The sequence below is a fragment of the Paraburkholderia phenoliruptrix genome (assembly GCF_019511605.1).
Classification (GTDB): Bacteria; Pseudomonadota; Gammaproteobacteria; order Burkholderiales; family Burkholderiaceae; genus Paraburkholderia; species Paraburkholderia phenoliruptrix_A.
Genome location: NZ_JAEUAV010000009.1, coordinates 56,594 through 171,936, shown reverse-complemented (window position 1 = coordinate 171,936; position 115,343 = coordinate 56,594). Strand labels below are relative to the sequence as shown.

At 63.7% G+C, this 115,343-nt stretch carries 93 protein-coding genes and 2 pseudogenes (2 of these 95 running past the window's edge); 57 read left to right on the top strand and 38 right to left on the bottom strand.

The annotated features are described in order from the left end of the window. The 3 genes from hutI to hutG form a co-directional block, all read left to right on the top strand. Positions 1 to 291, top strand: partial view of an imidazolonepropionase gene (hutI, locus tag JNB89_RS14675; RefSeq protein ID WP_220362659.1) — the 3' end only. The gene continues 951 nt to the left of window position 1, outside the view; 291 of the gene's 1,242 nt are visible here — the last part of the coding sequence; its start codon lies beyond the left edge, outside the window; its stop codon occupies positions 289 to 291. A 16-nt stretch (positions 292 to 307) separates the two neighbouring features. After that, on the top strand, positions 308 to 1,714 hold the full coding sequence (locus JNB89_RS14670; protein WP_220362658.1) for a formimidoylglutamate deiminase: 1,407 nt from the start codon (positions 308 to 310) through the stop codon (positions 1,712 to 1,714). Between the two features lie 78 nt (positions 1,715 to 1,792). Next, complete coding sequence (gene hutG, locus JNB89_RS14665) at positions 1,793 to 2,605, top strand: N-formylglutamate deformylase (protein WP_220362657.1); 813 nt, start codon at positions 1,793 to 1,795, stop codon at positions 2,603 to 2,605. Between the two features lie 112 nt (positions 2,606 to 2,717). Here hutG and JNB89_RS14660 read toward each other — a convergent pair whose 3' ends face one another. Beyond that, entirely contained in the window at positions 2,718 to 2,855 is a 138-nt protein-coding gene (locus JNB89_RS14660; protein ID WP_167507900.1) for a hypothetical protein, read from the bottom strand. A gap of 308 nt (positions 2,856 to 3,163) precedes the next feature. Here JNB89_RS14660 and JNB89_RS14655 point away from each other — a divergent pair, with 308 nt between their 5' ends. Further along, positions 3,164 to 3,829, top strand: coding sequence for a hypothetical protein (locus tag JNB89_RS14655; protein WP_013339736.1), 666 nt, complete (start codon positions 3,164 to 3,166; stop codon positions 3,827 to 3,829). 82 nt (positions 3,830 to 3,911) lie between these two features. Further along, entirely contained in the window at positions 3,912 to 5,855 is a 1,944-nt protein-coding gene (locus JNB89_RS14650) for a DUF3857 domain-containing transglutaminase family protein (RefSeq protein ID WP_223216757.1), read from the top strand. Between the two features lie 6 nt (positions 5,856 to 5,861). Here the strand turns inward: JNB89_RS14650 and JNB89_RS14645 are convergent, their stop codons facing one another. The 5 genes from JNB89_RS14645 to glgC form a co-directional block, all read right to left on the bottom strand. Continuing rightward, a complete protein-coding gene (locus tag JNB89_RS14645) occupies positions 5,862 to 7,049 on the bottom strand; it encodes a branched-chain amino acid ABC transporter substrate-binding protein (RefSeq protein ID WP_220362655.1) in 1,188 nt (395 codons plus the stop codon). Between the two features lie 509 nt (positions 7,050 to 7,558). Then, positions 7,559 to 8,020 carry a hypothetical protein gene (locus JNB89_RS14640; protein WP_220362654.1) on the bottom strand — a complete coding sequence of 154 codons (462 nt, stop codon included), beginning with the start codon at positions 8,018 to 8,020 and terminating at the stop codon, positions 7,559 to 7,561. 111 nt (positions 8,021 to 8,131) lie between these two features. Next, a complete protein-coding gene (gene pdxY / locus JNB89_RS14635; RefSeq protein ID WP_013339732.1) occupies positions 8,132 to 8,998 on the bottom strand; it encodes a pyridoxal kinase PdxY in 867 nt (288 codons plus the stop codon). 216 nt (positions 8,999 to 9,214) lie between these two features. Further along, complete coding sequence (gene glgA / locus JNB89_RS14630; RefSeq protein ID WP_135894818.1) at positions 9,215 to 10,675, bottom strand: glycogen synthase GlgA; 1,461 nt, start codon at positions 10,673 to 10,675, stop codon at positions 9,215 to 9,217. A gap of 73 nt (positions 10,676 to 10,748) precedes the next feature. Then, positions 10,749 to 12,014, bottom strand: a complete 1,266-nt coding sequence (gene glgC, locus JNB89_RS14625) for a glucose-1-phosphate adenylyltransferase (RefSeq protein WP_013339730.1) — start codon at positions 12,012 to 12,014, stop codon at positions 10,749 to 10,751. A gap of 484 nt (positions 12,015 to 12,498) precedes the next feature. Here glgC and JNB89_RS14620 point away from each other — a divergent pair, with 484 nt between their 5' ends. Then, a complete protein-coding gene (locus JNB89_RS14620) occupies positions 12,499 to 13,659 on the top strand; it encodes an alpha/beta fold hydrolase (RefSeq protein WP_220362653.1) in 1,161 nt (386 codons plus the stop codon). A 68-nt stretch (positions 13,660 to 13,727) separates the two neighbouring features. Here the strand turns inward: JNB89_RS14620 and JNB89_RS14615 are convergent, their stop codons facing one another. After that, positions 13,728 to 14,723, bottom strand: coding sequence for an LLM class flavin-dependent oxidoreductase (locus JNB89_RS14615; protein ID WP_013339728.1), 996 nt, complete (start codon positions 14,721 to 14,723; stop codon positions 13,728 to 13,730). Between the two features lie 345 nt (positions 14,724 to 15,068). Here JNB89_RS14615 and JNB89_RS14610 point away from each other — a divergent pair, with 345 nt between their 5' ends. From JNB89_RS14610 to JNB89_RS14600, 3 genes are all read left to right on the top strand, one after another. Further along, entirely contained in the window at positions 15,069 to 16,175 is a 1,107-nt protein-coding gene (locus JNB89_RS14610; protein WP_220362652.1) for an LLM class flavin-dependent oxidoreductase, read from the top strand. 176 nt (positions 16,176 to 16,351) lie between these two features. Next, positions 16,352 to 16,960 carry a cysteine dioxygenase gene (locus tag JNB89_RS14605; RefSeq protein WP_220362651.1) on the top strand — a complete coding sequence of 203 codons (609 nt, stop codon included), beginning with the start codon at positions 16,352 to 16,354 and terminating at the stop codon, positions 16,958 to 16,960. Continuing rightward, positions 16,957 to 18,558 (top strand): rhodanese-related sulfurtransferase, encoded by a 1,602-nt coding sequence (locus tag JNB89_RS14600; protein WP_013339725.1) that lies wholly within the window; start codon positions 16,957 to 16,959, stop codon positions 18,556 to 18,558. Before JNB89_RS14605 ends, JNB89_RS14600 begins: the two co-directional genes overlap by 4 nt. Before the next feature lie 56 nt (positions 18,559 to 18,614). Here JNB89_RS14600 and JNB89_RS14595 read toward each other — a convergent pair whose 3' ends face one another. Further along, on the bottom strand, positions 18,615 to 19,550 hold the full coding sequence (locus JNB89_RS14595) for a LysR family transcriptional regulator (RefSeq protein ID WP_220362650.1): 936 nt from the start codon (positions 19,548 to 19,550) through the stop codon (positions 18,615 to 18,617). 175 nt (positions 19,551 to 19,725) lie between these two features. Here JNB89_RS14595 and JNB89_RS14590 point away from each other — a divergent pair, with 175 nt between their 5' ends. The 15 genes from JNB89_RS14590 (at position 19,726) to JNB89_RS14520 (ending at position 36,731) form a co-directional block, all read left to right on the top strand. Further along, on the top strand, positions 19,726 to 20,712 hold the full coding sequence (locus JNB89_RS14590; protein ID WP_223216756.1) for an ABC transporter substrate-binding protein: 987 nt from the start codon (positions 19,726 to 19,728) through the stop codon (positions 20,710 to 20,712). A 621-nt stretch (positions 20,713 to 21,333) separates the two neighbouring features. After that, positions 21,334 to 21,885 (top strand): outer membrane protein assembly factor BamE domain-containing protein, encoded by a 552-nt coding sequence (gene bamE, locus JNB89_RS14585; protein WP_135894826.1) that lies wholly within the window; start codon positions 21,334 to 21,336, stop codon positions 21,883 to 21,885. A 31-nt stretch (positions 21,886 to 21,916) separates the two neighbouring features. Further along, positions 21,917 to 22,870: a patatin-like phospholipase family protein gene (locus tag JNB89_RS14580; protein WP_135894827.1), complete on the top strand. Its 954-nt coding sequence runs from the start codon at positions 21,917 to 21,919 to the stop codon at positions 22,868 to 22,870. Between the two features lie 285 nt (positions 22,871 to 23,155). Further along, the gene (locus JNB89_RS14575; protein WP_013339720.1) at positions 23,156 to 23,845 is read left to right on the top strand and encodes an ABC transporter permease; all 690 of its coding nucleotides are present in this window, start codon (positions 23,156 to 23,158) and stop codon (positions 23,843 to 23,845) included. A 4-nt stretch (positions 23,846 to 23,849) separates the two neighbouring features. Continuing rightward, positions 23,850 to 24,563, top strand: coding sequence for an ABC transporter permease (locus JNB89_RS14570; protein ID WP_013339719.1), 714 nt, complete (start codon positions 23,850 to 23,852; stop codon positions 24,561 to 24,563). Positions 24,564 to 24,642: 79 nt separating this feature from the next. Further along, positions 24,643 to 25,434, top strand: coding sequence for an ABC transporter ATP-binding protein (locus tag JNB89_RS14565; RefSeq protein ID WP_013339718.1), 792 nt, complete (start codon positions 24,643 to 24,645; stop codon positions 25,432 to 25,434). Between the two features lie 26 nt (positions 25,435 to 25,460). Then, positions 25,461 to 26,510 (top strand): GlxA family transcriptional regulator, encoded by a 1,050-nt coding sequence (locus tag JNB89_RS14560; RefSeq protein ID WP_218742063.1) that lies wholly within the window; start codon positions 25,461 to 25,463, stop codon positions 26,508 to 26,510. A gap of 124 nt (positions 26,511 to 26,634) precedes the next feature. Then, positions 26,635 to 27,870, top strand: a complete 1,236-nt coding sequence (locus JNB89_RS14555) for an aspartate aminotransferase family protein (protein WP_220362649.1) — start codon at positions 26,635 to 26,637, stop codon at positions 27,868 to 27,870. 109 nt (positions 27,871 to 27,979) lie between these two features. Continuing rightward, positions 27,980 to 29,038: an arginine/ornithine succinyltransferase subunit alpha gene (aruF, locus tag JNB89_RS14550; protein WP_220362688.1), complete on the top strand. Its 1,059-nt coding sequence runs from the start codon at positions 27,980 to 27,982 to the stop codon at positions 29,036 to 29,038. Then, a complete protein-coding gene (gene astA / locus JNB89_RS14545; RefSeq protein WP_220362648.1) occupies positions 29,035 to 30,072 on the top strand; it encodes an arginine N-succinyltransferase in 1,038 nt (345 codons plus the stop codon). The genes aruF and astA overlap by 4 nt, the downstream gene beginning before the upstream one ends. Before the next feature lie 2 nt (positions 30,073 to 30,074). Further along, positions 30,075 to 31,538, top strand: a complete 1,464-nt coding sequence (astD, locus tag JNB89_RS14540) for a succinylglutamate-semialdehyde dehydrogenase (protein WP_220362647.1) — start codon at positions 30,075 to 30,077, stop codon at positions 31,536 to 31,538. A gap of 9 nt (positions 31,539 to 31,547) precedes the next feature. Further along, positions 31,548 to 32,888: an N-succinylarginine dihydrolase gene (gene astB / locus JNB89_RS14535; protein WP_220362646.1), complete on the top strand. Its 1,341-nt coding sequence runs from the start codon at positions 31,548 to 31,550 to the stop codon at positions 32,886 to 32,888. Beyond that, positions 32,872 to 33,930 (top strand): succinylglutamate desuccinylase, encoded by a 1,059-nt coding sequence (gene astE / locus JNB89_RS14530; RefSeq protein ID WP_220362645.1) that lies wholly within the window; start codon positions 32,872 to 32,874, stop codon positions 33,928 to 33,930. The genes astB and astE overlap by 17 nt, the downstream gene beginning before the upstream one ends. A 296-nt stretch (positions 33,931 to 34,226) precedes the next feature. Next, the gene (locus tag JNB89_RS14525) at positions 34,227 to 35,021 is read left to right on the top strand and encodes an ABC transporter substrate-binding protein (RefSeq protein ID WP_013339710.1); all 795 of its coding nucleotides are present in this window, start codon (positions 34,227 to 34,229) and stop codon (positions 35,019 to 35,021) included. A 324-nt stretch (positions 35,022 to 35,345) separates the two neighbouring features. Beyond that, positions 35,346 to 36,731, top strand: a complete 1,386-nt coding sequence (locus JNB89_RS14520; protein WP_220362644.1) for an EAL and HDOD domain-containing protein — start codon at positions 35,346 to 35,348, stop codon at positions 36,729 to 36,731. A 167-nt stretch (positions 36,732 to 36,898) separates the two neighbouring features. Here the strand turns inward: JNB89_RS14520 and JNB89_RS14515 are convergent, their stop codons facing one another. Further along, on the bottom strand, positions 36,899 to 38,356 hold the full coding sequence (locus JNB89_RS14515; RefSeq protein ID WP_220362643.1) for an HDOD domain-containing protein: 1,458 nt from the start codon (positions 38,354 to 38,356) through the stop codon (positions 36,899 to 36,901). A gap of 91 nt (positions 38,357 to 38,447) precedes the next feature. Continuing rightward, complete coding sequence (locus JNB89_RS14510; RefSeq protein WP_135894836.1) at positions 38,448 to 40,286, bottom strand: putative bifunctional diguanylate cyclase/phosphodiesterase; 1,839 nt, start codon at positions 40,284 to 40,286, stop codon at positions 38,448 to 38,450. A 324-nt stretch (positions 40,287 to 40,610) separates the two neighbouring features. Here JNB89_RS14510 and JNB89_RS14505 point away from each other — a divergent pair, with 324 nt between their 5' ends. Then, the gene (locus JNB89_RS14505) at positions 40,611 to 41,948 is read left to right on the top strand and encodes an EAL and HDOD domain-containing protein (protein ID WP_220362642.1); all 1,338 of its coding nucleotides are present in this window, start codon (positions 40,611 to 40,613) and stop codon (positions 41,946 to 41,948) included. A gap of 289 nt (positions 41,949 to 42,237) precedes the next feature. Here the strand turns inward: JNB89_RS14505 and JNB89_RS14500 are convergent, their stop codons facing one another. After that, positions 42,238 to 43,140: a LysR family transcriptional regulator gene (locus tag JNB89_RS14500; RefSeq protein WP_041746028.1), complete on the bottom strand. Its 903-nt coding sequence runs from the start codon at positions 43,138 to 43,140 to the stop codon at positions 42,238 to 42,240. Between the two features lie 116 nt (positions 43,141 to 43,256). Between JNB89_RS14500 and JNB89_RS14495 the strand changes: the two genes are divergently transcribed. The 6 genes from JNB89_RS14495 (at position 43,257) to JNB89_RS14470 (ending at position 49,347) form a co-directional block, all read left to right on the top strand. After that, the gene (locus tag JNB89_RS14495) at positions 43,257 to 44,135 is read left to right on the top strand and encodes an alpha/beta fold hydrolase (protein ID WP_220362641.1); all 879 of its coding nucleotides are present in this window, start codon (positions 43,257 to 43,259) and stop codon (positions 44,133 to 44,135) included. Between the two features lie 4 nt (positions 44,136 to 44,139). After that, positions 44,140 to 45,558, top strand: a complete 1,419-nt coding sequence (gene leuC, locus JNB89_RS14490; RefSeq protein WP_220362640.1) for a 3-isopropylmalate dehydratase large subunit — start codon at positions 44,140 to 44,142, stop codon at positions 45,556 to 45,558. Beyond that, positions 45,555 to 46,169 (top strand): 3-isopropylmalate dehydratase small subunit, encoded by a 615-nt coding sequence (gene leuD / locus JNB89_RS14485; RefSeq protein ID WP_220362639.1) that lies wholly within the window; start codon positions 45,555 to 45,557, stop codon positions 46,167 to 46,169. The genes leuC and leuD overlap by 4 nt, the downstream gene beginning before the upstream one ends. Before the next feature lie 109 nt (positions 46,170 to 46,278). Continuing rightward, positions 46,279 to 47,616, top strand: coding sequence for a dicarboxylate/amino acid:cation symporter (locus JNB89_RS14480; protein ID WP_220362638.1), 1,338 nt, complete (start codon positions 46,279 to 46,281; stop codon positions 47,614 to 47,616). A 681-nt stretch (positions 47,617 to 48,297) separates the two neighbouring features. After that, a complete protein-coding gene (locus tag JNB89_RS14475; RefSeq protein WP_013339704.1) occupies positions 48,298 to 48,861 on the top strand; it encodes a peroxiredoxin in 564 nt (187 codons plus the stop codon). Positions 48,862 to 48,882: 21 nt separating this feature from the next. Beyond that, positions 48,883 to 49,347 (top strand): hypothetical protein, encoded by a 465-nt coding sequence (locus JNB89_RS14470; protein ID WP_220362637.1) that lies wholly within the window; start codon positions 48,883 to 48,885, stop codon positions 49,345 to 49,347. Between the two features lie 100 nt (positions 49,348 to 49,447). Here the strand turns inward: JNB89_RS14470 and JNB89_RS14465 are convergent, their stop codons facing one another. The 5 genes and pseudogenes from JNB89_RS14465 to JNB89_RS14445 form a co-directional block, all read right to left on the bottom strand. After that, on the bottom strand, positions 49,448 to 52,768 hold the full coding sequence (locus JNB89_RS14465; RefSeq protein WP_220362687.1) for an efflux RND transporter permease subunit: 3,321 nt from the start codon (positions 52,766 to 52,768) through the stop codon (positions 49,448 to 49,450). A 4-nt stretch (positions 52,769 to 52,772) separates the two neighbouring features. After that, positions 52,773 to 55,895 (bottom strand): MdtB/MuxB family multidrug efflux RND transporter permease subunit, encoded by a 3,123-nt coding sequence (locus JNB89_RS14460; protein WP_220362636.1) that lies wholly within the window; start codon positions 55,893 to 55,895, stop codon positions 52,773 to 52,775. Between the two features lie 18 nt (positions 55,896 to 55,913). After that, positions 55,914 to 57,398, bottom strand: a complete 1,485-nt coding sequence (locus JNB89_RS14455; RefSeq protein WP_220362635.1) for an MdtA/MuxA family multidrug efflux RND transporter periplasmic adaptor subunit — start codon at positions 57,396 to 57,398, stop codon at positions 55,914 to 55,916. Between the two features lie 453 nt (positions 57,399 to 57,851). Next, positions 57,852 to 58,688 carry an IclR family transcriptional regulator gene (locus tag JNB89_RS14450; RefSeq protein ID WP_220362634.1) on the bottom strand — a complete coding sequence of 279 codons (837 nt, stop codon included), beginning with the start codon at positions 58,686 to 58,688 and terminating at the stop codon, positions 57,852 to 57,854. A 492-nt stretch (positions 58,689 to 59,180) separates the two neighbouring features. Further along, positions 59,181 to 59,664, bottom strand: a pseudogene (locus JNB89_RS14445) (transposase); the annotation flags it as partial. 248 nt (positions 59,665 to 59,912) lie between these two features. Between JNB89_RS14445 and JNB89_RS14440 the strand changes: the two are divergent. From JNB89_RS14440 to JNB89_RS31415, 5 genes are all read left to right on the top strand, one after another. Further along, positions 59,913 to 61,178 (top strand): sensor domain-containing diguanylate cyclase, encoded by a 1,266-nt coding sequence (locus tag JNB89_RS14440; RefSeq protein ID WP_220362633.1) that lies wholly within the window; start codon positions 59,913 to 59,915, stop codon positions 61,176 to 61,178. A 128-nt stretch (positions 61,179 to 61,306) separates the two neighbouring features. After that, positions 61,307 to 62,437, top strand: coding sequence for a helix-turn-helix domain-containing protein (locus JNB89_RS14435; protein ID WP_223216755.1), 1,131 nt, complete (start codon positions 61,307 to 61,309; stop codon positions 62,435 to 62,437). A 176-nt stretch (positions 62,438 to 62,613) separates the two neighbouring features. Next, positions 62,614 to 63,210, top strand: coding sequence for a tetratricopeptide repeat protein (locus JNB89_RS14430; protein ID WP_220362632.1), 597 nt, complete (start codon positions 62,614 to 62,616; stop codon positions 63,208 to 63,210). 166 nt (positions 63,211 to 63,376) lie between these two features. Continuing rightward, positions 63,377 to 64,123 (top strand): penicillin-binding protein activator LpoB, encoded by a 747-nt coding sequence (locus JNB89_RS14425; RefSeq protein WP_223216754.1) that lies wholly within the window; start codon positions 63,377 to 63,379, stop codon positions 64,121 to 64,123. Between the two features lie 3 nt (positions 64,124 to 64,126). Beyond that, positions 64,127 to 64,363: a VWA domain-containing protein gene (locus JNB89_RS31415; protein ID WP_220362630.1), complete on the top strand. Its 237-nt coding sequence runs from the start codon at positions 64,127 to 64,129 to the stop codon at positions 64,361 to 64,363. A 137-nt stretch (positions 64,364 to 64,500) separates the two neighbouring features. Here the strand turns inward: JNB89_RS31415 and JNB89_RS14415 are convergent, their stop codons facing one another. Continuing rightward, positions 64,501 to 65,580: a zinc-binding dehydrogenase gene (locus tag JNB89_RS14415; protein WP_220362629.1), complete on the bottom strand. Its 1,080-nt coding sequence runs from the start codon at positions 65,578 to 65,580 to the stop codon at positions 64,501 to 64,503. Positions 65,581 to 65,696: 116 nt separating this feature from the next. Here JNB89_RS14415 and JNB89_RS14410 point away from each other — a divergent pair, with 116 nt between their 5' ends. Next, a complete protein-coding gene (locus JNB89_RS14410; RefSeq protein ID WP_220362628.1) occupies positions 65,697 to 66,470 on the top strand; it encodes a helix-turn-helix transcriptional regulator in 774 nt (257 codons plus the stop codon). A gap of 667 nt (positions 66,471 to 67,137) precedes the next feature. Further along, positions 67,138 to 67,524, top strand: a complete 387-nt coding sequence (locus JNB89_RS14405; RefSeq protein ID WP_220362627.1) for a hypothetical protein — start codon at positions 67,138 to 67,140, stop codon at positions 67,522 to 67,524. Between the two features lie 124 nt (positions 67,525 to 67,648). Here JNB89_RS14405 and JNB89_RS14400 read toward each other — a convergent pair whose 3' ends face one another. From JNB89_RS14400 to JNB89_RS31045, 7 genes and pseudogenes are all read right to left on the bottom strand, one after another. Then, a complete protein-coding gene (locus JNB89_RS14400; RefSeq protein WP_220362626.1) occupies positions 67,649 to 68,200 on the bottom strand; it encodes a hypothetical protein in 552 nt (183 codons plus the stop codon). A 217-nt stretch (positions 68,201 to 68,417) separates the two neighbouring features. Continuing rightward, on the bottom strand, positions 68,418 to 69,068 hold the full coding sequence (locus JNB89_RS14395) for a VC0807 family protein (protein WP_220362625.1): 651 nt from the start codon (positions 69,066 to 69,068) through the stop codon (positions 68,418 to 68,420). Between the two features lie 374 nt (positions 69,069 to 69,442). Next, positions 69,443 to 70,591, bottom strand: a complete 1,149-nt coding sequence (locus JNB89_RS14390) for an FUSC family protein (RefSeq protein ID WP_223216753.1) — start codon at positions 70,589 to 70,591, stop codon at positions 69,443 to 69,445. Positions 70,592 to 71,011: 420 nt separating this feature from the next. Then, positions 71,012 to 72,211 (bottom strand): DUF3443 family protein, encoded by a 1,200-nt coding sequence (locus JNB89_RS14385; protein WP_223216761.1) that lies wholly within the window; start codon positions 72,209 to 72,211, stop codon positions 71,012 to 71,014. A gap of 100 nt (positions 72,212 to 72,311) precedes the next feature. Then, positions 72,312 to 73,610 (bottom strand): TAXI family TRAP transporter solute-binding subunit, encoded by a 1,299-nt coding sequence (locus JNB89_RS14380; protein ID WP_223216752.1) that lies wholly within the window; start codon positions 73,608 to 73,610, stop codon positions 72,312 to 72,314. 482 nt (positions 73,611 to 74,092) lie between these two features. Beyond that, a complete protein-coding gene (locus tag JNB89_RS14375; RefSeq protein ID WP_220362684.1) occupies positions 74,093 to 76,069 on the bottom strand; it encodes a hypothetical protein in 1,977 nt (658 codons plus the stop codon). Between the two features lie 360 nt (positions 76,070 to 76,429). Beyond that, positions 76,430 to 76,671: pseudogene (locus JNB89_RS31045) on the bottom strand (tryptophan--tRNA ligase); the annotation flags it as partial. Between the two features lie 369 nt (positions 76,672 to 77,040). On the opposite strand from JNB89_RS31045, the gene JNB89_RS14365 reads away from it, so the two are divergent. Genes JNB89_RS14365 through JNB89_RS14340 form a run of 6 tightly spaced genes read left to right on the top strand, consistent with a single transcriptional unit; the run spans position 77,041 to position 82,906 of the window. Then, a complete protein-coding gene (locus JNB89_RS14365) occupies positions 77,041 to 78,198 on the top strand; it encodes a methyl-accepting chemotaxis protein (RefSeq protein ID WP_220362622.1) in 1,158 nt (385 codons plus the stop codon). 8 nt (positions 78,199 to 78,206) lie between these two features. Then, on the top strand, positions 78,207 to 78,575 hold the full coding sequence (locus JNB89_RS14360; protein ID WP_013339683.1) for a response regulator: 369 nt from the start codon (positions 78,207 to 78,209) through the stop codon (positions 78,573 to 78,575). 23 nt (positions 78,576 to 78,598) lie between these two features. Beyond that, positions 78,599 to 78,919: an STAS domain-containing protein gene (locus JNB89_RS14355; protein ID WP_220362621.1), complete on the top strand. Its 321-nt coding sequence runs from the start codon at positions 78,599 to 78,601 to the stop codon at positions 78,917 to 78,919. Further along, entirely contained in the window at positions 78,919 to 80,985 is a 2,067-nt protein-coding gene (locus JNB89_RS14350; RefSeq protein WP_220362620.1) for a chemotaxis protein CheA, read from the top strand. The genes JNB89_RS14355 and JNB89_RS14350 overlap by 1 nt, the downstream gene beginning before the upstream one ends. 13 nt (positions 80,986 to 80,998) lie before the next feature. Beyond that, complete coding sequence (locus JNB89_RS14345; RefSeq protein ID WP_220362619.1) at positions 80,999 to 81,808, top strand: CheR family methyltransferase; 810 nt, start codon at positions 80,999 to 81,001, stop codon at positions 81,806 to 81,808. 12 nt (positions 81,809 to 81,820) lie between these two features. Next, on the top strand, positions 81,821 to 82,906 hold the full coding sequence (locus JNB89_RS14340; RefSeq protein WP_013339679.1) for a protein-glutamate methylesterase/protein-glutamine glutaminase: 1,086 nt from the start codon (positions 81,821 to 81,823) through the stop codon (positions 82,904 to 82,906). A 110-nt stretch (positions 82,907 to 83,016) separates the two neighbouring features. Here the strand turns inward: JNB89_RS14340 and JNB89_RS14335 are convergent, their stop codons facing one another. The 7 genes from JNB89_RS14335 to JNB89_RS14305 all read right to left on the bottom strand — a co-directional run bounded on the left by JNB89_RS14335 (position 83,017) and on the right by JNB89_RS14305 (position 89,715). Beyond that, positions 83,017 to 83,559: a chemotaxis protein CheW gene (locus tag JNB89_RS14335; protein WP_013339678.1), complete on the bottom strand. Its 543-nt coding sequence runs from the start codon at positions 83,557 to 83,559 to the stop codon at positions 83,017 to 83,019. Positions 83,560 to 83,574: 15 nt separating this feature from the next. Continuing rightward, positions 83,575 to 85,248: a methyl-accepting chemotaxis protein gene (locus JNB89_RS14330; protein ID WP_220362618.1), complete on the bottom strand. Its 1,674-nt coding sequence runs from the start codon at positions 85,246 to 85,248 to the stop codon at positions 83,575 to 83,577. 611 nt (positions 85,249 to 85,859) lie between these two features. Then, positions 85,860 to 86,693, bottom strand: a complete 834-nt coding sequence (gene aroE, locus JNB89_RS14325; RefSeq protein ID WP_220362617.1) for a shikimate dehydrogenase — start codon at positions 86,691 to 86,693, stop codon at positions 85,860 to 85,862. A gap of 8 nt (positions 86,694 to 86,701) precedes the next feature. Continuing rightward, positions 86,702 to 87,916: a CaiB/BaiF CoA transferase family protein gene (locus JNB89_RS14320; RefSeq protein WP_220362616.1), complete on the bottom strand. Its 1,215-nt coding sequence runs from the start codon at positions 87,914 to 87,916 to the stop codon at positions 86,702 to 86,704. Continuing rightward, positions 87,913 to 88,374: a MaoC family dehydratase gene (locus tag JNB89_RS14315; protein ID WP_220362615.1), complete on the bottom strand. Its 462-nt coding sequence runs from the start codon at positions 88,372 to 88,374 to the stop codon at positions 87,913 to 87,915. The genes JNB89_RS14320 and JNB89_RS14315 overlap by 4 nt, the downstream gene beginning before the upstream one ends. 1 nt (position 88,375) lies before the next feature. Further along, complete coding sequence (locus JNB89_RS14310; RefSeq protein WP_220362614.1) at positions 88,376 to 88,768, bottom strand: VOC family protein; 393 nt, start codon at positions 88,766 to 88,768, stop codon at positions 88,376 to 88,378. Then, on the bottom strand, positions 88,765 to 89,715 hold the full coding sequence (locus JNB89_RS14305; RefSeq protein ID WP_220362613.1) for a ketopantoate reductase family protein: 951 nt from the start codon (positions 89,713 to 89,715) through the stop codon (positions 88,765 to 88,767). The genes JNB89_RS14310 and JNB89_RS14305 overlap by 4 nt, the downstream gene beginning before the upstream one ends. A 101-nt stretch (positions 89,716 to 89,816) precedes the next feature. On the opposite strand from JNB89_RS14305, the gene JNB89_RS14300 reads away from it, so the two are divergent. Then, entirely contained in the window at positions 89,817 to 90,749 is a 933-nt protein-coding gene (locus JNB89_RS14300) for a LysR family transcriptional regulator (RefSeq protein WP_135894059.1), read from the top strand. 123 nt (positions 90,750 to 90,872) lie between these two features. Here the strand turns inward: JNB89_RS14300 and JNB89_RS14295 are convergent, their stop codons facing one another. From JNB89_RS14295 to JNB89_RS14280, 4 genes are all read right to left on the bottom strand, one after another. After that, positions 90,873 to 91,667: an ABC transporter substrate-binding protein gene (locus tag JNB89_RS14295; RefSeq protein WP_431026590.1), complete on the bottom strand. Its 795-nt coding sequence runs from the start codon at positions 91,665 to 91,667 to the stop codon at positions 90,873 to 90,875. 78 nt (positions 91,668 to 91,745) lie between these two features. Beyond that, positions 91,746 to 93,182, bottom strand: a complete 1,437-nt coding sequence (locus tag JNB89_RS14290) for an NAD(P)/FAD-dependent oxidoreductase (protein ID WP_220362612.1) — start codon at positions 93,180 to 93,182, stop codon at positions 91,746 to 91,748. Then, on the bottom strand, positions 93,179 to 93,481 hold the full coding sequence (locus JNB89_RS14285; protein WP_220362611.1) for a (2Fe-2S)-binding protein: 303 nt from the start codon (positions 93,479 to 93,481) through the stop codon (positions 93,179 to 93,181). Before JNB89_RS14285 ends, JNB89_RS14290 begins: the two co-directional genes overlap by 4 nt. Continuing rightward, positions 93,465 to 94,610 (bottom strand): NAD(P)/FAD-dependent oxidoreductase, encoded by a 1,146-nt coding sequence (locus tag JNB89_RS14280; RefSeq protein WP_220362610.1) that lies wholly within the window; start codon positions 94,608 to 94,610, stop codon positions 93,465 to 93,467. The genes JNB89_RS14285 and JNB89_RS14280 overlap by 17 nt, the downstream gene beginning before the upstream one ends. Before the next feature lie 109 nt (positions 94,611 to 94,719). On the opposite strand from JNB89_RS14280, the gene JNB89_RS14275 reads away from it, so the two are divergent. The 11 genes from JNB89_RS14275 (at position 94,720) to JNB89_RS14225 (ending at position 107,628) form a co-directional block, all read left to right on the top strand. After that, entirely contained in the window at positions 94,720 to 95,622 is a 903-nt protein-coding gene (locus tag JNB89_RS14275) for a LysR substrate-binding domain-containing protein (protein ID WP_431026589.1), read from the top strand. A gap of 309 nt (positions 95,623 to 95,931) precedes the next feature. Further along, positions 95,932 to 97,932, top strand: a complete 2,001-nt coding sequence (locus JNB89_RS14270; protein WP_220362608.1) for a sigma-54-dependent Fis family transcriptional regulator — start codon at positions 95,932 to 95,934, stop codon at positions 97,930 to 97,932. 210 nt (positions 97,933 to 98,142) lie between these two features. After that, positions 98,143 to 99,243 carry an ATP-NAD kinase family protein gene (locus tag JNB89_RS14265; RefSeq protein WP_220362607.1) on the top strand — a complete coding sequence of 367 codons (1,101 nt, stop codon included), beginning with the start codon at positions 98,143 to 98,145 and terminating at the stop codon, positions 99,241 to 99,243. Positions 99,244 to 99,258: 15 nt separating this feature from the next. Continuing rightward, the gene (locus JNB89_RS14260; RefSeq protein WP_013339663.1) at positions 99,259 to 100,260 is read left to right on the top strand and encodes a thiamine pyrophosphate-dependent dehydrogenase E1 component subunit alpha; all 1,002 of its coding nucleotides are present in this window, start codon (positions 99,259 to 99,261) and stop codon (positions 100,258 to 100,260) included. A gap of 53 nt (positions 100,261 to 100,313) precedes the next feature. Beyond that, positions 100,314 to 101,330 (top strand): alpha-ketoacid dehydrogenase subunit beta, encoded by a 1,017-nt coding sequence (locus JNB89_RS14255; protein ID WP_220362606.1) that lies wholly within the window; start codon positions 100,314 to 100,316, stop codon positions 101,328 to 101,330. Next, complete coding sequence (locus JNB89_RS14250) at positions 101,330 to 102,439, top strand: acetoin dehydrogenase dihydrolipoyllysine-residue acetyltransferase subunit (protein WP_220362605.1); 1,110 nt, start codon at positions 101,330 to 101,332, stop codon at positions 102,437 to 102,439. The genes JNB89_RS14255 and JNB89_RS14250 overlap by 1 nt, the downstream gene beginning before the upstream one ends. 133 nt (positions 102,440 to 102,572) lie before the next feature. After that, entirely contained in the window at positions 102,573 to 103,640 is a 1,068-nt protein-coding gene (locus JNB89_RS14245) for a 2,3-butanediol dehydrogenase (protein WP_220362604.1), read from the top strand. Positions 103,641 to 103,744: 104 nt separating this feature from the next. Next, positions 103,745 to 104,530: an SDR family NAD(P)-dependent oxidoreductase gene (locus JNB89_RS14240; RefSeq protein ID WP_220362603.1), complete on the top strand. Its 786-nt coding sequence runs from the start codon at positions 103,745 to 103,747 to the stop codon at positions 104,528 to 104,530. Between the two features lie 49 nt (positions 104,531 to 104,579). After that, positions 104,580 to 105,338, top strand: coding sequence for a lipoyl protein ligase domain-containing protein (locus tag JNB89_RS14235; protein ID WP_220362602.1), 759 nt, complete (start codon positions 104,580 to 104,582; stop codon positions 105,336 to 105,338). Positions 105,339 to 105,526: 188 nt separating this feature from the next. After that, positions 105,527 to 106,204, top strand: a complete 678-nt coding sequence (locus JNB89_RS14230) for a heavy metal response regulator transcription factor (protein ID WP_013339657.1) — start codon at positions 105,527 to 105,529, stop codon at positions 106,202 to 106,204. Further along, on the top strand, positions 106,204 to 107,628 hold the full coding sequence (locus tag JNB89_RS14225; protein ID WP_220362601.1) for a heavy metal sensor histidine kinase: 1,425 nt from the start codon (positions 106,204 to 106,206) through the stop codon (positions 107,626 to 107,628). The genes JNB89_RS14230 and JNB89_RS14225 overlap by 1 nt, the downstream gene beginning before the upstream one ends. Here the strand turns inward: JNB89_RS14225 and JNB89_RS14220 are convergent. From JNB89_RS14220 to JNB89_RS14210, 3 genes are read right to left on the bottom strand one after another with little or no spacing between them, the layout of a single operon-like run. Beyond that, entirely contained in the window at positions 107,603 to 109,105 is a 1,503-nt protein-coding gene (locus tag JNB89_RS14220; protein ID WP_220362600.1) for an efflux transporter outer membrane subunit, read from the bottom strand. The two genes, JNB89_RS14225 and JNB89_RS14220, sit on opposite strands and share 26 nt — an antisense overlap. 19 nt (positions 109,106 to 109,124) lie before the next feature. Continuing rightward, positions 109,125 to 110,366, bottom strand: a complete 1,242-nt coding sequence (locus JNB89_RS14215) for an efflux RND transporter periplasmic adaptor subunit (RefSeq protein WP_220362599.1) — start codon at positions 110,364 to 110,366, stop codon at positions 109,125 to 109,127. A 12-nt stretch (positions 110,367 to 110,378) separates the two neighbouring features. Next, on the bottom strand, positions 110,379 to 113,570 hold the full coding sequence (locus JNB89_RS14210; protein ID WP_220362598.1) for an efflux RND transporter permease subunit: 3,192 nt from the start codon (positions 113,568 to 113,570) through the stop codon (positions 110,379 to 110,381). A 304-nt stretch (positions 113,571 to 113,874) separates the two neighbouring features. Between JNB89_RS14210 and JNB89_RS14205 the strand changes: the two genes are divergently transcribed. Beyond that, positions 113,875 to 115,343 carry the 5' portion of an excinuclease ABC subunit UvrA gene (locus tag JNB89_RS14205; protein WP_220362597.1) on the top strand. It continues 1,225 nt past the right edge of the window, so the window shows 1,469 of its 2,694 coding nt (coding positions 1-1,469); it begins with the start codon at positions 113,875 to 113,877; its stop codon lies beyond the right edge, outside the window.

The window sequence follows — 115,343 nt, the reverse complement described above, 5'->3', positions numbered from 1 at the left end:
TCGCCTGCCACGTCGCTGCTGTTGATGATGAACATGGCGACCACGCTGTTTCGCATGACAGTGCCGGAAGTGCTGCAAGCCGTGACGACCCACGCGGCGCGCGCGCTCGGCAAGGCCGAGCAGCACGGTGCGCTGCACGCAGGGCGTGCGGCCGACTTTGCGGTGTGGTCGGTCGATTCGCTTGCCGAACTCGCTTACTGGATGGGGCGCCCGCTGTGCGAACGCGTGGTGCGCTCGGGCGAGACGGTCTACCGTCCGCAACATAATGCATTGACACGTGGCGCAAACTGAAGCCAGGACCTGAGAGATGACACAAGCAAAACAGTCGCTGTTTGCTGACCACGCGTATCTGCCGGACGGCTGGCGCCGCAATGTGCTGCTGGAATGGGACGCTGGCGGCACGCTGACAGCGGTCACGCCCGATGCACCGATCACTGACGAAGCGCACGCGGGCACGCCCAAAGCCGCAGGTCCAGTATTGCCTGGCATGCCGAACCTTCATTCGCATGCGTTTCAGCGCGCCATGGCGGGCCTCACCGAATATCGCGCGGCCTCAGGCGCAGGCGCGACCGACAATTTCTGGAGCTGGCGCGACCTGATGTATCGCTTTGCCGCGCGCATCACGCCTGAAGGTCTGGCGAGCGTCGCGCAGTGGCTTTACATTGAAATGCTGAAAGCGGGCTATACGTCCGTGTGCGAATTCCATTACGTGCATCACGCGCCCGACGGCCACCGTTACGCGAACCAGGCGGAACTCGCGCAACGCGTCGTGGACGCGGCGTCGGCGGCCGGCATCGGCATGACGATGCTGCCGGTGCTGTATCAGTACAGCGGCTTCGGCGCCCGTGCGCCGCGCGAAGACCAACGCCGCTTCGTCAATACGCCTGAGGGCCTGCTCGAACTGCTCGCCACACTGCGTGCGGCGCGGCCGGAAAACCCGGCGCTGCGCTATGGCGTGGCGCCGCATTCGCTGCGCGCGGTCTCCGAACAGTCGCTGCGCGCGCTGTTGCAGGGACTCGAGGGCAGTGCGCCGGTTCACATCCATATCGCCGAGCAGACTGCCGAAGTGGACGCCTGCCTGGAAACCGAAGGCGCACGTCCGGTGCAATGGCTGCTCGACCGTTTCGATGTCGACAGCAGGTGGTGCCTCGTGCACGCCACGCATGTGGACGCCGGCGAGACGCTCGCGCTGGCAAAGAGCGGCGCGGTTGCGGGCCTGTGCCTGACCACGGAAGCAAACCTCGGCGACGGCATTTTCCCCGCGCACGATTATCTCGACGCGCAAGGCCGCATGGGTGTGGGCTCGGATAGTCATATCGGCGTGGACTGGCGCGCCGAGCTGCGTCTGCTCGAATACGGGCAGCGTCTCGTGCGCCGGCAACGCAACGTGCTGGCGTCCGCGCAGGCTTCGTATGTGGCGGATCGTCTGTTCGACGCAGCGCTCGGCGGCGGCGCGCAGGCCACCGGCCGCGCAACCGGCGCCTTGCAAGCCGGCCATCGTGCCGATTGGCTCGTGCTGGACCCGGACCACCCGAGCATCGCCGAGCATGCGCCGCATGCGTGGCTCTCGGGCCTGGTATTCTGCGAGCATGGCGAGACGCCGATTCGCGATGTGTATGCAGGCGGAGACAAGGTAGTCGACCAGCGCCGGCATCGCGACGAAGAGGGCGCTTACGCGCGCTATCGCACGGCACTCGCCGAACTGCTCAAATGACACAAAGCGCACGCGGTGCATGCGTGAAATGGGCGGCACGCCCGCGTTGCCGCAAGATTCTTTCGCTCCAGGACTGACATGACTGATCAGAACACCCCGCCGGTTTTCACGCTGCACAGCGGAAGCCTGCCGCTACTGATTTCGATCCCGCATCTGGGCACCCGGATTCCCGCGGACATTGCCGCGACGATGACACCGGTCGCGCAACGCACCGACGACTGCGACTGGCACCTCGACCGGCTGTATGCATTTGCCAGGCGGATGGGCGCGTCGATTCTCACGCCTACGTATGCGCGCTACGTGATCGACCTGAACCGGCCGCCCGACGGCGCAAACCTGTATCCGGGGCAGGACACTACAGGGCTCCTGCCTGTCGATACCTTCGACAAGGAGCCTTTGTACCGCGAAGGCCAGTTACCGGACGAAGCAGAAGTGGCCCGCCGTCGCGACGCATACTGGATGCCCTATCATGCCGCGCTTGCGAGCGAGCTTGCCGCGCTCAAGGCGCGCCACGGCAAGGTGCTGCTGTGGGAGGCGCATTCGATCCGCTCGCACGTACCGCGGTTTTTCGAAGGGCGCTTGCCCGACTTCAACTTCGGCACCTCGAACGGCGCGAGCGCGGTGGCGGGTCTGGCGGAGGAACTTGCGGCGGTGGTCGAGCGGCATGGCGGTTATTCCGCCGTCGCCAATGGCCGCTTCAAGGGCGGCTATATCACGCGGCATTATGGTCAGCCTTCGCAAGGCGTGCATGCGGTGCAACTGGAGTTGTCGCAGATCACCTATATGCAGGAACAGTTGCCGTACGCCTACGATGAAGCGCTGGCCGCAAAGATCGAGCCTTTGCTCGAGCAACTCGTGACGACGGCGTTGGAGCGCGTCAACGCTGCCTGATCGCGACGCCTGACGCATAACGAAAAAGCCTCGCCACCGGCGAGGCTTTTTTCATGCACGCGGCGCTTCGCGTCAGCGTGGTTCGTCGTTACCCTCGGCGCGAGGGCCATCATCAACGGCAGTGGCGTTCCCAGTGGTGATGCACGTGGACCTTCTTGCAAACCGGGTGATGGTGGCGAGCTGCCTGCGCGGGAGCAATTGCGCCGAAAACGGCGGCGGCCGCGGCAATGGCCAGAACGATCTTCTTCATTACAAAACCCTTAATCCGTGTTGTGAAATTTGCGGTGCGGCACGCCATGCACCGCACGGTACGCAAGCATGCCACACACATGCGTACCGTGTAGGAACGCCGACGCGGCGCAAGTGTCCATTCGCATGGGAAACCGCGCGAAACCGCGTGCGAATTGACGCGCAGCAACGCGTGTGAATTTCGCCACGAAGGCTCGTATGACCCACGGTGCCGCCCTTGCAGACGAGGCCATGCACCGGCTACCCTTTCAAAACGATGACGCACGAAGGCGTCGTCCTTACATCGGGCAAAAGATGGAAGACCCAGCGATGGAAGATTCCGACGAATTGCTGCTCCCAGTCTGGCGCGCGAATCTCGTGCTGCTCACGCGCGAAGTCGGCGCGGCGACTCGCCTCGCACGCATGATGACGTTCTCGGCGAGCTATCTGAAGTTGATGTTGTCCGGCCAGCGCGAATTCAGCGAGGAATTCGTGCGCGGCATAGAAGCGGTGACCGGCTTGCCGAGCGGCTGGATGAACACGCCGCACAGCGAAGAGGAAATTCCCGCCAACGCGCGCGCCGCAATCGACAACGAAGAGCCGCTCGCGCGCTTTCGCGGCACCGCGCATCCGGTGCGAAAAAAGACCGTGCTGCGGCCGCCCGAGCCGATTTTCGGCCAGGCCTCGCCGGCTAAGCGAATGGAGGACGAAACGCTGGACGCCGAAGCGCATAGGCGTCAGGCGTATTTCCGCAAGGTTCGCGAGCTGGCGGTCCAGGAAGTGCGGCGTTTCGAGCGGCATCTCGCGCATGCGCCGGTCGAACTGACGTCGTTGCGATCGCGGGTGGAAGACGTGATTGCCGCCGCCGAGCGCGACGATCCCATTCAGGCCGATCTTGCCGGGCGGCTCGAACAGATCGAGAAGCACCGTCATTTGCTGCTGCGGCATGTGGAGAGCTTGCAGGCTTTGCTTGCGCAATTGGGCGAGGGCGACTGATGCGCGTTCCCATCCGCAGCAGGCTCGCGCGGGCGCCGCGCGGCACAGGGCGCTCATGACGCGCCGCCCGAGGTGCCTTAGCATGGCCGCGGCGCTTGCTCTCGTCGCCGCAGCCTCTGGCGCGTGCGCGCAGGCGGTGGAGGCGTCGAACGGGTCGAACGGGTCGAACGGGTCGAACGGGTCGAACGCGTCGTCTGCTGCATCCGCCGACGAGCGCGCGCCCTACACGACAGAGCGCGACGTGCATCTCTTCACGATCCAGAAGGACGGTTCGGTCGAGGAACACGACGACAGCGTGTTGCGCGCGAACACCGTGAGCGGCGTCGACGACATTGCGCAACGTTACGTGTGGTTCAACAAGGATATCGAGCAGGTGCAGTTGCTCGCCGCCGAAACCATCGCCCCCGATGGCGCGACTCAGGTGGTCGGTCCCGAAGCGATTCGCGACGTTCAGGAGCCGCGTTCGGCGGGCGCGCCGAGCTTTCAGGACGGCGTGTTGCGCACAGTGATCTTTCCGGGCGTAGAGCCGGGCGCGCGCGTGCATCTGGCTTTTCGCAAGACCCGCATGAAGCCCTTGCAGGCGGGCACTTTCGCGTACCTCGTGGAGCCGACCCGCGAGCCGGTAGAGGAGCAGCGCCTGATCTTCGATCTGCCCGCCGACGTGCCGCTTTATGCCGACGCGCGCGGCTACACCGCACAGCCGCCGGTCACCGCGAACGGCCGCACGCGCTACGAATTCCGCTACCGGCATGGGCCGTATGCGCGGCTCGAAGCGGGCGCGGTCGGCTATGCGAACTGGGGCGATCGCCTGATGGTCTCGACCGTGCCCGACTTCGCGAGCTTCGCGGCGCGCTATCGTGTGCCCGCTACCGACGCTACGTTCGACGACCCGGCCATCGTGCGGCTCGCGCAGTCGCTCACCGCGCGAGCCGCCGATCCACGCGAAAAGGCGCACATCCTGTACGACTGGATGCGGATGAACATACGCTACGTGGCGCTCTACCTCGGCGAGACCGCTGCGATCCCGCACAAGGCCGCGAACATTCTGCGCAACCGTTATGGCGACTGCAAGGACCACGTCGCGCTGTACAGCGCGTTGCTGGCGGCGGTCGGCATTCGCAGCGAAGCCGTGCTGCTCAACCTCGGGCCGTACTACAGCTTGCCTGACGTGCCCGGTTACGGCGCGAGCGCCATCAATCACGCAATTGTCTGGATTCCTGAACTGTCGCTATACGCGGACACGACCGCGGGCGGCGTCGGTTTCGGCTATCTGCCGGTCGCCGTCATGGACCGGCCGGTGCTGCTGGTCGGCGAGGGGGTGCTCTCGCGTACGCCCGCCACACAGGAACGTGAGCGGACGGCCCGCGTGCAGATCGACGTCGACGAAAACGGCACGGCGCATTACGCGTATCGCGTGGAGGATGCGGGCTTCACCGCCGAGATCGAGCGCAATGTTTTTCGCCGTGCATCGCGCCAGCGCACGCAGCAGATTGCCGGCAATCGTCTGTTGCAAACCGGGCTGCATGGCAGCGCGCAATTGCAGACCGGCGACGTGGCCGCGACCGACGGGCCGTTCGCGACATGGATGCAGGGCAAACTCGAGCATTTCGTCTGGACGGACGGCACCACTGCCGTGCCCACGTTGACGAGCTTTTCCGGCGGCATGGACTCGCAGGTGCAGGCATGGCTTGCCGAGCCTGTGCGCACGCAGCCGTGGGCCTGCACTGGCGGTGTATTCGACGAGACGCTGGAGATCACGCTGCCGCGCTTTGCGAGGCTGACCGACATACCCGCCGATACGGAAGTGCAGAACCGCTACGTGAGGTTCTCGTCGCACTATGTTTTCGATCCGGCGGCGCGGGTGCTTCAGGTGAGACGTCAGCTTCGCGCCGACTTCGGTCACCAGATGTGCAGCGCCGCGGAGTTCGCCGCGATGCAGGAAGATCTCGTGCGGATCGAGCGCGACCTCGACGCCCAGATTGTCGTCAAGGCCGCGCGGCTGCGTGTGGCGGCCAGCGCGAACTAGCCGCGCTCAGGTGCCGCTCTTCGTGACGATCGGCACCCACGCGCCGTTCTTCACCTGATACAGCGTCGAGGCGCCGCTTTTCAGCGCACCGGTCTTGTCGAACGAGATCTTGCCGGTCACGCCTTCGAAGTCGATCGCCTTCAGCACGGGGCGGTAGTCGTTGGGCGAAGTGGATTTCGCCTGCTGCATGGCGCGAATAGCGGCCCATGCGCCGTCGTAGCCGAACGGCGCATACGAGAGAATCTCGCCGCCAAAGCGCTTCTTGAACTTCGCGGAAAAGTCCTTGCCGCCCGGCAGTTGCGCGAGCGGGCGGCCGTATTCCCAGGCCATCACGCCTTCGGCCGCGTCGCCGGCGAGCTTGATGAACTCCGGATCCTCAACGCCGCCGCCGCCTACCAGTTGCGCGGTCACGCCAAGCTGTTTCATGCGCCGCGCGAAGCCCGCGGCCTGCGTGTCGAGCCCGCCGAAGAAGATCAGGTCCGCATTTGCCGCCTTGATCTTGGTGAGCTGCGTGCTGAAATCGACCGCGTGGTTGTCGGTGTACTCGCGCGCGACTATGGTGCCGCCGTGCGCTTTGACGGCCTTCTCGAACTCGTCCGCTTCGCCCTGACCGAAGGCGGTGCGGTCGTCGATGATCGCGATGCGTTTTGCCTTCGTCACCTCGACCGCGTAGACGCCGGCGTTGCCCGCGTTCTGCGCGTCGGTGGAGATCACCATGAAGGTGTTCGCGAAGCCGCGGCCGGTGATGATCGGGTTGGTGGCGGCAGGGTCGATCACCGGAATGCCGGCCTGCTCGTAGACCTGCGAGGCGGGAATCGTCGTGCCCGAGTTGAAGTGGCCGACCACCACCGAGACGCCCGAATCCACCAGCTTCTGCGCGACCTGCACGCCGATGCGCGGGTCCGCCTGGTCGTCCTGCGAAACGATCTGGAATTGCGCGAGCTTGTCGCCGATCCTGATCTTTTGCGCGTTGGCTTCTTCTAAGGCGAGACGCACGCCGTTTTCGAGGTCCTTGCCATAGCCGGCGTTCGCGCCCGTCAGCGGCGCGGCGAAGCCGATCTTGACCGGCAGGTCGTCGGCGAAACTGCCGGCCGATGCGACGGCAAGAAGGGCGCCGACGCACAGAACAAGCGGTTTGAGCATGCTGTGCAGGGTGGGGTGCCCGGTGTGATGGCTGGTGCGGTGCTTACTCATGGTCTCTCCTCACTTCGTCAGTTCAGGTGTGAAAGCGGCAAGGTGATGACGCGGGTCGCGCGAGGCGCTCGCGCAGAGCGAATACTCGGCGAGCACTCAGCAAGTGCTCGGCAAGTGCTCGGCAAGTGCTCGGCAAGTACCCAGCGAATGCTGAGCGAGCACTCAGCGTTCGGCATTCAGCACTCAGCGAGCGCGGAATTGCCACCGATCGGGCAGGCGTTTCACGCAGGCGCGTACGCTCGCGATCACGCAGGCTGGATCAGGCGACGTTGCATTCGCACGCCGGTCATGTGGCGCGAATATAGGAAGCCAATATGCAGCCGTCTTGGCAGTTCGCGACGCTTTGAATGAGCATTTCGGCACAGCGGCTGCGCGGTCTTGCGCGGGTTGCGCCGTGTGGCGCACGCGCACATGCCAGCCGCGTGATCAGGAGAGAGGAAAGAGAAAGACCACGCGACGCACGGCGCACAACGCGCGCCGCACAGCCTGGCCGGTACTGCCAGCGAGCCCTAGCGCTCGCCCTGCTGGCGCAGCACTTCTTCACGCAGACGCAGCAGCGGCGCTTTGGTTTCTTGGTCGGCCCAGGTGTCGAGATCGTCGATTGCGCGCTGGCAGCCGTCCAGCACGAGGTCGAGATCCACGGGCACGCCGTTGTTCAGCGCGAACTCGATGGTTTCCGCAAACTGCTGGCACTCGTCTTCGCCGTACGAAATGTCGAGGTTGTCCGCGATCACTTCGGCAATGTTGCTACGCGCCTTGTCGTCGGGCGTCACCATGTCGATGATGCCGCGCGCCACCGCGGGCGAGTAGTAGAGCGCGATGTCCAGCCACTGCGCGGGATCGAAGTCCGGCTGGTCGAACTGGTTTTCGAAGAACTCGATGGCTTCCTGTTCGTGCACCTCGTCGGCGTCCACGCTCATGCACAACTGCTCAAAATACTCTTCCCGCTCGCTGCGGATATAACCGTCCATCGATGCCTCGTCTGCTGAATGCCGGGTGCGTGAGAAAGTGGCCGCGCGGGCGTTGCCCTGCGCGCGGCACGCATTATAGGACGAGCGCCCTGCGCGCGAGGTTCCGTGCGGCTACGCGGTTTCCGCTACCCACGCGTCGAACCATTCGCGCGGCTGCGCGATTTCGTTTTGCGCGGCCACCAGTTCCAGTTCGTAGCGCCCGGCCTGCCACGTCGTCTTGACCACCGCGTTGACGGCGGCGAGCGTGTGCTCAAAGGCGGCGCGAATCGTATCGCCGAGCAGTGTGCGCGCGACGAACACCGCGCTCGTCACATCGCCCACGCCGACCGGCTGGCGCGCGAACGGGTAGAGCGGACGCTGACCCATCCACGCCTCACGCTCGGTGACCACCAGCATGTTGAAGCGGTCCGCGGGACTGTTGCGGTCGAGCAGATGCTTGACCAGCACGAGCTTCGGTCCGCGCGCGATGATTTCGCGGCACGCGGTGACGGCTTCTTCCAGCGTCTCGATTTCGCGGCCGACGAGCCGCTGCAATTCGGTGTGGTTCGGCGCCATCGCGTCGGCCATTTCCGGCATGGTGTTGACGAGGAACTCCTGGATGCCCGGCTCGACCTTGCAGCCGCCCGCGGCGCCCATGACCGGGTCGCAGAAATACCAGGCGCGCGGATTCGCGGCCTTCACGGCCTTGACGATTTCCAGTACCGACTGTGCCTGCTCGGGCGTGCCGAGGTAGCCCGACAGCACCGCGTCGCAGCGCGGCAGCATGCCGATTGCGCCAATGCCTTCGGCGAGTTCTTCCATCTGCCTCGCGTTGATGGCGGTGCCGGTCCAGTGGCCGTACTGCGTGTGATTCGAAAATTGCACCGTGTTGAGCGGCCACACGTTCACGCCAAGCCGACGCATCGGGAAAACGGCCGCGCTGTTACCCGCGTGCCCAAAAACGACATGTGACTGAATGCTCAGAACGTTCTTCGTCATGGTATGGCTCGCGCAGGCGGACGTGCGCGATCAAGAAAACGGGAGGGATGCGCGGCGATGGTGCACGGGCGGGTGCCGGACACTTCGCGCGCAGGACTGCTTCACACCTTGCAAGAACAATGCACGGTCTGCATCGTGAAGAAACAATACATGAGTTTGCCGCAAGGCAGGCGATCCGTCCCCGTGTTGTTGCGCCGAACCATCAGCGGCGACGGCTCAGACGAGCTCCCGGTAAAGCGCCAGGTAGCGCTCCGCCGACGCGCCCCAGCCGAAATCCTGGCGCATTGCGCGCCGCTGCGCCGCTTTCCATTCGGTGCGCCGCCCATACAGCGCGAACGCGCGGCGAATGGCCGCCGTCAGGCTGCGCGGCGTGAAGCGCTCGAACACGAAGCCGGTGGCGAGATCTTCGGCGAGGTTTTCGAGCGAGGCGTCCACCACGGTGTCGGCAAGACCGCCCACGCTATGCACGAGCGGCAGCGAGCCGTAGGCGAGCGCATACAACTGCGTGAGGCCGCACGGCTCGAAGCGCGACGGCACGGCGATCACGTCGCTGCCCGCGATGATGGTATGCGCGAGCGTTTCGTCGAAGCCCAGTTCCACCGCGACGCACTCCGGGTGCGTCTGTGCGACGCGCTTCAGGCCGTTTTCGAGTGCCGGGTCGCCGGTGCCGAACACCACCAGTTGGCCGCCGCGCTTGACGATCTCCGGCACGGTTTCGAGCAGCAGATCGAGGCCTTTCTGCTCGGTGAGCCGGCTCACCACGCCGAACAGCAGCGCGTCGCTTTTTTGCGCGAGACCGAAGCGTTTTTGCAATGCCTCCTTGCAGGCCAGCTTGCCGGCGAGCTTCGTTGCGGTGTAGCGGTGCTCGAGGAGGGCGTCGCCGGACGGGTTCCACACTGTGTAATCCACGCCGTTCAGAATGCCGCTCAGGTCGTGCGCGCGGCTGCGCAGCAGGCCGTCGAGCCCGCCGCCTTGCGCGAGCGTCTGGATTTCGCGCGCGTACGTCGGGCTCACGGTCGTGATGCGGTCGCTGTAGAAGAGCCCCGCCTTCAGAAACGACAGTTGTCCGTAGAATTCGACGCCCTGCATGCTGAAGAAGTCGTCCGGCAAACCAAGCTGGCCGAACTGATGCGCGGGAAACACGCCCTGATAAGCGAGGTTGTGCACGGTAAACACGCTGCGCGCGGGCGCCCGGCCATGCTGCCGTTCGGCCGCTTTCAGATAGGCGGCGGCGAGCCCGGCATGCCAGTCGTGCGCGTGCACGATCTGCGGCGACCACGCCGGATCGAGCTGCTGCGCAAGTTGCGCGGCGACCCAGCCGAGCAGCGCGAAACGCTGCGCGTTGTCGCCATAGGGCACGAGTTCGTCGTTCAGATAGGGATTGCCGGGCCGGTCGTACAGCGTGGCCGCGCGGATCATGTAGACGATAAGGCCGTTCGACGGCAGCGTACCCTGTTCCAGCGCGACGCCCGGTGCGTCGAAACGGCGGCCCAGCTGCGCGACCGGACGCACGTCGCGCAGGCCGGCGGCCACCGCCGGAAACCCCGGCAGCAGCACGCGCACGTCGGCGCCGCGCTCCACCAGTGCGGCGGGCAGCGCGCCCGCGACGTCGGCGAGACCGCCTGTCTTGAGAAGGGGATACAGCTCGCTGGCGACGTGCAGGGCGCGAATCGTCATAGGCTCGGTCTCGTTCCTTTGAATGCTGGGGGCGATGAACGGTGCAGGCAGCTTGCGCAGCGCGCGCGCCTGGTCACTTCAGGTCCTGTTGCAGCGACTCGGGCGTGACCAGCACGACGCCGTCGTCGGTGCGATAGAAACGCTCGGCGTCGCGCACCGGATCTTCGCCTATCACCGTGCCGTCGGGTATCGAGCAACCGCGGTCCACGACCACCTTCTGCAAGCGGCAACTCGCGCCGACGGTGACCTGCGGCAACAAGACTGCCTCATTGATGTTACAGAACGAACTCACCTTGACGTTCGACGACAACACCGAGCGCGAGATCTGCGAGCCCGAGATCACACAGCCGCCGCACACGATCAGATTGTTGCCCGAGCCTTGCAGGCCCTTCAGGTCGCGCACGAACTTGGCGGGCGGCAACTGCTCCTGGTAAGTCCAGATCGGCCAGCTGCGGTCGTAGAGGTCGAGCGTCGGGATCGTGGAGGCAAGGTCGAGATTGGCGGCCCAATAGGCGTCGATGGTGCCCACGTCGCGCCAGTACGGCTCGACGTTCGGGTCCGACGACACGCACGACATGCTGAACGGATGCGCGATCGCCGTGCCCTGCGTGACGACGCGCGGCAGGATGTCCTTGCCGAAGTCATGGTCGGTATCCACGCTGGAGATGTTCTCCTCGAGCAGTGCGTACAGGTAGTCGGCGTTGAACACGTAGATGCCCATGCTCGCGAGCGCGGTGTCCGGGCGGCCGGGAATCGCGGGCGGGTCGGCCGGCTTTTCGACGAAGCCGGTGACGCGGCGGTTTTCGTCCACTGCCATCACGCCGAAAGCGACCGCGTCCATGCGCGGCACCTCGATGCAGCCGACCGTGCAGTCTGCGCCGCTTTCCGCGTGGTCCGCGATCATGCGCGTGTAGTCCATCTTGTAGATGTGATCGCCCGCGAGCACGACCACGTATTTCGGCCGGATAGAACGGATGATGTCGAGGTTCTGGAACACCGCGTCGGCCGTGCCGCGATACCAGTGCGCGCCTTCCACGCGCTGCTGCGCGGGCCACAGGTCGATGAATTCGCCGAACTCGCCGCGCAGGAAACCCCAGCCGCGCTGCAGATGGCGCAACAGCGAGTGCGCCTTGTACTGCGTGACGACGGCGATGCGGCGGATGCCCGAGTTCAGGCAATTGGACAGCGCGAAATCGATGATGCGGAATTTGCCGCCGAAATGCACAGCCGGTTTCACCCGCTTGTTGGTGAGCGGGCCGAGCCGGGTGCCGCGTCCGCCAGCAAGCACGATGGCGAGGGTAGTGCGTTGCAGATCGTTCAGCCGTGCCGGAGTATCCATGTTTGTCTCCTTCGGTTTTATCGTGGTGCCCTGCAATGGGTGCTGATTTGCTTTCCCCGATGATGCTGGTCGACCGCTTCTGCATTGATTCGCGCGTCCGGACCGCTGCGCTGGCGAGTCCGTCCCGTAGTTCTAGCACTGAATCGGCTTGCGCGGGCGACGTTTGTCGGGCGCGGGCCGCCGTTGCGCTCAACTGTGTACGATCGCGCGTGACGCGGCCGCCTGCTGTGCGTTACGACACACAGCGCGTGAGCGTCAGGAGCGCAATATGCGTGCCACCCGCCGGACGCGCTGTGCCGGGCCGCGCGGGCCGCGGTGTTGCGCGCGCCGCTGCGCGCTTGCGCAGGCAATCGTAGAATCGTCCGCGACGTGGGCGGCGTGCCGGCGCTTCTTTTGCAGCGGGTTTCCGACGCGTGCCCGTCCGTGCCTTTCGCGTTCTTTTACTGCGCGTTTTTCTGTTCTTTTTCTGTTCTTCCTGGACACTATGCCAATCAGCTTTCGCCGTTTTCCATTGCCTGCCGCATTGAGCGTGGCCGTACTCTGCGCGGCATCGTTCGCCGTTCACGATGCGTCCGCCGTGTCCGCGGGCCTGCCGCAAACCGACACGCCGGTGGCCTCGGCGGTCGCTCCGGCCAGTGGCACGTCCGGCGCCGCCGGGAACGCCGCCAGCGCCGCCGGTGCCGCCGGTGACAATGCGGGCCCCGCCTACGGCCCGGAGTTGCAGGGCTTCACCTACCCGGCGCCCGTCGGGCAGTACACGTTCACTTCGCAAGGCATTGCGCTGCACATGGCTTACATGGACGTCAAACCGGCGCACGCAAACGGCCGCACGGCGGTGCTTCTGCACGGCAAGAATTTTTGCGCGGCAACGTGGGAGGGGACCATTGCTCGTCTGAGCGAAGCCGGTTATCGCGTGATCGCGCCCGACCAGATCGGCTTTTGCAAGTCGAGCAAGCCCGAGCACTATCAGTACAGTTTTCAGCAACTGGCGCGCAATACGCATGCGCTGCTGGAGTCGCTCGGCGTGAAGGACGCGACGATCATCGGCCATTCGACCGGCGGCATGCTCGCCGTGCGCTACGCGCTGATGTATCCGCGCGAGACGCAGCAACTGGTGCTCGTCAATCCGATTGGGCTCGAGGACTGGAAGGCGAAGGGCGTGCCGTCGCTATCGGTAGACGACTGGTATCAGCGCGAACTGAAGACCAGTGCCGACGGCATTCGCCGCTATGAGCAATCCACCTATTACGCCGGCCAGTGGCGCGCCGATTATGAACCGTGGGTGCAGATGCTCGCGGGCATGTACCGTGGGCCGGGCAAGCAGATTGTCGCGTGGAATTCGGCGCTGCTCTACGACATGATCTACACGCAGCCGGTGGTCTACGAATTCGGCCAGTTGAGCATGCCCACGCTGTTGCTGATCGGCCAGAAGGACACCACCGCGATCGGCAAGGACGCGGCCCCGCCCGAGGTGCGCGCGAAGATCGGCCACTATCCCGAGCTGGGCAAGGCCGCGGCGCAGGCCATTCCACATGCGACGCTGGTCGAATTCGCCGATCTCGGCCATGCACCGCAGATGCAGGACCCGGCCGCATTCCACAAGGCGCTGCTGGATGGAATGGCAGCAGTACAGATCGGTCGCTGAGTTCGCGGGACGTGAAGGCCTAGGAGGGCGGGAAAGGGCTCGGAGGGGCTCTGAGGGCCGCCGCCCCTTCACTTCGCGCCGGCCAGTTCCTCGCGAATTTCCGCGCCGATCTCGAACGAGCGCAGCCGCGCCTTGTGATCGTAAATCTGCGCGGTCAGCATCAATTCGTCCGCGCGCGTTTGCTCGATGATGGACTTCAGACTCTCGCGCACCGCGTCGCGATCGCCGATCGCCGTGCACGCGAGCGAATGCGCCACCGAACTCAATTCCATTTCCGATGCCGCGAGCCGTTCGACCGGCGGCTGCAATTGCCCCGGCGTGCCGCGCCGCAAGTTGATGAACTGCTGCTGGAGCGATGTGAAGAGGCGCTGCGCTTCTTCCTGCGTGTCCGCTGCAAAGAGATTCACGCCGACCATCGCGTACGGCTTGTCGAGCGTCGCGGAAGGGCGGAACTGCGAACGGTAAACCTGCAACGCCGTGAGCATGTAATCCGGCGCGAAGTGCGACGCAAATGCAAACGGCAAGCCGAGCGCCGCCGCCAGTTGCGCGCTGAAAAGCGACGAGCCGAGCAGCCACAGCGGCACGTGCAAGCCCGCGCCGGGCACCGCACGAACCCGCTGGCCGGCGGCCGGGTCCGCGAAATAGCGCTGCAGTTCGACGACGTCGTCGGGAAAAGAGTCCGCGCTGTTTTGCAGGTCGCGGCGCAGCGCGCGGGCCGTGGTCTGGTCGGTGCCGGGCGCGCGCCCCAGACCCAGGTCGATGCGGCCGGGATACAGCGACTCGAGCGTGCCGAACTGTTCTGCAATCACGAGCGGCGCGTGATTCGGCAGCATGACGCCGCCGGAACCCACACGGATAGTCTTTGTGCCGCCCGCCACGTAGCCGATCACCACCGAGGTGGCCGCGCTCGCAATGCCGGTCATGTTGTGGTGCTCGGCGAGCCAGAAGCGGCGGTAGTTCCACCGTTCCGCGTGTTGCGCGAGATCGAGCGTGTTCCTGAAGGCATCCGCCGGCGTGGCGCCGGCAATGACGGGTGAGAGGTCGAGGACCGAAAAGGGGATCATTGTCTGTGGTTTTGCCGTTTCTGGCGCTTTCACGCGATGGAGCATTCTCGCAAAGCTTCGAGCTTTCTGCTGGCGACGCCGCGATGCCCACGCTTGCGAAAGGGTTTGTCGGCGGGTTCGTCGGCGGCTTTATCGGCGGGTTTGTCAGCGCGGGCGGCTCGGCATTACATGCAGAGCCGATATAGATATGGCCGATCAATATTTAACAAGCGCATGATGCGCTGCTACCGTGAGGGCCTCGAAAACGCGCTGCAAATAGCTCGCAACAGTTCGCAAAGAGTGTCGCAGCGTGCGTCTGCAGCGCCGTCGCCCCGCCGGGCGGCAACCATTCACGGAGGCATTCGCGTGTCCATCGAATTCATCGGCATGATCCAGACTCGCAAGGTGTCGGAAACACACGCGCCGCAAGGGCCCGTTATCGACATCGGCTACGTCGAGCAGTTTGCCCGCGCGCACGAGGCGGCGGGCTTCGACCGCATTCTCGTGCCGCATCACTCGACGAGCCCCGACGCGCTGTTGACCGTGGCGCGCGCGGCGACCGTGACGAGCAGGGTGCACTTCATGCTCGCGCATCGTCCGGGCTTTGTCGCGCCGACGCTCGCCGCGCGGCAACTGGCGACGCTCGATCACTACTCGGGTGGCCGTCTTGCGGTGCACATCATTTCCGGCGGCGACGACGCCGAGCAGCGCCGCGACGGCGACTTCCTTTCCCACGACGAACGCTACGCGCGCACGGACGAGTATCTGCAGATCGTGCGGCGCATCTGGACCGAAGCCGCGCCGTTCGATCACCACGGCAAGTACTACCGCTTCGAACAGGGCTTTTCCGAAGTCAAGCCGCTGCAGCAGCCGCATATTCCGGTGTATTTCGGCGGCGCGTCGGCGCCTGCGCTGGCAATTGCCGGACGTCACGCGGATGTCTACGCACTGTGGGGCGAATCGAAGGCGCAAGTGCACGAGCAGGTGACGCGCGTGCGTGCCGAGGCCGCGAAACACGGGCGCAGCGTGCGCTTTTCGGTGTCGTTCCGGCCGATTCTCGCCTCGACCGAAGCCGCCGCGTGGGAGCGCGCCGAGCGCATCCTCGCTGAAACCAGGCGGCTGCGCGCGGCGCAGGGACTCGGCGTAGGCGGCCCGGCGCAAAGCGAGGGCGCACGGCGGCTGCTCGCGGCAGCCGGCGATTCGGATCGCGCCGACGAACGCCTGTGGACCGGCATCGCGAAGGAAATTGGCGGACGTTCGAATTCGACAGCCCTGGTCGGCACGCCAGAACAGGTCGCAAAGACGCTTGCCGAGTACTACGCGCTTGGCGTCACGACCTTTCTCGTGCGCGGCTTCGATCCGCTCGAAGACGCCATCGACTATGGCCGCGAACTGATTCCCGCAACCCGCGAGCAGATCGCGCGCGTCGCGCAGACCGGCAGTGTTCCCGACGGCGCGACCCTGGCTGCCTGAACCGCGGCGGCAGGCGCACCTGGGGCTTTGGGCCGCGTCTTTGGGCCGTGTCACATTGCACCGCGTTGGACCGCGACCTTCCGGGCAACGCGCGCTAACAGTGCATGCCCTGACATGCGCGAGGTTCGTGCAACCTCGCGCATTCCAATCTTTGAAACTATCCTCCAAGGTTACCGATGACCGCTACTTTGCGATCGGACCGGCTACGCGCATTCGTAGCCCGGATCGCGTCGCTCGTCGACAGCGAAATGCCCGAAGCCGAGCTACTGGAGGCGGGCGGCGCCGCGCTCGGCGAATTGATTGCCTACGACGACTGGCTCCCCGACGCCTTCGCGCAGCCGCACCCCGAGCGCTATCAGCAGTTCCTGCTGCATGCGGACTCGCGCCAGCGTTTTTCCATCGTAAGTTTCGTGTGGGGACCGGGTCAGGCGACGCCGGTGCACGATCACACAGTATGGGGTTTGATCGGCGTGTTGCGTGGCGCGGAAATTGCGCAGCGTTACCGTGTCACGGCACTCGGTGAAATTGTCGAGCACGGCGCTCCCGAGCGTCTTGCCGCAGGCGCCGTGGATGCGGTGTCGCCGCGCATCGGCGATATTCATCGCGTGAGCAATGCATTTGGTGACCGTACGTCGATCAGTATTCACGTGTACGGTGGGAATATCGGTGCCGTGAGCCGTTCGGTGTATCCCGGCGGAGCGGCCCGCAAAACGTTTGTGTCCGGCTATTCGAACGACGTGTTGCCGAACATCTGGAATGTGTCGAAGGAGTCCCCGATCCCATGACTTTCGTGAAAGATTTTCGTACCCGATCTTATGCAGACGTGCGCCGCGCACTGCTCGAACGCGAGGAACTCGCCTTCGTCGACGTGCGCGAGGAAGACCCGCACGCGCGCAGTCATCCGCTTTTTGCTGCGAACCTGCCGCTGTCGCGGCTCGAACTCGACGCGCCGGTGCGCCTGCCGCGCCGCGATGTGCCGATCGTCGTGCTCGACGACGGCGAAGGACTGGCCGCGCGCGCCGCCGCGCGTTTCGAAAGCCTGGGCTACACGGACGTTGCGCTGCTCGAAGGCGGCTTGCAAGGTTGGCGCAAGGCGGGCGGCGAGTTGTTCCAGGACGTCAACGTGCCGAGCAAGGCGTTCGGCGAACTGGTGGAAAGCGTGCGCCACACGCCGTCGCTGCCGGCGCAGCAGGTGCAGGCGCTGCTCGATCGCGAAGAAAACGTGGTCGTGCTCGACGCGCGCCGTTACGACGAGTATCAGACCATGAACATTCCCGGCAGCATCAGCGTGCCGGGAGCGGAACTCGTGCTGCGCGCGCGCGAGCTTGCGCCTGACCCTGCCACGCGCATCATCGTCAATTGCGCGGGGCGTACGCGCAGCATCATCGGCGCGCAGTCGCTGATCAACGCGGGACTGCCCAATCCGGTTGCGGCGCTGCGCAACGGCACCATCGGCTGGACGCTCGCGGGGCAGCCGCTCGCGCACGGCAGTTCGCGTCGGCCGGGTCCGGTCGTGGACGACGCGCTGCGTCTTGTCGCGGCCGACGGCGCGCGCTCGGTAGCGGATCGCGCGAAAGTAGGCCGCACGTCGCGCGACGAAGCGCGCCGCTGGGCCGACGAAGCGGTGCGCACGGTCTATCGCTTCGACGTACGCACGCCCGAGGAATACGAAGCGGGGCACGTGCCGGGCTTTCGCTCTGCGCCCGGCGGCCAGCTCGTGCAGGAAACGGAGATGTTCGCGCCGGTGCGCGGCGCGCGCGTGATTCTCGCGGATAGCGACGGCGTGCGCGCCAACATGACCGCGTCATGGCTCGCGCAGATGAACGTCGAGGTGTACGTGGTGGACGGCCTGACCGCCGCCGATTTCGCGGAAAAAGGCGCGGCCCCCGCCGCGCGCTTTGCGCCGCAGCCGCCCGACGCGGACGAAATCGCGCCTGCCGAACTCGCCGCGCTGCTGCAGTCGCCGGGCACCGTCGTGCTCGATTTCACCAGCAGCGCGAACTATGTGAAGCGCCACATAGCGGGCGCGTGGTTCGTGATCCGCAGTCAGCTCGAAACGGCGCTGCACAAGCTGCCTGACGCGCGCCGCTATGTACTGACCTGCGGCAGCAGTCTGCTCGCGCGTTTTGCCGCGCCCGAGGTGGCGGCGCTGACCGGCAAGCCGGTGCAGGTGCTCGCTGGCGGCACGGCGGCGTGGATCGAAGCGGGGCTGCCCGTGGAAAGCGGCGAGACGCGCATGGCGTCGCCGCGCATCGACCGTTACCGGCGTCCGTATGAGGGAACCGACAACGCGCGCGAGGCGATGAACGCGTATCTGGAGTGGGAGTATGGGCTCGTCGCCCAACTCGCGCGCGACGGCACGCACGGGTTCCATGTGATCTGACGAGGGTTGCGCCGGCGGGTCGAGACATCCGGTCTATCTCGCCCCCGACCGTAAACTCACGCAGCGCTTTGCAACCCGCGCCTGTCCGCGTGCGGGCCGCGCATCTCCTTGAACTGCCGCGCGATCACCGCACCGAGGCGTTCCACCGGCTGTTGCAGTTTGCCGAGCACGCGCGGCTGCACGAGCCAGATGTCGATAAGCGGCTTGAAGTCGCTGACCGACACCACGTCGAGCAGCCCGGCATAGCTGCTCGCAGCCAGCAGCGGCAAGGGCACGAGCCCGAGGCCGTGACCGTCGGCAACAAGCTGCAACTGCAGTTCGGTGCCGAGCGTTTCGAGATTCAGCCTGAGCGTGAGTCCGAGGCCCGTCAGCGCACGCTGCAGGCCGTCGCGGAAGCCGCAGCCATCCGGATTCAGCACCCAGCCGAGCGACTGGCACTCGGCGAGCGTGTGCGCGCGCTTCTTCACGAGCCCCTTGCGGGCGACCACCGCCAGTTTGACGCGGCCGAGCGAGCGCGCCGAGAGCGCGTCGCCGAAGGTCTTGTTGGCGGGCAGCAGCATTGCGGCGACGTCCAGATCGCCGTTTTCCAGTTGTTGCAGCAACTGGCTGCTCCAGCCGGTGCAGGCGCGCGTCTGCAAATCGGGGTAGGCGGCTTTCACCGCGCGCAGCGCTTCGCCAAGCGCAATATCGGCGACAGTCTGCGCGACGCCCACGCGCAGCGTGCCGATGGGCGGCGTGTCGGTCGCGACGATTTCGCGCAACACGTCCAGTTCGCGCTGGATCACCCGGCATTGCTCATACACGACGCGGCCGGTTGCCGTCGCCTTCAATGGGCGCGTGTTGCGATCGAGCAATTCGACGCCAAGCGCTTCCTCGAAATTCTGCAGACGGCGCGTAATGGCCGGCTGCGTGAGCCCGAGCGCGAGCGCCGCCTGCTGCAGCGACTGACAGCGAATGACCGTGACGTAAGCGTCGATTTCGTCGATCTTCATGATGCGCGATGGGATTGGTTCGTGCGCCTGATGATACCTGCGGCGCGATTGCGGCGGACCTGGCCGGCAACAAAAATTCGCATATTTGCTTAGAAGAATAATGCGTTTGTCTTATACGGGGCGTTGCGCTTATCGTCGCTGAACCTTGCTGAATTTCAACTCGCACGCCATTGCCATGATGCCTTTCGGCCCGTCTCCCACGATGTTTTCCGTGCTGCCGCGCAGCTTCGTCAACGTGCTTGCCGGCGCCGCGCTCGCGCTTTGCGCAGCGTTGTGCGCGACGCCTGGCCTCGCCGCCGATCTTCCGGTTCTCAAGGTCGGCGACCAGTCGTTGCAAACGCGCGGCATACTCGAAGCCTCCGGTCAGTTGAAGGACCTGCCGTACAAGATCGAATGGTTCAACTTTCCGGCGGCGCAGCCCCTTGGCGAAGCACTGAATGCGGGCGCCGTGGATGTGGGCGGCCTCGGGGACGCGCCGCTCGTGTTCGCGCTTGCCGCCGGCGCGCGGGTGCGGGCAGTCGCGGCGACGCGCTCCAATCCGCTCGATCTCGCCATCGTGGTGGGTCCGCATTCGCCGCTCGTGGATGTCGCGGGTCTGAAGGGCAAGCGCCTTGCGACCACGCGCGGCTCGATCGGCCACTACCTCGCGCTCGCGGCGCTGAAAAGGGCCAATCTCGCGGCGAGCGAAGTGACGTTCGTGTTTCTTGCGCCCGCCGACGCGAAGGCCGCGCTTGCGTCTGGCAGTGTCGACGCGTGGTCGGTGTGGGACCCGTACACCGCGCTTGGCGAATCGCGCGATCACGACCGCATCATCGCCAACGGCGTCGGTTTGTCCGAGGGGCTCAGCTATCAGGTCGCGACCGAGGCCGCGATTGCCGGCAAACGCGCGCAACTGGCCGACTTTCTGCGGCGCGTGGCGATCGGCCAGCGTTGGGCGCTCACGCATCCGGACGAGGTGGCGGCCATGCAATCGCGCGTGACCGGCTTGCCGACCGATGTGCTGAAGACGGTCTATCAGCGCGGCCAGGTGCATCCCGTTGCCATCGACGACACGGTTATCGCCGCACAGCAACGCACCGCCGACACATACGAAGCGGCCAACGTGATACGCGCGCATCTGGACGTGCGCGCAAGCTTTGACCGCAGCTTCCCGCTGCCGTGATTCGCACCATGTGAGGCTGCGAAATCCTCTGCAAATTCGGTGTAAACGCGCTCTCGTCTAAAGCCGCCGATCCCGTTAGATTAGCTTCACTTGGAAGGCTTTATGAGGGGACCAGGGCGACCAGACAAGCAGCGGTTCGCCACTTCCGGCGATGGCGCAAGGTGAACGGCCAAGGTCGTTCATCGCCGTACCGGGACAGGACCGCTGCGCGTCGTCCCACCTGCTGTATCGTTCAGACGGGTTGCTGTCCTCGGGCCCACGTCTTCCTTCTCCGGCGTACTGACCGTAGCCGTCTCCACGACAAGCTTCAACGCAGCTTCAATGCAGCTTCAATGCCCCCGCAGCGGCGACGCTTTGCACGGCGTCGCCTGTTTGCTTTCTGTTGCGTCTGTTGCTGTTTGCAATAAATCCCACGTGGCTAGCCCAATCATCGAAAAATGCCCGACGTATCGCGTTTTGCGCGTTTGCGGCCGCGATGACTGCATGCTGGCCGGCGCGCGTGCGCGCTCGCGGTTTTTGCGTTGGCCGGTTATCCTGTAGCGCGCCCCGACGAAGTGCGGCGGGGCATCACTACATGACCGGTGCGGGCCGTCGCGCGCGCACTGCTACAGGAACTTCGCTGTGAGTCTGAAACTGCCTATTGTCGCCATGCTGGCCGCATGCCTTGCACTCACCGCATGCGACGACCAACAAAGCGAGCGCGCCGTGCAAAAAATCAAGGAGCTGTTCAACGCCGTGAAGCCCGACGCACTGCTGCTCAAGGACATGACGCCGGGCGTGACCACCGAAGCGCAGATCCGCGAGCAGATGGGCAAGCCCGAAACGGAACGCACCTATACCGACGGTTCGAAGCGCTTCGAATATCCGCGTGGTCCGCAAGGTCTGAATACGTACATGGTGGACATTGACCGTGACGGTAAACTGCAATCCATCACGCAAGTGTTGACCGCTGCGAATTTCGGCAAGATCCGCATCGGCATGAGCGAGGACGAAGTACGGCGGCTGCTCGGCAAACCAGGCCAGGTCGCGGTGTTTCCGCTGAAGCCCGAGACGGTGTGGAGCTGGAAATGGCGCGAGGGCGGCGTGACGGAAGAAGGCATTTTCAACGTGCATTTCGACCAGAATCACACGGTGTACACAACGTCGCGTTCGGACGTCGTGCGCGGGCGCTAGAAACAGAACAGAACGCAAAGACGGGGGCTTCATGATACGTCGACGTCGATACAGCCGTATCGGACTGGTATTGGGGGGCGGCGCGGCGCGCGGCTGGGCGCATATAGGTGCGATTCGCGCGCTGCACGACGCGGGCATCAAACCCGACGTGGTGTGCGGCACCTCGATCGGCGCGCTGGTCGGCGCGGTCTATGCGAACGGCGACCTCGACTGGCTCGAGGAGTGGGTCTCGCGCCTCACGTGGCAGACGGTGGTGCGCCTGCTCGACTTGCGGCTCTCCGGCGGCCTGCTCGGCGGGCGCAAGGTGATCCAGCTTTTTGCGGACAAGTTCAACGGCCGGTCCATCGCCCAGTTGAACATGCCGTTCGCGGCGGTTGCCACCGAACTCGACTCGGGCCGTGAAAGCTGGCTGCAGGACGGCAGCGTGGTAGACGCGGTGCGTGCGTCGATTGCGATTCCCGGCATTTTCACGCCGGTGTGGCACAACGGCGTATGGCTCGTCGACGGCGGCCTGAGCAATCCGGTGCCGGTGTCGGTGGCGCGCGGCATGCGGGCGGACTGTGTGATCGCGGTCGACCTGAACAACGACATTCTGAATGGCCGCGATTTCGGCGGCGCGGTGGTGGACACGCCCGCCATCGATCCGCACGCGCCGCCGCCCGTTTCGCTGCGGCGTAACGGCAAGCCCTGGCCGCGCTGGCTCGCGCCCGCCGAGGAGCGCGTCACCGACGACGTGCGCGTGCCGCCCGCGCCGAGTGCCCGCGTGCCTTCGATGCTCAGTTCGATCGCGCAGAGCATCGACATCATGCAGGTGCGGATCACGCGCAGCCGTCTGGCGGGCGAGCCGGCGGATATCCTGATCCAGCCGCGCCTGGGCGGCATGGGCATTTTCGACTTCCATCGCGCGGCGCCGGCCATCGAAGAAGGGCGCGCGGCGGTCGAATACATGCTGCCCGCCATTCGCGCACGGCTTGGGATCGAGTAGCGGCGCGCAGCGCCCGCCGTCTATCGCAAAAGCGACCTCAAACTTGCGAAATCGCGGCAGCGCGTCCGCACCTTACCCGACGTAAGCCGCGCCGACGCCCCGCGACATCGGGCGCGGCGGGCCGCCGCATCCCCGGTACGCCGTTTGTTGCGACGCAGCAAAACGCGCGCCTGCCTTTGAGAATTTAATTTTCGCTTGCGAGACTCCGCGCCATGCCTGATGAGTCGGGCGGCACGAGCCGACTGCATCCTGGCAACGTTCAAACGAACCTGGATGGAGACACGCGTGGTGCTATACGGCTTTGGTCCGGTGTTGCTGGCCGGCACGATCCAGACAGTCGAACTGTCGGTCCTGTCGCTCGCGACCGCCGTGCTGCTCGGGCTCGCGGGCGCGGCGGCGAAACTTTCCCTGAACCGGCCGCTGCGCGCGCTCGCCACCGGCTATACGACGCTGATCCGCTCGGTGCCCGACCTCGTGCTGATGCTGCTGCTTTTCTACAGCATCCAGATCGCGGTCAACAATCTGACCGATGCGCTCGGCCTGCCGCAATTCGACATCGACCCGTTCGTGGCCGGCGTGCTGACACTCGGCTTCATTTACGGCGCGTACTTCACCGAAACGTTTCGCGGCGCGTTTCTCGCCGTGCCGCGCGGTCAGCTCGAAGCGGGTAGTGCATACGGCATGAGCGGCGCGAGGGTATTCGCGCGCATTCTCTTTCCGCAGATGATGCGTTTCGCGCTGCCCGGCATCGGCAACAACTGGCAGGTGCTCGTCAAGGCGACGGCGCTCGTGTCGATCATCGGTCTCGCGGACGTGGTGAAGGCCGCGCAGGACGCGGGCAAGAGCACCTTCAACATGTTCTTCTTCATTCTGATCGCGGCGCTGATCTACCTCGCGCTCACAACCGTCTCGAACCTCGCGCTGATCTGGCTCGAACGCCGCTATTCGATTGGCGTGCGGCACGCGGAGCTCTAAGACCATGATCGACATCCTCAACCAATTCTGGCGCGCGTTTCTCTACTGGGACGGCCAGCGCATGTCCGGGCTCGCGGTGACGCTGTGGCTGCTGGTCGCCTCGGTCGGCATCGGCTTTTGCGTTGCAATTCCGCTTGCGGTGGCGCGCGTGTCGAAAAAGCGCTGGCTGTCCACGCCGGTGCGTCTTTACACGTATGTGTTTCGCGGCACGCCGCTGTACGTGCAGTTGCTGCTGATTTATACCGGCATGTACAGCCTCGAATTCGTCCGCTCGCATCAGTTGCTGGATGCGTTTTTCCGCAGCGGCTTTCACTGCGCGATTCTCGCGTTCGCGCTGAACACCTGTGCGTACACCACGGAGATTTTCGCGGGCGCGATCCGCTCGACGTCGCACGGCGAAGTGGAAGCCGCGCGCGCCTACGGCATGAGCTGGTTCACGATGTACCGCCGCATTGTGATACCGTCCGCGCTGCGCCGCGCGCTGCCGTTGTACAGTAACGAAGTGATCCTGATGCTGCATGCCACCACGGTCGCGTTCACGGCCACCGTGCCCGACATTCTCAAGGTAGCGCGCGATGCCAATTCGGCGACCTATCAGTCGTTCGACGCGTTCGGCCTTGCCGCGCTGATTTACCTCGTGGTGTCGTTTGCTCTGGTTGCGCTGTTTCGCCGCGCCGAGCGTCGCTGGCTAGGTTATCTGGCGGTGCGCACGCATTGAGCGCGCCGTCTTCGCAGCGGGCGGCGCGCTGAGGGCGCGCTGTCGAAACCTCGATCCGTATTCTCAAAGGGAGAGCATCTTGCTCCACACCACGCAAACCCAGGCTTGCAAGCTCGCCGTGCAGGACATCCACAAGCGCTATGGCGACAACGAAGTGCTCAAGGGCGTATCGCTGAACGCGAACAAGGGCGACGTGATCAGCATCATCGGTGCGAGCGGCTCGGGCAAGAGCACCTTCCTGCGCTGCATCAATTTTCTCGAGCGGCCGAACGCGGGGCAGATCGTGGTCGACGGCGAGGCGGTCAGGACTAAAACCGACCGCGGCGGCAATCTCGAAGTGGCCGATCACAAGCAGTTGCAGAGGATTCGCACGAAACTCGCGATGGTGTTCCAGCACTTCAATCTGTGGGCGCATATGAACGTGCTCGAGAACGTCGTCGAGGCGCCGATTCACGTGCTCGGCGTGCCGCGCCGCGAAGCGGAAGAGCGGGCGCGCGAATACCTGGAAAAGGTGGGTCTCGCGCCGCGCGTCGAAAAACAGTATCCGTCGCATCTGTCGGGCGGGCAGCAGCAGCGTGTGGCGATTGCGCGCGCGCTGGCGATGAACCCGGACGTGATGCTGTTCGACGAGCCCACTTCGGCGCTCGACCCAGAACTGGTCGGCGAAGTGCTGAAGGTCATGCAGAAGCTCGCTGAAGAAGGGCGCACCATGATCGTCGTCACGCATGAAATGGGTTTTGCGCGCAACGTGTCGAACCACGTGATGTTCCTGCACCAAGGCCGCACCGAAGAAGAGGGGCTGCCCGCCGACGTGTTGAGCACGCCGCGCAGCGAGCGGCTCAGGCAGTTTCTGTCCGGCAGCCTGAAGTAACGCGCCGCACCGTCATACCGCAGCCGATGGCCCGCACGTCCAGTCCCGCACGTACCACCCAGGTGGCGATCGTTGCATTGCCGCCCGTGTCGATGTCGGGCGTCGGGCCGATTGTCGACGCACTCAATCTGGCCAACGAAATCGACGGCCGCGCGCTGTACCGCGTGCAGGTCTGTTCGTGGGACGGCCGCGCCGTGCCGCTCGCGGGCGGCGCGCAATGGCCCGCCGACGCGGCGTTCGGCGACGCGATTGCGTGCGACTGGCTGATCGTCGTCACCGAGCGCTTCCAGCAATTTGCCGACTATCGCCTGTTTCTCGCGAGCCTCGCGCGGGTTGGGCAGCGCACGCCGCTCGTCACCGGCATTCACCACGGCGTGTGGTGGCTCGCGATGGCCGGGCAGTTGTCCGGCTACCGCGTGAGCGTGAACTGGGAAACGTATCAGCAGTTCGCCGAGCAGTTCGAGCGCTCCATCGTCACGCAGCAGATTTTCGAAATCGACCGCGATCGCGCCACCTGCGCGGGCGGTCAGGCGAGCGTCGACTTCATGCTCGCGATGATCGGCCGCGAGCACGGCCCCGAACTCGCGGACCGCATTGCGGACACGCTCGGTGTCGGCGTGTTGCGCGCGGGCGAGGAGCGTCAGCGTATTCCGTTCGTGACCGCGCCGGGCGAGCGCCATCCGCGATTGAACGATGCGTTGCTGCTGATGGAAGCGAATATCGAAGACCCGCTCACCACTGACGAGATCGCGGCGCTCGTCGGCGTGTCGCGGCGGCAGCTCGAGCGCCTGTTCCGACAGTATCTCGGTTCGATGCCTTCCAAATACTATCTGGGCCTGCGCCTTTCCAAAGCGCGCACGCAATTGCAGCGCACCAGCAAATCGGTTGTGCAGATCAGCCTTGCGTGCGGATTTTCGTCGGCGGCGCACTTTTCGAATGCTTACCGCGAACGCTTTGGCGTGACCCCGCGCGAAGACCGCCGCAACTGGATCGAGCGGCAGACCGGCGCGAGCGGCGCGGCCGCGAGCGAGCCGCGTGCGGGCGCACTGATCGAGCGACCGGATCTCGCAGACTGAACACCCCGCCGGCGCTGGCGGTGGGCGTTGGAAGCTCATAGAAAGCGTCGCCTGTGCGCAAGACGTATCGCTCGTGGTTTCCTACACTACGTGTATTACCTCTCACCCGTAACGAGGATTTGTCATGAACGACCTGACTGTGACACGCAAGACCTTCGACGAAGTCATGGTGCCGGTGTTTGCGCCCGCCGCCTTCGTGCCGGACCGCGGTCTCGGCTCACGCGTGTGGGATACGCAAGGGCGCGACTATGTCGACTTCGCCGGCGGCATCGCCGTCACCGCGCTCGGTCATGCGCATCCCGAACTGCTGAAAGTCTTGCACGAGCAGGGCAGCAAGCTCTGGCACATCGGCAATGGCTACACGAACGAGCCGGTGCTGCGTCTTGCCAAACGTCTCGAAGACCTGACGTTTGCCGACCGTGCGTTCTTCGCGAACTCCGGTGCGGAAGCAAACGAAGCGGCGCTGAAGCTCGCGCGCCGTGTCGCGTTCGATCGTCATGGCGCCGACAAATTCGAAATCGTTTCGTTTACGCAGTCGTTTCATGGCCGCACGTTCTTCACCGTCAGCGTGGGCGGCCAGCCAAAGTACTCAGAAGGCTTCGGGCCGGTGCCGCAGGGCATCGTGCATTTGCCGTACAACGATATTCAGGCCGCGAAACAGGCCATCGGCGCGAAAACCTGCGCGGTGATCGTCGAGCCGATTCAGGGCGAGGGCGGTGTAATACCTGCTGACCCGGCGTTCCTCAAAGCGCTGCGCGAAGCTTGCGATCAGCACGGCGCGCTGCTGATTTTCGACGAAGTGCAGACCGGCGTGGGCCGCAGCGGCTACTTCTACGCGTACCAGGACACCGGCGTGACGCCGGATATTCTCACCACCGCGAAGGCGCTCGGCAACGGCTTCCCGATCGGCGCAATGCTGACCACCAACGAACTGGCCGCGCACTTCAAGGTCGGCGTGCATGGCACGACCTATGGCGGCAACCCGCTGGGCTCCGCGATTGCAGAGAAAGTGGTCGAGCTGGTGAGCGATCCGCAACTGCTCGAAGGCGTGCGCACGCGCAGCGAAGTGCTGAAGGGCCACCTCGCCAGACTCAACGAACGCTTTGGCCTTTTCAAGGAAGTGCGCGGCAAGGGCCTGCTGATCGGCGCGGAATTGAACGACACCTATAAGGGCCGGGCGAAAGACTTCGTCACGGCGGCCGGCCAGCATGGCGTGATCATGCTGATGGCGGGACCCGACGTGCTGCGCTTCGTACCGTCGCTGATCATGCCGCTCGAGGACATGAACGAAGGCTTCGTGCGGCTCGCGAGCGCGATCGCCGAAGTGGTCGGCGCGAAGGCCGAAGCGACCTCGAAATAAGCGCGCGTTCTTTAGTGCCTTGCACAGACTCACCGGTCGTATTCATGGGTTGCACCGGTGCGTCACATTCATGGGTCGCATTGATGCGTGACACTCCACAGGAACGATGATGCTCTTCGTACGCCCCGGCCGCCTCGCCGATCTCGATGCGCTCGAACACATGGCGCGCACCGCACAGCCGGTGCTGCATTCACTGCCGCACGACCGCCGCGCGCTCGAAGCGCGCGTCGCGCTGTCGGAAGACTCGTTTCGCGCGGAAGTCGACTTTCCGGGTGAGGAGTTCTATCTGTTCGTGCTCGAAGACAGCGAAACCGGCCAGTTGATGGGCACGGCGAGCATCGTCGCGGCCGCGGGCTACTCCGATCCGTTTTACGCATTTCGCAACGACGCGCTGATTCATGCGTCGCGCGAGCTGCACGTGAACCGCAAGATTCACGCGCTCACCATGTCGCACGAACTAACCGGCAAGAGCCGGCTCGCGGGCTATTTCATCCACCCGTCGCTGCGCGGCGACGCCGCCGCGCATCTGCTGTCGCGCGCGCGGATGATGTACATCGCCGCCAATCGCAAGCGCTTTACGCCCGAGGTATTCTCGCTGCTGCTCGGCGTGACCGACGAGAAAGGCGTGTCGCCGTTCTGGGAAGCGGTGGGGCGCAAATTTTTCGGCCGTGATTTCGCCGACATCGAGATCGAATCGGGCGGGCGCAGCAGAACATTCATTGCCGAAGTGATGCCTACCTATCCGATCTACGTGCCCTTGCTGCCCGAGGCGGCGCAGCGCGTGCTCGGCGAACCGGATGCGAACGCGTTGCTCGCGTATGAGATTCATCTCGAGGAAGGCTTCGAGACCGACCGCTTCATCGACATTTTCGACGCCGGCCCGGTGCTCACCGCGCAGGTGGACCGCAGTGCGTGCGTCACGCGCAACGAGGTGCGCGAGGTGCGCGAGAGCGCGGCGCCCGCAAGCGGCTCGGCGTTCCTGATCGCGCATAACGGCGCGGACGGCGAGTTCCGCTGCGTGCTCGGCGATCTGCCGGCCGCGCAGCACGAAGGCGCGCCGCTCGCGCATGCGGCACGCGCCGCGCTCGGCGTGCAGGACGGCGATGCGGTGCGCTGCGTGCCGCTCTATCGGCCGCAAGGCGAACAACAATCGGGAGACGCACAATGATCGTCGTTCGCGTTGTGCAACGAAGCGATGTCGACGCGCTGATGCGCCTCGCGCAGGAAACCGGCCCGGGGCTCACCACCTTCAAGCCGGATCGCGAGGCGCTTGCCGCACGCGTCGAACGCGCGCGCCGCACCATGGAAGACAAGGCCGCGCCGCACGAAGCAGGCTACTTCTTCGTGATGGAAGACACGCAAACCGGCGATGTCGCGGGCGTGTGCGGCATCGAGGCCGAGGTCGGACTGCAGCAGCCGTTCTACAACTATCGCGTGAGCACGGTGGTGCACGCGAGCCAGGACCTCGGCATCTGGACGCGCATGCGCGCGCTCAACATCTCGCACGACCTGACGGGTTACGCCGAGGTCTGCTCGCTGTTCCTGAGCCCGCGTTATCGCACGAGCGGAGTGGGCGGACTGCTGTCGCGCTCGCGCTTCATGTTCCTCGCGCAGTTTCGCGAGCGCTTTCCGCAGCGCTTATGCGCGGAATTGCGCGGCCATTTCGACGAGCAGGGCACGTCGCCGTTCTGGCGCGCCGTGGGCTCGCATTTCTATCAGATCGACTTCAACGCGGCGGACTACCTGAGCTCGCACGGCCGTAAGGCGTTTCTCGCCGAGTTGATGCCGCGCTATCCGGTGTACGTCGAGCTGTTGCCCGAAGAGGCGCAGCAATGCGTCGGGCTCACGCATAGCGACACGATTCCGGCGCGGCGCATGCTCGAAGCAGAAGGGCTGCGCTACGAGAACCACGTCGATATTTTCGACGCCGGTCCGGTGCTGGAATGCCATATCTCCGACTTGCGCACCGTGCGCGAAAGCGTGCTGGTGCCGGCCGAGATTGGCGAAGTGCCGGCGGGCGCGCCGCAGGATGCGCCGCGTTCGATGGTGTCGAATACTTCGCTGGGCGATTTTCGCGTGGGCGTGGCAGCCGGCGTGCCGCAAGACGGCGTGTTCCGCATGAACGCGCTCGAAGCGTCGGCACTCGGCGTGAAGTCAGGCGACCCGGTGCGGGTGCTGCCGCTGAAACACAAACGAGGATGATCATGAGCGAGCTTTTCATCGACGGCGAATGGGCCGCCGGCACAGGTCCCGCATTCGCGTCGCGCAACCCGGGTACGGGCGCGACCGTTTGGGAAGGCAATAGCGCGTCGCCGGACGACGTGGACCGCGCGGTGCGCAGCGCGCGTCGCGCGTTCGCGGCGTGGTCGGCGGCAAGCCTCGACGAGCGCTGTGCAGTGGTGCGCCGCTTCGCCGCCCTCGTTACCGAGCGCAAGGAAGCGCTCGCCGAAGCGATCGGCCGGGAAACCGGCAAGCCGCTGTGGGAAGCGCGTACCGAAGCGGCCTCCATGGCTGCGAAGGTCGAAATTTCGATCCAGGCCTATAACGAGCGCACCGGCGAAAAGCGTTCGGCAATGGCGGACGGCACTGCGGTGCTGCGCCATCGTCCGCATGGCGTGGTCGCCGTGTTCGGGCCGTACAACTTTCCCGGCCATCTGCCGAACGGGCATATCGTGCCGGCGTTGATCGCAGGCAATGCGGTCGTGTTCAAGCCGTCGGAGCTCGCGCCAGGCGTCGCCGCGCTGACCGTGCAGATCTGGCGCGATGCGGGCTTGCCCGCGGGCGTGCTCAATCTCGTACAAGGCGAGAAGGACACGGGCGTTGCACTCGCCAATCACCGGCAGATCGACGGGCTCTTCTTCACCGGTAGTTCGGACACCGGAACATTGCTGCACAAGCAGTTCGGCGGACGCCCCGAGATCGTGCTCGCGCTCGAAATGGGCGGCAACAATCCGCTCGTGATCGGCCCCGTCGCGGATATCGACGCCGCCGTGCATCACACGATCCAGTCGGCGTTTCTGTCGGCGGGGCAGCGTTGTACGTGTGCGCGGCGGATCTTCGTGCCGAACGACGCAGCGGGCGAGCGCTTTCTCGCGCGCTTCGTCGAGGTCGCCTCGCGCATCGCCGTGGGCGAATACAACTCGGAGCCGCAGCCTTTCATGGGTGCGGTGATCTCGGCGCGCGCGGCTTCGCGGCTGGTCGCGGCACAGGAACGTCTGCTTGGCGAGGGCGGCGAGGCGCTGCTGAAAATGGAGCAGCGCGACCCGAGGCTCGGCTTCGTCACGCCGGCCATTCTCGACGTCAGCGCCGTAAAGCATCTGCCTGATGAGGAGCATTTCGGACCGCTCGCGCAAATCATCCGTTATGCCAGCTTCGACGAGGCGCTCGAAAAAGCCAACGACACCCAGTTCGGCCTCTCGGCAGGCTTGCTTGCCGACGACGAATTGTTGTGGACGCATTTTCAGCGCACCATTCGCGCGGGCATCGTCAACTGGAACCGGCCCACCAACGGCGCTTCGTCCGGTGCGCCGTTCGGCGGCCCGGGCCGCTCGGGCAACCACCGGCCGAGCGCCTATTACGCAGCCGATTATTGCGCGTACCCGATGGCCTCCGTCGAAAGCGCGCAACTGCAAATGCCCGCGAGCGTCTCGCCGGGCCTTCAATTCTGAGGATCGACGATGCAAGCCACTGAAGCCAATTTCGACGGCCTGGTCGGCCCCACGCACAACTACGCGGGGCTCTCGTTCGGCAATGTCGCTTCGCAGAACAACGAGAAGTCGGTTGCCAATCCGAAAGCGGCCGCCAAGCAGGGCCTGCGCAAGATGAAGCAGTTGGCCGATCTCGGCTTTCATCAGGGCGTGTTGCCGCCGCAGGAGCGGCCGTCGATGCGTCTGTTGCGCGAACTTGGTTTTTCGGGCGACGACGCAACGGTGATCGCGCGCGTCTCGAAGAACGCGCCCGAGTTGCTCGCCGCGGCGAGTTCGGCTTCGGCCATGTGGACCGCGAATGCGGCAACCGTGAGCCCGTCTGCCGACACGCACGACGGCCGCGTGCATTTCACGCCGGCCAATCTGTGCAGCAAGCTGCATCGCGCGATCGAACATGAATCGACGCGCCGCACGCTGCGCGCCATTTTCAGCGACGCGAACCGCTTCGAGGTACACGAAGCCTTGCCCGGCACGCCCGCACTCGGCGACGAAGGCGCGGCGAATCACACGCGCCTGTGCTCCGAATATGGCGCGCGGGGTGTCGAATTCTTCGTGTACGGGCGCAGCGAATATCGCCGCGGGCCCGAGCCCAGGCGCTTTCCCGCGCGTCAGACGTTCGAGGCGAGCCGCGCGGTTGCGCATCGTCATGGTCTGCAGGAAGAGGCAACCGTCTACGCGCAGCAGAGCCCCGACGTGATCGACGCGGGCGTGTTTCATAACGACGTGATCGCGGTCGGCAATCGCACCACGCTGTTCTGTCACGAGCTTGCGTTTGTCGAGCAGAGCGCGGTGTACGACGAATTGCGCGCGAAGCTCGAGGGTGTGAGCGCGGGCTTGAACGTGATAGAAGTGCCCAACGCGCAGGTGAGCGTGGCCGACGCGGTCTCGTCGTATCTGTTCAACAGCCAGTTGCTCACGCGTCCCGACGGCAGGCAGGTGCTGGTCGTGCCGCAGGAGTGCCGCGAAAATCCGCGCGTGGCTGCGTACCTGGACGAGCTTACGTCGCACACCGGTCCCATCGACGAGGTGCTCGTGTTCGATCTGCGCGAGAGCATGAAAAACGGCGGCGGTCCGGCTTGCCTGCGTCTGCGGGTGGTGCTGAACGAGGCGGAACGCGCGGCGGTCACGCGCGGCGTGTGGATCGACGACACCTTGTTCGGACGGCTCGACACGTGGATCGAAAAACATTATCGCGACCGTCTCGCGCCGGCAGATCTGGCCGATCCGCAGTTGCTCGCGGAGTCGCGCACCGCGCTCGACGAACTCACGCAGATTCTCGGACTCGGATCGCTTTATGACTTTCAGCGCTGAGCTCGCGCGCGGCGAGCCGGCCGCGATGCTGGACGATTTCCTCGCCTATACGCTCGCGGGCACGCGGCCTGCCGCGAACGCCATGCAAGGCACGTGCGCGGCGGGCGCGCGCTGGTCTTGGCTCAACGACGGCGTGCTGCTGATCGAGCCTGCCGTGCCGGCCGCCAACATGCGCAGCGTGCTCGCGTCGGCTGGCGTGCACGGCGACGAAACCGCGCCCATCGAACTGCTTTCGTATCTGGTGCGCGACATTGCGCGCGGCGCGGCCGCGTTGACCTGCCGTTTGCTGGTGATTCTCGGCAACGTCGACGCGATGCGCGACGCATGCCGTTATCGCGACGACGATCTCAACCGGCTCTTCAGCGGCCGGCATCTGCAATTGCCGCACAGTCACGAGGCGCCGCGCGCCGCGGCGCTCGAGCAGGCGGCCGAGCGGTTTTTCGCGGCCGCCTCCGATGCGCCCGGCGCGCGTTGGCATATCGACATGCACACGGCGATCCGCGCGTCCGCATTCGAGCGCTTCGCGCTGCTGCCGCATACCGACAGGCCGTTTTCGCGCGCAATGTTCGAGTGGTTGGGCGAAGCGCACATCAGCGCGGTGCTGTTGCATACCACCAAGGGCAATACCTACTCGCATTTCACCGCGCAGACTTGCGGCGCCGAGGCGTGCACGCTGGAGCTGGGCAAGGTCCGCCCGTTCGGCCAGAACGACCTCGCGCGCTTTGCCGGTGCCGACGACGCGCTGCGTCGTCTGCTCGCGGGCACGAATGGAGCTGGCCCCGTGCAGTTGCCGCGCGCTTTCACCGTAATCGATCAGATCACGAAGCAAAGCGCTGCATTCGAATTGCTGGTCGCCGCGGACGTCGCGAACTTCACGCCGTTTGCCAGAAACACCTTGCTCGCGCGCGACGGCGACTACCGCTACGTCGTGCAACACGACGAGGAGCGCCTCGTGTTTCCGAATGCGAGCGTCAAGCCGGGGCTGCGCGCCGGCCTGATGGTGATCGAGACCACCGCGCACACGCACGCCGCGCTCGTCTAGCCGCAGCAGGCGCCGCAAGCGAGCCGCGCGGCGCTCATGCCGGCGCGTACATGCGGATTGTTTGCACGAGCGCGACATCAAGTTGCAGCTTTTTATGCCGACCTGCCGCGCGTTGCAGCCAACAATGCGGCGCGCGCCCCCCGCGGGCGCGGCGCCCGAGCCTGTACAATCCGCGCCTCGCGGCTGTTGCGCTGCATCACGGCGGCCGCGCGAGTTTGAATCGTATTTTTGGCGCGGCAATCATGCCTGTCCGGATTCGGCTCAGTCTTGTTCAATACCGTAGAGGAACACCCGCAATGAAGATGAATTGGCGAAACACGGCTGCGCTCGCGCTATTCGCGACGGCAACGGTCACGGCAGGTTCGGCCATGGCGGCGGACATCAAGGAAGTGCGCTTCGGCGTCGAAGCGTCTTATGCGCCGTTCGAATCGAAGTCGCCGTCGGGCGAGCTGCAGGGTTTCGACATCGACGTCGGCAACGCCGTATGCGCGAAACTGAAGGCGAAGTGCGTGTGGGTCGAGAACTCGTTCGACGGCCTGATTCCCGCCTTGCAGGCGCGCAAGTTCAACGCGATCAACTCCGACATGACGATCACCGAGCAGCGTCGTCAGGCAATCGATTTCACGGACCCCATCTACACGATCCCGAATCAGATGATCGCGAAGAAGGGCAGTGGCCTGCAGCCCACGCCCGCGTCGCTCAAGGGCAAGCATGTCGGCGTGCTGCAAGGCACGATTCAGGAGACGTACGCGAAGGCACGCTGGGCGCCGGCCGGCGTCGACGTGGTGCCGTATCAGACCCAGGACCAGATCTATGCCGACCTCGCTTCGGGCCGTCTGGATGCGTCGTTCCAGGATGCGGAAGCGGCGTCCAAGGGCTTTCTGAAGAAGCCGCAAGGCGCGGGCTTCGAGTTCGCCGGTCCTGCCGTCAGCGACGAGAAACTGCTGGGCGCGGGCGTGGGCTTCGGCATTCGCCGCGGCGACAAGGCGCTCAAGGACGCATTGAACGAGGCGCTGAAGGAACTGAAGGCCGACGGCACGATAGACCGCCTGGCAGCGAAATACTTCGACGTGAAGGTGGTGCTGAAGTAACGCCGCACCTCGACGCCCGATACGACATGCAAAACGGCCGCAAACTGCGGCCGTTTTGCATTGGGCACACGCTGGCGGCGCGTCGCGGTTCATATGCCCCGTCTTATGCCCCGTCTGCTGCAAATATTTGCAGATATTGCTTGAACGACATGCCAGTGCAAGACGGGCTGCGCTAAAATCGCCGGGCGCGCTGCGTCGCCACACCGCGAGTACACATTGCGGGTGCACGCGTCGAAGCAAACGATAAACACGCCGGGCGCATCGCGACGCGGCGATAACCACAAGACAGCAGCAAGCGCCGGGGGCGCCTCGCGGGGGATCAGAATGAGCACTATTGCAGTCGAGAATCCGGGCGTTACGGGGGCCACGGACGATGCGCAGTTGAACGCGAGCTTCGCTCGGCAGCCCATCCTGAATCGGGACGGCATGCTGTGCGGCTACGAGCTCAAGATACGCGCGCCGCAATGGCCGGCAGAGGCGCTGGCCGACCTCGATCCCGACACCCAGGACGACACGGATACGGACGCTGACGACCGCAACGCGCGCGCCGGCCGCGCGCTCACGCCGGCGCAGCGCGTTGCCCGCGCGATCATCCGCGGGCTGGTGCAGGGCAACGTGCGCGGCGCGTTGACCGGCCATCCGGCGTACATCGACACGACCCGCGACATGCTGTTCGACGACGCGATCGAGCGCCTGCCCGCCGAACGCTTCGTGTTCGAGCTGCCGCCCGACATCCAGGTAGACGAAGAACTGATCGCGCGCATCGTGCTGCTGCATGGGCGGCGCTATCGCTTCGTGCTCGACGACGTCACCCAGCCCAACGAGACCTTCGCGAAGCTCCTGCCTTACGCAGAAGCCATCAAGATCGACATGACGCGCGCGCCCGCCGCGCTGTTGCCCAAGTTGACGAGTGTGCTCAAGTCGGCGGGCAAGCTGCTGATCGCCTCGGGCCTCAACACGCAAGCCGCTTTCGAAACCGCGCACGGCATGGGCTTCGACCGTTTTCAGGGCTATTTCTTCGCACGTGCGCAAACCTCGATGACGCGCCGCGTGAGCGCGCCGCGCCATGCGCTGCTGAACCTGCTGCAACTGCTCGCGGGCGACCCGACGGTCGCGCAGCTCGAAGCGGAGCTGAAGCTCAACCCGGTGCTGGTGATGCATCTGATGAAGCTCGCCAATTCGAGCGGCTTCGCGGTCGGCCACAAAGTCACGACGTTGCGCGAGGCGATCAACGCGACCGGCACCGACCGCATCGCGCGCTGGACGCAGCTGCTGCTGTATGCGGACGGCCGCAAGGTCGCGCTCGAAGACGACCCGCTGCTGCAACTCGCGGCAACGCGCGCGCGCTTCATGGAACTGGCTGTCGAGCGCCTGCCCGAGGCCGGCCGCGACGAAGCGGACGCAGCGTTCCTGACTGGCGTGTTTTCATTCGTCGACGCGGTGTTCGGCGGTTCGCTCGAAAGCACGTTGAATGTGCTCACGCTGTCGCGTCCGATCCAGGCGGCCATTCTGCATCGCGAGGGCGTGCTCGGGCAGTTGCTCGCCGCCGTCGAGGCGCTGGAAAACGGCGCGTGGGACACGATTGCGGCGCTTTGCGAGCAGCTTGCGCCGTTGACGGTAGAAGAGGTCGCGCAAATGGGACTCGCGGCCGGCGCCTGGGCGGGCGTCGCGGACCGCAGCGCGGAAGGGCTCGAAAGAATCGAGGACTGAGGCTGGCGAGGCAAGCAAGCCGGCATGGAGCGCATGCCGGCTGCAAAATTCAAACTGAAAACCTGGTTGCTGAAAATCACTTTCGAAACTCAGCAGGCAAATCTGGCGTCGGGCAAACACAGAATCTGGAGAACCTACGCAGTGTGATCAGCGATCACGCCACGTCTTTACATCGTCTCCATTTCCCGCATCTGCCCCAGGCCGAAAAAACGGCCTAACTCCTTGGCCAGTTCGTTCAGCACGCTCATCTCCTTCTGCGAGATGCGGCGCGGCTCCTGAGTGTGCGACCAGTCGCCGTAGAGCAGTGCGACGGTTTGCTCCGTTTCGTCCACCACCGGCAGCAGCACGAAGGCGCGGGTGTCGTCGAATGAACGGCGGAACCACTCGGGCAACCGCGCGACCATTTTTGGATCGCGCGCATTTTCGATGAAAATGCCCACCGAATTCGCAATGGCCAGGTGGAACACGTCCGGCTCGAACGCGGAGCTGAACGTGAGCTTGGGCAGCGCCGCGTCGATTTTCGGCCCAAGGCCGAGGCGCGCGCGGAAAGTGCCGTTGCTATGCTTGACGAACACCACGGTGCGCGCAAAGCCGAGTGCCGCGAGCACCGTTTCGGATGCCATGCCGAGTGCCGGTGCGAGCGAGCTCGTGTCGGGCAGGTTGCGCAGGTCTTCGACGCCTGCCGCGATGCGCGCTTCGGGGTTGAGCGCCTCGCGCGCTATGGCGTCGGCGTTCGCGCGCAGCTCCACGATTTCCCGCATCACACCGTCGCCACCTTCCTCGCGGGCGAGCGCCACGCTCATGTCGAGCAGCACTTCGGGGTCGGTGTTGAGCGCGCGGCTATATTCCTGCGCCAGTTCGGCCATGCGCTCTTCGCGCGTGAACTCGGGCACGTTCTGCTGCGTGAGCACGTCGGCGACCGCCGTCGAGTAATTGGTGATGGCGCGCAGCCACTGCACCTGGCGCGGCTGCTCTGTGTCCTGTGGATCGAACTCGCCCATGCCGGAGCGGATCATGTCGGGCAGGCGCCAGCGCACCGCGGCTTCGGCGCCGATTTCGTCGAACGTCACGCCGAGCACGAGCACACAGGCATCGGCTTCCAGCGTGCCGCTTTCAATGTGGCGGCGAATCTGATCCCATTCCGCGTCGAGATAGAACACCACCAGCAGCTTGCCGATCTGCCGCATCAGCGTGCAGACCACCGCTTCCTCGCCGGCGCGCAGGTCGCCGCGCTCGGTGAGCTTGCGCGCGACGCAGCCCGAAAGCAGCGTGCGGTTCAGTTCGAGCTTCGCGTCGATGCGGCGCGGCGCGCTGTGATGAAAGTGATCGACGATCTTGAGGCCGACCACCAGATGACCGACGGCGTCCATGCCGAGCACCATGAGCGCGCGCGACACCGTCGTGATGTTGCCGCCGAACGCCATATACATGGCCGAGTTCGCGAGGCGCAGCACTTTTTGCGTCAATGCGAAGTCCGACAGCACCACCTGCACGAGGCCGGTGAAGTCGAGGTCGTCGTTATTCATTGCCGCCATGGTGGTGCGCAACGACTGCGACAGCATGGGGAAATCGCCACGCTCGCTCATTCGCGTCCAGAGCCGGTCGAGCACCGCCGCCTTTACCATGAGAGTCCCGCAAAAGCCATACGTGTTCCAGTAAATGCCATGCCGGCGCGAAGCCGGCCTATGCCGCTCTTTGAGTGCTTGACCGGCACCGCTATGCGCTGTGCAGGTGAAGCGAGCGCGCTTCGAAACGCTGCGCCAGTTCGTCGGACGGCAACGCCTGGCAGACGAGCCACCCCTGAATGTGGTCGCATCCCATCTCGGTGAGCAGGCTGCGTTGCGCTTCGGTTTCCACGCCCTCGGCGACCAGTTCCAAGTCCAGCGTCTGGGCGAGGCCCACCACCGCGCTGACGATCGCCTGATCGTTCCGGGAGGTTAGCAGATTCTCGACAAAACTCCTGTCGATCTTGAGCTTTGCAAGGGGAAACCGTTGCAGGTAAGCCAGGCTCGAATAGCCGGTGCCGAAATCGTCGACGGCAAAGCGGATGCCCATGGCCGTCAGCTCTTCGAGCAACACCTTGGCGTGAGCCGGGTCGTGCATCAGCAGGCTCTCGGTGATTTCGAAGACGAGGCGGCGCGGGTCGATGCCGGTCAGGTTGATCGCCTCGCGCACGGCGTCCGTAAAACGGGGATCGCGGAACTGCTGCGGCGACACGTTGACCGCCACGTATTGCAGCGAGATGCCCCGCGCGTCCCACTGGATCAACTGCATGCAGGCCACCTTGAGCACCCAGTTGCCGAGGAAGTTGATGAGCCCGACCGACTCCGCGAGCGGAATGAACATGGACGGCGGCACGAGCCCGTGAACCGGGTGCATCCAGCGGATCAACGCCTCCACGCCGACCACGCCGTGCGTGCGGCTGCTGGTGATCGGCTGGAAGTGCAGCGAGAACTCGCCGTTGCGCACGCCGTCGTAGAGGTCCGCCTCGAGTTTCAGGCGCTCGGCGTCGGCGGGGTTGTCGTCCGGCACATAGAACGCGAGCGTGTTGCCGCCCGCCGCCTTGGCCTGCAACAGCGCGTGGTCGGCCCAGCGCAGCAGATGCGTGTCGTGCGCAGTCGTGTCGTTCGCGTGACGCACGTCAGGGTAGAGCGCGATGCCGATGCTCGCCGACAGGTGCACCTGCTGGCCGCTGAACACATACGGCTGCTGGATCGCGGTGAGCAGGCGCCGCGCCAGCGCTTCGGCGGCTGCTGCGGCGTCCGTGCGGTTGGCGGCGGGCTTCACGAGGATCGCGAACTCGTCGCTGGCCACGCGCGCCACCGTCTCCTGCGGGCTCGTCATGTTCAGGATGCGCCGCGCCGTGTCGCGCAGCATTTCGTCGCCGGCGTCGTAGCCGAGCGCGCGGTTCACGCGCTGATAATCGTCGATGTCGAGCAGCAGCAGCGCGGCGGGCGTGCCGTGCGCGTCGGCCCGCTGCTGCGCCTCCAGCACCGCGGGAACCAGCGCCGACTGGTTGGCCAGATTGGTGAGCCGGTCCAGATGCAGCGCCTGGATGAGGCGCTCCTCGCTCGCGCGCCACGCCGACACGTCGAAACCGGCAATCGCAAAGCCGTCGATGCCGTGATGGCTGCTGCGCACCACGCGCAGCTCGACGGTGATCGGATAGGTCAGCGACTTGATGAGTCCGAGCGTCGCCTTTTCCACGTTGCCAGTGGTGCGGGCGCGTTCGAGCAGCGCGTCGAGTCGCGCCGCGTCGGCCTCGGCCACCAGCTCGTGCAGCGTGATGGTCTCCAGATACTCGCGGTGATAGCCGATGAAGCGCAGGCTCGCGTCGGACACATACAGAAAGCGCAGTTCGCTGTCCACATGCGCGAGCAGGTCCACGGCGCCGACCACCTGTTCCAGTTGCGGCGCCGCGGGCGGCGCGGCGGCCGGCGCGGTGGACGGCCCGGCTTGTGGCCCGTCCTCGACGCGCCGGCCAAGACCAAGAAGCCGGCCTACGACCGTGCGCAAGGAGCCCCGGCGGGGCGCGGTGATCCTGTTCGCTTCCATGTGTGGGTGGCAACCTGTGTTCGTCTGCGGGCGGGGCGGCTTGCCGTTCGCCTCTGCGGGGCGGTGAACGGGTCAGGCGGGTGTCATGCGGGTACCACGCTGGTATCAGGCCGCCCCATCAGGACTAGATAACGACCTGTCGTCTGAAATCTTTAGTGCAAGCGCAAGAAAAACATCCTGTAAGGAAGCGCGGCGGGCGACGGCAGCCGGACACCGCCGATTCGGTTAAAGTGCGGTTGGCCGACGTCCGTTAATACGACAAACCCCTGTGCGGTGGCGGCGCGCCGCTGTCGCGCAGCCCTTCGAACGCAGCACCGACGACCCATGTCTGAACTTCATCTGGTCCGGGCCTCCCCCCGGCGCATCGAGGTGCGCGACGCGACCGGCGACGAGCCCGACGCGGCTAGTGCTGCGCAGTTCGTCTATCTGGGACGACAGCCGATTCTCGATCGCCAGGGCGCGCTCAACGCATACGAACTGCTGTTCCGGGCCGGCGCCCACAACTATGCCGAGGTCACCAACGACGCGCAGGCGACCGCGCAGGTGGTAGCGCGCGCGCTCGGCGGAATCGGCGTGCCGGCCGTGCTCGGGCAGCATCGCGGCTTTGTCAACATCGACCGGACGATGCTGTTCGACGACATCGTCCACGTGATGCCGCCGGAGCGCTTTGTCCTCGAAATTCTGGAAACCGTCAGGTTCGACGCGCAACTCGCGCGGCGGCTCGGCGAATTGCGGCGCGGCGGCTTTCAGGTCGCGCTCGACGACGTGACGCAGCTCTCGGACGAACTGCTCGCGATGCTGCCGCATGCGGACATTGTCAAGATCGACTTCCTGCAGACGCAGCGCGCGGACCTCCCCGAACTCGCGGCGGCCATGCGCGGCGCGGGCAAGACGCTGATCGCCGAGAAAGTGGAGACGCGCGAAGACTTCGCGCTTGCGCGCGATCTGGGCTTCGATCTGTTCCAGGGCTACTTTTTCGCGCGGCCGCAGGTGCTGGCCGCGCCGAAAAACCGCTCGCCGCGTCCCGGCCTGATGCGCCTGCTCGCGCTGCTTTCGCGCGACGCCGGCATCGTCGAACTGGAAGCTGAGCTGAAGCTCAATCCCAGTGTGGTCGTGCAGTTGCTGCGCCTCGTGAACTCGAGCGCGTTTGGCCTCGGGCGCAATATCGCGTCGCTGCGCGAGGCGATCATTGCGACAGGCACGCGGCAGATCGCGCGCTGGGCGCAACTGCTGCTTTACGCGGACAGCGGCGACCTGCCGTGGCGCGCCGACCCGCTCGTGCAACTGGCCGGCACGCGCTCGCGCTTCATGGAACTGGCGGCGGGCTGGATGCGTCCGTCCGACGACGAATTCGCCGACGCCGCGTTCATGACCGGCATCTTCTCGCTCGTGCATGTGCTGCTCGGCAGCACGCCGAAAGCCGTGCTGGAAAAGCTGGGCCTCGCGCCGCATATTCGCGATGCGATTGTCGAACGGCGCGGAGCGCTCGGCATGCTGCTGCGGATCGCGGAGGCGGCGGGCGAGGGCGCCGATGCGGCGTCGATCGCCCGCGATTGCGATGCGCCGCCCGAGTTCGCCGCGCTCACGCCCGAGATACTGGCGGAACTCAATCTGTCCGCGGCCGCGTGGTTCGGCGCGCATATCGAGGAAGCGGCGGCCTGATTTTACTGGCAAGCGCAATTCATGAGACTCGGGCATGCAATAAATCGACGAGCCAGGCAGCAATCTGTTGCGACAACCGTGGACGCCCGATCCGGGTTCGCGAGACTGGCCGCATTATTTGCCGTTACTTGTGAGATTGCTAGGGAAGGGATTGTCTACGTTCGGCCCTCAAGCGTCATTTGATGCCAGCCCTAAGACGCCGTTCGAATGTCCGATCGACTTTCAAAAGCGGCCCCGAGGTTCAATCCGCCACGTGCGAGCCCCGTTAGGTGCCCACAAAGATGGCGTGTTAGGCCATTCCTCCCGGTCTGCGTAGATGCTCGCCGAGAAAGTCGACGAATGTCCTGAGCTTGACCGAAAGCTGGTTGCGCTCCAGATAGATCGCGTGGATATTGGCATCCGGCAAGGCCCAGTCCGGCAGCAATGGCACGAGTTCGCCGCGCGCGAGATGGCCTTCGATCTCCCACTGCGAGCGCACCACGATCCCGCGACCTTCGAGCGCCCACTGAAGCACGACGCTGCCGTCGTTGCTGGCCAACGCGCCATCGACCTTTACCGTCTCCGTGCGCTTGCCGCGAGAAAAATGCCATGTGCCATAAGCCGACTCGTTCTCGCGCAAAACAATGCACGCATGCCGTGTCAGGTCGTGCGGCACCGAGGGATTGCCGTGCCGCGCCACATAGCCGGGCGACGCGCACACCATGCGCCTGTTCTCGAGCAGAAGCCGCGCGTTGATGCGCGCATCCGGCACCTCACCGAAGCGAATGCCGAGATCGAAACCCTCGTCCTGAAGACTTATCGGCCGGTCCGTCAGATGCAGCAGGATTTTCATCGCGGGATAGCGCGCGACGAACTCCGACACCGCCGGCGCGATGCGCGCGCGACCGAACCCGAACGACGCATTCACGCGCAGCAAGCCGGTCGGCTCGCCGCGGCTTTGCGTGACCAGATGCTCCAGTTCTGACAACTCGTCCAGAATGCGCGAGCCGTTCGACAGATAGAGCTCGCCCTCTGGCGTAAGACTCAGACGCCGCGTCGTGCGGTTCATCAATCGCACGCCGAGGCGCCGTTCCAGTTGCGCAAGCCGCTTGCTGACCGCGGGCGGCGTCACGCCCAGCTCGCGCGCGGCAGCCGCGAGATTCCGGTGCCGCGCCACAAGCGCGAACAGATTCAGGTCCGAGAAACCATCCATTTCAATGCTCCACATGGTTCGCCGATTCATTCCTGCTGGTAACGAACGGAATGCTTTCAAGGAAACCAAATCATACGATTCATCAATTAGACTCGAATCACGATCAGGAGACAACCATGTTTGAAGGCTTCAGGAACGTATCGGCGACCGTCGACGATGTATGCATTCACGCCATTAAGGGCGGGCGAGGCCCCGCGCTTTTACTCTTGCACGGGCATCCGCAAACGCATGCGATCTGGCACAAGATCGGGCCGGCGCTGGCCGAGCATTTCACGGTGATCGCCGCCGATTTGCGCGGCTACGGCGACAGCGGCAAGCCGCCGGGCGCAGCCGATCATGCGAACTACGCGAAGCGCCGCATGGCGCTGGATCAGATCGAACTGATGCGCGGCCTCGGCCATGAGAGCTTCGCGGTGATCGGCCACGATCGGGGCGGGCGTGTAGCGGCACGCATGGCGCTCGATCATCCAGAGGCAGTGACGCGCCTCGTGACGCTCGATGTTGCGCCGACGCTCGCGATGTATGAAAAGACCTCGTTCGACTTCGCGCGCGCCTATTGGCACTGGTTCATGCTCGTGCGTCCCGCGCCGTTCCCGGAGACGCTGATCCGTGCGGACCCCGATCTCTATCTGAGGCAGACCATCGGCGCGCGCAGTGCCGGCCTCGCGCCGTTCACGGCGGGGGCTTACGCGGAATATCTGCGTTGTCTCTCCGATCCCGCTACGGCGCACGGCATCTGCGAGGACTATCGCGCGAGTGTAACGATCGACCTCGAACACGACCGCGCGACGCTCGCTTCACAGCAGCGGATCGCTTGTCCGTTCATGGCGTTGTGGGGCGCACAGGGCGTGATCGAACAATGCTTCGATCCGCTCGCCGAGTGGCGCGCATATGCGCCGAACGTGCGCGGCGAGGCGCTGCCTTGCGGCCACTACATCCCCGAAGAAGCGCCGCAGCAACTGCTTGAACGCGTGCTGCCTTTTCTCAGCGAGTGATCCCATGTCCAACCGAACCCTTTATCACAAGCTCGTCGATTCGCACACGGTGTCGCGTATCGACGCACAGAATGTGCTGCTGTACGCCGATCTGCATCTGATGAACGAGTACACCAGCCCGCAAGCGTTCAGCGCGCTCGATGCACGCGGCCGCGCGGTGCGCCGTCCGCGCCAGCAACTCGCCGTCGTGAGCCACATCATTCCCACGCATGCGGAGTCGCCGCGCATGATTCGCGATGCAGCGTCGCTGCTGCAGGCGCAGAACCTCGCGCGCAACTGCGAAAGAGCCGGCATCCGGCTCTTTGCGGCGAACGATCCGCTACAGGGCATCGAGCATATCGTCGCGCCGGAACTCGGGCTGATTCGTCCCGGCATGGTCGTGCTGTGCGGAGACAGCCATACCACCACTTACGGCGCGCTTGGCGCATTGGGCTTCGGCATCGGCACGTCGGAAGTCGAGCACGTGCTCGCGACGCAAACGCTCGTGTACCGGCTTGCGCGGACCATGCGCATCACGATCGATGGTGCGCTTCCGGACGGCATATCATCGAAGGACCTCGTCATCTGGATCATCAGCCAGATCGGCGCGCAAGGCGCGCGGGGTTATGCCGTGGAATTCGCCGGTTCGACGATCGGATCGCTTTCGGCCGAGGCACGCATGACCTTGTGCAACATGACCGTCGAAGCCGGAGCGCGCGCCGCGCTCATCGCTCCGGACGCGACCACCTTCGAATACGTGCGCGCCCACACGCCTTCGCTCGACGACACGGCATGGCCCGCCGCGCTTGAAGACTGGCGCGAGCTGCATTCCGACGTTGGCGCGCACTTCGACGCCGAGCACCGCTTCGACGCACGGAACATCGCCCCGTTTGTCACATGGGGCACAAGTCCTGATCAGGCCAGCGCCATCGATCAGCCAATTCCCGACGAAGCTGCGCAGGCGACGCCCGAGGCCGCCGCATCGCTGCGCCGCGCGCTCGACTACATGGGACTCACGGCCAATCAACCGATTGCTGGCACGCGCGTCGACCGTGTGTTCATTGGCTCGTGCACGAACGGGCGCATCGAAGACTTGCGCACGGTGGCCGCGATCGTGCGCGGCAGGCGCGTAGCGGCAGGCGTGCGCGCCATGGTCGTGCCGGGCTCGGGCAGCGTGCGTCGGGCGGCCGAACAGGAAGGGATCGCGAAGACACTGATCGACGCGGGCTTCGAATGGCGCGAGCCAGGCTGCTCAATGTGTCTCGCGATGAACGACGACGTGCTCGGCGCCGGAGAACGCTGCGCGTCCACCACCAACCGCAATTTCGAAGGCCGCCAGGGACGCGGCGGCCGCACGCACCTGATGAGTCCGGCAATGGCGGCGGCCGCCGCGATTACCGGCTGCATCACCGATGTCCGCACGCTGGAGGCACCCACATCATGACCCGACTCACCGCTATTCAAGGCAGCGCCGTGCCGTTGCCGATCGACAACCTCGACACCGACCAGATCATGCCGAAGCAGTTCCTGCGCATCATCGACAAAGCGGGGCTCGCCGACGGCCTGCTATACAACCTGCGATTCGACGAGCGGGGTACACCTCGCACGGACTGCGTGCTGAACCGGAGCGCTTACGTGAACGCGCGCATCCTGATCGGCGGCGCGAACTTCGGCTGCGGCTCGAGCCGCGAGCATGCGGTGTGGGGCTTGCAGCAATACGGCTTTCAGGCCGTGATCGCGCCGAGCTTCGCGGAAATCTTCTACTCCAACGCGATGAATAACCGTCTGCTGCTAGTGCAACTGGAGCCCGACGCGATCCATGCGCTGACGCACCAGGCGATCGAAATGCCCGGCGTATCGATTTCGATCGATCTCGAACAGCAGACGGTGAGGTCCGCGTCGGGTGAACGGTATGCGTATCCGATTGGCGCTCGCCACAAGCGTATGGTGATCGAAGGCATGGATATCGTCGATCTGACGCTCGACTCCCTCGCCGCGATCGAAGCATTCGAGCGGTTGCATTTCGCCCGGCATCCTTGGGCGCAAGTGATGTAACCGCACCTCTTGCCGCGCGCCGCAGCGGCATCCCTGTTTTCGCCAGGCCGATTCCCTTCCGATCGAAGAAGGGAAGGGCTTCTTTTTGCCTCGATAAAGGAGGAGACACATGAAACGCAAACCGTTCTACACGATTCTCTATGTCCAGGTTCTGGCTGCCATCGTTGCCGGCGTGCTGCTCGGCCATTTCGCACCGCACGCCGCGGTTGCGTTGAAGCCGCTCGGCGATCTGTTCATCAAGCTCGTGCGGATGATCATCGGGCCGGTGATTTTCTGCACTGTCGTGACGGGCATCGCCAGCATGCAGGACATGAAGAAGGTCGGCCGTGTTGGCGGCAAGGCGCTGCTCTATTTCGAAGCGGCATCAACGCTCGCACTGGCGATCGGTTTGCTTGCCGCGCATGTGCTCGCGCCTGGCAAGGGCTTCAATGTCGATCCGTCGACGCTCGACGCGCGCGCTGTTTCTGGCTATGTGGCGCAGGCGGCGCATGGCGACGGCATCACCGGATTCATCGCGCATGTGATACCCGAGACGTTTGTTGGCGCGCTGGTTCAGGGCGACATCCTCCCCGTGCTGCTGATCGCGATGCTGTTCGGCACGGCGCTGGCGCTGATGGGAGAGCCCGGCGCGCCCGTCGCGCATTTGATCGAGACTTTGTCCAAGGGGTTCTTTCGCATCGTCCGGATGGTCACGAGTCTCGCGCCCATCGGCGCGTTCGGGGCGATGGCCTTCACGATAGGGCGTTACGGAATCGTCTCGTTGCTGCCCATGCTGAAGCTGATCGGCGCGTTCTATTTCACCGCGTTTCTGTTCGTGGCTGTGGTGCTCGGCATCGTCGCGCGCCTGTGCGGGTTCAGCATCTGGCGCTTCCTCGGCTATATCCGCGACGAACTGCTGATCGTGCTCGGCACATCGACGTCCGAGGCTGCGTTGCCGCAACTAATGGACAAGCTCGAACGCCTGGGTTGCCCGCGCGGCGTGGTGGGGCTCGTCGTGCCGACCGGTTACTCGTTCAATCTCGATGGCACCAACGTCTACATGACGCTCGCGGTACTGTTTCTCGCGCAGGCGACCAATACGCACCTGTCCTTCGCACAGGAAATCACGCTGTTGCTCGTCACGATGCTGACTTCGAAGGGATCGACGGGCGTGACGGGCGCGGGCTTCATCACGCTTGCTGCGAGCCTGTCCGTCGTGCCGACCGTTCCCGTCAGTGCGATGGTGCTGATTCTCGGGGTCGATCGCTTCATGTCCGAATGTAGGGCGTTGACCAACATCGTGGGCAATGGTGTGGCGACGATCGTGGTATCGGCGTGGGAAGGCGGACTCGATCGAACGAAGCTCGCGATGGCGTTGGGTGATGTCGAGCAGGTGGGAGGCGGTTCGCAGCCACCAGCCCCATGCGAAACGGCCGCTATTGATCGCGAAACAGTCCCTTACAAGTGATTATATCGGGTGACCGGTCAGGGTCGACCAGAGACGGTCCCGGGTCGACCAGAGACGCTCCAGCCCTTGAGACATCCGTTCGATCAACGCCCCATCACACTGACAGTCGAAGTCATGCATCCCGGTTCTCGATGGCGCAATATCGGACCGTTGCGCACCTGCGGGGTTTTCATTCCCGGCAGTCTCGTCAATTCCGTCTTTCCAGTCTCACCAACTCGGCCCCAGTCTCACGAATTCCGTTTACCTGCAATTTGCGAGTGAATGACGATGAATGGCGGGTTTTTTGCGACCTGATTTACGACCTGACTTGCGGTTGATTGGCGCTTAGATGCGCTCAGGGCACTGCCTGGCAATCAGGGGCAATCAAGGACAATCAGGGGCGGCCGCGAGTCGGCGGCGCATACGTTGGCGAGCGCCGCGTGCCGTGTATCGAGCGCCGCCCGTCGAGCGACAGCCACCGCCGACCCAAGCCTTCGGGCAAGCGTCGCGCGCAATTTTCGTCTACGTGGTCCAATAGAGCGCAAGGCCGGCCGTCCACCTGCCGTCACGCCGTTTCGTCGCGCCCGCTTCAAGCGTCCCAGGCGCCTTGAGTGGCGCGACTGGTGCGCGTTGCATACTGCCGGACGGCGGCGCCAGAATCTCCCTTTTCGAAGGCGAGCCGCAACGCTCAAAGGATCGCAGATGAAGAAAAACCTCATGCCCGCTGCGCTGGCCGCGGCCGTTTCCGTGACCTGCGCTGCCTGGTCGCTTAACGCTCATGCGACGCTCAAGCCGGGCGACACGGCCCCGCCGTTCACCGCCGAGGCGTCGCTCGGGGGCAAGACCTACACGTATTCGCTTGCCGACGAGCTGAAGAAGGGCCCAGTGGTGCTGTACTTCTATCCGGCCGCTTTCACGACCGGCTGCACGATCGAGGCGCATGAATTCGCCGAAGCCGTCGACGAATACAAAAAATACGGCGCGACGGTGATCGGCGTGTCGCACGACAACATCGACACGCTCACGAAGTTCTCCGTGAGCGAGTGCCGCAGCAAATTCCCGGTTGCGGCGGACGCGCAGTCGAAGGTGATCGCCGCCTACGATGCCGGCATGCCGATGTACAGCTCGATGGCCAATCGCGTGTCGTACGTGATCGCGCCGGACGGCAAGGTCATCTACGAGTACACGAGCCTTTCGCCGGAAAAACATGTCGAAAACACACTGAAGGCCGTGAAGGCGTGGGCCGCCACGCACAAGCAGCCGTAAGACTTCTGCCGGGCGTTTACTATGCCGATTCTGGTTGGACTATTCGCGCTCATCGCGCTCGTGTACGGCGCGGTGCGCGCCTTCGACGCATTGCAGGCGGGGTTTGGAACGCCGGTCGCCGTCGGCGTCGCGGTGCTGGCGGCTCTGCTGCTGGCGGCCGCCATTGCTTACTGGTTGCGCCGCAGGAAGCAAGTCGCGCCGAACATTCGCGACGGCGACTGGACGCATCGCCTCGACGGCAGTTGGGGTTCGGTGCGGCTCGCTTCTGGCAAGCGCCTGTGTGAGGTGCATGTGGGCGCGGAGCAGGGCGCCTATATCTTTGCCGATCTGCTTGGCGCGGATCTGCAGCGTCAGGAAGCGCACTGGCAACTCGCGCTGAAGGTCAAGGACAGCGCGCGCGGCGTGTGGCTATTGCCGATGCAGAACGAGCGGCAGGGCAGGCAATGGCAGCGCATTTTTCTACTCGCTATCGAGCAGAAGCTTTGAGGCGGCCCCGGCGTGCCGCGTGCCATTGCGCGGCGGCCTTTGCTTGTCTGCATGTCTTGCAAAAGCTGCCGCGCAGTCGGGTTCCGTTACATCATGAACTTCATGAACTGGGCGCAATACCGCTTCTGCGGGCTTTTCTCGACTCCCAGCGCACACGAATCCGGTCCATATAAAGGTAGACCACCGGCGTGGTGTAGAGCGTGAGCATCTGGCTCATGATCAGCCCGCCGACAATCGCAATGCCGAGCGGCGCACGCAACTCCGCGCCTTCGCCGCGCCCGAACGCGAGCGGCAGCGCGCCGAGCATCGCGGCGAAGGTGGTCATCATGATCGGGCGGAAACGCAGCAGGCACGCCTCGTGAATCGCGTCGCGCGACGAGCGGCCGTGCCGCGACGCTTCTATCGCGAAGTCCACCATCATGATCGCGTTCTTTTTGACGATGCCGATCAGCAGAATCACGCCGATCAGCGCGATGATGCTGAACTCGGTTTTGAAGAGCAGCAGCGCGAGCAACGCGCCGACGCCCGCCGAGGGCAGCGTCGACAGAATGGTCAGCGGGTGGATGTAGCTCTCGTACAGAATGCCGAGCACGATATACACGGCGGCAAGCGCCGCGAGAATCAGGATCGGCTGGTCCGACATGGACTGCTGGAACGCCTGCGCGGTGCCCTGGAAGCTGCCGTGAATAGTCGCCGGCATGCCGATTTCGGCCATCGTCTGGTAGATCACCTGGGTTGCCGTGGAGAGCGACACGCCCGGCGGCAGATTGAACGAGATCGTGGAAGCGACGAACTGGCTCTGGTGATTCACCGAAAGCGGCGTATTGCCCGGCCCGAAGCTCGCGATTGCAGAGAGCGGCACCATGGTTTCCTTCGACGTGGACACCGCCGCGCCCGACGACGCGCTCGACTTGCCGCTCGTCGCAATCGAGTTGATCGCCTGGTTGCGCGCGGAGTCGGCGGCAATCGACGCGGCGCTCGATGCCGTGGTGCCCGCGGTGCCGCCGGCCGACGCGCTGCTGGCCGAGGAGGTGGCTTTCTCCGAGGCCGTGACCGTGCCCGCCGGCGCGTTGGTGGTCTGGGCGCCGCTCGCGCTGCCGCCCGAGGTGCTGATGTAGATCTGCTTGAGCATGTCAGGGCTTTGCCAGTACCTGGGCGCGACTTCCATCACAACGTGATACTGGTTCAGCGGGTTATAGATTGTCGACACCTGGCGCTGGCCGAACGCGTCGTACAGCGTGTTGTCGATCTGCGCGGGCTTGATGCCGAGGCGCGCCGCGCTCGCGCGGTCGATGGTCACCATTGCCTCAAGACCGCCTTGCTGCTGGTCGGAATTGACGTCGGCCAACTCCTTGCGCGCCTGCAGCGCCTCGGTGAGCTTCGGTCCCCACAGGTACAGGTCGGGCGTGGAATCGGCGAGCAGCGTGAACTGATACTGCGCATTCGACTGCCGGCCACCGACGCGAATGTCCTGCACCCCTTGCAGGAAAGTGCGCGCGCCCGCCACGTCGCCAAGCGGCGCGCGCAACTGCTGGATCACCTGATCGACGGAAATCTTGCGCTCGCTTTTCGGCTTGAGCGACACGAACATGAAACCGGAATTGGTCTGCCGCCCGCCCGTGAAGCCGACTACGCTGTCCACGGCCGGGTTCTTGCCGACAATTTCCATCATCTGCGCGAACTTGCCTTTCATCGCCTGGAACGACGTGCTCTGGTCCGCCTGAATGCCGCCGATGAGCCGGCCCGTGTCCTGCTGCGGGAAAAAGCCCTTGGGCACTACGATGTAGAGCCAGATATTCAGGCCGATGGTAGCCAGCAGAATGAACAGGATGAGCCGTGGATGCAGCAGCGCCCAACCGAGCGTGCGTTCGTAGCCGCGCTGCATGCTCGCAAAACCGCGTTCGAGCCAGCGCCCGAAACGGCCTTCTTCTTTCTGTTCGTGCGGCTCGCGCAGGAGTCGCGAGCACATCATCGGCGTGAGCGTGAGCGAGACGATCAGCGACACGCCGATTGCGAGCGACAGCGTCAGCGCGAACTCGCGAAACAGGCGCCCGACAATGCCGCCCATCAGCAGAATGGGCAGGAACACGGCGACGAGCGAGATGCTGATCGACATCACCGTGAAGCCCACTTCGCGCGCGCCGAGGAAGGCGGCCTTCATGCGCGGCACGCCGTTCTCGATATGCCGCGAGATGTTCTCGAGCACCACGATCGCGTCGTCCACCACGAAGCCGGTGGCGATGGTCAAGGCCATCAGCGAGAGATTGTCGATCGAGAAGCCGAGCAGATACATCGCGCCGAACGTGCCGATGATCGAGATCGGCACGGCCACGCTCGGAATCAGCGTGGCGCGCCAGTTGCGCAGGAACAGGAAGACCACCATCACCACCAGCGCGACCGCGATGATCAGCGTGTGTTCGGTGTCTTTGAGCGACGCGCGGATCGTGGTGGAGCGGTCGGCGGTCGGCGTGATGTCCACGTCCGCGGGCAGCGACGCGTGCAGTTGCGGCAGCATCGCGGTCACGCGGTCGATTGTCTCGATGATGTTCGCGCCGGGTTGCCGGTACAGAATCACGAGCACCGAGCGCTTGCCGTTGAAGAGCCCCAGATTGCGCAGATCTTCGACGGAATCGACGACTTCGGCCACGTCCGAAAGCTTGACCGCGGAGCCGTTGCGATAGGCGATCACGAGGTCGCGATATTGCGCCGCCTTGGTCGCCTGGTCGTTCGTGTAGATCTGCACGCGGTTCTGGCCGAATTCGATCGAGCCCTTCGGACTGTTCGCGTTGGCGGCGGCCAGCGCCGCGCGCACGTCTTCGAGGCCAATGCCATAGTGGAACAGCGCCTGCGGCTCCAGTTCGACGCGCACGGCCGGATTCGCGGAGCCGCTCACATCCACTTCGCCGACGCCTTCCACCTGGGAGAGCGACTGCTGCAGCACCGTGGCCGCGGAGTCGTACAACTGACCGGCAGTGAGGGTCTTCGACGTGAGCGCGAGAATCATGATGGGCGCGTCGGCCGGGTTCACCTTGTGGTATGTCGGATTGCTGCGCAGGCTGGCCGGCAGGTCGGCGCGCGCCGCGTTGATGGCCGCCTGCACGTCGCGCGCGGCGCCGTCGATATTGCGGTTCAGGCCGAACTGCATGGTGATGCGCGTGGAGCCGACCGAACTCATCGAGGTCATTTCGGTAACGTCGGCAATGGAGCCGAGATGCCGCTCGAGCGGACTCGCCACACTCGTGGCCACGGTGTCCGGGCTCGCGCCGGGCAACGATGCCTGGATCGAAATGGTGGGAAAGTCCACCTGCGGCAACGGTGCGACCGGCAGCTTCATGAACGCGAAAATGCCCGACAGTGCAATGCCGATGGCGAGCAGCGTCGTGGCGACGGGGCGCGCAATAAACGGACGCGACAGGTTCATCGCCTCAGGTCCCCGCATCCGTTGCGCCGGCCGCCGGGCCGCCGCGATTGAACCGTTCGCGCGCGCGGCGTGCCAGCGAGTCGAACGCCAGATAAATGACCGGCGTGGTGAAGAGCGTGAGCAACTGGCTGACGATCAGACCGCCGGCAATCGCAATGCCGAGCGGCCGGCGCAGTTCCGAACCCGCACCCGTGCCGAGCATCAGCGGCAGCGCGCCGAGCAGTGCGGCGAGCGTGGTCATCAGAATCGGCCGGAAGCGCAGCAGGCACGCCTGATAGATTGCTTCGCGCGGCGCCTTGCCTTCTTCGCGTTCGGCATAAAGCGCGAAGTCGATCATCATGATGGCGTTCTTCTTCACGATGCCGATCAGCAGCACGATGCCGATAATGCCGATGATGTCCAGGTCGTGGCCGGTCATCAGCAGCGCGAGCAATGCGCCGACACCTGCCGAGGGCAGGGTCGACAGAATCGTGATCGGGTGAATGAAGCTTTCGTACAGCACGCCGAGCACGATGTACATCGTGACGATGGCCGCGAGAATCAGGAACAGCTCGTTCGACAGCGACGCCTGGAAGGCGAGCGCCGCGCCCTGATAGCGCGTCTGGAAGGAGGCGGGCAGGCCTATGTCCTTCTCGGCCTGCTCGATCGCCTTGACCGCCGCGCCGAGCGACGAACCGGGCGCGAGGTTGAACGAGACCGTGGTCGCAGGGAACTGGCTCAGGTGCGTGACGAGCAGCGGCGCCGGCTTTTCAATGAACTTCGCGATGGCCGAGAGCGGCACCTGGCCGCCCGACGAGGTGGACGAGGGCAGGTAGATCGAATTCAGCGACTCGGTGTAGTGCTGCATCGAAGGCTGCGCTTCGAGAATCACGCGGTACTGGTTCGACTGCGTGAAGATGGTCGAGACGATGCGCTGGCCGAACGCGTCGTAAAGCGCGCTGTCCACGGTGGCAGGCGTGATGCCGTAACGCGACGCCGTCGCGCGGTCGATTTCGACGTACACCGACTGGCCGTTGTCCTGCAGGTCGGTGGCGACGTCCGCGAGTTCGGGCGCCTGCTTGAGCCGCTCGACGAGCTTTGGCACCCACGTCGTGAATTCGCCGATGTTCGGGTCCGTCAACATGAACTGATACTGCGTGGGGCTGACCGTCGAGTCGATGGTCAGGTCCTGCACCGGCTGCATATACAGCGAGGCGCCCGCAATGTGCGCGACGTCCTGCTGCAACTGCCGGATCACTTCGCTGGCGGTGTTGCTGCGGTCGTCGCGCGGTTTCAGGTTGATCAGCATGCGGCCGCTGTTCAGCGTAATGTTGCTGCCGTCCACGCCGATGAACGACGTGAGGCTCTGCACGTCCGGGTTCTTCACGATCTGCGCCGCGAGTTCCTGTTGCCGCTCGGCCATCGACGCATACGAGACCGACTGCGGCGCCTGCGTGATTGCCTGGATCACGCCCGTGTCCTGCACGGGAAAGAAGCCCTTCGGAATGAACACGTACAGCAGCGCAGTGAGCACGAGCGTCAGCACGGCCACGGCGAGCGTGGAGCGCTGGCGATCGAGCACCCATGTGAGCGCGACCGCATAACGGGCGATCACCCAGTCGATCGCGCGGTGCGCGCGCGCCTCGAAACGGTGGCTTTCGTGCGGCGGCGTGTGGCGCAGCAGCTTCGCGCACATCATCGGCACGAGCGTGAGCGACACCACCGCCGAAATCACGATGGTCACGGCGAGCGTGATCGCGAACTCGTGGAACAGGCGGCCCACCACGTCGCCCATGAAAAGCAGCGGAATCAGCACCGCGATCAGCGAAACCGTGAGCGAGATGATCGTAAAGCCGATCTGTTTCGAGCCTTTTAGCGCGGCTTCGAGCGGCGACTCGCCTTCTTCCACATAGCGCGCGATGTTCTCGATCATCACGATCGCGTCGTCGACCACGAAGCCGGTCGCGATGGTCAGCGCCATCAGCGACAGGTTGTCGAGCGAAAAGCCGCACAAGTACATGACGGCGAGCGTGCCGATCAGCGAGAGCGGCACCGAGAGACTCGGAATGATGGTCGCGTAGACGTTTGCAAGGAACAGGTACATGACCAGTACGACGAGCACGACCGACATGGCCAGCTCGAACTGCACGTCGCGCACCGAGGCGCGGATCGTGGTGGTGCGGTCGGTGACGACCTGCACCTCGAGCGCCGCGGGCAGCGACTGCTGCAATTGCGGCAGCAGCTTCTTGATGTTGTCCACCACCTGGATCACATTGGCGCCCGGCTGGCGCTGCACGTTCAGGATGATGGCCGGCGTGCCGTCCACCCATGCGCCGAGCTTGGTGTTCTCCGCGCCCTGCACGATGGTGGCGACGTCCGTCAGCATCACCGGGCGGCCGCTCTTGTAGGCGACCACCGCGCTCTTGTAGGCGTCGGCGTCGGTCAACTGGTCGTTCGCGTTGATCGTGTAGTTGCGCGTCGGGCCGTCGAAGTTGCCCTTCGGCGTGTTGACGTTCAGGTTGGAGATGGTGGTGCGCAGATCGTCAAGGTTCAGCCCGTAGGCGGCGAGCGCGCGCGGGTTGGCCTGAATCCGCACGGCCGGCCGCTGCCCGCCCGAGAGGCTCACGAGACCCACGCCGCCGACCTGCGAGATTTTCTGCGCGAGCCGCGTGTCCGCGAGATCCTGAATCTGCGTGAGCGGCAGGGTTTTCGACGTGATCGCGAGCGTGAGGATCGGCGCGTCGGCGGGATTGACCTTGGCGTAGATCGGCGGCGCGGGCAGGTCGGAGGGCAGCAGGTTGCCCGCTGCGTTAATGGCCGCCTGCACTTCCTGCTCGGCGATGTCGAGCGGCAGATCGAGGTTGAACTGCAGCGTGATGATCGACGAACCGGCCGAGCTTTGCGACGACATCTGGTTGAGCGACGGCATCTGTCCGAACTGCCGCTCGAGCGGCGCGGTGACGGACGAGGTCATGACCTCCGGGCTCGCGCCCGGATAGAACGTCTGTACCTGGATGGTCGGATAGTCGACTTCGGGCAGCGCGGAAAGCGGCAGAAAGCGCAGCGCGACGAGGCCGACCAGCATGATGGCCGCCATCAGCAGCGCGGTGCCGACGGGGCGCAGAATAAAGGCGCGGGATGGATTCATGCGGTAAGTGCGGTGCCTTTATTGCGAGGCTTGCGCCGCGTGCCGGCCGTGGTGCGGCCGTGCGCCGGAGGCGGCTGAGGTATCGGCGGCTGCCGCGCCGCTTGCGCCCGAAGCGCCGCGTGCTCCCCATGCCCCCGATGCGCCCCGCGCGCCCGAAGCGCCGCGCGGCCTATCCGCCGGAATGGTGATCTTCGCGCCTTCCTTCAGACGGTCGGAGCCGTCGATCACGACGCGCTCGCCCACTTGCAGGCCCGACTTGATGCTGGTGCGCTCGCCGTCGACCGGACCGACTTTCACCGGTCGCACGGTCACCGTGTTGTCCGGTTTGACCACGTAGACGAACTGGCCCATCGAGCCGTTCAGCACAGCCGAGGTCGGCACGATCACCGCGTCCTTGATCGTGTTGACGAGCAGCCGCGTGTTGACGAACTGGTTCGGGAACAGCAGGTTCTTGCTGTTCTGGAAGATCGCGCGCAGCTTGACGGTGCCGGTGGTGGTGTCGATCTGGTTGTCGAGCGTTTCCAGCGTGCCGCCTTCGAGCGACGTGGTGTTGCTGCGGTCGTACGCGGTCACCGAGAGCTTCGCGCCGGTTTGCGTCTGCTCGAGAATCTGCTGCAGGTTGTCTTCCGACGTGGTGAAGATCACGCTGATCGGCTGCAATTGCGTAATCACGACGATGCCGTTGGTCAGGCTCGGCGTCACGTAATTGCCCGGATCGACCTGACGCAGACCGACGCGCCCCGACACCGGCGCGGTGATGCGCGCATAGACGAGCTCGAGCTTGTAGGTGTCGACGTTGGCCTTGTCCGACTTGACCGTGCCTTCGTATTGACGCACCAGCGACGCCTGCGTATCGACCTGCTGGCTCGCAATCGAGTCTTGCGAGAGCAGCGTCTGGTAGCGCTTAAGATCGAGACGCGCGGTTTGCAGCAGCGCTTCGTCGCGCGCGAGGGTGCCCTGTGCGTTATCCAGCGAGATCTGGTAGGGGCGCGGGTCGATCTGCGCGAGCAGGTCGCCCTTTTTGACCATCTGGCCTTCCTTGAAATACACCTCCTGCAGCGTGCCGCTCAACTGCGGCAGAACCGTCACGCTCGCGAGCGGCGTGACGGTGCCGAGCGCGGTCAGCACTACCGGCATCTCGCCTTGCGTCGCAGTGGCTACGTGGACCGGCTGCGGCATGTTCGCCATCGCGCCGGGACCGCCCCGGCCTGGCCGGCCGCTGTGAGCGCCGCTCGCGCCTGGCGCGGCGCCGCCCGGCGAGCCCCACGGATGCCAGCGCCACAGCACGAAAGCGAGAATCAGCAGCGCGAGGACGATCAGCGCGACGTTGCGGCCGCGATGGCTTCGGACGGCGCCGGGCCGCGTATCGGCGGAACCGGGAGTGCCAGGTGTACCGGGCCTGGCGGGTGTGTGCGACGGACGGGCGGGCGCCGCTTCCGGCGTGTTCGGGGAGGCCGGAGCGGCGGGGCGTGAAGTTTCCGAATGCTGTTGTTGTTCGTCCATCGGTTCGGTCAGTGACTGCTTGGAAGTGTGGCGTAGGCGCGATTGTGCCGCATCGGCGCCTGGCATTCGCGGATGAGGATGCACGGCAGGCGGTTTCGACAGCGGGCGGGCCGCATACGTTCAGCGCGATGCTACCCGAGACGCGGCTGATAGATGCCTGCGCGGCGCCGCTCAAGCCCCCGGTGGACGCTCCAGCAGGGGCCGCCGGACGGCCGCGTCACATAGCGCGCCCGCGCTGCACGGCAGGAATGCATGATCCTACGTCCCGCCCTCTGTAACAGTCCACCCGCGTATTTTTCTGTTGATTACGCCGGTTACAGGCGGCGGGGCGGGCGGAGGGATACGGCGTGGCGTGCTGGTGGGGAGGGCGAGGGACCTCGACGGCTCAGGGTACCCCTTGAGTGGCGCCCGCCGACGCAAGAGCAACTTCGGCGAGCGGGTGCGGCGGCGCTCTCAGTTATTGAGGCGGCGTGCCGGTGTGCCGCCTATCTCCAGCACGATGCGCGCGACGCAATCGAGCAGATCGGGCCCGGCGCGGCTGATGAGCCAGTCGCGCGGGCACTGGTCGGCCGAGCCGCCGCAGTTGACCGCGTAGCGTTCGCCGGACGGGCCGGTGAAGCCGAGCGCGATCGCGTTCAGGCCGTCGTACCACTCGCCGGTGGCGACCGCGAAACCGCGTTCTATGGTTTCCTGCAGCGCCGTTTCGAGCCGCCCGCCGACGTGGCCCCAGTCGTCGCCCTCGGCGGCCTGCAGGCCGGTCAGGAGTGTTGCGCGATCCGCTTCGTCGAGTGCGGCGAGATAGGCGCGGCCGATGGCGGTACGGCTCAGGCTCATCCGCGCGCCGACTTCGAGACGCGACACCAGCACGGCCGAGCGTGGCCGGATCACGTCGATCACGACCATGTCGAGCCGGTCGCGCACGGCGAGATGAACGGAAAGCCGCGTGCGTTCGGCGAGCTCGATCAGAAACGGCCGGGCACGCGCGCGAATGTCGAAGTTGCGCAAGAAGCCGTTGCTCAGCTCCAGCACCGACGAAGTCAGCACGAAACGTTCGCTGTCGGGCAGCCGGAACAGAAAGCCGGTGCCGACGAGCGTCGCCGTAATGCGCGACACCGTGGGTTTGGGAATGCCGGTGATTTCGGTCAGTTCGCGGTTGCTGAGCGGTGCGTCCGCCGCGGCTACGGAGCGGAGCACGGTCAGGCCACGGGCCAGCGCGGTCACCTCGTCGCCGGAGCCGTCTTTCTCTCTGACGGGGTCGGCGGCATTGCGGGTTCGCGTTCGTGGGTTCATGTGATTTTGGAACAATATTTCAGATTAGCGTCATCCGGGGCGTTGGGCTGCGCGTCGCAGGGTGTCTCCGTCGGCACGGCATGCGAAGCGGGTAGGCCCGGAATTCTTCCTATTATTCATTGTTTCGGAATAATTTTCCGCAACGCTTCGGAGCTGTTTAGATTTTGCTTGACTTAGTCAGGATAACCATAAAAAATGGAACCTCATTTCGAAACAAGGTATCAGGGTTGGCGTGTTCGTGCCTTGAGCCTGGCTTTCCTGCCCGGGAAGGTGCCCAACTGTAGTCAACTTTGCGGCAGCGGTCGGTGTCTCTCACCGCATAGCTAGTGGGGTTGCCGGAGTGTTTCGAATACCGTCTCTCAGGTTCTAGCACGGCCCTCGGAATGGCTAGAACTTTTCAAGGCGTCACGGAAACGTGACGCCTTTTTTTTTCGTATTGGCGGACGACAAAGTCTGCTGGTGACCTGCCCCCTTTAATAGGGCCAACGGGCTTCTAGCAAAGTCTTTGTGATTTGCGTGCGTGCCTTCGCGTTCCACCAGGGCGTGCAACCGGTGGTAGCCGAACCGACGACGTTAGTGCGCCAACTCCACCAGACGCGCCGCTAACACCTCGTTCTCGTGGTCCGGCTTCGCGTCGTAATGCAAGACGCTGCGAGAAAGCCCGGCAAGCCGGCAGGCGCGGCGCTGAGAGATGTTGACCTTTTCCCGAATCGCCACCACTGCTTCGCGTTTGGCTTGCGGGTTCAGGGCTTTCCTTTGACGACGACCCTCAACGCTTCCATATCGGGGGCATTCTCCACCTCGAGGTGTTTCAGCCGGCGGGCTTCCGAGACCTGCATCGCGCAGAACTTCGCGCGCCAGGTGTAAAAAGAGGCGTCACTGAACCCGTGCTTCTACACAGTTCCTTGACCGGCATACCGGCCTCGGCTTCTTTCAGAAACCCGATGATTTGCTGTTCCGTGAAGCGCTTCTTCATGTTCGTCTTCTTCTCGGAAAACGAACTCTATTCGACTCCGGCTGGCCCTGTTTGCAGGGGGCAGGTCACACAGGCGCCAGCCCAGTAATATCGACGCATTATCATAAAGTTTAGCTGCAATAGGCCGATAATTCAGTGAACGTATTTGACTTATTGCCTTTCCGACTGCTGTCAATCACCCGCTGGCGATGAATGCGCTTTTGTAAGGCAAAGGCGGTCTGATCGGTTCAACGAAGAGAAACGCAGTCATGAATGACATCGCCGCATGCGCCGCCATGATCGGAATTGATGAGGACAAGCGACTCATCGTCACCGCTTGCAATAACCAGTTCTTCCGGTTGACGGGCGCACCGGTCAACGACGCACAGACTTTTCCCGTTCCATTGGACGCAATGGTGACGGATTCCGTGGCGAATGAGCTTCGCGAGAAACTGCTCGCGTGCTTCGGGTCCGACTGGGTGCAACAACCAGAGCAAACTCACGACATCCGCAAAGGCAGCGTCTGGTGGCGTCTGTCGCTTAAGCCGATCAGGCATGAGCGCAACGGCGCCCGGGGCCACGAGATTCTCATGACTGGTCTCGACATGAGCGCAAGGATCGAACAAAGTCAGGAGCCGGAAGTCGAGGCCTCGCGTTATCGCGTCCTGGTCGACCTGGCCTATGACGCGATCCTGACAATGGACGAGAACCACAACATCACCTTGTTCAACCGTGCGGCGGAGAACCTCTTCGGCTATACGTCAGCGGAAGTAATGGGTCAGCCAATCGTAATCCTGTTGCCCGAGAGGTTCCGCGCTAACCACCCGCGCAGGGTGAAGCAGTTCGCGGACTCCTACCAGCCGAACCTGCGGCGGGCGACTGCCCCGCGTATGGACGAAACCAATAGCGTGTACGGTCAGCGCCGTGACGGGTCGATCATACCCGTCGAAATCGCCGTCTCCAGAATCGACCTGAACGGTCGGGTGGAATTCATGGCGGTGGTTCGCGACATAACCGATCGCGCGAGGCAAATGGAACTGCTGAAAGAGCAGGCCACCACTGACGCGCTGACAGGTTTGCCGAATCGTCGAGGGTTTTTGCAGTACATACAAACGCTACTCGGCGACACAGACGTGTTTTCAGTCTTCATTCTCGACATCGATTTCTTTAAGGAAATTAATGACGAGCACGGGCACGATGCTGGCGATGAGGTGTTGCGCGTGCTCGCCAAGGTTGGAGCGTCAATGATGAGCAGGCCATGTTTGTTCGCTCGTTGGGGCGGCGAAGAGTTTGTCGCAGCGCTTCCGGGCGCTGATGCCAGTCGCGCTTATGACATTGCGGATGCGTTGCGCAAACGCTATGAACGACAGGATTTCGCGCAGGTATCGCGTCTCGAACCCATTCCGTTCACGGTGAGTATTGGTGTGGTTACCCGCGAAGCACGCGAGGCCGATGTCGACGCGTTAATGAAGCGCGCGGACCGTGCGCTTTATCGGGCAAAGAGAGCTGGCCGCAATCGTGTCGAAGCAGGATAAATCCTGCCGGAATAGAATGGGACTTGCTGCCGATCTAGATCTATCTGCTCGACCTGAGCGCGGTGGTATTCATTAGCGGCATTCTGATCTACGAAAAGTACATTGCGAGCGACTTCTCCGACAAGGAGTTGATCGGCAACGCGTCTGTCGCGGCTGCGCAGGAAACGCTGACCGGCTTCGCACTCTCTGTGACCTTTAACGTCTGGAGTTCGAGATTGAATCCATATTTCTATCGCTTCTGTACCGAACCGTATCCGAAAGAGCAACGATTTGAAGTGTGGCGTGAAGAGATTAACGCAATATTCGACGTCGAGATCGAGAAGTCAGCGTCATCCAATTTCAATTATGATCTTTCGACCGGCTATATCGGTTCCCTATTGATGGGCTGCGGTAGCTGGGCCGGACATCGTGAACCAGTTGCTTATGGCGTGAAGCGATCAGCGCAGATGATCCGCAGGGATGGCCTCGATCATTTTTATATTTGCCTGGGTATAACTCATTCGCTATCGGGGTATGCGGCTCGCAGGCAGGTAACGGCTGAACCGTCGAAAATTTATGTGCTCGATCTGGCGCGCGAACTGGATTCGGAAATCGTAGCGGGTGACACCGTTATTCTGACGATCGCTCGCGATCTACTCGAGCCGCGCATCCGCTCAGCCAATCTGCATGGCGTCGTGCTGCACGGCCCGGTGAGCACGCTGCTAGGCGACCATATGCTTGCGCTGCGGCGCCAGTTGCCGCATCTGTCGCCCGCCGACATGCCCTATATCGAGCAGGCGACGCTGGCTATGGTCTCGGCGGCGCTGGCGCCGTCGGTGCAGACGCTCGCGGACGCCGAAAATGAGATCAATCAAGCGCTGCTGATGCGGGTGCGCCGGTATATCGACGCAAATCTCAGTGCTCCCCAACTTTCTCCGCTGCAGATCTGCCGCGACGTCGGCATTTCGCGTGCTCACCTATACCGGCTCTTCGCGCGCGAGTCGGGCGTTGCCGCTTATATCCAGCAGCGCAGGCTGACAAAAATCCGCCAGATACTGGAAAGCCCGAAGGGCCGAAAACAGCGGCTTTCCACTCTGGCGTTCCAATACGGTTTCAAGAGCGAGTCGCACTTCAGCCGGAGCTTCCGCCAGGCGTTTGGCTGCTCGCCGAGCGACGCGCGAGACCGTGCCGCGGCACAGCGCGCGGAGCCAGCCGCGCCGCGGCGCGGCGAACACCGGCCAGGCTCATTGCGCGATGTGCTCGACAAGCTAGACAAGTAAAAATGCGTTGAGACGCACAGTCAAGGAATCGAGACGCTCAGGCAAAAGCACACGGCGTGCAACTGCTACCATTTTTTCGCCTGTCTTAGTTATGAAGATACGCGTCAGGAACATTCAGCGCTAACCTCGGCTTGCGTTTCCCGGCGCCAATTCACAATCGGAACCGGGGATCAACAATGGGGTATCGCCAATTGGCGCCATGGGCCGTCCTGATTCTGGCCGCCTGTGCGCATAATCAGTCGGCGAGTCAGTTCGTGCGTATTTGCGACGACAGTGGATGCGCCGAGCGGCCAAAAAACCAGATTGCCTTAGACGCTTCGCGCAACGGTCAGGATACGGCCGAAACAGACACGGACCGGCGCATCGCTGCGCTGGAAAAAGCCGGGGAGACCAACCCGCGTGCAGCGTATGACCTGGGCCTGCGATATTTTCGCGGCGACGGTGTGCGTCAGGACAGTTATCAGGCGCTTAAATGGATGCGCAAGGCGGCAGAAGGCGGCGATCTGCAAGCGCAAAAAGCACTGGGCCGCTTTTATCTATTTGGTCTTGAAGAGATGGGCCCCGATCCACGCGAGGCCGAAAAATGGCTACTGATCGCGTCGGAACGGGGCGATAAGGAATCAGGGAAGCTGCTCGCGCAAGCCCGGGCGGCCAAGCAATCTGATCAGGATTACTACCGGTGGCAGACAGAAGCGCGCGCACTGTACGGCAGGTGGTATGCCGATTATCCCTACCAGGGATATTGGCAGGGTCAGGGATGGTACTGGTATTGACGCCTCTGGAAAGACATAAATCCGCCGGGCCGTTTCATCGACATTCCGTCAACTGCATCACGCATCCTTTAAGCACAATCAAGACATGAAGCTTAATCCGACATATTGGAGCGCCAAGGGCGTTTTCCCGATCATTTTGACCGGACTTCTAAGCGCCTGCGGGGGCATGGTATCCACCGGTGGTCAAAGTGCCGGCGTCTCGGGCGCAGCCGGCGGCTCGACAAGCGCCGGCGCCGAGGAAACACTCGAGCGCTGCAATGCGCCGCTCGGCACCATTGCAGTCGACGACGGGCGCAATGCGGACTGGTTCGGTCCATTCGGCAGTGCTACCCAGGTCACGACGATCGAGCCGCTGTTGCGTCTTGCAGTTCAGCAATCGAACTGTTTCGTGATTACGTCGATCGGTAATCAGAAGACGGATGCGCGCCTGTCACGCATCACGGGCTTGCAGCGCAATTCCGGCGAGTACCGTGCGGGATCGAAGCAGCAAAAAGGTCAACGGGTCGCGGCGGATTACTACATGGAACCGCAAATTGTCATCAACGATTCGGCAATTGGTAGCGTCGGCGGGATGTTGAGCGGCCTGATCGGCAGCAATGCGCTCGGGAAGATCGCGGGCGGCATGCAGTCGAAGGCTTCGGTGGTGACGCTCACGCTCTTCGATGTGCGCTCTGCGCTGCAGATATCGGCGGCGGAAGGTAATTCCACCGCGACGAATTACGGCGCTGCATTGGCGGGTTTGGGGGGCGGTGTGGGCGGCAGCCTGAGCGGCTTCTCAAAAACGCCAGAAGGCAAGGCGACTGTCGCGGCGTTCATCGACGCCTACAACAAGATGGTGGTCGCGTTGCGCAGCTACAAGGCACAGGATGTGAAGGGCGGGTTAGGCCGTGGCGGGCAGTTGCAGGTGAATTAACTGGTGACCGACCTCCGGTCAGCGGCGAGGCACCGTTTCGGGCGCGGCGATATCGACGAGTTGCTGCTGCGCGCGAATGCGGCCATCGACGACTTCGCGGGAGGAACACGAATTGGCGGCTCGCCTGGCGAATTGCCCAAACGTTACCCGCATCGATCTGTCGGTGAACGTACCGTTGTCCTGATCATTACGGGCGGGCTCGAAACGGGTAGGTCCTGCGTTGGCCCTTTTTTGCGCTGAAGGGCAACGATCATTTTAGGTCGGCGCGCTGCGCATCGGTCGCCGCTCGTTGTGGTGAAAGCGCTGATCAGCCAGTCGTTTGAACGCGTCGCGGCGGGCGTCACTTTGGCGCGACCGATGCGATAGAGCAGCGGAGTTTATGGATGGACGACCGTCATCCTGAACGGGCCGCCATTCGCCGCAGCATGACCGATGGCTTCGTTCACGTCGTCGAGTTTGAAGGACGTCACGTCGAAAAGAGCGAGATCGAGCAGACCGCCACGGATCAGGCCGGTCATAAGCGTGACCGCTTGCGGCGGATACATCCATTTGCCCCGCACGGTGATGTCGTTGCGCATGATCCACGGATAAGGCAGATCGAGACCGTCGCCGCCGAGCATGCCGACACCGCCCATTAACACGATGCGTCCATAGGGCCGCACGGCCATCACTGCCGCGCGCACCGTCCGCGTGGTCGCGGATGGCGGCAGTAGATCCATTACGCAGTCGATGGGGGCTCCGGCAGCCGCACGCATCCGTTCCCGATCGTCGTCCTCGTTGCCAGTTAACTTCACTGTACGGATGCGTTCGCCGAAGCGCCTTCGCAGATCCGCGAGCACGCGTTCGTTGCGGCCTGGCGCGACCACGCAGCGCACACCCATTGCGAGGGCGACGGCTACGCACGCGCTGCCGAAGTTGCCGGTTGCGCCGCTCACGAGCAATGTCTCGCCAGCCTGCAGATTCGACGCAAGCAGCCCGCCGTACGGAACCAGCATTGTGTTGAGCGCGCACCATTTCGAGGCGTCTGCGGGACTGATGTCACCGATGCGAATGGCGTTTTCGGTGGGCACGCGCATTTGTGCTGCGAATGGGCCGTGGTGGAAATGGCGCGCGAGCCGCAGGCCGCCGTCGCCGCGTGCACTCCAGCCCTGCAATGTAATGTCGGGCGTGAGCGCGTCGTCGCGTGAACGAACGGTCGGGTCGCAGAAAACCCAGTCGCCTGTCTGCAGATGTGTGGCGTCCGGGCCAAACGCACGCACGCGACCGATTGCCCCGCAGCCGGGCACGATTGGCAATTCGATCGGGTAGCGGCGCTCGCCGCTGAACACTTCTTGCGCATACGACAGCACTGGCGCGGCAGCGACGTCGACGATCACTTCGCCGGTGCCCAGCGAAGGATCTGGTATGTCTTCAATCGCAAGCGGCTCGCCAAGCGTCTTCAAAATCGCTGCTTTCATCTGAGTTTCCCTTTGATGGTGATCGGACCAGACCATTCTGGCAGGCGTAGAATCTCTAACAAGACCTGGTACGATCCTGGGATTCCCGCGTACCTGCTTGTGGAGGACGGACCGTCATGACAACAGGGAGCCGAAGTGAATTTGGCGATTTTTTGCGCTCACGGCGCGAGAAGCTGAGCCCTGAATCGGTGGGACTCAATAGCGGGCGGCGGCGTCGCACGCCCGGTTTGCGTCGCGAGGAAGTTGCGGAACTCGCGGGCATCGGCGTCGACTGGTATGTGCGGCTCGAGCAGGGCCGCACGGTGAGTCCGTCCGATACCACGCTCGAAGCGCTCGCTTGCGCGCTGCGGCTCGGCAAGGTCGAGGCGGCGCACCTGCGCGCACTGGCACGCAGCGGCGATCGGCAGCCTTTCACTCGCGAGAGTGTGCCGGAACCCATCGCGAATCTGGTCGCGACACTGGAGCTTCCCGCGTATGTCACGGGCAGGCGTTGGGACCTTCTAGCCTGGAATGCAGCGGCGGCCGATCTTCTTGGTTTCGAGCGTCTTGCCGAAGCGGATCGCAACATTCTGGTGTTCATGTTCATCGAACCGGATTCACGACGGCTATTTGGCGGGAACTGGACCAGCGAGGCGCGTCGCATGATTGCGTTGTTTCGCGCAACGCACGATCTGTATGCGGACGATCCGGCCTTTGTCGAACTGGTCGAACGGTTGCGCGCGCACAGCAGCGAGTTCGCGAAATGGTGGAACGCGCACGATGTTCGAGGCGGCACGTCCGGGCAGAAGGTGCTGATCCATCCGGAGCGCGGCGCGCAACGCTACGACTACGCGACGTTTCAGGCGAACGACGACCCTGCCTTGAAACTTGCGATCTACACGCCCGCGTGAATCAAACTCCCCACGCGCGGCGCGTCAGCATGGCGAGGCCAGTCAAGCCGGGTATCGGATAGGCTCGGCCCACCGGCGAGAATTGTCTGGCGGAGGAACTATCGGTCGAGCATGTCGCCCATTGGGGAGGCTACATGGCCCAGCCGGTGGAAGTGAGAGGCTGGGTCATGCTGACCGGGCATGAAGGTGCTCCGGCCGGTTTCGTGAGTGCCGAGAACCTCGCTGACCCCGTCTACGGAATACTGCTTGACTGCCTTCACGTGCTCAAGACTCACCAAGGTTTCCGATTCGGAAGGCTAATGATCGAGGCAGTTCGTAGATGGACTAGAGAACAAACCAAAAAGTGATGCGTCTGTATGTTCTCGACGCAAATGCCCGTGCGGTCGCCTTCTACGAGCGAAACGGCTGGGGACTTGCAGGGCCCCAAGCCAGTTTCATCGGTACAACGCCAGTGTTCGATCGCCGGTTCATGGTCGGCGTATAGGCAGCCTCGAACGTCATCCCTATCCGTTCTTGCGGATCTGCAAGGGTCATGCGTCGTTAAGGCCGGAGCCGACCGCGTTCGACCCTCAGCGGCCACTCACGTTTGCCCTTAGCGGTCATTTAGCATGAGGCTTGGTGCTGGTAGGATTCAAGTCCGGTTGGCTAGATCAGAGCAATTCAGCAAATGAAATTCAGCATCGATGGGAAAGCGGAAATCATCGCGCCAACTCCAGGACAGATCACTCATGCACTGAAATCGCTGCGGAGCTATGGCAAGTCATCTTATGCGTCTTTGACTAATGCTAGTGGTAGCTATGTGCAGGTAGCGGGCGGCGGCGTTAGTTGTATGATTGAGCGTTTCGAGCTCGGTGCGCAACGGTGGAGAGCATTTCACGACAAACCGTCACCTGTACGTCCAGACGGCACCATCCTGGTCTCTCGGGCGGGCAACATTCCGATGCGCTCAGATGAATGGTTCATGGCTGGCCAGGTTGTGGAGGTATTTCTGGCCTTCCTTAATGGCGCACCGTACCCACCATTTGTTCATTGGCGGCCAGCGCCGGGCTTTTAAGGAGGCATCCGCCAGGAGACACTTTCGACCGACTTCTGTGTCTCGGACTGTCAACATTTCGAAGCTCAGGCTCAGTGCGCCGTTCGGCCTCCTTGCGCCCCACAGCGAGCGGTAGGCTCAACTATCAGCTCACAAACTGGACGCGCTCCGCGTTATCAATGACTTCCATGGAGTTCTGGCCAAACGGCTGCACCAGAATGCCGCGCTTGAATTCCGCCATGAACGAGGGGCCATCTTTGCGCGCCTGCGCATGGGTTTTCCATAAAAATCCTTGAATCAGCCTGAACGGGTCCCTTCTGCAGTAAACGAACACCTCGAGCGGTACGTCCAGTCCTGGTACCCATCCCTCGATCACGAGAACATCCATCTTCGCGCCATTACTCTGAGAGATGGTTCCCTCTCGCCCAGACGACCATCCCGAGCCGGAGGTAGTCTGTTCTCGGGCTGACTGCGCGTTTGCGATTGCTTCGTGTTGAGTCGCCGCGGGATACGGAACTGGTGTGGGAGTTTCGTTATCCCAGTAGACGACGTACGGGACGGTCAACTCGCCAGGCGCGCGAACATGTTGGACCTGAATCGCATGGCTGAATGCATACCCCATATAAAAGGCCAAGCGCTTTTCATCAATCACTACTTTTCGCCGTTTGCTGCCAAAAACGTCCCCGAGTCTGATCATATATTCCCCGTCCTTCGCTGAATCAACGGATTGTCGACGATTTATGTCCTCCCGTCGAGCGCCCGCTCCTTGCCAATTCAATGAGCTGCCCAACGGCCGCTCATTAGCACTCCAGTTCGCAAAACCTGAATTTGGCTAATTGACCGATTTAGAGAAAGTCATCTGACCGCATTCGGTCCGAGGGTTATCAAACGCGACAGCCGGGACAGACCCGCCGTCACGGTCTCTCTGACTTGGACAACGCATCGGCTGCATTGCCCACGCGTTTCAAAAAGCGGTGACGAGTCCAGACCGTCCACAGCGTCAGCGCACCATAGACAACATAGCCCACCGTTGCCGACACCGTGGCGGGCTCCGGTTTGCCCGTCCACGTCCAAACGATCCAGCAACGCAGCCCGTTCTCCGCGACGAGGGCAACGCCCCAGACGACTGTCATTCGGCGGATCATCGCTACGAGGCCCGGGCGCTTGCGCCAGTGCTGCTCGAATTCGGCCGCCCCCTGGGGGTTCTTCCGCGTGACCCTTGAGCGCGCGAGGTAGAACACAAGGGGGCGTGGAAGGGCGAGCGAGAGCAGGAACACAATGCCGATCGAGCCCGAGATCATCGGCGTCTCGACAGCGTGCTCTAGCGGCGCACGCCCGAGGAGCGTCAGGCCGAGCGACAGCGTGATACTGACGAGCGCCAGCGCGGAGAGCGCATCGAAGTGCCGCAAACGGATGTAGTCGTAGGCCATCCAGGCAAGGGGGGGAAGCGCCGACGCCGCGAGCGCCTGCAGGTAGCCCCGGTGCGGCAGCGCCAGCCGATAGGCGAGCCACGGCAGCAGCACGTTGATGCCGAGAGCGGACAGATAGCGGAACGGGTGCTTCATGCGATAGATGTCCCGTCACAGATTTCCCGCGTTGTCCACCGGCAGGACGCCTGCTTCGATGCACGATTGTCCTGCATCAGGCGCGCGAGCCGCAGCGCGGTGCAAAAGTGTATGGACCAGGCACGACACATGATCCATAACACGTGCAACTTCGATGAGGTCCTCAGTGAGAAACGAAGAGACCCGCGGTGGGTTTCAACATCGAACTCTGTCTCATTGGTGACTGCTCTCGCAGAGTTCGATGCTCTCCTGAAGGCCGCCGTCCAGATGACCTGGTGCCGGAGTACGGATGCGGGTCGAGACCCGCCCGACGCCTACCCGGAAATGGCGGCACAAGCTTTTTCGCCGACCCGCTGCCTTTGGAAAACCCTTGGTCAATCGCGACGGGCCACGAATGTCTTGACGATCCCGCTCAGCGGCCAACTGGAGAAGGCACGGCTCGCGACGGCGAGAACCATCGTCAGAACGACGATGCCTGCCGTCACGCCGATAAGACGGCTGAACGCGGCCTGAACGTTGTCGCTGAGCCAGGTCCCGTCGTGCACGAAGGCGAGAATAACGACCGCGCCGCACTGCGTTCCCGCGTAACTGATATTCGAGTCACCGAAGCGAAAATGACATGCCAGCCAAACAAGCACGAAGAGGGCGATCACACAGTAGTGCATGTTCCCGGCCGTGAGCGGAAGCGCGGCCAGCACCAGTACGGTGCCGGCAAGGCAGCCGAGCAGGCGATGGCACATGCGCAGCGCGACGGCGTAAGGCGACCACGCGCCGCTCACGTCGAGCGGCACGAGCAGCGTGACGAGGGCGGTCGTCATCGCCTGGGCGAAGCCTTCGAGCGGATAGCGCCACGCAAGGTAGGCGAGCACGGACAGCGTTACCGCCGCAGCCGCCGTGTGGCGTAGGCGTCCCAGCGTACCTCCCGGCGCGGCAGATGGCGCGGCGGCCGGGACTGCAGCGCGCGGCTTGTGACCGATAATTCGCGAGAGGGTGTCGGCGAGTGAGCACACGACCCAATACGCAGCCGTGCCCACCATCGCCCCTGCAAAAAGCATCAGAACCATCCGTTGAGGATTCAGCACGCTGCGCGTGTGTGCCGACGCGATCATGAAGATGGCGAGAACCGTGGAAAGAATCCACATGTAGCTGAAGGCGCGGCTCGTCGCGAGATAGAGACCGCCCGCTGAAAGGAACATGACGCACAGCACAAACAAGCCGACCTGGTCGGCGACATGTCCCGAGAGCAGCCAACCGATGATCGCGCCGCAAAGCGTCCCCGCGATCTGCTGAACGCCTTGAAGCAGTGAGGCCTTTAATTCGAGGCCCGTCAGCGAGAAAGCGCAAATCACGGGCCACCAGATCTGATCCAGCCGTAGCCAGTGGGCGATATACACCGTGGCGACTGTCGCGAGCGTCGCGACCATGCATTGCCGAGCGCGCCCGGCAAGTGTCGCGACGGTGAGTTCGTTGCGGATTCCGCGGAGCGTGTTCACGAGCACGGACAGCGCAATATTGGGCATCATCCCTTCTCCGTGCATGCGAACGACCGGGTGATCGACAAGCCTCCAACGAGCTCGCGTTCCTGCCCAAATCGTCGGCCAGCGGAAAGCGCCTCGCGAAGGCATTTTCACATATTCGTTCGCAGCGTGGAAAGCGCTTCATCTGCTCCGGCAAGACGGCCTTCGAGCTCTTCTGCGGCTGGCGCTGTTTGAGGGGAGCAGGTCGCCCCAATAGTTCGTATTGGGACACAACAAGGTCTGCAGCAACGGGGAACAACAACTAAAGTTGAACGGACCCTGCGTTACAGAAGCTATCGTGCCTCTCCATTCATTCACGTGAGATATACGGCGGCGGGAATCCTTCATCGGATACATCCGTGAATGCGGCTTGCGGGGCATCATGCCCCCAGGTTACCTGGCTTGGCACGAAGTGCTCGACCGGCGCTAGGGAAAAACGGCGTTGGAGAACGCGTAATATGCATTGCCGGATCCGCCCGACCCGTCAGTCAACTTGACGAAGACTTTGCGTCCGATGAAGAAGGGCATGCCCCACACGACGGCGCGCGAGTCCCTGTGAGCGACGATGGCCACGTTTCTGAACGCGCCCTTGCCGTTGCGCACCAACGTGGCCGAGTCGCCGACGCGGAGCTTTGCGGTCGCATCCGTCGTTTGGCCCTTCAGCGTTGCGGAGAACTCTGCTTCGGGCGTCGCGCACCAATGCGAGCCGCACTCTTGCACTCCAACTGGCGCTGTGGCGAAATAATATTCTTCGGTGCCTGTGTCAAAGTAGCTCGCGGGGTAGGACTGCCCGTTCCACACCGTGGTAAACGTTCCATTCGGCGCGAGATCGACCACGTTGGTCACGTCGAGCACATTGTTCTGTTGCGTTCCGATACCAAGCGTAAGCGTTCCCCGAGCGGCCGTCGCGCCTGACTCTGGAACCGGCTGCACGTCGAGCACATACCCGTTATTGTCCGAGGGCAGCGCCGCGATTGGATGCACGACCCGGAAATTCGCCGCCACGGCCCTGGCGACGGGTGTGCAGCCATCCACAGCACACTGGTAGTAACGTGGTGTCTTGAGCGAAATGAAGCACGGATCCTTGCAGTCGTTCAGCGACACCGCAGCAATGCCGAGCGTTCCGTTCGATGTGGGCTTACTGCCCTTCAGGCAGGAGTCGGGACGAGGATGATCGCCATACGACGCGTTTGATTCATCGACGATCTGAATCGGAATGCTCGATGCCTGGATGGCCGCCAACCGGAGATCAACGCGAGTGACGATTCCCCAGGCCGCCGAGGAGACGAACCTATAGCACTCGGCCAGCGCGTGAGCGTCGGGTCCTGCCATTGCCGCGAAGCGTTCGGGATGCTTGAGGGCGGAACGCTGCAATCGCAAGCCGACAGAGCCAGTGTCCACCATGACGTTATCGACTGTCTCGCACAACGACGTGCCAGGCACGCAGACTGTGACGCTGACAAGAGCCCGGTTGAAGTCGTAATTCGGCGTCCGAACGCTCACTGGCAATACATTGCTGGCACCCGTCGTCGTTGGATGAGATCGAGCGGCAGCAGACGTCCCCTCCGTCGATGACGTCGCGTCGGCGCGATTCGAAGGCGTATTGGCGCTTCCTCCGTACGACATCAAAGGAAGCGCGAAAACAATGAGAGTGCCGATAAATCGTCGCATTTCTGTTTATTTGAGAGTTATAGATTTGCTGGGGCGCTTCGCGACACCCAGGCGCTCATCCCTGGAGAGAGCCTTCTATCATGACGCCAAGACGCGTCCGCACGAGGACGATATGCTCGCGCAAGATGTAAAGAGCGTCCGCATACGCAAGCGGAAGCCGTATGCGGTCCAGCGACTGTTCAACGGAAACCAGCTCGGCAAGCAGCGGGTAACGGTCGTCGTCGTCACCGAGTGCGAGTGCCTTGCGCTCGACCGCCAGCAGACGGCCATAGAACCGGTAGATTCGCGATCGGATTCGCCAGCGATATAACGCGGGAATGAGTCGAAGCGCCGGAACAATCAGCACCATGAGCGGCACGAGCAGCAGGAGCGCACGATCCGTCGCACACGCGAGCCAGAAGGGCAGCTTGCGGTACAGATAGCTCTTTCCGGAACGGTAGTAGCGAGTCGCCTCCTCGCTGATCGGAAAATCACGTGCGATCGAATTCGGAAACTGTCCTGCCTTCTGCATAATCGTCGACTTTCCATGGACCTCCTGTGCCGCCTCGATGAGCAGATCGGAAAGTGCGGGATGCAGGCCCTTGCGCGCCACGAGCTCGACAGTGGGCGCGATCAGGTGCACGGTCTGCGGCGGAATACGCCGGCCGAGATCGAGTATGCCGGGCGGCAGGTCGATCTCGTCGAGATACGAAAAGCGCCGCGTGTAGGCGGGCGCATCGGCAAAATCCATCAGGGAGATGCCCGGTACTTTGTACAAACGCAACATGAGCGCGCGCGTGGCCGAATCTCCACTCAGGATGACGGCATCGGCGTCGCCGTTGACGAGCTGAGTGGCTGCTTCGAGGCCGTCTGTCGAGAGCAGAGTCGTGTCTGCGTCGGGCGTCACGCCGTTCACCGCCAGCAGTTTGAGCGACAGCTCGCGCGTGCCGCTGCCTTCACGGCCGATTGCGATGCGCTTGCCGCTGAGTTGCGACAAGGACGTCAAGACATTGCCGCGATGGAAGACCAGCAACGGCACATAAGTCACGCTGCCAAGCGACATGAGTTCGGCGGCTTGCTGCTCTGCGGCGACGCCGCCCTGAACCAGCGCCACGTCGACTTGCTGAGCGGGATCGAGCAGACGCTCCAGATTCTGCCGCGAGCCATCGGAGGTCACAACCTTGAGCGTGATGCCATAGCGCGCAAGAACCTTGGCGTATTGCCTGCCCATCCAGTTGAGCGAGCTGTCGGGTTGACCGGTACTGATGGTGATGCTGCGCGGAACCGCCGGTCTTAGCAGCCAGAAGACGAGCATGGTCGTCAGGATTGCCGACAGAACGACAAGCGCGATCCTGGCCAGAAGGCCGCGTGCCATCCTGCTCTCGGAACGCCATCTGCAAAGAGCACGCATCACTTCCTGCCGCGGTCGGACTTGGGAGAGGAAACGGATCGTATCGGTTCGGTAAGAATGAGGATACTCATGGCGTCAGGATCAATTCCAGGTAGCCGTCACCGCGACAGCGTTCGCTCATCCATGAGGCGGGCGTCTGGCATGACATCTTAATCGCCAAAGCTTAAGGCACCGGTCACCCTGGCGATGCACCGAACAAAAGCGTGAAACTGCCGTTGATTGCGCGTTTCTTCCGCTGGGCTATGCGCGTGTCCCCAAGCACCCGCCTGGCACGTCCGAGGAGCGCGATTGCACCGTGCTTGCGTGTGCATCACGGCTTCAGCCCTCGGACCTTGAGGCGTCAATGCATCACGTGCAGACACAGGACGTTCAGAACGAACGCGTTGCTGTGTGCCCGCACGTGAGATATCTGTGAAGCTCCGCCTCTGAGCGGTGCACTGGGCGTATTACCTGGCGGCCGTTGTGGAAGCGCTCGCGGCGTCAAGCGTCTTTGTCGCGACGCGGTAACACGTCGGCGTACCCGTGGCGCCGGAGACCTGATAGACGAGCTTGTGTCCCGCCGACGAATCGCGCGACTGCTGCGAGCTCAAAGTGACCATCTTGCTGAACTGCCCCTGCTGCGTCGCTTCTTTGGTAATAATGAGCGGTGCGAGGTCGGGGTCGCTGCGGGCAGAGTCGGCGTCGATAACGCGGCGCACATTCGACAAACTCGTTACATACCAGTCCGCGCCCAGCTTCGACGTCTTCAGAATGAACGGACGATACGCGGGACCCGCGTAGTGACTGTCGATGATGATCCACGGGTCCATGTCCGTCGTACCCAGTTGCGACAGATCGACCTTCGTCTTCAAACCGTCAGCGCGCTTGAAGTAATTCGCGAAGTCGACGCCAAGACGGGAGCCTGGTTGACCGGCCGTCGCGGGATCGTAGTACTGGCCTTCGGGTCCGTTGCGCAGGTCGCTGAAACGCATCCCCGTCCATGTCACCACGTGCGACACCACGAATCCCGACGCCACGTTCGCAGGGGCAGATTTCGGCAGCGCGGATTCCGTGATGTACAACAGGTCGCCCGGCCGCAAGCGATCGACCAGTTGCTCGATATTGTCCTGATTGATGTCGAGCAGGACGCCAGCCTGATCCGTCACGGACACCAGCGGGTCTGTGCCGATCGAACATGCCTGCGTACCGATGCCCGTCTGCAGATTTCCGCTCGCGTGCGTGACACCTGCGAAGTTGTAGGCCCACGAGGTGAAGTCCGAGCAATCGACACCTTGCCATTTGATATCGGCATTCGTGAGCGTCGCGAGTGTCTGCGCGCCGTTGCTCGCGCGATGCGGCGTGCAAGTCATCTTGGTCGATTTCACATAGGAGTTGAAGAACGAGGGCCGGGAGGCGGGCGGCACCCAGCCAGGAATGTGATGGTGGCAATAGTTCAGGTTCTGGTCGATCCAGTAGTTCTCGACGGCCATCAGCAGTTCACGCTGGAAGGTGGGGCCGTCGGCGGCGCATGAACTGGTCGCAATGGCGCCGTACTGCGCGGCGCGTGGTCCCCACGAACCTGCGTCGGGGAAGCTCGACCAGTTGTCCGACGTTAGGGTGCCACCCAACCGCGCCTGTACATCGTCTCGGCGGGCCATGAAAAGGGAGCGCTGTTCGCTGTAAAGCGCGATGCGATCGTGGCAGGCCTGGCTGCTCACCGTAATGTTGGCGGTCTTGCCCGGAATGATCTGCTTGAGCGCGGCGAGCGATGTGATGCCCGAACGGTTGCGCGGATTGCCCATGAAGTCCACCGTGCCTGTGCTGACCGCACAGTTGGCGCCGTCGGGCGCGGCGATTGTGCCGTCGTCCGACGGGTTGCCCGCGCCCGCGTTGCATTCGGCGAGCGTGTCGCCGTTCGCGGACTGGCTCACGATGTTTTGCGTGCTGCCGGCGATGGAAACACCCGTCGACGTCCGGCTTTGCGATTCCGCGCCGAGCGCGAGCGCCATTTTCGCGCCGTTCGATACGTCAGCCGATCCGCTCGCCGCATTTGCCGTGACGAAGGCAGGAGCCGTCTGCTGCACGTCGATGTCGCCAGCGAAGGCGTTCACGCGCGACATGGCGGCAGCGACGTTGCCTGCAGTGAGGCCACCCGCCGCCCGCGCATCCGCGACCACGGCGTTCGAGTAGACGGACACAATCATCTGTGACGGCGCGCTGAGATACACGGCGTCGATCTCGCCCGGCATCGCGGTCTTTTCACCCGTCGATTCTTCTTCATAGGCGCCGCCCGTCGCCCGGATCAGCACGGGGTAGCGCAGATTGCCGGGAAGAGAAAACGTGCCGTCGCTGCGGGTGCTGCCCGTCGCAAGCGGCGTGTCGGCCACGGAACCGTCCGGTGCGATTGCATAGGCGCTCACGGAAGCATTGGCAACGGGCCCCATGTACACGGCGCCCGAAGTGGACGTTGAGGTGCTTCCGCCGCAAGCGGACAGGAAGAGGGCAAGTGCCGCGCCTGTCGCGGCGGTAAGTTGGACTGGTTTCACCATAACCTTGCAGAAAGCGGGCTTGGGCTGTTATTCAACAGCGCGCGATTGATCGGTACTGATTGCAAAGACATGCATCGATACGTGCAGGTTAGGCGAATGTGACAGGTCCCAACGTTGCGATCAGCTTGGGGAATAGGGGCCTTTTCGTTGAAATGACAAGGACCGAGCATGGCCCATGTAGTCAGTGAGCGCGCGAACAGGGCGCCTCGTGGCGGCGGCATCCGGCAGTGCAGCACGTCGATGCCGGATGTCACCATCAGGGGTGGCACCTGGCGTGACGGCGTTCCCGAGGGATTTGCTTATCCTGGTCTTGCCATCGATGCTGGGTAGCTGTGCGACCTGTGACAGCACCGTCCCATACTCGTCCAGAACGGGTAGGTCGACAGTGTTATTAATCGGCGCACCAGCTCGTTGGTTTGTTCAATCATCGGTAGCTGATCATCGCCCACTGGCAGATGTGTCGCCTTGAACGCTGCGATATCGGCTGCCTGACTGACTACGAGGCTTTGCTGCGTTGGCGACTGAAATTAAACATGGCCTGATGCATTTAGCATGGCAATGCGCAAGGGACGTCGTTTAATGCGCGCTCACGATAATAAAAAAGCGGCGACGCTCGATAAGCAAAGAACCCGCGTCTTTGGGGCGCGGCGAGAGAACACTGCCTTCCACTTCGGAGATGGAAAGAAAAAATCCACGCGGCTCACGAGAGCCGACCGGGCAATCTTTCGCGAGCCATAACCCGCGCACCCCATTTATCACCATCAAGAAAAAACACTAGCGAACGTAAACGCGCTCATAACTGCCGTTCTCGTATTTCCGAATATTGAGCCGCATTATTTACCGAGCATTAAAAAATCGATAAGGCGATGAAGCATACGCAAAATAGATTGGTCTGGCTCGCGGCGCCGCTCCTCGGATGCGGCGGTGCGCTCGCCTGCTTCGCCGTTTCGTCGTTCAGCACCAGCGGCGGCGCCATCGGCGCAGGGCTTGCAATCGCAGGTATCTTCGCCGGCGTACGGCAGCGCAACGTCGACGCCCGCTTCTTGCAGCAATTGTCCCGTTACCTCGACAGCCAGCGCGCGTTCAGCGACACACTGGCGCCCGTCTGGGCTCGCCATATCGAATCGTCGCGCACGCAAATGGAAGATGCCGTCACCGCGTTGAGCGGACGATTCGGCGACATTGCTTCGCGGCTCGATACGGTGCTGGGCGTTTCGACGAGCGGCGAAGGCGCGTCCGGTGGCAACAACGTCTATGCCTCCAGCGAACTCGAATTGCAGGCCGTCGTGCAACGGCTGCGCGCCGCCATGGATAGCAAGGCCGAAATGCTCGCCAAGGTGCAGGGCCTGCACGGCGTTATCGATGAACTGAGCGAGATGGTCGAAGCGATCAAGCTCGTTACGCAACAGACTAACCTGCTTGCGATCAATGCGGCCATTGAGGCCGCGCATGCGGGCGACCTGGGGCGCGGATTTGCGACCGTCGCACAGGAAGTGCGCGCTCTGTCGCGCCGGTCGAGCGAAACGGGCGTGAGCATTGCCGCCAAAATCGAAACGATCCGCAACGCTATCGTCTCCGCATGTCACGCAGCAGAAGAGACCGCCGAGCAGGACACCGTGGCGATGTCTGACTCGCAACGCGCCATCGAGCAGGTCCTGATCCGCTTCCGCGAGTTCACGTCCTCGCTCGAATCGGCTACCGAACTGCTGCGCGGCGAAAGCCGCAGCATCAAGGCCGAAGTGTACGAGGCACTGGTGCAATTGCAGTTTCAGGACCGCGTGAGCCAGATCATGCAGCACGTGAAGGCCAACATTGAGCGCCTTCCCGCCGTTGTCGATCAGCACTGCGGGCAATACGAAGCCGGCGCCGCAGTGCCGATGCTCGATGCCACGGCATTGCTCGACGAGCTTGAGCGCACCTATGCGATGGACGAGGAGCGCGCGCTGCATCGGGGCAAAGCGCAGCTCCCTCCGCAAGAGCAGGCGCAATCGACCAACACTGATTCCGACATTACTTTCTTTTGAGGACCAGCATGGCCAAAACCATCATGATCGTTGACGATTCTGCGTCGGTACGCCAGGTCGTTGGAATTGCGCTGCGCGGCGCGGGCTACCAGGTCATCGAAGGATGCGACGGCAAAGACGCGCTCGCGAAACTGCAAGGCCAGAAGGTTCACCTGATGATCAGCGACCTCAACATGCCGAACATGGACGGCATTGCGTTCATCAAGGCGGTCAAGCAGATGCCCGCCTACAGGTTCACGCCGATCGTCATGCTGACCACTGAGAGCCAGGACGCGAAGAAACGCGAAGGCCAACAGGCGGGCGCCAAGGCGTGGGTCGTCAAACCGTTCCAGCCGCCGCAACTGCTCGCCGCCGTCGAAAAGCTGGTGTTGCCTTGAATCTCGACGACGGAACACGTGCGATGAATGCCGCCTATACCGCGCCGATCGAAGTGCCGATGACGATCTATCACGCCGCTGAACTCAAGGAGTTCATGCTGGAGGCGCTCAAGCGCGGCGTCTCCGTTCACTTTGACCTGTCCGCCGTACCAGAGATCGACTGCGCCGGCGTGCAACTGCTCGTCGCCGCGCGACGCCTTGCGGCCGAGCGCCAGCAGATATGCGAGTTCTTCGGCGCGAGCGACGCTGTACTCGCGACACTCGCGCTATTAGGTGTGCCATCGACATTGGCGCAAGCGCAGCCGTCGACGGAAACGCTATCGGTTCTTCAGGAGCACGCGTGATGAATCTCGACGACGCACTGCAAACGTTTGTCGCCGAAAGCCGCGAGCTGCTCGCGCAGATGGAGAACGGTCTGCTGAGCATGCGCGAGAGCGCCGACCCGAGCGATGAGATCAACGCCGTTTTTCGTGCGGCGCATACGATCAAGGGGTCGTCGGGACTCTTCGGTATCGACGGCATCGTGGCGTTCACGCATGTAGTCGAGAGCGTACTCGACCGTGTGCGCGACAACGAGATCGGCATCGACGAATCGCTGACCTCGCTGCTGCTCGCGTGTGGGGACCACATCGGTCAGCTCGTGGAGCTGACGGCCGAAACAGGCAATTGCCTGGACGAGGCGCTGCTCGCGCAGGCACAGCCGCTCGTGGACGCCCTGAGCCGTTATCTGGCTGTGCCGCAACCCGCGTCGCAAACCGCCTGCGATGTCGCGCCGGACGACGCTGCCATAGCGACTGCCGCGCCCGGTATGCAACGCTGGTCGATCTCGCTGCAATGTGGCGAGCCGGTGTTGCGCAACGGGATGGACCCCCTCTCGATCGTTCTCTATCTTGCGCGGCTAGGCGACATCGCACGCGTATGCGCAAATAGCGACCGCGTACCGTCGCTCGACACGCTCGATCCCGAAGCCTGTTTTCTCGACTTCCATATCGAACTGCTCAGCGACGCGGGCAGACAGGCCATCGAAGGCGCATTCGAGTTCATTCGCGACGACTGCGAGCTGAAGATATGGACCGACAGCGACGAAACCGCGCCGTCGCCGTTACCGCCCATTACCGAAGCGCCGGACGATATTGCTCCGGTTACGGAGCACCGCCCCCAGGACCACGGTGCAACGACTGCCGCCGCAACGCCGACCCGCAGCGGCGCCGCGACGCGCGAAAACAAGTCTGCCGACTCACACTCCATTCGCATCGACGCAGACAAGCTCGACCACCTGATTGATCTCGTCGGCGAACTCATCACGGCCTCGGCCAGCACGGAGCTGGCAGCGAGCAGGGCGCAGAACACCGAGTTGCGCGAATCCGCGGCAACGCTGAACGGCCTGATACAGAAAGTGCGGGACAGCGCGCTGCAACTGCGCATGGTGAAAATCGGCGGAACGTTCAATCGCTTTCGTCGTGTGGTACACGACGTCGCGCAAGAGCTTGGCAAACACATCGACCTGGTGGTCCAGGGCGAGGACACGGAACTCGACAAGACGGTCGTCGAGAAAATCGGTGATCCGTTGACGCACCTCGTACGCAATTCGATGGACCATGGCATAGAGACCGCCGACGTGCGTCGTGCGCGCGGCAAGCCCGAACAGGGCACGGTCACGCTGAATGCCTTCCATGATTCGGGCTCGATCGTGATCGAAGTGAGCGACGACGGCGGCGGGCTCGATCGGAACCGCATCCTGGCAAAAGCCGTGGAGCGCGGGCTGGTGCCGCAGGACGCAACGCTTTCGGACGACGAAGTCTATGCGCTCATCTTCGAGCCCGGTTTTTCGACGGCGGAACGCGTGACGAACCTGTCGGGCCGTGGTGTCGGCATGGACGTGGTAAAGCGCAACATTACGGCGCTGCGCGGCAGTATCGGTGTTCACAGTCGCGCGGGCATCGGCACCACGATTTCGGTGAGATTGCCGCTGACGCTCGCCATCATCGAGGGCTTCCAGGTCTGCGTCGGCGATTCCATCTTCATCCTGCCGCTCGATGCGGTCGAAGAGTGCGTTGAATTTTCCGCGAGCGGCGCGCACGACTACACCGACCTGCGCGGACAAGTGCTGCCTTTCATTCGACTACGCGAGCGTTTCGAACTGAATGGGCCTGTAAGCGCGCGCCCGAACATCGTCGTCGTGAAGCATGCGGGCCAACGTTTGGGCCTGGTGGTCGATCGTCTCCTGGGTGAAGCTCAGACCGTCATCAAACCGCTGTCGAAGGTATTCGGCAAAGTGCGCGGCGTAAGCGGCTCGACCATCCTCGGCAGCGGCGACGTCGCGCTGATTCTCGACATCGCCGACCTGGTGGCCATGGCCGGACCCGCGAGTCCGAACGTTGGCAGCGCGACATTCGCCGCCACGCAATAGCGAGCACAGACAGATGGAAGCAATTACCGATACCGAGTTCAGGCAATTCCAAGCCTTCATTCTGGACGCGGCCGGAATCAGTCTCGCGCCCGCGAAGAAGGCGCTCGTCAGCGGCCGGCTGGCCAAGCGCCTGCGCGCGTGCCAGCTCGACACCTACGGTGCGTACTTCGCGCTGGTTTCGAGCAAGGCGCATGGCGCCGAACGACAGATTGCCATCGATCTGTTGACCACCAACGAAACGTACTTCTTCAGGGAACCCAAGCACTTCGACTTTCTAGGCACGGTCGCGTCCGAATCACGGGCAACGGTGTTCCGCACATGGAGCGCGGCATGCTCGAGCGGCGAAGAGGCATACAGCATGGCGATGGTCCTGGCTGACCGCCTTGGCGTCCGGCCGTTCGAGGTCGTCGGCACAGACATCAGCACGCGCATGCTGCAGGCCGCGCAGCGCGCCCATTACCCCGACATTCGCGCGCGCCAGATGCCGGCCGACTACCGCAAACGGTTCTGCTTGCGCGGGACGGGTGTGCAGGAAGGCACGCTGCTCGTCGAGCGGTCGCTGCGCCAGCACGTGCATTTCGCGCAGGCGAATCTCGTCGCGCCGTTGCCTGACTTGGGGCGCTTCGACGTAGCGTTCCTGCGCAACGTCATGATTTATTTCGACCCGCCGACAAAACGCGAAGTTGTTCAGCGCGTCGTTTCGATGGTGCGTCCCGACGGCTATCTTTGCATCGGACACTCGGAGAGCCTGCATGACCTCGGCATCGACCTGATTCCGGTTGCCCCTTCGATTTACCGTAAGCCCGGCCGCGCCGGTCATTGAGGCGACATATCGATGGCTCGAATCCGTGTATTGATCGTAGACGACTCCGCTGTCGTCAGGCAGGTGGTGTCCGGCATGCTCACGGAGGCTGGTATCGAAGTGATGGATGCGGTCGCAGACCCCATCGCCGCGATGAGCCGTCTCGTGCACGGCTGGCCCGACGTAATCCTGCTTGACGTCGAGATGCCGCGTATGGACGGCATTACGTTCCTCAAGAAAATCATGGCGGAGCGGCCCACGCCCGTCGTGATCTGCTCCACGCTCACCGAGAAAGGCGCCCGCACGACCATCGACGCGATGGCGGCAGGCGCTGTGTCGGTTGTCGCCAAGCCTCGGCTCGGTCTCAAGCAGTTTCTGCTGGAGAGCGCCGAAGAACTGACCACGACGATTCGCGCTGCAACGCGCGTGAATGCCACGCGGCTAGCGCGCAGACATCCCGTAGCCGCTCCTGTGCCCAAACATACGGCGGATGCGGTGTTGCCGCCGGGCGTGCCCGGCACATCGGGCGCACTCTCGCAAATGACCGAGCGCATTGTGGCGATCGGCACGTCGACGGGTGGCACGCAAGCGCTCGAAGTCGTATTGACGGCGCTACCGCGTGTTTCACCTGGCATCGTCGTCGTGCAGCACATGCCCGAAAAGTTTACGGCGGCGTTTGCCGAGCGGCTCAATCGCCTTTGCGAAATCGAGGTCAAGGAAGCTCAGTCCAACGATCGGGTAACGCAGGGCCGTGCGCTGATCGCGCCAGGCGGCAAGCATCTGGCTGTGCGTCGCAGCGGCGCGCAACATGTCGTCGACGTCATCGACGGACCGCTCGTCAATCGCCATCGTCCCTCCGTCGACGTACTGTTTCGCTCGGTGGCCCGCAGCGCGGGCCGCAACGCGCTGGGCATCATCATGACCGGCATGGGCGACGACGGCGCGGCCGGGCTTGCCGAAATGCATGCCGCCGGTGCGCGTACAGTCGCGCAGGACGAGGAGAGCTGCGTCGTATTCGGCATGCCGCGGGAAGCGATCAAACGCGGCGGCGTCGACAAGGTGGTGCCGCTTTCAGCGATCAGCAAGGAGATCGCGCTGGTTCAGGCGCAACGCAGCTGATTGCCGCGCGGCGCTTCGAACTCTGTCCCGCTGCATCCAACTCTTTCCACGTGTAAACGCCATCGCGCCGCAAAGGCGTAACCCATTGCGGCGCGATGGCGTTTGTGGTATCAATGCGCTGTTTCGGCGGCGGTCTGGAGCGCCGCCATGTCGCTTGCCGACATCATGTGTTGCAGCGCGAGCAGGATCACGAACTTGCCGCGCACCTTACCCATGCCTTGAATGAACTCGGTACGGATCGACGAGCCGAACGACGGCGGGGGTTCGATATCCGAAGCGGGAATTTCGAGCACCTCGTTTACGGCATCCACCACGATGCCGATATCTTGCCGCTCGCCTGCCAGTTGCACTTCGACGATCACGATGCACGTGCGCTTCGTCACCTCGGACGAGGGTCTGCCGAAGCGGGCGAGCAGATCCATCACCGGCACTACCGCGCCGCGCAAATTGATGACGCCGCGCGCGAGCGCGGGCATCATCGGCACCGTCGTCATCGCGGTGTAGCTGATGATTTCCTTGATCGACAGAATGCCGATGCCGAACGCTTCGTTAGCCAACATGAAGGTCAGCACCTGCGCCGGCCCGCTAACGTTTGCGGCCTCGGGCGCGTCGATCTGCGCCCGGGGTCCTGCAGAAACGGGAATCTGGTTCATCACTCGACCCTCCGATCAGAATTTCGCGAACTGGGATTCGTCGGGCAACTCGGTGCTGGCAAACACGTGGCTTGGTGCCAATGCGAGACCCGCAGCTGGTTTCACGGCCGTGCGCCCACGCGTGCGTGTAGCCGAAGCGCGGACGTTGCCGGCGTCGTTCGCGCGCACCGTGTTACTGCCGGAGGCCAGGCGGAAGAAGGTCATCGCTTGCCGCAATTGTTCTGACTGGCTGCTCATTTCTTCGGCGGTCGCTGCGAGCTCCTCGGAGCTTGACGCATTCTGTTGCGTCGTCTGGCTCAACTGACTGACCGCGACGTTGATCTGCCCGACGCCGGAAGACTGCTCTTCGGATGCTGCGGTGATTTCCTGCACCAGTTCCGATGTCTTCTTGATGTTTGGCACCATCGAATCGAGCAGCGCGCCGGCCTTCTCCGCCAATTCCACGCTGGAGCCCGCGACGGTGCCGATCTCCTGCGCCGCCACCTGGCTGCGCTCCGCGAGCTTGCGCACCTCGGCCGCCACCACGGCAAAGCCTTTGCCGTGCTCGCCGGCTCGCGCCGCCTCGATCGCAGCGTTCAGCGCCAGCAGATTGGTCTGGTACGCGATGTCGTCGATGATGCCAATCTTCTGCGCGATCTGTTTCATCGCGCTGACGGTCGACTTGACCGCTTCGCCGCTGTGGATGGCTTCTTTCGCGGCCTGCTGCGCCATGCCGTCGGTCACTTGTGCGTTTTCGTTGTTCTGCGAAATCGACGCCGTCATCTGTTCGATCGACGCGCTCGTCTCTTCCACGCCGGCCGCCTGTTCGCTGGACGCCTGGCTTAACGATTGCGCGGTGGCGCTAACTTCCTCGGCCGCGCCCGCCAGCGCTTCAGCGCCGCTATTGACCTCGCCCACGACGTCCGAGAGCCGCGCGATCATGTTTTGCATCGCCCGCAGCAGTTGGCCCACCTCGTCCTTGTTCTTCGATTCGACGCGCACCGTGAGATCGCCTTCAGCAAGCCGGTTTGCAGCGTCCAGCGCCTGCGCCAAAGGCTTGCTCACACCGCGACTGATGACGAAGCCGAGCAGCACGCCCAATACGAGAGCCGCCGCAATCGTGCCGATCATCAGCGAGCGGCTTTGCTCGTACAGCGCGGCGGTCTCCCGGGAGGCCTCCTTCGCGCCGGCGTCCTTCAGTTCAGCAAGCTGCGTCATCGTGTCGTCGAGCACGTTCGCTTTTTCGCGCACCGCTGCGAGCGCAGTCGTCAGTGCCGGATCGTGGTCGCTTAGTTTGCTGGCACTGATGAGCGGGGCCAGCGTTGCCTGATCGCGCATGTACGCTTCCCAGGTTCGCGAAAAGTTGTCCAACAGCTGTTTGCCCTTTTCCGATGTCACGAGCGGACGCGCTTTGTCCATGTTGCTTTTCAACAAGTCGAAAGACTTGTTCATCATGTCGACGAACTTCGCGCGTTCTTCCGCCGTGGAGGCCAGCAGCGCATTGGAGCGGGCGCGCCCGATATAAATAAGGTCGATGTTCGCCTCCTTGATATAGGACATGCCCAGCAATTCGGTGCTGTACATGCGATCGGCCAGTTCGTTGAGCTTGCTGGCGTTGCTGATGCCGACCATGCCCACGATACCGCTGGCCGATGCGACAAGGAGAAATGCGGCGACGAGGCGAATGCCGATCTTGATATTGCCGAGCATAATGAAAGTGTCCTTGAAAAGGGGATCCGACAGGATTCGCGTTCAGTCGCTACCGCGCGGACGGATAAATCGCGAGCAACAGCGTCACCGGACTTGAGGTCAGTCCTGTCTATAAACGTGGATATCGGTCAGCGAAAACCAAGTCTTAATCCCTACCCAAAAATAACCGCATGATTTTGCGCAAATTGTTGAGCAGACACGTCACGCGCGCTGGTATTGGTAATTTCACCCGCCTGAAGAATTCAATTCGCATCAATGCGATTTAGATAAACAAAAGAGTGCGAAAAATTCAGGATGAATATGTGCGGCACAGATGACGAATGAAAAGCGAGTAGGCACAGGCGCAGATTAGCAACGCGGTCGAGTCGCAGGCGGTCATGCTCGCCCCGAACCAGTTGTTTTTCAACATTGCGCGTTGCTTCGTGATCGGGGCGCTTGCGATCTGGTTAGCGCCCAGACCGACGCATATCGCGGATACGTCACAGGCTCACTACCGCGACTGCCAATGGCCAGCACCTTAGGATGTCTACACGCTATTTCACCACGACTCTCACTTGTCAAAACGAGAGATAAAGGGAAAGCGATGACCCAGCCAGTTCGAGCTCACTCGCTCAATCGAGCGGAACCGTGAGCCGGTCAATCACCGCTTGCGTGTCGGGCCGCACGCCGCGCCACCAGAGAAACGCTTGCGCGGCCTGCTCGACCAGCATGCCGACGCCGTCCGCGACACCGGCCACTCCGGCATTGCGGGCGAGCCGCAGGAACGGCGTCAGGCGTTTGCCGTACGCGAGTTCATAGGCTGTGCCCTGCGGACTGAAGACTGTTGGCGGCACGGGCGGCAAATCGCCCGTCAGGCTGGCGGAGGTCGCGTTGACCACCAGATCGAAACGCCCCATCCGTGCAAGGTCGTCATAAGTGCAAGCGGTGACCGGACCGTGCGACGCGCCCTGCGACGCCAGCGCTTGTGCTTTCTCGACATGGCGATTCACTATCACCAGTTGCGCGGGACCCGCGTCCAGAAACGGCAGCAGCGCGCCGCGCGCCGCACCGCCCGCGCCGAGCACCAACACCCGCTTGCCTGCAAGCGGCGTGTGCAGATTCACCTCGATGTCGCGCAGCAGTCCAATGCCATCGAAGTTCTCCGCAAGAACCCGGCCGTTGTCGAACTTGAACGCATTTGCTGCACCGGCGAGCGTCGCGCGTTCGCTGCGCTCGTCGGCCATCTCGAATGCGGCCAGCTTGAACGGCGCGGTGATGTTCATACCCTTGCCGCCCGCCGCGATGAATTCGCGCACCGTGGCCGCGAACGCATCAGCCGGTTCACGCGGACCCTCGATTGCCACGTAGTGCATCGCCTGCTGCGTCGCTCGCGCAAAAAGCCCGTGAATCAGCGGTGATTTCGTGTGGCTGATCGGATTGCCGATCACCGCATAGGTATCGCTCATCGTTTGCCTCACTTTTCGAACAACACGCCATCTGTCTGCATCGCATCGATTTCGGCCGGCGTAAATCCCAGCGATCGCGCGACTTCGCCGTTGTGCTGTCCGAGATCCGGCGCGACCTCCCGGATCGTCGTGTCACACGCAGAAAACCGGAACGGCAAGTTCGGCAAACGCAGTGTCCCGTAGCGCGGGTGCTCCTGCTCGACGATCATCCCGCGTGCCTGGATCTGCGGATCGGCAATCACTTCGTCAATGCGTTGCACCTTCGCGCACGGCACGTCGATAGCGTCTAGCAGTTCGAGGATCTGTGCGACCGTGTGCGCCGCGACCCACGGCTCGACCACCGCGAGAATCTCGCGCCGATGCGCGTTGCGCCCGACGCTGTCGTGAAACCTTGCATCGTTGCCAAAGCCGCGCGGGCCACCGTTCTCTTCGATCAACGCGGCGAAGCGCTTCCATGCATCGTCTACCTGCGCGGCGATCACCAGATCGCCGTCGGTCGCGCGGAACACGCCGTACAACGTCGAGCCGGGCATGTCGTGTCCTGTCTGCTCGGGCAGGACATCGGCAAGCGTGTAGCACTGGACCGCGTACTCGTGCATCGACACGAGCGTGTCGTACAGCGCCATGTCGATATGCTGGCCACGCCCGCTCTTCACGCGGCCGAGCAGCGCTGCATTGATCGCAGCGACCGCGTGGATTCCGGTGTACATGTCGCCAAGCGAAATGCGCAGCAGCGGCGGACGCTCGCCCGGCGAGCCCACCATCTGCATGATGCCGCTCTTGGCCTCGGCAATCAGGCCGAAACCCGCGCGATGAGCGTCCGGTCCAGTGTGCCCATATGCGGAAATCGAGCAATAGACGAGCCGCGGATTGCGCGCCGACAGCGCCTCATAGCCGAGACCGAGCTTTTCGAGCGCGCCGGGACGGTAGTTCTCCACGAACACATCCGCCGAGTCGCACAGACGTTCCATGAAGGCCTTGCCGCGCGGGTCCTTCATGTTCACGCTGACGCCGCGCTTGCCCATGTTCAGCTGCAGGAAATAGCCGCTTGACCGATCGTCGAGCACGCTAGCGTGCTGACGTCCGGCGTCGCCGCCACCGGGCCGTTCGACCTTGATCACTTCCGCGCCCAGCGCTGCGAGGCAACGCCCCACATACGGGCCCGCGAGAAAATGGCTGTAATCGACGACGCGAATCCCTTCCAGTGGACGTGCCTGTTTCATTGCGCGGCTCCCGGCCGGCGCGGCACCATCAGACGATGCTCGCCGCGTTGCACGACTTCGCCGTGCTGATTGATCAGTTCCGAAGGCAGAATCACGATGCCCCAGTCGGGACGACTCCTGCTCGGCCGCATCGAGCCGACGCGAAACTTCACGTGCAGCACGTCGTTGACCTTGATCGGCAGTACGAAGTCCCAGCTCCAGCCGAGCGACATGCCTGGCAGAAAGCGGTAATCGCTCTGCGTTTTAAGGCCATCCGCGATCGACAGACCGAATAGCCCATGCGCCACGAGACAGCCGAAGTGGCTGGCGTTCGCATACGCTTCATCCACGTGGACAGGTGTGTGGTCGCCGGTGAGCTCCGCATACGCGAGAATCCGCTCCTTCGTGACGGTGTAATGCGGGCTGATGCACTCGTCGCCTTCGCGCGCGTCGTCCCAGTATTTCTCGACGATGGTCATGTCATACCTCCGAGCGCGGGTCGATGGAAAGCGCCTGCGCGACGCAGCGCGCGGGTCTCGCCTGAATGAATTCGAGCGCGAGGCCATCGGGCAAACGCAGCCAGTTCGGGCCTTGCGGCATCGGCTGCACGTCGTAGCGGCGGGCGGCGGTAAGCGCCGCCTCGACGTCCTCGCACATGATGCCGAGATGAGCGAGACGTCCTTCCGGTCCCGCGAAGTCCGGCATGGCGATGAACTGCATGCCGCCGAGCGTCCAGTACTGGCGTGGCGCTTCAGGCGTGCCGTCGACCTCGCGCATCGTCATGCCGAACACGTCCTCGAAAAAGCGGATGTGCCAGTGGATGTCGCGCACGAATACCGCGACGTGTTCGAGATACGCTTTCGGCGCGCTCATACGTGACTCCCCGCATTCTGGCGATCGGCCATCGCGCGTTCGATGCCCTTGATGCACGCGACGAGCGTCGCGTTGACCGGCGTCGGCACGCCGTGCCGCGCGCCCCAGCGCACGACCGAGCCGTTGATGAAGTCGATTTCGGTTGCCGAGCCTTTTTCCAGGCTTTGCAGCATCGAGGTCTTGAACGCAGCAGGCAGCCCCTGCGCCGCGAGCGTCCACGCCTGCTCGGGATCCGTCATCGAAAGCGTGACGCCCGCGGCCTGCGCGACCGCGATCGCTTCAGCCACGGCCGCGAGCGATGTGGCCTTGAGCAAAGGCTCTTCATACAGCTGGCCGTAGGTGAGCGACGTGATGCCGGTCAGCGCGCCGGTTGCCACATTCACCAGCAGCTTGTCCCACATCGTGCCGACGATATTGTCGCTGACCTGCGTCGTGAGACCGGCACCATTGAATGCGTCGGCAACGCGGCGAACGCGATCCGTCACGCGTCCATCCAGTTCGCCAATGATCGTGTGTTTGCCCACGACGCCCGACTCGATATGCGCCGCGCCCCGCAGTACGCCGCCCACGTAAGTTTTGCCCGCCAGTACCCGTTCGCGGCCCACCGCGTCTGCAAGGATGTCTTCGTGGCCGAGGCCGTTCTGCAGCGACAGCACCAGCGTGTCGGGTCCGACCAGCGGCAGCGCGCCGCGGATTGCCGTGTCCGTATGGAACGATTTGACGAGCACAATGACGAGTTCCGCCGGTCCAACCTCGCTCGGGTTGGTGCTCGCGCGGACTTCCACCTGGCGCGAACCGCGGGCGTCGTCGACGCGCAGGCCATGGCTTCGCATGGCCTCGACGTGAGCGGCCGACCGGTCGATCAGCCAGGTCTCGTGACCGCCTTCGGTGAGCGTCGCGCCGATCGCGCAGCCTAGCGCGCCGGCACCCAGAATCGCAATTTTCAAGAGCGTCTCCTTAACGTGTGACGTCACGATAAGAGGCGTCGCCCGATGTCGCAATGCAATGGCTACAATGACGTTATTGCCTCACGCAATAATGGTGACCTGTGACAATTCCGACCGAGCTGCCTGAACTCAAACTGCTGCAGTTGTTCGACCTGCTTTACGACACGCGCAGCGTCACGCGCGTGGCCGAGCAGCTCGGCCAGAGCCAGCCGACCATCAGCATCTGGCTCGCGCGTTTGCGGGAACATCTGCACGATCCGCTTTTCATTCGTACACCCGCAGGCATGGCGCCGACTCCGCAAGCCGATGCGCTGATCGGTCCATGCCGGGAAATCCTGGAATCGCTGCGGCGCCTGTCCGCGTGGGAAGTGGCGTTCGATCCCGGCACCGCGCAGCGGCGCTTTCGTATCTGCATGACGGATGCGAGCCACGTGACCTTGCTGCCGCGCCTGCTGGCGCATGTGCGCGCGCAGGCGCCGGGCGTGCGGCTGGAGGCCGCGCGGATAGACGGCAATACGGAGCGCGCGCTCGGATCGGGCGAGGCCGATCTCGCGATCGGCTACGTGCCATGGCTCACCGGCGGCATTTATCAGCAGCAGCTTTACGAGCAGGATTGGGTTTGCCTCGCCAATCGCCATCATCCGCGCATTAAGAAGCGGATGAGCGTCAACGCGTATTGCAGGGAAGGCCATATTGCGATCACGGCAGGAACAGGCACGGCGCTGCTCGAACAGGCGCTGCTGCGCGGACGCATCGAACGGCGCGTAGTGCTTGAATTGCCTGGTTTCCTCGGGCTCGGCACGATCGTGCAACACACTGATCTGATCACCACTTTGCCGCGCCATATCGGCGAGACGCTGGCCCAGGCGAGCGATCTCGCGGTCCATTCGTGCCCGATTCCCGTCGAGGGTTTCGCGGTACGGCAACACTGGCACCCGCGCTACCATCAGGAGGCGGGTAATAGATGGCTACGCTCTGTCGTCGCACGGCTGTTCGGCCGCTCAGGTAGCGCATCGGAACATGTGGCCGGATAGGCCGACGCCGAGCGCGGCTTCGCCCAGCCTCGTTCACGAAAGCGTCGGACAATGCGGACTCCAGCCGCTCCTGTATCGCTACCCGCTGCAGAAAAGAAGTCTAGTCCGACAAAGCGAGATTCATCACTTCCCGTACATATCGAAATCGAAGTACTTCGCTTCAATCTTTCGATACGTTCCATCGCGCAACATCTCCGCGATAGCGCCATTCAGTGCATCGCGCAGATCCGGGTCCGACTTGCGCACGCCGGCGGCATCGCCATCGCCCATGATCTTCGCGTCGTACACGACATCGCCGGCGAACGCATAGCCTTTGCCTGCCGGAGTATTCAAAAAGCCGAGTCTGCCTTGTACCGCATCCATCAGAACCGCGTCGACACGGCCGGCGGTCAGATCCGAATAGGCCTGGTCATAACTCGGATACGCGACCACCTCGACACCGGACGCGGCCCACTTCTGCCGCGCATAGGTTTCCTGCACCGTGCCTTGCTCGACCGCGACGCGCTTGCCCGCGAGTTTCGACGCTTCGGGCAGCAGGTGAGCGCTTTCCTTCGCGATCAACCGTGTCTGGTTGCGGTAAAGCCGTGCGGTGAAGTCGATCTGTTGACGGCGCTTTTCGTTCGCGGCCATCGACGACAGGATCACGTCGAACTTGCGTGATTGCAGTCCAGGGATGAGGCCGTCAAAACTACTTTGCACCCACACGCATTTCGCTTTCAGCTTCGCGCACAGCGCATTGCCGAGATCGACATCGAAGCCCTCGACGGTGCCGTCCTTGGCGACCGACTCGAAAGGCGGATAGGTCGGATCGACGCCGACTCGGATCGTGGTCCATTCCTTGGCCGTCGCCATCGTGCTCGTAGCCATGAGGGCGAGGGCGACAGCGGTCAACATCGTGTTTGCGCGTGGGATTTTCATAGAAGCGGTGAGTGGTTGGTGTGGGTCGTGAAGGCCGTTTCCGGGGTTGCAAATTGTGAGCAAGCGACGGGGTTCCGATCAGCTCGGAAATTCGCCGCGTTCGAAGTCGTCGTCGAGCGTGATCGAATCGGCGATCTCGTCGACGGTGACGGGTTTGATCGGTGCGCGAATGCGGTAATAGCCGACGTCGGCTACGCTGCGGTGCTGCACCTGCGCGATCAGTTCGCCCACGGTCGTGCCGCACCAGCGGCCCTGACAGGGGCCCATTCCGCAGCGCGAGAATGCCTTCATCTGATTCGGTCCCTGGCAGCCGAGCGCTGCGATGCGCCGGATCTCGCCCGCGCTGACTTCTTCGCAACGGCATACGGTCACGTCGTCGTCGGGACGGCGCAGCGCGAGAGGCGGTGTGTACAGCGCGTCGAGCAACGGGCGTACGGCAAGATGGCGGGTCAATGCGCGTTGCGCGGGTGCGCGGCGCGTGTCGTGCCATGCCGCGTCGAGCTCGCGTGCGATGTCGAGCGCCGCGAGCGTGCCTGCGAACGTGGCGGCTTTCGCGCCGCCAATGCCCGCACCGTCGCCGGCAATCCACACCTGCGCAATGCTGCTACGCCCGCGCGCATCGGTGCGCGGGCGCCAGCATGCGGACGACGCATCCCATTCGTGCTCGCAGCCGAGCGAGCGGGGCAGTTGCGTAGACGGAATCACACCTTGATGCAGCAGCACGAGCGATGTGTCGATCACCTGCCGCGCACCGCTTGCATCGACAAAGCCGACGCGCTCCGCACGCGCATCGCCTTCGATCGACAAGCCGCTCGCGCCGCGATAGACGGGAATGCCGGAGCGTTTCACCGCGCGCAGCATGCGCCAACCCTTGAGCAGATAGTCCGCGCCCGCGAGCGCGGGCAACGCGTGCGGCAGCGCCGCGCGCCATGCATCGCGCGGCGTCGTGTCGATGATGGCGCGCACCCGCCGTCCGGCCGCGAGCAATTGCGACGCGAAGAGCCACAAGAGCGGTCCGCTGCCCGCGAGCACGGCGTCCTGGGCGGGCGCGAGCCCCGACGATTTGAGCAGCGTCTGCGCCGCGCCGACGCCCATCACGCCCGGCAGCGTCCAGCCGCGCACGGGCCACGGCCGTTCCTGCGCGCCGGTAGCGATGAGCACGGCGCGGGCAGCCACTTCGAGCGTGCCGCCTGTCGCGTCATGCGGTCTGCGCGTGAGCATCGCGATGACCTGGCGGTTTTCGTGCGCGATCTGCCAGACCACGGAGCGCGCAAGATACGTTGCGCCGCAGCCGGCAAAACGCTCGATTAACGCGTGCCCCGCGAGATAGTCGGCGCCGAGGACGCGTGCATCGGCGAGAGGCGATTGCGCGGCGTTGCGATAGATCTGGCCACCGGGTGCTTCGCCTTCGTCCGCAATGGCGACGTTCAGACCCGCTGCGCGTGCTTCGATTGCGGCGGACATGCCCGCCGGACCGGCACCGACGATCAGCAGATCGCATTGGAGTTGCGTCATGCGAGCCTCGCCTTGCCCGCCATCGCGCGGACCTGCATGCCGTCGCGCACACGCGTCATGCACGCCTGCACATTCGGCACGCCGTCGACTTCCACGAGGCAGTCGAAACACACACCCATCATGCAAAACGGGCCCCGTGGCGCGCCGCTCACGGGCGTCGTCCGGCATGCGGGCATCGCGCCTTCGAGCAGGGCCGCGGCAATCGTGTAGTGCGACGGCACGTGCCGGTGAGTGCCGTCGATCGCAATACGGACCGTGGGCGACGGCAAGGTGTCGAGAGATTCAAAGAGCGTGGACATCGTTCTGATTCGAAAAGCGGGTCGCGACGAAGGGGTCGAGAATCGAGGGCTTGTCGCCGCCCGCGATCCATGGCGCGATCACGTCCGCGTGGGCGGCGGCGAGCGTCACGCCGCTATGGCAGATCGCGATGAATGCGCCGGGATGCACGCGCGATTCTTCGTAGACGGGCAGCCCGTCCGGCGTCATGATGCGCAGCGCTCCCCACGAGCGCACGATGCGCGCATGCGCGAGCAGCGGAAATGCGGTGCGGGCGCGTCGCGCGATGTCGGCCATCACCGCGCGCGTCTGACCGTCGTCGAAGCCGACGGCCTCCGCCGAGTCGCCGAGCAGAACGGAGCCCTCGGGAGTTTGCCGCACGACCAGCGTCGGATAGTCGAGAAACGGCGCTAACCGTTCCGTGACCATGATCTGCCCGCGCAATGGCGTGATCGGCGCATGCATGCCGACCATCGGCGCGAGTCGCGCGTTATCCAGTCCGGCGGCAAGTACCACGCGCTCTGTCTCGAGTATTCCGCTCGCGGTCTCGACTTCGAAACGTGCGGCACGTCGCCGGATTTCGCGCACTTCGTCGCGCGGCAGATAGGTTCCGCCGCGAAGCACGAACGCCTGTTGCATCGCGCGCAGCGTGTAGAGCGGACTCGCGTGGCCGTCGTGCGGCGAATACAACGCGCCCGCCAGCGCCTCAGATGCAGCGGGCACACGCGCCTTCAGTGCCTTTGCATCGAGTACGTCGTAGACCAGCGACGGGTCTTGCGCGCGAATCGACTCCAGCAGTTGTCGTCCGGCTTCGAGTTGTTCGACCGTTTCGCAAAGTTCGATTCCGCCGGGCCGCTCGAAACCGGCGTCGACACCGGTTTCGTTCTGCAACTGCCGGGCGAACGCGCCCCAACGCTCGGACGATTCCCGCGACCACTGTGCGTACGGCAGACAGCGACCGCCCTTGCCCTGCACCCAGACGAGCCCGAAATTGCCGCGCGCCGCACGGTGCGCGGAGTCGGCGCCGTCGCATACGGCGACGCGCAGATTGGCGCGCGCGAGGCCATACGCGATGGCCATGCCGACGAGTCCGCCTCCCGCGACGACCACGTCGAATCGGCGCACTGTGTTATGGGCCTGCTGATGCTGCATAAAAAGAGTTTCCTGCGTGTCTGATGACTTCAGACGCACTGTGTCCGCGGCAAAATCTTTCGTCAAATGACGTTTTTTCGGTTGGCTATAATCCGATGTTATGGACACGATGGACTTCAAAATTCGCCAGGTCGAAGCATTTCGCGCCGTGATGCAGCGGCATACGGTAACGCGTGCCGCTGAATCGCTGCATGTTTCGCAGCCGGCGGTGAGCCGGCTTCTCGCCGATCTGGAAACCCGCATTGGCTTCGTGCTGTTCGATCGGCAGCAGGGCCGGCTCGTGCCGACGGCCGAAGCCCGTGTGCTGTTCGAGGAAGTAGAGCGCGCATTCGTCGGGATGGACCGCATTGCGCAGGTCGCCCAGCAGATCCGCTCGATGCGGCGCGGGTCTTTGCGCGTGGCGGGCTCGCCTGCGGTCGCGCTCGACCTGTTGCCGGCGGTCATTGCGCGTTTTGTCGAGCGTCATGCAGGCATCGACGTCAGTCTGCTTGCACACAGTGCAACGACGGTGGTCGAGAAGGTCGCCTCCGGTCTATGCGACGTGGGCCTGATTGCAGAACCGATTCCGCATCCCGCTGTAAAAAGCGAGCGGCTGCCGAATGTGTGGATGAAGTGCATCGTTCCACGCGGGCATCGGCTCGCGCGCAAAAGTTCGCTTGGTCCCGCCGACCTGCGAGGCGAACGCTTTATTTCATTTCCGCAGAGCTTCGATGCGCGCAGCGTGATCGACAGGGTCTTCGTCGACGCGGGAGTGACGCGCGACCTCGTGATCGAGGCGCAGCTTTCTCAAGCGATTGTCGCGCTGGTGGCAAACGGTGCAGGGGTAGCGCTCATTGACCCGGTCACTGCGGCGTATGCGAGTGCCCGGGTTGTGGTTAAGCCGTTCACGCCGGCGGTGGCGGATCACTTCTATATCGTGACCAACCCACAGCAACCAATGTCCGTCGTGGCCGAGAAATTCTGCAAGGACATGCGCGACGCGTTTGTGAGTCTGACGGGGCTGCACCGGTAAAGCCGTCGAAAACCGGTGAAGCGCGGCGACGTGATTAGCACCGAATCCCAGTTTGCACAATCCAGTCGCGGTCGGATACATTATCAAGTCGGCATCGGTGCATTTTGGCTTTAACGAGCCCCATCGGCTGGCCCGGCCGGTGGCGGCCCGCTCCAGCCGTTTCCGAAACGATGATGCCGACTCGATAACAGCCCCGACTGGGGTAGCGAAGATGTGCTCAGAAGAACTGCATGACACGCCAAGCCAGAGTGGCTTGCCCGCCAGCGCCTTCGCACTCCGTATGAGGCACCTGATACACAGGAGACAGCGATGGACCAGTTGCAACGCGAGCACATCGAAACAGTCCTCCTGACGACCACCAGTGGATCGGCGGCAGGCGCACGCGCGCACGATGCGATCATCCAGACTTCGTGGCAGCGTTGCGTGCACCAGTACGGTCTTGATCCTGCCCGCATGCGGGAGGCACGCATCCTGCCGCAGTTCCGCTTGCGCGAACATCAGCAACGTATCGACGATTTCACGCGGATCGCCCGTCACGGCCTCGACACCTTGTATAGCCAGGTGGGAGGAATGGGCTACGTGGTCCTGTTGACCGATGCCGACGGCGTCACTGTCGACTTTCGCGGCGATGCCAATACGGACGCAGCGCTGCGCCGCGCCGGCCTCTATCTGGGCGCCGAATGGAGTGAGAACGGCGCGGGCACCTGTGCGGTGGGTACTGCGCTCGCGACGGGCCAGGCTCTGACAGTACATCAGGACGACCATTTTGATGCGACGCACATTCCATTGACCTGCACCGCTGCGCCGCTGTTCGATTCGTATGGCCAGCTCAACGCGATTCTCGACATCTCTGCACTGTGTTCACCGCAGGCCAAATACAGTCAGATGCTTGCGTTGCAACTGGTGCGCATGTACGCGAACCGCATCGAGGACGCCAATTTCCTGCGCCGGCACCGGCAGGACTGGATGCTCAAGCTCAGTCCGGCTCCCGAGTTTCTCGATGTCAATCCGGAGTATCTGATCGCGCTCGACGCCGGCGGCCGGATCTCCGGCCATAACCGCCGTGCGCAGCAAATGCTGATAGCCGAGCCGGGCGTCGAGACCATGGGCCAGTCTCTGCTCGGCATGCGATTCGACGAGCTGTTTGATGCACGCGCTGAAGACCTGGGCCGCTTTGTTTATTCGCGGCCCAGCGAGCAGCGCGTGCTGCGGTTAAGCCGTAGCGGGAAACGGCTGTATTTGAGCGTGATGCCGCCCGTGCTGCGCTTGCATCATCCGATGCAGGACGACGTAGCGCCGCCGCTGCCAGCCGTGCTGGCCGCGCTATGCGGTGGGGACGCGGCATTACAGCAGCAGTTGCAGCGTGCTGCCAGGCTGATCGATTCGCCCATCAATCTACTGATCAACGGCGAGACCGGTAGCGGCAAGGAATTTCTGGCCAAGGCACTGCATCGAGCCAGCTCACGTCGCAATGGGCCGTTCATCGCAGTCAACTGCGCGGCGATCCCTGAAGCGCTGATCGAGAGCGAACTGTTCGGACATCTGCCCAACAGCTTCTCGGGCGCCGGTTCGAAACCGAAGCGCGGCCTGATCGAGGAGGCCAACGGCGGCACGCTATTTCTCGACGAGATTGGCGACATGCCGCGCGAGCTGCAGTCGCGTCTACTCCGCGTGCTGTCCGAAGGCGAGGTGCTGGCGATCGGCGCTTCGCGTCCCGTGCCTGTCGACGTGCGGGTGATTTCGGCCACCCACCATCCGCTCGACCAGTTGATCAGCACCGGGCGGTTTCGCGAGGACCTGTACTACCGTCTCAACGGCGCGCGCCTCGTACTGCCGCCGCTGCGCGAGCGCAGCGATCTGGACTGGCTGGTGCAGAAGCTGCTCGCCGTGCCGGAGGCAGGGTCCGGCTTCACGATTTCGGAAGCGGCGCGTGCGCGGCTGCATCGGCACCGCTGGCCGGGCAACCTGCGCGAACTGCGCAATGCGCTCGAATATGCGAGGGCGGTTTGCAGCCACAAACACATCGAAGCGGATGACCTCCCCGAAGGCATAGGCGACACAGCAAAGGAAACCGTCGCGGAGCCTGCGTGTTCCGATCCGGCCGCGCATCCGGCCCATGTGTCGCAAGGAAACACGTTGCCGCCCGAGGGCATCGTGCTCATGCAGCACCTGCGTGCCGCGGGCTGGAACCTGAGTGCCGTCGCGCGCGAGATCGGTATCAGCCGCATGACACTGTACCGCCGCATGGCGCGCTACGGGATTCAGTCGCCTAACCGCAGCGACGCCAAAGCAGGCGATATCTCGCGCTGACTGCGCGGCTGCCGCGTGCCGCCGATACGCGTGTCCAGCATGATGCAACTGCACGTGTGACACCTGTCACGGCACCCTGCCGCGTCTGTACATTTCGCGCCCTTATCTCCGGGTTATCACCTGGGTTTTCTGTCCGATTGGATCGACACGTCATTGGCATAGCAGTTGCAGTAGGTGGGCCTGTCAAAACAAGTACATCAGGAGACAGGCATGCGCGAACCTGCGCCGGTTCGTTCGCCGCTGGTCGGCATCATCGCCAATCCCGTTTCGGCACGCGACATCCGTCGGGTCATCGCAAACGCGAACAGCCTGCAACTGGCCGATCGCGTGAATATCGTGCTGCGGCTGCTGTCTGCGCTGGCCGCAGGCGGCGTTGGCCGAGTGCTGATGATGCCGGATCGGGAAGGGTTGCGGGCCATGCTGCAGCGGCACCTTGCGCGCTCTTTTGGGCCTGACGCCACGCTGGCGGCGGTCGATTATCTGAACATGGCTGTCACCGGCAGCGTGGACGACACGTTGTGCGCCGCACGAATGATGCGAGAGGCCGGTGTGGCGGCTATCGTGGTCCTCGGCGGTGACGGCACGCATCGCGCGGTGGTCCGCGAGTGCGGCGACGTGCCGATCGTCGGGCTTTCCACCGGTACCAACAACGCTTTTCCAGAAATGCGCGAGCCCACTATCACCGGGCTGGCTACCGCGCTGTTCGCAAGCGGGCGCATTCCGGCGCGGTGCGCGCTCGCGAGTAACAAGCGCCTCGAAGTGACGATTCGCGAGCCCAACGGTGCGGTGCACACGGATATCGCACTGGTCGACGCGGTCATCTCCCGCGAGCAATACATCGGCGCACGCGCGGTGTGGAAGACCGACATGCTGACGGCGGTGTATGTGTCATATGCGAGTCCGCAGGCAATCGGCCTGTCCGCGATCGCGGGCCTGCTCGAACCGGTCGGCCGGCACGAACGCGGTGGCCTCGCCATCGAACTGGGCCGACACGGGCAATGCGCGTTCGAGCTGATGGCGCCCATTGCGCCCGGACTGATGCGGTCGGTGCCGGTCGCCTGCTGGCACCGCCTCGAGCATGCCGTGCCAGAGCGTGTGCAGCACGGCGCCGGCATCGTCGCACTCGACGGCGAGCGCGAGCTGGCGTTCGATAAGGATGACGAAGTATTCATGATGCTGCAGGAAAACGCTTTTTCCAGCATCGACGTGGCCGCGTGCATGAGCTACGCCGCTGACGCGCACCTGATGCGCCGCGCCGCGGGCGCGGCCCTGTCCGATCCCGAATTCCGCCTCTTCACCCCCCAAACCTGAAAAAAGGAGACAAACATGCAAGCAGACATCGATGCAGGGCAGGCCCGGCTGCCCCTGGACAAGGAGGCGCTGCTCGCGGTCTATCGAAAGATGCGCACGATCCGCGAGTTCGAGGAGCGGCTGCACGTCGACTTTGGCCGTGGCGACATTCCTGGCTTCGTTCACCTCTATGCCGGCGAGGAAGCGACCGGCGTCGGCATCCTGCATCACCTGGGTGACGGCGATCGCATTGCGAGCACGCATCGCGGACATGGCCATTGCATCGCCAAGGGTGTGGACCCCGTGGCAATGATGAAGGAGATCTACGGTCGTAAAGGCGGCTCCTGCAACGGCAAGGGCGGCTCGATGCATATCGCGGATCTGTCGAAGGGAATGATGGGCGCCAATGGCATTCTCGGTGCCGGTGCGCCGTTGATCTGCGGCGCGGCGCTGGCCGCCAGGTTCCGCGGCAAAGGCGAGGTGGGCATTACCTTTTGCGGCGACGGCGCGTCGAACCAGGGCACGGTTCTCGAAAGCCTGAACCTGGCGGCAGTCTGGAATTTGCCGGTGATCTTCGTGATCGAGAACAACGGCTACGCCGAATCCACTGCGCGCGAATACGGCACGGCCGTGGACAGCTATGTGGATCGCGCAGCCGGCTTCGGCATTCCTGGCGTGACGGTGGACGGCACCGACTTCTTCGCCGTGTACGAGGCCGCGGGCGAAGTCATCCGGCGCGCGCGCGAAGGCGGCGGCCCGTCGTTGCTCGAATGCAAGACGGTGCGCTTCTTCGGCCACTTCGAAGGGGATGCACAGACTTATCGCGGCCCCGGCGAACTCGACGACATTCGCAGCAACAAGGATTGCATCAAGAAGTTCGTGCAAACGGTGGTGCGGGCGGAAGTGATTACGCGCGACGCACTGGATGCGATTGATCGCGAAGTCGCGGCGTTGATCGAGCATTCGGTCGTGGAGGCCAAGGCGGCCCCGCTGCCGGGCCCCGACGATCTGCTCGCGGACGTCTACGTCAGCTACTAGAAATCACCGTGCGACGACCCATCCAATAATTCCATCCATCAGGAGACTCCATCATGGCCAGAAAACTGAGTATGAAGCTGGCGATCAATGAAGCGATCGACCAGGAAATGACCCGCGACCCGACTGTGATCATGCTGGGCGAGGACATTGTCGGCGGCGCCGGCGCGAACGGTGAAACGGACGCGTGGGGCGGCGTGCTCGGCGTAACGAAGGGCCTGTACGCCAAGCATGGCGACCGTCTGCTCGACACGCCGCTGTCCGAGTCCGCTTACGTCGGGGCGGCCATCGGCGCCGCCGCGTGCGGCATGCGGCCGATTGCCGAACTCATGTTCATCGACTTCATGGGTGTGTGCTTCGACCAGATCTACAACCAGGCCGCCAAGTTTCGCTACATGTTCGGCGGCAAGGCCGAAACGCCGGTCGTGATCCGCGCGATGGTCGGCGCCGGTTTCCGGGCCGCCGCCCAGCACAGCCAGATGCTCACGCCGTTGTTCACGCATATTCCGGGTCTCAAGGTGGTGTGCCCGTCCACGCCTTATGACACCAAGGGGCTGCTGATCCAGGCTATCCGCGACAACGATCCGGTGATCTTCTGCGAACACAAGAACCTGTACGGCCTCGAAGGCGATGTGCCGGAAAGCTCGTACACGGTGCCGTTCGGCGAGGCGAACATCGTGCGCGACGGCAAGCACGTATCTATCGTCACCTACGGCCTGATGGTTCATCGCGCACTGGAGGCCGCCACGGCACTGGCCGCGGAGGGCATTGAAGCGGAGGTCGTGGATCTGCGCACGCTGTCGCCGCTGGATATCGATACCGTGCTCGAAACGGTCGAGAACACGGGCCGTCTGGTTGTGGTGGACGAGGCCAGCCCACGCTGCAACATCGCGACCGATATCTCGGCACAGGTAGCTCAACATGCGTTCGGCGCGCTCAAGGCCGGCATCGAGATGGTCTGTCCGCCGCATACGCCGGTGCCGTTCTCGCCCGTGCTCGAAGACCTGTACCTGCCCAGCGCCGCACGGATAGCGGACGCGGCGCGCCGCACGATGAAAGGAGGGAAGAACTGATGGCCGCGATTACCCCGATCGTCATGCCCAAGTGGGGGCTGGAGATGCGCGAAGGCACGGTGCAGGACTGGCTGGTTCGGGAAGGCGAGCGCATTGAAGTTGGAACGGCGCTGCTCGACGTGGATACCGACAAGATTTCCAACTCGGTGGAAGCACCTGATGCGGGGCTGCTGCGCCGCATCGTTGCGCAGAGCGGCGAGACGCTGCCCGTCAAGGCGTTGCTTGGCGTGCTGGCGGAGATGGACGTAAGCGATGCCGAGATCGATGCATACATCGCCGCTTTCGAGGTGCCCGCCATCGACGGCGACGACGAGGACGCCGGCCCGGCGTTCGACTACGTGGAGGTGGACGGCATCCGTGTGCGCTATGCGCGACGTGGGCCGGAGTCGGGCACGCCGGTGCTCTTCATCCACGGCTTCGGCGGCGATCTGAACAACTGGCTTTTCAACCTCGATGCAGTGGCTGAGGCCCATCCGGTGATCGCGCTCGATCTGCCTGCGCACGGCCTGTCCCAGGTGCGGCTCGCGGGCACGACGCTGCAGGAACTGGCCGCCTTCGTCGGCCGCTTCCTGGAGGCCATCGATGTGCCGTCGGCCCATCTGGTCGGCCACTCGATGGGCGGCGGCGTGGCCGCGCAACTGGCGGTGGATGCGCCGGGCAAAGTCCGTTCGCTGGCGCTGATCGGCAGCGCCGGCCTGGGCGACGAAGTCAACGCCGAATACACCGACGGCTTCGTGCGCGCGCAGTCGCGCCGCGAACTCAAGCCCGTGGCCGAACTGCTGTTCAACGACACGGCGCTCGTAAGCCGACAGCTTCTGGACGATCTGCTCAAGTACAAGCGGCTCGACGGTGTCGGTGAAGCGCTCGGCGCGCTCGGCACCCAGCTATTCGGCGGCGGCAGGCAACGCGAGCAGCCCGGCCGGGCGCTCAGCCGCTTCGACGGGCCGGTGCTGGTGGTTTGGGGCCGCGAGGATCGCATCATTCCCAGCGCCCATGCGGCCGCCGCGCCTGCCGGCGCGGTAGTGGAAGTGCTCGAGGGCGCCGGCCACATGCCGCAGATGGAAAAGGCCAACGAGGTGAACGCGCTGCTGCGCCGGCACCTGGGCTAGTGAGGCCGGCCGGTGCTCGCGAGGGCAATCTGTGAAGCGATGCACCTCGCGACGAGCCGGTCGGTTGCGGACGAAGAAAACGCTGAGGTGCCCTCGGGCACCTCATTCAAAACAAACCGGAGAATCTGCAACGATGAAAGCAGCACGTTTTTATGATCGCGGGGACATTCGCATCGAAGACATTCCCGAACCCGTTGTCGAGCCGGGCACCGTCGGCATCGACGTGGCATGGTGCGGCATCTGCGGCACGGACCTGCATGAATTCATGGAAGGGCCGATTTTCATTCCGCCATGCGGCCATCCGCATCCGATCTCCGGAGAGTCCGCTCCGATCACCATGGGGCATGAGTTCTCGGGCGTGGTGTATGCAGTAGGCGAAGGCGTGACCGATATACAGGTTGGCCAGCATGTGGTGGTCGAGCCTTACATCGTGGCCGACGACGTGCCCACGGGGCCGGGCGAAAACTATCACCTGTCGAAGAACATGAATTTCATCGGTCTGGGCGGGCGCGGCGGCGGCCTGGCCGAAAAGATTGCCGTCAAGCGTCGCTGGGTGCATCCGGTTTCAAGCGCCATCCCGCTGGATCAGGCCGCGCTGATCGAGCCGCTGTCGGTCGGCCACCATGCGTACACCCGCAGCGGCGCGAAGGCGGGGGATGTCGCCTTGGTCGGCGGCGCGGGTCCGATTGGCCTCTTGCTGTCGGCCATTCTCAAAGCCAAGGGCCTGCGTGTGATCGTGACGGAACTGAGCGCGAAGCGTAAGGAAAAAGCCCGCGAATCCGGCGTGGCCGATCACATCCTCGACCCGTCCGAAGTGGACGTGGCCGCGGAAGTAATGAAGATCACCAGCGGCAAGGGCGTCGACGTGGCGTTCGAATGCTCGAGCGTGAACAAGGTTCTGGACACGCTGGTGGCCGCTACCAAACCAACCGGCGTGGTGGTGATCGTATCCATCTGGAGCCATCCGGCAACTGTCAATGTGCACAGCGTAGTCATGAAGGAGTTGGACGTGCGCGGCACGATTGCGTACTGCAATGACCATCAGGAAACCATCAAGCTGGTGGAGGAAGGCAAGATCGATCTGGCGCCGTTCATCACGCAACGCATCCAACTGGACGAGCTGATTCGCAAAGGATTCGACACCCTGATTCATAACAACGAATCGGCCGTGAAAATCATCGTTCAGCCGAGACTGAAGTAAGCAGGGCTCGCGTGTGACAGGGGCATGACTGCCTGTTCGGACCTCCGGTCGCCTGGCCGTTCGTGAACGAGCCGCAGCCCGGACACCATATCAAGGAGACATTCATGCAGCACACTTCTCTTCCGCTCGCCGGCAAAGTGGCCGTCGTGACCGGTGGTGCGCGCGGCATCGGGCGTGGCATCGTCATGGCGCTGGCCGAGGCGGGCGCCGACATGCTTATTGCCGATCTGCTGGAGGACGAGATGCTCGCCACCCAGCAAGCCGTGCGAAGTCTCGGCCGCAAGGCGCTGGTGCGCCGCGTGGACGTGACGGACGCTGCGCAGGTGCAGGCCATGGTCGATCAGTCCGTGGCCGAATTGGGCGGGCTCGACATCATGGTCAACTGCGCGGGCGTCATCAACATTCACCCGGTCGCGGAGCTCACCGAGAAGGACTGGGACTTCGTAATGGACGTCAATGCCAAAGGCACCTTCCTCGGCTGCAAGGCAGCGCTGGGGCCGATGCTTGCGCGGCGCTCGGGACGCATCATCAACGTGGCTTCCATCGCGGGCAAGGAGGGCTTTCCCAACCTTGCGCACTACAGCGCGTCCAAATTTGCCGTGGTCGGCTTTACCAACGCGTTGGCCAAGGAGGTGGCGCAGGAAGGTGTCACCGTGAACGCCATTTGTCCCGGCATCGTGCGTACTTACATGTGGGACCGCCTCGCCGACGAGTGGAAGAACGAAGGGGAATCGGTGGAGGACTCGTGGGCTCGCCACCAGCTCACGCTCATTCCGCAGGGGCGTGCGCAGACGCCACAGGACATGGGGCAAATGGCGCTATTCTTCGCGACGATGGACAACGTGACCGGCCAGTCCGTCAACGTGGACGGCGGATTTACGTTTCACTAATCCACGAAGCACCGCTGCGCCGGCTTGCGCCAGTTCGATTTAGGGGCCTATGCCATTTGACATTGTTCACTTCGACGCCGACACCACCGATCCCCTCGCGGCAGAGGCGCAGTTGCTGTCGCTGGCCGAGACGGGCCGGTGCGTCGCGCATTTATGGCAGGCGCCGCGCTCGCTGGTGGTGCCGCGCAGCTACCGGCGCTTCGCGGCCTTGGAGCGTGCTCGCGCCGAGTTTGCGGAGCAGGGATGTCCGGTTTTTCTACGCATGTCGGGCGGTGGGCTCGTGCCGCAGGGGCCTGGAATCCTCAACCTGAGCGTCGCCTATCGGGTACGGGGCAGCGCGGGCAGGAATTCCGAGGCGGTTTATCGGCATCTGTGTGAAATCCTGCGCGACGCGCTGGCCACATTCGGGCTTCACACGCATTGGGAGGCGGTGGAAGGCTCGTTCTGCGACGGACGCTTCAACCTCGCCTGGGGACAGCCGGGCGACGCGCAAAAGCTCGCCGGCACGGCGCAATACTGGCGCGCCGTGCGAACGCACGCGGGTGGGGCGCATGCGTCGCTGTACGCGGTCCTGGCTCATGCGGTGTTGCTGGTCAGCGCCGATCCGCAGGAGATCAATCAGCGCGCCAATGCTTTTGAAGACGCCATTGGAAGCGGGCGGCATTACGAAGCCGGGCGCGTCATCAGCGTACAGCAGGCGCTTTGCCGAACAGGGCTGATGCCGCCGGACGAACTGATGCAATCGGTCCTGGCGGCGCTGCGTGCGAGCGTAATGGCTGCGCCGCCGCCGGTCGGCAACGAGGATTGAACGCGGTGGCGGACTGAAGCCGGCGCGGGGAGGCTTCGCCACCCCGCATGCTGAAGCACCACGGTTGCATCGCATTGCAGCTCCGTCGCTTGGCTCGACCTGCACTGATCCGATCATTGTGCGGCGTAGATACTCCAATTAGAATTTTTAACGCCTGCCAACGAATGAGTCCGAGCCGGAGCGGTTGAATGCATATCCTGATCGTCGAAGACGAGCCCAAAACCAGTGCATACCTCAAGAAAGGCCTTGAAGAATCGGGCTTCTCCGTCGACCTTGCCAGCGACGGCGCGGAGGGCCTTCTGCTCGCTCAGGAGCAGGACTACGACGTGATCGTGCTCGACGTCATGCTCCCGACCATGGACGGCTGGGCCGTGCTCAAGGTGCTGCGCGCGACGCATGCCACTCCGGTGCTGTTCCTTACCGCCCGAGACGACGTGAACGACCGCGTGCGCGGCCTTGAACTCGGTGGCGACGATTACCTCGTCAAACCGTTCGCGTTTGTCGAATTTCTGGCTCGCGTGCGCACGCTGGCGCGGCGCGGTCCGCCGCGAGAAAGCGAAAGGCTCGCGGTCGGCGATCTGGAGATGGACATACAGCGGCGGCGCGTGAAACGCGGCGCAACGCGTATCGATCTGACGCCCCGCGAATTCTCGCTGCTGCAACTGCTCGTGCGCCGTCAGGGCGAGGTGCTGAGCCGCACGCAGATCGCCTCATACGTGTGGGACATGAATTTCGACAGCGATACGAACGTCGTCGAGGTGGCGATTCGCCGCTTGCGCGCGAAGATCGACGACGCTTTTCCCGTCAAGCTGATCCAGACCGTGCGCGGCGTTGGCTACGTAATCGAAGCGAAAGACCCGGACTGATGGCCGCGCGCTCGCTGACCGCCACGCTTGCACTCGCTTTCGCGGGCACGACGCTGCTCGTGTTCGCGCTGGTCGGCAGTGCGCTGTACTTCGCGCTCGACCGCCAGGTCAAGCAGCAGGACGACCTGGATATCGTGCTGATCGCACGGCACACGCGGCGTCTTGCGCAGGAGCTCAATACGCTCGACGAACTGCGCAGTCACGGCGACCGTCTCACCAGCCAGGTGCTGGGCAACCTCGCGCTCTCCATGGAAGTGCGCGATTCGCAGCGCAAGCTGCTGTTCGAACACAACACCGCTGCCATTGCGGACCCGACGACGCCGTCGCCCGCGCTCATGAAACGCGTCGGCGCCTCGCAACGCATCACCGAGGCCGACATCGCCGAGTGGCGCACCGCGCAGGGGGTGCCGGTGCGCGGACTCGCCGCAGATGCGGTGCTGCGCGACGGCACCGAGGTGACGATTATCATCGCGCGCAATATGGCGGACCGCTGGCGTCTGCTCGACCGGTATCGCGAGCGGCTCTATGTCGCGGGTCTCGCGGGCATGCTGCTCGCGTTCCTGATGAGCTGGTTGCTGGTGCGCGAGTCGTTGCGGCCATTGCGCGCAGTGACCCGGAGCGCGGCCACGGTCACCGTAGACCAACTGCACACGCGCATCGAAGCCGACGGTGCGCCGAATGAACTGGCCGCGCTCATCGTGTCGCTGAATGCGATGCTGGACCGCCTGCACGGCGGCTTTGAACGCATGTCGCAATACACGGCGGACCTCGCGCACGATATGCGCACGCCGCTTGGCAATCTGCGCGGATCGACTGAAGTCGCGCTGTCACGCCCGCGTTCGGCCGACGAATATCAGTCCGTGCTCGCATCGAATCTCGAAGAGTGCGAACGCCTGTCGCGGATGATCGAAAGCGTGCTGTTTCTGGCCCGTGCCGAGAACCCGCAGTTCGTCAAGACGCTGACGCAGGTCGATGCGCAGCAGGAGCTCTCGCGCATCGCCGAATACTTCGAGGGCGTTGCCGAAGAAGCCGGCGTGCAAATTCGCGCAACAGGCGCGGGCCGGTTGCGCGCTGACGTCGAGCTATTCCGGCGCGCGGTCAACAATCTGCTTGCGAATGCGCTCCGCTATACGCCGCGCGGGGGCATCATCACATTGGATGCACAGAGCCCCGCCGAGGCTCCCCATACGCTGCGTGTGACGGTGGCGAACGAAGGCAGGCCGATCGATCCCGCCTTGCTCGAGCGGGTGTTCGACCGCTTCTATCGCGTGGACCCGTCGCGCAAAAGCGAGCCCAATGCGTCCGGCTCCGCGGGGTTGGGTCTTGCCATTGTGCGCACAATCATGGAACTGCACGGCGGCAGCGCGCATGCCGAAAGCGACGCAAGCGGTACACGCTTCATCCTGACGTTTGCAGCCGCGTAGACGGCGAGTTCGGTGGCGTGCTCGCCGCCGTGCTCCCGGTGTCATGCAGCGACGTGCGGCGCCAGCCGCCGCCCAGCGCTTTTAGCAACTGCACACTGGCATCAACCCGCCGTGCTTCGATCAGTTCCTGCGTACGTTCATTCGTCAGCGCGATGGTTTGCGCGGTCACCACATCAAGGTAGCTCACGGCTCCTGCCTGATAGCGGTTCGTTGTCAGCTTCAAAGACAACTCAGCGGCCGACGTCGCGCGCTGCTGGCTGTCCGCTTCGCTAGCCAGCGTCGTCAGCGTGGACAGGTTGTCTTCCACTTGCTGGAACGCGCTCAGCACGGTCTGCCGGTAATCCGCCACTGCGCTGTCGTACTGCGCGTTCGCACCCTGCAACGCGGCATGGCGACGGCCGCCGTCGAACAGCGTGCCGGCCAGTTGCGCGCCCAGCGACCAGAACAGGCTGGGCGCCGTGAGCCACGGCGCAAAGAACGTGCTTTCGAGTCCCGCAGTGGCCGACAACGTCAGGTCGGGATAGTAGGCGGCACGCGCTTCGCCGATCTGAGCATTGGCCGCCGCCACGCGCCGCTCGGCTGCTGCGATGTCCGGCCTGCGTTCCAGCAGTTGCGATGGAACGCCGGTCGGAATCTGCGGCAACGCAACGCTTTTCACTTCACTCGTCAGTGTGAACGACGACGCGGGCACGCCGATCAGCGTAGCGATCGCATGTTGAAGCTGCGCGCGTTGCACGTCGATGTCCGTGTCCTGGCTGCGGGTGCTTTCCAGTTGCGTCTGCGCCTGCGCGACGGCCGAGGCATCGATCGCACCGTCCTTCAACTGCTGTTGCACGATCCTCAAGGCCGCGGCATACGCGGTAACGCTGTCGTCGAGCAGCTTCTTCTGACGATCGAGCGAACGCAGGTCGAAGTAATCGGTTGCGAGGTCGCTCGCGACCGACAGGCGCACGGCCTGAAGATCCGCCTCGCTTGCCTGCGCGTTGTCGCGCGCATAGACGGTCGCATTCTTCACCCGGCCGAACAGGTCGGGTTCCCAGCTCGCGGTGACGCCCACCGAGTAGTCGGGCACAGTCTTTCCCGCGAGCGAATGTCCGAGCACGTTCTGCGACAACCTCGCGCGCGACTGCGCCGCGCCCGCGGTCACCGTGGGTGCATAGCCGGCACGCTGGTAGTTGAGCATCGCGCGGGCGGCCTGCAGTTGCGCTACCGCTTTCGCCACGGTTTGATTCGACACATCGACGCGCGCTTCGAGCTGGTCCAGTTCGGCGTCGTGAAAGAGGGTCCACCACGGGCCTGGCGGCTCGGCATCGGCTGGCGCAGCGACGCTCCAGCCGGGCGCCGCCGCACCTGCGTATTGAGTGGGCACGGCCGCTTCCGGTTGATGATAGGCAGGCAGCGTCGAACATGCGGTCAACGCGCAGGCAGTGACAATAGCCGCGCTGCGACGGGCGAATGGACGAAGAGGAGTGAGCATGGTCGGTCTCCTGAATCGCTTAACCGTGCTGTGCCGCGGGTGCGGCGACGCGCACCGGCTGGCCGTCCGCGAGCGCATCGCCCGGATTGTCGATCACCTGGTCCGTTGACGTGACGCCGGTCGCGACTTCAACGTAGGTGCCGAAGTCCCGGCCGATCGTCACCTTGCGCAGATGCGCGCGGCCGTCCTGTCCGATCACCGCAACCGTCGCGCCATCGGGTCGGAACAGCAATGCGCTCACCGGAAGTTCGAGCGCGGGGTGCTGCGTGCGCAACGCCAGATGAACCTGCGCGTACGCGCCGGGCAACAACGCGCCGTCGCGATTGTCGACATCGATCTCCACGCGCAGCGTCCGGCTGACAGAATCGATTGCGTCGGCGCTGCGCGCGACGGTCGCGGCAAAGGAGCGGCCCGGATACTGCTGGGTCGTCAGATAAACCCGCGTGCCCGTGCTGATGCTGCCGGCATCGTCCTGCGGCACGTTCACGTAAACCCGCAAGCGGTCGGTCTGCTCGACGTGGAAAAGCTCTCCCGGCGCACTCGCAAGACCCGGCGCTCCTCCTGAGGTGACGAGCGCGCCGACATCGACGTTGCGCACCGTGACGACGCCGTCGAACGGCGCGGTGACTTTCTCGTAAGACACGAGCTCGCTCAAGCGCGCGACGTTGGCCTGCGCCGACGCGAGCGCGGCGAGTTTTGCGGCGCTGTCGCTCGTCTTTGAATCGGCATCCTGTTGCGACACCGATTGCGTTTGCAACATCGTCTGCCAGCGGCGTGCGGTGCTGTCGGCGAATGCGTAGTTGGCCTTGGCGGTGGCCACGTCGGCGCGTGCCTGTTGCAACTGGGCGTCGAGCTCCGGCGTTTCGATGTCGGCGAGCGTCTGTCCGGCCCGGACTTTCGTGCCGATGTCCGCGTACCAGTGCCGAACGTAGCCGCTCGTGCGCGCATAGATCGACGCGTCGGCATACGGCATCACCGAACCGGGCAACAGCAGTTCCTGCGAAGCCGGCGCCGGTTTTGGCCGGATAGCATCGACAACCGTCTCGCGTTGTGCTGCAACCTGTTGCGAGAGTTCGGTGCTCGCATAAAGGCGCGGCACGATTCCGATTGCGAGCAGGGCCGCTGCAATCGCCAACAGGGCGCCGGGCAGCAGAAGCGCGCGGCGCTTCGTGGTTTGCGCGGCGGTGTCGTTGGGCGTGGGTACGGCAGGCACCGTCGATGCGTGGCCATCGCGGTCCTGCGGTGGGATGGACTGAGTCATGGCTTTTCCTTATCAGGCTTGAGTGTTCACTGGCACGGCGGCAGAGCGAGCCGCGCGGCGCCGCGCGAGCCACCCATGCACCGTCCCGAACACGACGGGTACGAACATCAGCGTCGAGAGCGTGCCGAATGCCAGGCCGCCAATCACCGCGCGGCCGAGCGGGGCGTTCTGTTCGCCGCCGTCGCCGAGGCCGAGCGCCATCGGCAGCATGCCGATCAGCATGGCGAGCGCGGTCATCAGCACCGGCCTGAAGCGGTTAAAGCCCGCGTCGAGCGCGGCGGCAAGCGGCTCCATGCCGGCCTGCAACGACTCCCGCGCGGTGTTGATCACGAGAATGCTGTTTGCCGTTGCAATGCCGATGCACAGAATCGTTCCGGTGAGGGCGGGCACGCTCAGCGTGGTATGCGTCGCGAACAGCATCCATGCAATGCCCGCGAGCGATGCCGGCAAGCCGCTGATGATGATGAGCGGGTCCAGCCACGACTGGAAATTGACGACCATTAGCAGGTAGACGAGCGCAATCGCGAACACGAGCCCGGCGCCGAGACCCGCAAACGACTCGTTCATCGACTGCACCTGGCCGCGCATCACGATCGACGAGCCGGGCGGCAACTGCGCGCGCGCCGCGTCGACAATTCTGGATACGTCGGCGGCGACGCTACCCAGATCGCGTCCCTGCGTCGCGGCGAATATGTCGAGCACCGGCTGCACGTTGTAGTGCGAGACCACCGCCTGCTGCGAGCTGCGCTTCAACGTGCCGAGCGTGCCGAGCTGGTTCTGTGGCGCGACGGTCGCCGGATTCGTGGTCAACGGAATGTTCGAAAGCGTTTGCAGCGAGTCGATGTCGTACTGCGGCACCTCGGCGAGCAGCGGGTAGCTCACGCCGTTCTTCGGGTCGAGCCAGAAGTTCGGCGTGGTCTGCGAACTGCCCGAGAGCGCGATCAACATGTTCTGCGCGACGTCACGCTGCGTGAGGCCCGCCTGTATCGCTTTGGTCCGGTCGACGTTCACGTCGATGGTCGGCGCGTCGCCGGGCTGCTGGATGCGTGCGTCGACGAGACCGCGCACACCGCGCAACTGCGCAAGCAGCCGGTCGGCCACCACGCGGTTCTTGTCGAGCTGATTGCCCACGATCTGCACGTCGATAGGGGCGGGCAGGCCGAAGTTCAGAATCTGGCTGACGATGTCGGCGGGCAGGAACGCGAACGTCACACCCGGAAACGACGTGGCGAGCACGTTGCGCAGTTGCGCGACGTATTGCGCGGTGGGTTTGTGCTTCGGCTGCAGCGTCACCAGAATATCGGCGTCTTCGGGGCCGACCGGATCGGACGAGTCGTAGGTCAGATTGATGCCGCTGACAGGCACACCGATGTTATCGAGCACGGCCGCCTGATCCGACGCCGGGATCACGCTGCGAATCTTTGCTTCGACCCGATCGGTGATGCGCGCCGTCTCCTCGATGCGAGTGCCCGTCGGTGCGCGCAGATGCAGCCGGATCTGACCGGTATCGACGGCAGGGAAGAAGTCGCGGCCGGCGAACGGAACGAGGGTCAAAGACGCAAGACACAGCGCGACATATACGGGCAGAAAACGTCGGCGTCCCGCTATCGCGCGTCCCAGCATCGCACGATAGCCGCTGCGCAGCGCTTCGAAGTGCCGTTCGAAGCGCGCCTGAAAACGCGTTAGCGCGGCGAAGCGTCCGTGCGCAGCGTGGTCTTCTTTGGACGGCGCGCGCATCAGATACATCGCAAGCGTCGGGATCAGCGTGCGCGAGAAGAAGTAAGACGCGCACATGGCGAATACCACTGCTTCCGCAAGCGGCACGAACAGATAGCGCGCGACGCCGGACAGCAGGAACATCGGCACGAACACAATGCAGATCGACATGGTGGACACGAACGTCGGCACGGCGATCTCGCCTGAGCCGTTCAGTATCGCGTCATGCAACGGCTCGCCCTTTTCCAGATGATGCGTGATGTTTTCAATGGCCACCGTCGCGTCGTCGACCAGAATACCGACAGCGAGCGCAAGGCCGCCAAGCGTCATGATGTTGATGGTTTGTCCGAGCGCTGCAAGCGCAATGAACGACGTCAGCACGGCGAGCGGAATTGTCACGGCAATGATCAACGTTGCGCGCCAGCTGCCGAGAAACAGCAGAATCATCGCGGCCGTCAGGCATGCGGCGATCAGCGCTTCGCGCACCACGCCAGAAATGGCCGCCTTCACGAACACGGACTGATCCGATAACGGGATGATGTGCAGGGCTTTCGGCAAACCGGCCGAGATTTTCGGCAGCATGTCCTTGACCTGCTGGATGATCGTCAGCGTCGACGCGCTGCCGGTCTTCTCGACCTGCAGCAGGGCGGCGCGCTTGCCGTCGCTGCGCACGATGTTGGTCTGCGGCGCATAGCCGTCGATCACATGCGCGACGTCGCGAACGTACACCACGCCGCCTTGCACCGTCTTGATGGGCAGGTCGTTGAGTGCAGCGACGGTCTGCGTGCTGCCGTTCATCTCGACGTTGTATTCGCGCGAGCCAATTTTCGCGGTGCCGCCCGGCAGAATGAGGTTTTGCGCGTTGACTGCGTTGACCACGTCGATCGGTGCGAGTCCTTTCGCCTGCAGCGCCTTGGGATCGAGCTCCACCATGATCTGGCGGATCTTGCCGCCGAACGGCAGCGGCACCGCCGCCCCTTGCACGGTGGCCAGCTGGGTGCGGATGAAACTGTTGCCGAGATCGTAGAGCTTCTGTTCGGGCAAGGTGTCGCTGGACAGGCCCAGTTGCAGGACGGGCACCGTCGATGCGTTGTAGGTGATGATGTTCGGCGGCAAGGTGCCGGGCGGCAGGATTCGCAGGATCGACGCCGAGTTCGATGCAGCTTCGGCGATGGCCCGGTTAATGTCGGCGCCGGGGTGAAAGAAGATCTTCACGACCGAGACGCCGTTCAATGACTGCGACTCGATGTGCTCGATGTCGTCGACGTCCGTCGTGAGCGCACGCTCGTAGTTCGACGTGATTCGGTGCGCCATGTCTTCGGCGGAAAAGCCGTTGTACGACCAGACAATGCTGACCACGGGAATGTCGATGTTCGGAAAGATATCCGTCGGCGTGCGCATGATCGCGAGCGGGCCGAGAATAAACAGCAGCACAGCCATCACGATGAAGGTATAGGGCCGCCGCAGGGCCAGTCGGACTATCCACATGACATTTCCTTGGACGATGGGCTCGAGGTGACCGTGCCACGATGCGTCCAGGCGGTGCAATGCGGCAGGCCGATGAGGCTGCAGTGTGCCGATCTGCCACTGACCCGTAAGTGACGGGCACATTACAAGTCTGTTATCTGCGTAGACAGGCCCGGTTGCGGGCATCGTAGAATTGCCGTCGAGCAGTGTGGGCGCCGATAACCAACGCCCGCACGGGCATCATGCCGCACACGCCTGCGGGCACGCTCCGTGCAACTGCACTGGCATTCGGCTGCACGGCCATGCACATTCGTCACTCACCGAAATGGATGCACTTCACAACAAAGCCCGCCCGAGGGCGCTGCCATCCGAGGAATCGGCCTTCACCGGCTTCGTGCAGGTGCGTGGCGCGCGCGAACATAATCTGAAGAACGTCGACGTGCAAATTCCGCGCGATGCGCTGGTCGTCTTCACCGGCGTGTCGGGGTCGGGCAAATCGTCGCTCGCATTCGGCACGCTGTATGCCGAGGCGCAGCGGCGCTATTTCGAGTCGGTCGCGCCGTATGCGAGGCGTCTGATCGACCAGGTCGGCGTGCCCGAAGTGGACGCCATCGAAGGCCTGCCGCCTGCGGTCGCGTTGCAGCAGCAGCGCGGCACGCCGAGCGCGCGTTCGTCGGTTGGCAGCGTGACCACGCTGTCGAGCCTTGTGCGCATGCTTTATTCGCGCACCGGCGACTATCCGCCGAAGCAGCCCATGTTGTTTGCCGAAGATTTCTCGCCGAACACCGTGCAGGGCGCCTGTCCGACTTGCCACGGGCTTGGCCGCGTGTACGAGGTCACCGAACAATCGATGGTGCCGGACGACTCGCGAACCATTCGCGAGCGCGCAATCGCTGCATGGCCGCCCGCGTGGCACGGACAGAATCTGCGCGACATTCTGGTGACCCTGGGCTACGACGTCGACAAGCCGTGGCGCGACTTGCCGAAGAAAGACCGCGACTGGATTCTCTTCACCGACGAACAGCCGACCGTCCCCGTCTACGCCGGCCTCACGCCAAAGGAAACGCGCGCCGCGCTCAAACGTAAGGACGAGCCGAGCTATCAAGGCACCTTCACCGGCGCGCGCCGCTATGTGCTGCACACGTTCGCGAACACTCAAAGCGCGCTGATGAAAAAACGCGTGTCGCAATTCATGGTCGGCAGCGTGTGTCCGAGTTGCCATGGTAAGCGGCTGAAGAAGGAAGCGCTGTCGGTGACATTTGCCGGGCTCGACATCGGCGCGTTCTCGCAGTTGTCGCTTGCCGAACTGGCCGAGCTGCTCAAACCGATTGCGCGCGGTGAATGGCCTGAGCCAGATGCAGCAGATGCGGGCAAAGGCACGGCCAAAAGCACAGCCAAAGGCAGCGTGCTCAGCAGAAGCGAGATGCGCGACGCCGTCGACAAACGGGTCGCCGCAGGCGGTTCCGCGCATAAAGCCTCGCCCGACGTGCGCCGCACACCGAACCTTTCCACAGAAAAACGCGTTGCAGCACAACGCATTGCAGCGGAGTTGCTCGAACGTCTGACGACGCTTGTCGATCTGGGGCTGGGCTATCTTTCGCTGGAGCGTAGTACGCCCACGCTGTCATCAGGCGAACTGCAACGCCTGCGGCTCGCCACGCAGTTGGCGTCGCAGTTGTTCGGCGTCGTGTATGTGCTCGACGAGCCATCGGCCGGGCTGCATCCTGCCGATGGCGAAGCGTTGTTCAGCGCGCTCAATCGCCTGAAGGCTGCGGGCAATTCGTTGTTTGTCGT

Excerpts from the sequence above, each read along its gene's own strand:
- JNB89_RS14330 (WP_220362618.1), bottom strand. The coding sequence starts at position 85,248 with ATGCTCGGCAATATCAAGATCGGCATTCGCCTCGTCGCCGCATTTCTC.
- JNB89_RS14340 (WP_013339679.1), top strand. The coding sequence starts at position 81,821 with ATGGCTCGAATCCGTGTATTGATCGTAGACGACTCCGCTGTCGTCAGG.
- JNB89_RS14390 (WP_223216753.1), bottom strand. The coding sequence starts at position 70,591 with ATGATGCCCAATATTGCGCTGTCCGTGCTCGTGAACACGCTCCGCGGA.
- JNB89_RS14515 (WP_220362643.1), bottom strand. The coding sequence starts at position 38,356 with ATGGTAAAGGCGGCGGTGCTCGACCGGCTCTGGACGCGAATGAGCGAG.
- JNB89_RS14615 (WP_013339728.1), bottom strand. The coding sequence starts at position 14,723 with ATGATCCCCTTTTCGGTCCTCGACCTCTCACCCGTCATTGCCGGCGCC.
- aruF (WP_220362688.1), top strand. The coding sequence starts at position 27,980 with ATGCTCTTCGTACGCCCCGGCCGCCTCGCCGATCTCGATGCGCTCGAA.
- JNB89_RS14465 (WP_220362687.1), bottom strand. The coding sequence starts at position 52,768 with ATGAACCTGTCGCGTCCGTTTATTGCGCGCCCCGTCGCCACGACGCTG.
- glgA (WP_135894818.1), bottom strand. The coding sequence starts at position 10,675 with ATGACGATTCGCGCCCTGCACGTCGCCAGCGAGCTGTATCCCCTTCTC.
- JNB89_RS14645 (WP_220362655.1), bottom strand. The coding sequence starts at position 7,049 with ATGAGTAAGCACCGCACCAGCCATCACACCGGGCACCCCACCCTGCAC.
- JNB89_RS14655 (WP_013339736.1), top strand. The coding sequence starts at position 3,164 with ATGGAAGATTCCGACGAATTGCTGCTCCCAGTCTGGCGCGCGAATCTC.
- JNB89_RS14280 (WP_220362610.1), bottom strand. The coding sequence starts at position 94,610 with ATGCAGCATCAGCAGGCCCATAACACAGTGCGCCGATTCGACGTGGTC.
- JNB89_RS14335 (WP_013339678.1), bottom strand. The coding sequence starts at position 83,559 with ATGAACCAGATTCCCGTTTCTGCAGGACCCCGGGCGCAGATCGACGCG.
- JNB89_RS14395 (WP_220362625.1), bottom strand. The coding sequence starts at position 69,068 with ATGAAGCACCCGTTCCGCTATCTGTCCGCTCTCGGCATCAACGTGCTG.
- JNB89_RS14595 (WP_220362650.1), bottom strand. The coding sequence starts at position 19,550 with ATGAAGATCGACGAAATCGACGCTTACGTCACGGTCATTCGCTGTCAG.
- JNB89_RS14355 (WP_220362621.1), top strand. The coding sequence starts at position 78,599 with ATGAATGCCGCCTATACCGCGCCGATCGAAGTGCCGATGACGATCTAT.
- JNB89_RS14380 (WP_223216752.1), bottom strand. The coding sequence starts at position 73,610 with ATGGCACGCGGCCTTCTGGCCAGGATCGCGCTTGTCGTTCTGTCGGCA.
- JNB89_RS14510 (WP_135894836.1), bottom strand. The coding sequence starts at position 40,286 with ATGGAAGCGAACAGGATCACCGCGCCCCGCCGGGGCTCCTTGCGCACG.
- leuD (WP_220362639.1), top strand. The coding sequence starts at position 45,555 with ATGACCCGACTCACCGCTATTCAAGGCAGCGCCGTGCCGTTGCCGATC.
- JNB89_RS14640 (WP_220362654.1), bottom strand. The coding sequence starts at position 8,020 with ATGGACGGTTATATCCGCAGCGAGCGGGAAGAGTATTTTGAGCAGTTG.
- JNB89_RS14375 (WP_220362684.1), bottom strand. The coding sequence starts at position 76,069 with ATGGGGCCCGTTGCCAATGCTTCCGTGAGCGCCTATGCAATCGCACCG.
- JNB89_RS14275 (WP_431026589.1), top strand. The coding sequence starts at position 94,720 with ATGGACTTCAAAATTCGCCAGGTCGAAGCATTTCGCGCCGTGATGCAG.
- JNB89_RS14525 (WP_013339710.1), top strand. The coding sequence starts at position 34,227 with ATGAAGATGAATTGGCGAAACACGGCTGCGCTCGCGCTATTCGCGACG.
- hutG (WP_220362657.1), top strand. The coding sequence starts at position 1,793 with ATGACTGATCAGAACACCCCGCCGGTTTTCACGCTGCACAGCGGAAGC.
- JNB89_RS14405 (WP_220362627.1), top strand. The coding sequence starts at position 67,138 with ATGAAATTCAGCATCGATGGGAAAGCGGAAATCATCGCGCCAACTCCA.
- JNB89_RS14265 (WP_220362607.1), top strand. The coding sequence starts at position 98,143 with ATGCGCGAACCTGCGCCGGTTCGTTCGCCGCTGGTCGGCATCATCGCC.
- JNB89_RS14270 (WP_220362608.1), top strand. The coding sequence starts at position 95,932 with ATGGACCAGTTGCAACGCGAGCACATCGAAACAGTCCTCCTGACGACC.
- JNB89_RS14220 (WP_220362600.1), bottom strand. The coding sequence starts at position 109,105 with ATGCTCACTCCTCTTCGTCCATTCGCCCGTCGCAGCGCGGCTATTGTC.
- JNB89_RS14320 (WP_220362616.1), bottom strand. The coding sequence starts at position 87,916 with ATGAAACAGGCACGTCCACTGGAAGGGATTCGCGTCGTCGATTACAGC.
- JNB89_RS14430 (WP_220362632.1), top strand. The coding sequence starts at position 62,614 with ATGGGGTATCGCCAATTGGCGCCATGGGCCGTCCTGATTCTGGCCGCC.
- JNB89_RS14225 (WP_220362601.1), top strand. The coding sequence starts at position 106,204 with ATGGCCGCGCGCTCGCTGACCGCCACGCTTGCACTCGCTTTCGCGGGC.
- JNB89_RS14255 (WP_220362606.1), top strand. The coding sequence starts at position 100,314 with ATGGCCAGAAAACTGAGTATGAAGCTGGCGATCAATGAAGCGATCGAC.
- JNB89_RS14310 (WP_220362614.1), bottom strand. The coding sequence starts at position 88,768 with ATGAGCGCGCCGAAAGCGTATCTCGAACACGTCGCGGTATTCGTGCGC.
- glgC (WP_013339730.1), bottom strand. The coding sequence starts at position 12,014 with ATGGATACTCCGGCACGGCTGAACGATCTGCAACGCACTACCCTCGCC.
- aroE (WP_220362617.1), bottom strand. The coding sequence starts at position 86,693 with ATGAGCGATACCTATGCGGTGATCGGCAATCCGATCAGCCACACGAAA.
- JNB89_RS14555 (WP_220362649.1), top strand. The coding sequence starts at position 26,635 with ATGAACGACCTGACTGTGACACGCAAGACCTTCGACGAAGTCATGGTG.
- JNB89_RS14250 (WP_220362605.1), top strand. The coding sequence starts at position 101,330 with ATGGCCGCGATTACCCCGATCGTCATGCCCAAGTGGGGGCTGGAGATG.
- JNB89_RS14455 (WP_220362635.1), bottom strand. The coding sequence starts at position 57,398 with ATGGACGAACAACAACAGCATTCGGAAACTTCACGCCCCGCCGCTCCG.
- JNB89_RS14495 (WP_220362641.1), top strand. The coding sequence starts at position 43,257 with ATGTTTGAAGGCTTCAGGAACGTATCGGCGACCGTCGACGATGTATGC.
- JNB89_RS14620 (WP_220362653.1), top strand. The coding sequence starts at position 12,499 with ATGCCAATCAGCTTTCGCCGTTTTCCATTGCCTGCCGCATTGAGCGTG.
- leuC (WP_220362640.1), top strand. The coding sequence starts at position 44,140 with ATGTCCAACCGAACCCTTTATCACAAGCTCGTCGATTCGCACACGGTG.
- JNB89_RS14230 (WP_013339657.1), top strand. The coding sequence starts at position 105,527 with ATGCATATCCTGATCGTCGAAGACGAGCCCAAAACCAGTGCATACCTC.
- JNB89_RS14570 (WP_013339719.1), top strand. The coding sequence starts at position 23,850 with ATGATCGACATCCTCAACCAATTCTGGCGCGCGTTTCTCTACTGGGAC.
- astD (WP_220362647.1), top strand. The coding sequence starts at position 30,075 with ATGAGCGAGCTTTTCATCGACGGCGAATGGGCCGCCGGCACAGGTCCC.
- JNB89_RS14660 (WP_167507900.1), bottom strand. The coding sequence starts at position 2,855 with ATGAAGAAGATCGTTCTGGCCATTGCCGCGGCCGCCGCCGTTTTCGGC.
- pdxY (WP_013339732.1), bottom strand. The coding sequence starts at position 8,998 with ATGACGAAGAACGTTCTGAGCATTCAGTCACATGTCGTTTTTGGGCAC.
- JNB89_RS14260 (WP_013339663.1), top strand. The coding sequence starts at position 99,259 with ATGCAAGCAGACATCGATGCAGGGCAGGCCCGGCTGCCCCTGGACAAG.
- JNB89_RS14505 (WP_220362642.1), top strand. The coding sequence starts at position 40,611 with ATGTCTGAACTTCATCTGGTCCGGGCCTCCCCCCGGCGCATCGAGGTG.
- astB (WP_220362646.1), top strand. The coding sequence starts at position 31,548 with ATGCAAGCCACTGAAGCCAATTTCGACGGCCTGGTCGGCCCCACGCAC.
- JNB89_RS14440 (WP_220362633.1), top strand. The coding sequence starts at position 59,913 with ATGAATGACATCGCCGCATGCGCCGCCATGATCGGAATTGATGAGGAC.
- JNB89_RS14215 (WP_220362599.1), bottom strand. The coding sequence starts at position 110,366 with ATGACTCAGTCCATCCCACCGCAGGACCGCGATGGCCACGCATCGACG.
- JNB89_RS14600 (WP_013339725.1), top strand. The coding sequence starts at position 16,957 with ATGACTTTCGTGAAAGATTTTCGTACCCGATCTTATGCAGACGTGCGC.
- astE (WP_220362645.1), top strand. The coding sequence starts at position 32,872 with ATGACTTTCAGCGCTGAGCTCGCGCGCGGCGAGCCGGCCGCGATGCTG.
- JNB89_RS14605 (WP_220362651.1), top strand. The coding sequence starts at position 16,352 with ATGACCGCTACTTTGCGATCGGACCGGCTACGCGCATTCGTAGCCCGG.
- JNB89_RS14425 (WP_223216754.1), top strand. The coding sequence starts at position 63,377 with ATGGTATCCACCGGTGGTCAAAGTGCCGGCGTCTCGGGCGCAGCCGGC.
- JNB89_RS14245 (WP_220362604.1), top strand. The coding sequence starts at position 102,573 with ATGAAAGCAGCACGTTTTTATGATCGCGGGGACATTCGCATCGAAGAC.
- JNB89_RS14560 (WP_218742063.1), top strand. The coding sequence starts at position 25,461 with ATGGCCCGCACGTCCAGTCCCGCACGTACCACCCAGGTGGCGATCGTT.
- JNB89_RS14290 (WP_220362612.1), bottom strand. The coding sequence starts at position 93,182 with ATGACGCAACTCCAATGCGATCTGCTGATCGTCGGTGCCGGTCCGGCG.
- JNB89_RS14650 (WP_223216757.1), top strand. The coding sequence starts at position 3,912 with ATGGCCGCGGCGCTTGCTCTCGTCGCCGCAGCCTCTGGCGCGTGCGCG.
- JNB89_RS14365 (WP_220362622.1), top strand. The coding sequence starts at position 77,041 with ATGAAGCATACGCAAAATAGATTGGTCTGGCTCGCGGCGCCGCTCCTC.
- JNB89_RS14240 (WP_220362603.1), top strand. The coding sequence starts at position 103,745 with ATGCAGCACACTTCTCTTCCGCTCGCCGGCAAAGTGGCCGTCGTGACC.
- JNB89_RS14210 (WP_220362598.1), bottom strand. The coding sequence starts at position 113,570 with ATGTGGATAGTCCGACTGGCCCTGCGGCGGCCCTATACCTTCATCGTG.
- JNB89_RS14415 (WP_220362629.1), bottom strand. The coding sequence starts at position 65,580 with ATGAAAGCAGCGATTTTGAAGACGCTTGGCGAGCCGCTTGCGATTGAA.
- JNB89_RS14360 (WP_013339683.1), top strand. The coding sequence starts at position 78,207 with ATGGCCAAAACCATCATGATCGTTGACGATTCTGCGTCGGTACGCCAG.
- JNB89_RS14345 (WP_220362619.1), top strand. The coding sequence starts at position 80,999 with ATGGAAGCAATTACCGATACCGAGTTCAGGCAATTCCAAGCCTTCATT.
- JNB89_RS14350 (WP_220362620.1), top strand. The coding sequence starts at position 78,919 with ATGAATCTCGACGACGCACTGCAAACGTTTGTCGCCGAAAGCCGCGAG.
- JNB89_RS14520 (WP_220362644.1), top strand. The coding sequence starts at position 35,346 with ATGAGCACTATTGCAGTCGAGAATCCGGGCGTTACGGGGGCCACGGAC.
- JNB89_RS14670 (WP_220362658.1), top strand. The coding sequence starts at position 308 with ATGACACAAGCAAAACAGTCGCTGTTTGCTGACCACGCGTATCTGCCG.
- JNB89_RS14580 (WP_135894827.1), top strand. The coding sequence starts at position 21,917 with ATGATACGTCGACGTCGATACAGCCGTATCGGACTGGTATTGGGGGGC.
- JNB89_RS14410 (WP_220362628.1), top strand. The coding sequence starts at position 65,697 with ATGACAACAGGGAGCCGAAGTGAATTTGGCGATTTTTTGCGCTCACGG.
- JNB89_RS14285 (WP_220362611.1), bottom strand. The coding sequence starts at position 93,481 with ATGTCCACGCTCTTTGAATCTCTCGACACCTTGCCGTCGCCCACGGTC.
- JNB89_RS14315 (WP_220362615.1), bottom strand. The coding sequence starts at position 88,374 with ATGACCATCGTCGAGAAATACTGGGACGACGCGCGCGAAGGCGACGAG.
- JNB89_RS14235 (WP_220362602.1), top strand. The coding sequence starts at position 104,580 with ATGCCATTTGACATTGTTCACTTCGACGCCGACACCACCGATCCCCTC.
- JNB89_RS14590 (WP_223216756.1), top strand. The coding sequence starts at position 19,726 with ATGATGCCTTTCGGCCCGTCTCCCACGATGTTTTCCGTGCTGCCGCGC.
- JNB89_RS14475 (WP_013339704.1), top strand. The coding sequence starts at position 48,298 with ATGAAGAAAAACCTCATGCCCGCTGCGCTGGCCGCGGCCGTTTCCGTG.
- JNB89_RS14480 (WP_220362638.1), top strand. The coding sequence starts at position 46,279 with ATGAAACGCAAACCGTTCTACACGATTCTCTATGTCCAGGTTCTGGCT.
- JNB89_RS14470 (WP_220362637.1), top strand. The coding sequence starts at position 48,883 with ATGCCGATTCTGGTTGGACTATTCGCGCTCATCGCGCTCGTGTACGGC.
- JNB89_RS14450 (WP_220362634.1), bottom strand. The coding sequence starts at position 58,688 with ATGAACCCACGAACGCGAACCCGCAATGCCGCCGACCCCGTCAGAGAG.
- astA (WP_220362648.1), top strand. The coding sequence starts at position 29,035 with ATGATCGTCGTTCGCGTTGTGCAACGAAGCGATGTCGACGCGCTGATG.
- JNB89_RS14460 (WP_220362636.1), bottom strand. The coding sequence starts at position 55,895 with ATGAATCCATCCCGCGCCTTTATTCTGCGCCCCGTCGGCACCGCGCTG.
- JNB89_RS14385 (WP_223216761.1), bottom strand. The coding sequence starts at position 72,211 with ATGTCGTACGGAGGAAGCGCCAATACGCCTTCGAATCGCGCCGACGCG.
- JNB89_RS14295 (WP_431026590.1), bottom strand. The coding sequence starts at position 91,667 with ATGAAAATCCCACGCGCAAACACGATGTTGACCGCTGTCGCCCTCGCC.
- JNB89_RS14500 (WP_041746028.1), bottom strand. The coding sequence starts at position 43,140 with ATGGATGGTTTCTCGGACCTGAATCTGTTCGCGCTTGTGGCGCGGCAC.
- JNB89_RS14400 (WP_220362626.1), bottom strand. The coding sequence starts at position 68,200 with ATGATCAGACTCGGGGACGTTTTTGGCAGCAAACGGCGAAAAGTAGTG.